This is a genomic window from Burkholderia sp. PU8-34 (assembly GCF_053427725.1).
In genome coordinates this window covers 1-115,343 of record NZ_JBSAXC010000001.1, presented here as the reverse complement: position 1 = coordinate 115,343, position 115,343 = coordinate 1, and the positions used below count along the sequence as shown (strand labels likewise).

General features: G+C 61.7%; 90 protein-coding genes and 10 pseudogenes (1 of these 100 running past the window's edge). 61 read left to right on the top strand and 39 right to left on the bottom strand.

Annotated features, from left to right (window positions below; translation table 11 throughout):
* The 8 genes and pseudogenes from ACV22Z_RS00500 to ACV22Z_RS00465 form a co-directional block, all read left to right on the top strand.
* Nucleotides 1-471 (top strand): annotated as a pseudogene (locus ACV22Z_RS00500) (NAD(P)(+) transhydrogenase (Re/Si-specific) subunit beta); its annotated part reaches 90 nt to the left of the window's first position; the annotation flags it as partial.
* Between the two features lie 338 nt (nucleotides 472-809).
* Complete coding sequence (locus ACV22Z_RS00495; RefSeq protein WP_448074369.1) at nucleotides 810-1,559, top strand: electron transfer flavoprotein subunit beta/FixA family protein; 750 nt, start codon at nucleotides 810-812, stop codon at nucleotides 1,557-1,559.
* Nucleotides 1,560-1,574: 15 nt separating this feature from the next.
* The gene (locus tag ACV22Z_RS00490; protein ID WP_448074368.1) at nucleotides 1,575-2,519 is read left to right on the top strand and encodes an electron transfer flavoprotein subunit alpha/FixB family protein; all 945 of its coding nucleotides are present in this window, start codon (nucleotides 1,575-1,577) and stop codon (nucleotides 2,517-2,519) included.
* A gap of 619 nt (nucleotides 2,520-3,138) precedes the next feature.
* Complete coding sequence (locus ACV22Z_RS00485) at nucleotides 3,139-3,870, top strand: SDR family NAD(P)-dependent oxidoreductase (protein WP_448074367.1); 732 nt, start codon at nucleotides 3,139-3,141, stop codon at nucleotides 3,868-3,870.
* Nucleotides 3,871-4,139: 269 nt separating this feature from the next.
* A complete protein-coding gene (locus tag ACV22Z_RS00480) occupies nucleotides 4,140-4,367 on the top strand; it encodes a hypothetical protein (protein WP_448074366.1) in 228 nt (75 codons plus the stop codon).
* A gap of 601 nt (nucleotides 4,368-4,968) precedes the next feature.
* Entirely contained in the window at nucleotides 4,969-5,166 is a 198-nt protein-coding gene (locus ACV22Z_RS00475; protein ID WP_448074365.1) for a hypothetical protein, read from the top strand.
* Nucleotides 5,167-5,330: 164 nt separating this feature from the next.
* A complete protein-coding gene (locus ACV22Z_RS00470; protein ID WP_448074364.1) occupies nucleotides 5,331-7,436 on the top strand; it encodes a sensor domain-containing protein in 2,106 nt (701 codons plus the stop codon).
* A gap of 95 nt (nucleotides 7,437-7,531) precedes the next feature.
* Nucleotides 7,532-7,633, top strand: a pseudogene (locus ACV22Z_RS00465) (IS481 family transposase); the annotation flags it as partial.
* Nucleotides 7,634-7,719: 86 nt separating this feature from the next.
* Here the strand turns inward: ACV22Z_RS00465 and ACV22Z_RS00460 are convergent.
* A complete protein-coding gene (locus ACV22Z_RS00460) occupies nucleotides 7,720-8,433 on the bottom strand; it encodes a GntR family transcriptional regulator (RefSeq protein ID WP_448074363.1) in 714 nt (237 codons plus the stop codon).
* 102 nt (nucleotides 8,434-8,535) lie between these two features.
* On the opposite strand from ACV22Z_RS00460, the gene ACV22Z_RS00455 reads away from it, so the two are divergent.
* The 15 genes and pseudogenes from ACV22Z_RS00455 (at nucleotide 8,536) to ACV22Z_RS00385 (ending at nucleotide 25,754) form a co-directional block, all read left to right on the top strand.
* On the top strand, nucleotides 8,536-9,564 hold the full coding sequence (locus ACV22Z_RS00455) for an Ldh family oxidoreductase (RefSeq protein ID WP_448074362.1): 1,029 nt from the start codon (nucleotides 8,536-8,538) through the stop codon (nucleotides 9,562-9,564).
* A gap of 283 nt (nucleotides 9,565-9,847) precedes the next feature.
* Nucleotides 9,848-11,296: an NAD-dependent succinate-semialdehyde dehydrogenase gene (locus ACV22Z_RS00450; protein ID WP_448074361.1), complete on the top strand. Its 1,449-nt coding sequence runs from the start codon at nucleotides 9,848-9,850 to the stop codon at nucleotides 11,294-11,296.
* Between the two features lie 132 nt (nucleotides 11,297-11,428).
* The gene (locus ACV22Z_RS00445) at nucleotides 11,429-12,379 is read left to right on the top strand and encodes a branched-chain amino acid ABC transporter permease (protein ID WP_448074360.1); all 951 of its coding nucleotides are present in this window, start codon (nucleotides 11,429-11,431) and stop codon (nucleotides 12,377-12,379) included.
* Between the two features lie 18 nt (nucleotides 12,380-12,397).
* Complete coding sequence (locus ACV22Z_RS00440; protein ID WP_448074359.1) at nucleotides 12,398-13,564, top strand: ABC transporter permease subunit; 1,167 nt, start codon at nucleotides 12,398-12,400, stop codon at nucleotides 13,562-13,564.
* Between the two features lie 27 nt (nucleotides 13,565-13,591).
* Nucleotides 13,592-14,368 (top strand): ABC transporter ATP-binding protein, encoded by a 777-nt coding sequence (locus tag ACV22Z_RS00435; RefSeq protein WP_448074358.1) that lies wholly within the window; start codon nucleotides 13,592-13,594, stop codon nucleotides 14,366-14,368.
* Entirely contained in the window at nucleotides 14,368-15,084 is a 717-nt protein-coding gene (locus ACV22Z_RS00430; protein ID WP_448074357.1) for an ABC transporter ATP-binding protein, read from the top strand. The genes ACV22Z_RS00435 and ACV22Z_RS00430 overlap by 1 nt, the downstream gene beginning before the upstream one ends.
* A gap of 108 nt (nucleotides 15,085-15,192) precedes the next feature.
* Nucleotides 15,193-16,206: a D-cysteine desulfhydrase family protein gene (locus ACV22Z_RS00425; RefSeq protein WP_448074356.1), complete on the top strand. Its 1,014-nt coding sequence runs from the start codon at nucleotides 15,193-15,195 to the stop codon at nucleotides 16,204-16,206.
* 118 nt (nucleotides 16,207-16,324) lie between these two features.
* Nucleotides 16,325-17,605, top strand: a complete 1,281-nt coding sequence (locus ACV22Z_RS00420; RefSeq protein WP_448074355.1) for an amino acid deaminase — start codon at nucleotides 16,325-16,327, stop codon at nucleotides 17,603-17,605.
* Between the two features lie 348 nt (nucleotides 17,606-17,953).
* A complete protein-coding gene (locus ACV22Z_RS00415; RefSeq protein ID WP_448075127.1) occupies nucleotides 17,954-19,075 on the top strand; it encodes a branched-chain amino acid ABC transporter substrate-binding protein in 1,122 nt (373 codons plus the stop codon).
* A gap of 318 nt (nucleotides 19,076-19,393) precedes the next feature.
* Nucleotides 19,394-20,026: pseudogene (locus ACV22Z_RS00410) on the top strand (IS110 family transposase); the annotation flags it as partial.
* Between the two features lie 591 nt (nucleotides 20,027-20,617).
* Nucleotides 20,618-20,812, top strand: a complete 195-nt coding sequence (locus ACV22Z_RS00405) for a hypothetical protein (RefSeq protein WP_448074354.1) — start codon at nucleotides 20,618-20,620, stop codon at nucleotides 20,810-20,812.
* Nucleotides 20,813-21,099: 287 nt separating this feature from the next.
* The gene (locus ACV22Z_RS00400) at nucleotides 21,100-22,776 is read left to right on the top strand and encodes an electron transfer flavoprotein-ubiquinone oxidoreductase (RefSeq protein ID WP_448074353.1); all 1,677 of its coding nucleotides are present in this window, start codon (nucleotides 21,100-21,102) and stop codon (nucleotides 22,774-22,776) included.
* 58 nt (nucleotides 22,777-22,834) lie between these two features.
* A complete protein-coding gene (locus ACV22Z_RS00395; protein WP_448074352.1) occupies nucleotides 22,835-23,974 on the top strand; it encodes a Re/Si-specific NAD(P)(+) transhydrogenase subunit alpha in 1,140 nt (379 codons plus the stop codon).
* A gap of 11 nt (nucleotides 23,975-23,985) precedes the next feature.
* Nucleotides 23,986-24,303, top strand: a complete 318-nt coding sequence (locus ACV22Z_RS00390) for an NAD(P) transhydrogenase subunit alpha (RefSeq protein WP_448074351.1) — start codon at nucleotides 23,986-23,988, stop codon at nucleotides 24,301-24,303.
* Nucleotides 24,300-25,754 (top strand): NAD(P)(+) transhydrogenase (Re/Si-specific) subunit beta, encoded by a 1,455-nt coding sequence (locus tag ACV22Z_RS00385; protein ID WP_448074350.1) that lies wholly within the window; start codon nucleotides 24,300-24,302, stop codon nucleotides 25,752-25,754. Before ACV22Z_RS00390 ends, ACV22Z_RS00385 begins: the two co-directional genes overlap by 4 nt.
* Here ACV22Z_RS00385 and ACV22Z_RS00380 read toward each other — a convergent pair.
* Nucleotides 25,751-25,945, bottom strand: coding sequence for a hypothetical protein (locus ACV22Z_RS00380; RefSeq protein WP_448074349.1), 195 nt, complete (start codon nucleotides 25,943-25,945; stop codon nucleotides 25,751-25,753). The genes ACV22Z_RS00385 and ACV22Z_RS00380 overlap by 4 nt on opposite strands.
* 344 nt (nucleotides 25,946-26,289) lie before the next feature.
* On the opposite strand from ACV22Z_RS00380, the gene ACV22Z_RS00375 reads away from it, so the two are divergent.
* The 5 genes from ACV22Z_RS00375 (at nucleotide 26,290) to ACV22Z_RS00355 (ending at nucleotide 31,138) form a co-directional block, all read left to right on the top strand.
* Complete coding sequence (locus ACV22Z_RS00375) at nucleotides 26,290-27,204, top strand: CHAD domain-containing protein (RefSeq protein ID WP_448074348.1); 915 nt, start codon at nucleotides 26,290-26,292, stop codon at nucleotides 27,202-27,204.
* 468 nt (nucleotides 27,205-27,672) lie between these two features.
* Nucleotides 27,673-28,275: a flavin reductase family protein gene (locus tag ACV22Z_RS00370; protein WP_448074347.1), complete on the top strand. Its 603-nt coding sequence runs from the start codon at nucleotides 27,673-27,675 to the stop codon at nucleotides 28,273-28,275.
* A gap of 179 nt (nucleotides 28,276-28,454) precedes the next feature.
* Complete coding sequence (locus ACV22Z_RS00365) at nucleotides 28,455-28,799, top strand: hypothetical protein (RefSeq protein WP_448074346.1); 345 nt, start codon at nucleotides 28,455-28,457, stop codon at nucleotides 28,797-28,799.
* A 202-nt stretch (nucleotides 28,800-29,001) separates the two neighbouring features.
* Nucleotides 29,002-29,307 carry an NAD(P)H-dependent oxidoreductase gene (locus tag ACV22Z_RS00360; RefSeq protein ID WP_448075126.1) on the top strand — a complete coding sequence of 102 codons (306 nt, stop codon included), beginning with the start codon at nucleotides 29,002-29,004 and terminating at the stop codon, nucleotides 29,305-29,307.
* 373 nt (nucleotides 29,308-29,680) lie between these two features.
* A complete protein-coding gene (locus ACV22Z_RS00355; RefSeq protein ID WP_448074345.1) occupies nucleotides 29,681-31,138 on the top strand; it encodes an MFS transporter in 1,458 nt (485 codons plus the stop codon).
* A 97-nt stretch (nucleotides 31,139-31,235) separates the two neighbouring features.
* Here ACV22Z_RS00355 and ACV22Z_RS00350 read toward each other — a convergent pair whose 3' ends face one another.
* Nucleotides 31,236-32,675 (bottom strand): MFS transporter, encoded by a 1,440-nt coding sequence (locus ACV22Z_RS00350; protein WP_448074344.1) that lies wholly within the window; start codon nucleotides 32,673-32,675, stop codon nucleotides 31,236-31,238.
* A gap of 321 nt (nucleotides 32,676-32,996) precedes the next feature.
* Here ACV22Z_RS00350 and ACV22Z_RS00345 point away from each other — a divergent pair.
* A pseudogene (locus ACV22Z_RS00345) lies at nucleotides 32,997-34,118 on the top strand (IS3 family transposase).
* Nucleotides 34,119-34,305: 187 nt separating this feature from the next.
* Here the strand turns inward: ACV22Z_RS00345 and ACV22Z_RS00340 are convergent.
* The 5 genes from ACV22Z_RS00340 to ACV22Z_RS00320 form a co-directional block, all read right to left on the bottom strand.
* The gene (locus ACV22Z_RS00340; RefSeq protein ID WP_448074343.1) at nucleotides 34,306-34,764 is read right to left on the bottom strand and encodes a RidA family protein; all 459 of its coding nucleotides are present in this window, start codon (nucleotides 34,762-34,764) and stop codon (nucleotides 34,306-34,308) included.
* Complete coding sequence (locus tag ACV22Z_RS00335; RefSeq protein WP_448074342.1) at nucleotides 34,761-36,140, bottom strand: amino acid permease; 1,380 nt, start codon at nucleotides 36,138-36,140, stop codon at nucleotides 34,761-34,763. Before ACV22Z_RS00335 ends, ACV22Z_RS00340 begins: the two co-directional genes overlap by 4 nt.
* A gap of 122 nt (nucleotides 36,141-36,262) precedes the next feature.
* A complete protein-coding gene (locus tag ACV22Z_RS00330) occupies nucleotides 36,263-37,714 on the bottom strand; it encodes an NAD-dependent succinate-semialdehyde dehydrogenase (protein ID WP_448074341.1) in 1,452 nt (483 codons plus the stop codon).
* A gap of 19 nt (nucleotides 37,715-37,733) precedes the next feature.
* Nucleotides 37,734-38,954: an iron-containing alcohol dehydrogenase gene (locus ACV22Z_RS00325; RefSeq protein WP_448074340.1), complete on the bottom strand. Its 1,221-nt coding sequence runs from the start codon at nucleotides 38,952-38,954 to the stop codon at nucleotides 37,734-37,736.
* A 22-nt stretch (nucleotides 38,955-38,976) separates the two neighbouring features.
* Entirely contained in the window at nucleotides 38,977-39,993 is a 1,017-nt protein-coding gene (locus ACV22Z_RS00320) for an Ldh family oxidoreductase (RefSeq protein ID WP_448074339.1), read from the bottom strand.
* Nucleotides 39,994-40,413: 420 nt separating this feature from the next.
* Between ACV22Z_RS00320 and ACV22Z_RS00315 the strand changes: the two are divergent.
* Both ACV22Z_RS00315 and ACV22Z_RS00310 read left to right on the top strand, forming a co-directional pair.
* Nucleotides 40,414-40,591: pseudogene (locus tag ACV22Z_RS00315) on the top strand (transposase); the annotation flags it as partial.
* A 16-nt stretch (nucleotides 40,592-40,607) separates the two neighbouring features.
* A pseudogene (locus ACV22Z_RS00310) lies at nucleotides 40,608-40,730 on the top strand (IS481 family transposase); the annotation flags it as partial.
* Between the two features lie 134 nt (nucleotides 40,731-40,864).
* On the opposite strand, the gene ACV22Z_RS00305 reads toward ACV22Z_RS00310, so the two are convergent.
* From ACV22Z_RS00305 to ACV22Z_RS00275, 7 genes and pseudogenes are all read right to left on the bottom strand, one after another.
* Nucleotides 40,865-42,454 carry a methyl-accepting chemotaxis protein gene (locus ACV22Z_RS00305; protein WP_448074338.1) on the bottom strand — a complete coding sequence of 530 codons (1,590 nt, stop codon included), beginning with the start codon at nucleotides 42,452-42,454 and terminating at the stop codon, nucleotides 40,865-40,867.
* A 290-nt stretch (nucleotides 42,455-42,744) separates the two neighbouring features.
* Nucleotides 42,745-43,608: pseudogene (locus ACV22Z_RS00300) on the bottom strand (IS4 family transposase); the annotation flags it as partial.
* 125 nt (nucleotides 43,609-43,733) lie between these two features.
* Nucleotides 43,734-44,345, bottom strand: coding sequence for a flavin reductase family protein (locus tag ACV22Z_RS00295; protein ID WP_448074337.1), 612 nt, complete (start codon nucleotides 44,343-44,345; stop codon nucleotides 43,734-43,736).
* A 95-nt stretch (nucleotides 44,346-44,440) separates the two neighbouring features.
* Nucleotides 44,441-44,557, bottom strand: a pseudogene (locus ACV22Z_RS00290) (IS5/IS1182 family transposase); the annotation flags it as partial.
* 254 nt (nucleotides 44,558-44,811) lie between these two features.
* Nucleotides 44,812-45,132, bottom strand: coding sequence for a putative quinol monooxygenase (locus ACV22Z_RS00285; RefSeq protein ID WP_448074336.1), 321 nt, complete (start codon nucleotides 45,130-45,132; stop codon nucleotides 44,812-44,814).
* A 51-nt stretch (nucleotides 45,133-45,183) separates the two neighbouring features.
* Nucleotides 45,184-47,700 (bottom strand): CoA transferase, encoded by a 2,517-nt coding sequence (locus tag ACV22Z_RS00280; protein ID WP_448074335.1) that lies wholly within the window; start codon nucleotides 47,698-47,700, stop codon nucleotides 45,184-45,186.
* A gap of 62 nt (nucleotides 47,701-47,762) precedes the next feature.
* Nucleotides 47,763-49,076, bottom strand: coding sequence for an MFS transporter (locus ACV22Z_RS00275; protein WP_448074334.1), 1,314 nt, complete (start codon nucleotides 49,074-49,076; stop codon nucleotides 47,763-47,765).
* Nucleotides 49,077-49,330: 254 nt separating this feature from the next.
* On the opposite strand from ACV22Z_RS00275, the gene ACV22Z_RS00270 reads away from it, so the two are divergent.
* Nucleotides 49,331-50,236 (top strand): IclR family transcriptional regulator domain-containing protein, encoded by a 906-nt coding sequence (locus ACV22Z_RS00270; protein WP_448074333.1) that lies wholly within the window; start codon nucleotides 49,331-49,333, stop codon nucleotides 50,234-50,236.
* Between the two features lie 198 nt (nucleotides 50,237-50,434).
* A pseudogene (locus ACV22Z_RS00265) lies at nucleotides 50,435-50,692 on the top strand (transposase); the annotation flags it as partial.
* A 208-nt stretch (nucleotides 50,693-50,900) separates the two neighbouring features.
* On the opposite strand, the gene ACV22Z_RS00260 reads toward ACV22Z_RS00265, so the two are convergent.
* The 6 genes from ACV22Z_RS00260 to ACV22Z_RS00235 form a co-directional block, all read right to left on the bottom strand.
* Nucleotides 50,901-51,425, bottom strand: a complete 525-nt coding sequence (locus ACV22Z_RS00260) for an IS110 family transposase (RefSeq protein ID WP_448074332.1) — start codon at nucleotides 51,423-51,425, stop codon at nucleotides 50,901-50,903.
* Nucleotides 51,426-51,616: 191 nt separating this feature from the next.
* Nucleotides 51,617-52,132, bottom strand: a complete 516-nt coding sequence (locus ACV22Z_RS00255; RefSeq protein ID WP_448074331.1) for a hypothetical protein — start codon at nucleotides 52,130-52,132, stop codon at nucleotides 51,617-51,619.
* Nucleotides 52,133-52,187: 55 nt separating this feature from the next.
* A complete protein-coding gene (locus ACV22Z_RS00250; RefSeq protein WP_448074330.1) occupies nucleotides 52,188-52,760 on the bottom strand; it encodes a hypothetical protein in 573 nt (190 codons plus the stop codon).
* 468 nt (nucleotides 52,761-53,228) lie between these two features.
* A complete protein-coding gene (locus ACV22Z_RS00245; RefSeq protein WP_448074329.1) occupies nucleotides 53,229-53,600 on the bottom strand; it encodes a hypothetical protein in 372 nt (123 codons plus the stop codon).
* Nucleotides 53,593-53,853, bottom strand: coding sequence for a hypothetical protein (locus ACV22Z_RS00240; RefSeq protein ID WP_448074328.1), 261 nt, complete (start codon nucleotides 53,851-53,853; stop codon nucleotides 53,593-53,595). The genes ACV22Z_RS00245 and ACV22Z_RS00240 overlap by 8 nt, the downstream gene beginning before the upstream one ends.
* A gap of 497 nt (nucleotides 53,854-54,350) precedes the next feature.
* On the bottom strand, nucleotides 54,351-55,910 hold the full coding sequence (locus tag ACV22Z_RS00235) for a hypothetical protein (RefSeq protein WP_448074327.1): 1,560 nt from the start codon (nucleotides 55,908-55,910) through the stop codon (nucleotides 54,351-54,353).
* A 130-nt stretch (nucleotides 55,911-56,040) separates the two neighbouring features.
* On the opposite strand from ACV22Z_RS00235, the gene ACV22Z_RS00230 reads away from it, so the two are divergent.
* The gene (locus ACV22Z_RS00230; RefSeq protein ID WP_448074326.1) at nucleotides 56,041-56,766 is read left to right on the top strand and encodes a hypothetical protein; all 726 of its coding nucleotides are present in this window, start codon (nucleotides 56,041-56,043) and stop codon (nucleotides 56,764-56,766) included.
* Between the two features lie 297 nt (nucleotides 56,767-57,063).
* Nucleotides 57,064-57,474 carry a hypothetical protein gene (locus ACV22Z_RS00225; RefSeq protein ID WP_448074325.1) on the top strand — a complete coding sequence of 137 codons (411 nt, stop codon included), beginning with the start codon at nucleotides 57,064-57,066 and terminating at the stop codon, nucleotides 57,472-57,474.
* A gap of 188 nt (nucleotides 57,475-57,662) precedes the next feature.
* On the opposite strand, the gene ACV22Z_RS00220 is transcribed toward ACV22Z_RS00225, so the two are convergent.
* From ACV22Z_RS00220 to ACV22Z_RS00200, 5 genes and pseudogenes are all read right to left on the bottom strand, one after another.
* Nucleotides 57,663-59,483, bottom strand: a complete 1,821-nt coding sequence (locus tag ACV22Z_RS00220; RefSeq protein WP_448075125.1) for a chloride channel protein — start codon at nucleotides 59,481-59,483, stop codon at nucleotides 57,663-57,665.
* Nucleotides 59,484-60,611: 1,128 nt separating this feature from the next.
* Complete coding sequence (locus ACV22Z_RS00215; RefSeq protein WP_448074324.1) at nucleotides 60,612-61,082, bottom strand: helix-turn-helix domain-containing protein; 471 nt, start codon at nucleotides 61,080-61,082, stop codon at nucleotides 60,612-60,614.
* A gap of 479 nt (nucleotides 61,083-61,561) precedes the next feature.
* Nucleotides 61,562-62,017 (bottom strand): annotated as a pseudogene (locus ACV22Z_RS00210) (chloride channel protein); the annotation flags it as partial.
* Between the two features lie 20 nt (nucleotides 62,018-62,037).
* A complete protein-coding gene (locus ACV22Z_RS00205) occupies nucleotides 62,038-62,451 on the bottom strand; it encodes a MarR family winged helix-turn-helix transcriptional regulator (RefSeq protein WP_448074323.1) in 414 nt (137 codons plus the stop codon).
* Between the two features lie 147 nt (nucleotides 62,452-62,598).
* Nucleotides 62,599-63,777 carry an HPP family protein gene (locus ACV22Z_RS00200; protein WP_448074322.1) on the bottom strand — a complete coding sequence of 393 codons (1,179 nt, stop codon included), beginning with the start codon at nucleotides 63,775-63,777 and terminating at the stop codon, nucleotides 62,599-62,601.
* 462 nt (nucleotides 63,778-64,239) lie between these two features.
* On the opposite strand from ACV22Z_RS00200, the gene ACV22Z_RS00195 reads away from it, so the two are divergent.
* Complete coding sequence (locus ACV22Z_RS00195; RefSeq protein ID WP_448074321.1) at nucleotides 64,240-65,208, top strand: LysR family transcriptional regulator; 969 nt, start codon at nucleotides 64,240-64,242, stop codon at nucleotides 65,206-65,208.
* A gap of 130 nt (nucleotides 65,209-65,338) precedes the next feature.
* On the opposite strand, the gene ACV22Z_RS00190 is transcribed toward ACV22Z_RS00195, so the two are convergent.
* Together ACV22Z_RS00190 and ACV22Z_RS00185 are read right to left on the bottom strand one after the other, a co-directional pair.
* Complete coding sequence (locus tag ACV22Z_RS00190) at nucleotides 65,339-66,691, bottom strand: MFS transporter (RefSeq protein WP_448074320.1); 1,353 nt, start codon at nucleotides 66,689-66,691, stop codon at nucleotides 65,339-65,341.
* 148 nt (nucleotides 66,692-66,839) lie between these two features.
* The gene (locus tag ACV22Z_RS00185) at nucleotides 66,840-67,778 is read right to left on the bottom strand and encodes a 2-hydroxyacid dehydrogenase (RefSeq protein ID WP_448074319.1); all 939 of its coding nucleotides are present in this window, start codon (nucleotides 67,776-67,778) and stop codon (nucleotides 66,840-66,842) included.
* A 102-nt stretch (nucleotides 67,779-67,880) separates the two neighbouring features.
* Here ACV22Z_RS00185 and ACV22Z_RS00180 point away from each other — a divergent pair, with 102 nt between their 5' ends.
* The 8 genes from ACV22Z_RS00180 (at nucleotide 67,881) to ACV22Z_RS00145 (ending at nucleotide 77,512) form a co-directional block, all read left to right on the top strand.
* Nucleotides 67,881-68,789, top strand: coding sequence for a LysR substrate-binding domain-containing protein (locus tag ACV22Z_RS00180; protein WP_448074318.1), 909 nt, complete (start codon nucleotides 67,881-67,883; stop codon nucleotides 68,787-68,789).
* Nucleotides 68,790-69,356: 567 nt separating this feature from the next.
* Nucleotides 69,357-70,127, top strand: coding sequence for a hypothetical protein (locus tag ACV22Z_RS00175; RefSeq protein WP_448074317.1), 771 nt, complete (start codon nucleotides 69,357-69,359; stop codon nucleotides 70,125-70,127).
* 20 nt (nucleotides 70,128-70,147) lie between these two features.
* On the top strand, nucleotides 70,148-71,284 hold the full coding sequence (locus ACV22Z_RS00170; RefSeq protein ID WP_448074316.1) for a transporter substrate-binding and LysM peptidoglycan-binding domain-containing protein: 1,137 nt from the start codon (nucleotides 70,148-70,150) through the stop codon (nucleotides 71,282-71,284).
* Between the two features lie 326 nt (nucleotides 71,285-71,610).
* Complete coding sequence (locus ACV22Z_RS00165; protein ID WP_448074315.1) at nucleotides 71,611-72,639, top strand: TRAP transporter substrate-binding protein; 1,029 nt, start codon at nucleotides 71,611-71,613, stop codon at nucleotides 72,637-72,639.
* Nucleotides 72,640-72,642: 3 nt separating this feature from the next.
* Nucleotides 72,643-74,583, top strand: a complete 1,941-nt coding sequence (locus tag ACV22Z_RS00160) for a TRAP transporter large permease (RefSeq protein WP_448074314.1) — start codon at nucleotides 72,643-72,645, stop codon at nucleotides 74,581-74,583.
* Nucleotides 74,584-74,604: 21 nt separating this feature from the next.
* Nucleotides 74,605-75,675: a LacI family DNA-binding transcriptional regulator gene (locus ACV22Z_RS00155; RefSeq protein WP_448074313.1), complete on the top strand. Its 1,071-nt coding sequence runs from the start codon at nucleotides 74,605-74,607 to the stop codon at nucleotides 75,673-75,675.
* Nucleotides 75,672-76,691 (top strand): hydroxyacid dehydrogenase, encoded by a 1,020-nt coding sequence (locus tag ACV22Z_RS00150; protein WP_448074312.1) that lies wholly within the window; start codon nucleotides 75,672-75,674, stop codon nucleotides 76,689-76,691. Before ACV22Z_RS00155 ends, ACV22Z_RS00150 begins: the two co-directional genes overlap by 4 nt.
* Nucleotides 76,688-77,512 (top strand): amidohydrolase family protein, encoded by an 825-nt coding sequence (locus tag ACV22Z_RS00145; protein WP_448074311.1) that lies wholly within the window; start codon nucleotides 76,688-76,690, stop codon nucleotides 77,510-77,512. The genes ACV22Z_RS00150 and ACV22Z_RS00145 overlap by 4 nt, the downstream gene beginning before the upstream one ends.
* Nucleotides 77,513-77,614: 102 nt before the next feature.
* Here the strand turns inward: ACV22Z_RS00145 and ACV22Z_RS00140 are convergent, their stop codons facing one another.
* Complete coding sequence (locus ACV22Z_RS00140) at nucleotides 77,615-78,703, bottom strand: calcium:proton antiporter (protein WP_448074310.1); 1,089 nt, start codon at nucleotides 78,701-78,703, stop codon at nucleotides 77,615-77,617.
* Nucleotides 78,704-79,285: 582 nt separating this feature from the next.
* On the opposite strand from ACV22Z_RS00140, the gene ACV22Z_RS00135 reads away from it, so the two are divergent.
* The 4 genes from ACV22Z_RS00135 to ACV22Z_RS00120 all read left to right on the top strand — a co-directional run bounded on the left by ACV22Z_RS00135 (nucleotide 79,286) and on the right by ACV22Z_RS00120 (nucleotide 83,966).
* Nucleotides 79,286-80,842, top strand: a complete 1,557-nt coding sequence (locus ACV22Z_RS00135; RefSeq protein WP_448074309.1) for a 3-hydroxyacyl-CoA dehydrogenase — start codon at nucleotides 79,286-79,288, stop codon at nucleotides 80,840-80,842.
* A 56-nt stretch (nucleotides 80,843-80,898) separates the two neighbouring features.
* Nucleotides 80,899-82,221 carry a phenylacetate--CoA ligase PaaK gene (gene paaK / locus ACV22Z_RS00130; RefSeq protein WP_448074308.1) on the top strand — a complete coding sequence of 441 codons (1,323 nt, stop codon included), beginning with the start codon at nucleotides 80,899-80,901 and terminating at the stop codon, nucleotides 82,219-82,221.
* Between the two features lie 48 nt (nucleotides 82,222-82,269).
* Entirely contained in the window at nucleotides 82,270-83,070 is an 801-nt protein-coding gene (locus ACV22Z_RS00125) for an enoyl-CoA hydratase-related protein (protein ID WP_448075124.1), read from the top strand.
* A gap of 224 nt (nucleotides 83,071-83,294) precedes the next feature.
* Nucleotides 83,295-83,966 (top strand): MarC family protein, encoded by a 672-nt coding sequence (locus ACV22Z_RS00120; RefSeq protein ID WP_448074307.1) that lies wholly within the window; start codon nucleotides 83,295-83,297, stop codon nucleotides 83,964-83,966.
* A gap of 72 nt (nucleotides 83,967-84,038) precedes the next feature.
* Here the strand turns inward: ACV22Z_RS00120 and ACV22Z_RS00115 are convergent, their stop codons facing one another.
* From ACV22Z_RS00115 to ACV22Z_RS00100, 4 genes are all read right to left on the bottom strand, one after another.
* Nucleotides 84,039-84,905 (bottom strand): CPBP family intramembrane glutamic endopeptidase, encoded by an 867-nt coding sequence (locus tag ACV22Z_RS00115; RefSeq protein ID WP_448074306.1) that lies wholly within the window; start codon nucleotides 84,903-84,905, stop codon nucleotides 84,039-84,041.
* 177 nt (nucleotides 84,906-85,082) lie between these two features.
* Nucleotides 85,083-85,739, bottom strand: coding sequence for a VC0807 family protein (locus ACV22Z_RS00110; RefSeq protein ID WP_448074305.1), 657 nt, complete (start codon nucleotides 85,737-85,739; stop codon nucleotides 85,083-85,085).
* A gap of 322 nt (nucleotides 85,740-86,061) precedes the next feature.
* Nucleotides 86,062-87,126, bottom strand: a complete 1,065-nt coding sequence (locus ACV22Z_RS00105; protein ID WP_448075123.1) for a 2,3-butanediol dehydrogenase — start codon at nucleotides 87,124-87,126, stop codon at nucleotides 86,062-86,064.
* Nucleotides 87,127-87,781: 655 nt separating this feature from the next.
* Nucleotides 87,782-88,999 carry a GNAT family N-acetyltransferase gene (locus ACV22Z_RS00100; RefSeq protein ID WP_448074304.1) on the bottom strand — a complete coding sequence of 406 codons (1,218 nt, stop codon included), beginning with the start codon at nucleotides 88,997-88,999 and terminating at the stop codon, nucleotides 87,782-87,784.
* Nucleotides 89,000-89,118: 119 nt separating this feature from the next.
* Here ACV22Z_RS00100 and pdxR point away from each other — a divergent pair, with 119 nt between their 5' ends.
* From pdxR to ACV22Z_RS00060, 8 genes are all read left to right on the top strand, one after another.
* Complete coding sequence (pdxR, locus tag ACV22Z_RS00095) at nucleotides 89,119-90,588, top strand: MocR-like pyridoxine biosynthesis transcription factor PdxR (protein WP_448074303.1); 1,470 nt, start codon at nucleotides 89,119-89,121, stop codon at nucleotides 90,586-90,588.
* A 301-nt stretch (nucleotides 90,589-90,889) separates the two neighbouring features.
* Nucleotides 90,890-92,446 (top strand): trypsin-like peptidase domain-containing protein, encoded by a 1,557-nt coding sequence (locus tag ACV22Z_RS00090; RefSeq protein ID WP_448074302.1) that lies wholly within the window; start codon nucleotides 90,890-90,892, stop codon nucleotides 92,444-92,446.
* A 698-nt stretch (nucleotides 92,447-93,144) separates the two neighbouring features.
* Nucleotides 93,145-95,124, top strand: coding sequence for a DUF3857 domain-containing protein (locus ACV22Z_RS00085; RefSeq protein WP_448074301.1), 1,980 nt, complete (start codon nucleotides 93,145-93,147; stop codon nucleotides 95,122-95,124).
* A gap of 618 nt (nucleotides 95,125-95,742) precedes the next feature.
* On the top strand, nucleotides 95,743-96,345 hold the full coding sequence (locus ACV22Z_RS00080) for a tetratricopeptide repeat protein (RefSeq protein ID WP_448074300.1): 603 nt from the start codon (nucleotides 95,743-95,745) through the stop codon (nucleotides 96,343-96,345).
* Between the two features lie 266 nt (nucleotides 96,346-96,611).
* Nucleotides 96,612-97,109: a hypothetical protein gene (locus ACV22Z_RS00075; RefSeq protein ID WP_448074299.1), complete on the top strand. Its 498-nt coding sequence runs from the start codon at nucleotides 96,612-96,614 to the stop codon at nucleotides 97,107-97,109.
* 1,894 nt (nucleotides 97,110-99,003) lie between these two features.
* Entirely contained in the window at nucleotides 99,004-99,330 is a 327-nt protein-coding gene (locus ACV22Z_RS00070; protein WP_448074298.1) for a DsrE family protein, read from the top strand.
* A gap of 15 nt (nucleotides 99,331-99,345) precedes the next feature.
* Nucleotides 99,346-99,759, top strand: a complete 414-nt coding sequence (locus ACV22Z_RS00065; protein ID WP_448074297.1) for a DsrE/DsrF/TusD sulfur relay family protein — start codon at nucleotides 99,346-99,348, stop codon at nucleotides 99,757-99,759.
* A 10-nt stretch (nucleotides 99,760-99,769) separates the two neighbouring features.
* Complete coding sequence (locus tag ACV22Z_RS00060; RefSeq protein WP_448074296.1) at nucleotides 99,770-100,150, top strand: hypothetical protein; 381 nt, start codon at nucleotides 99,770-99,772, stop codon at nucleotides 100,148-100,150.
* Between the two features lie 246 nt (nucleotides 100,151-100,396).
* On the opposite strand, the gene ACV22Z_RS00055 is transcribed toward ACV22Z_RS00060, so the two are convergent.
* The 6 genes from ACV22Z_RS00055 to cobA form a co-directional block, all read right to left on the bottom strand.
* Nucleotides 100,397-101,095, bottom strand: coding sequence for a fumarylacetoacetate hydrolase family protein (locus ACV22Z_RS00055; protein WP_448074295.1), 699 nt, complete (start codon nucleotides 101,093-101,095; stop codon nucleotides 100,397-100,399).
* Nucleotides 101,096-101,256: 161 nt separating this feature from the next.
* Nucleotides 101,257-102,180 (bottom strand): helix-turn-helix transcriptional regulator, encoded by a 924-nt coding sequence (locus ACV22Z_RS00050; RefSeq protein WP_448074294.1) that lies wholly within the window; start codon nucleotides 102,178-102,180, stop codon nucleotides 101,257-101,259.
* Nucleotides 102,181-102,253: 73 nt separating this feature from the next.
* Complete coding sequence (locus tag ACV22Z_RS00045) at nucleotides 102,254-102,853, bottom strand: uracil-DNA glycosylase family protein (protein ID WP_448074293.1); 600 nt, start codon at nucleotides 102,851-102,853, stop codon at nucleotides 102,254-102,256.
* Between the two features lie 163 nt (nucleotides 102,854-103,016).
* Nucleotides 103,017-104,063 carry a CmpA/NrtA family ABC transporter substrate-binding protein gene (locus tag ACV22Z_RS00040; RefSeq protein WP_448074292.1) on the bottom strand — a complete coding sequence of 349 codons (1,047 nt, stop codon included), beginning with the start codon at nucleotides 104,061-104,063 and terminating at the stop codon, nucleotides 103,017-103,019.
* 11 nt (nucleotides 104,064-104,074) lie between these two features.
* Complete coding sequence (locus tag ACV22Z_RS00035; RefSeq protein ID WP_448074291.1) at nucleotides 104,075-104,671, bottom strand: ANTAR domain-containing response regulator; 597 nt, start codon at nucleotides 104,669-104,671, stop codon at nucleotides 104,075-104,077.
* A 213-nt stretch (nucleotides 104,672-104,884) separates the two neighbouring features.
* On the bottom strand, nucleotides 104,885-105,646 hold the full coding sequence (cobA, locus tag ACV22Z_RS00030) for a uroporphyrinogen-III C-methyltransferase (protein WP_448074290.1): 762 nt from the start codon (nucleotides 105,644-105,646) through the stop codon (nucleotides 104,885-104,887).
* A gap of 688 nt (nucleotides 105,647-106,334) precedes the next feature.
* On the opposite strand from cobA, the gene ACV22Z_RS00025 reads away from it, so the two are divergent.
* The 5 genes from ACV22Z_RS00025 to ACV22Z_RS00005 all read left to right on the top strand — a co-directional run.
* Complete coding sequence (locus ACV22Z_RS00025) at nucleotides 106,335-107,657, top strand: MFS transporter (RefSeq protein ID WP_448074289.1); 1,323 nt, start codon at nucleotides 106,335-106,337, stop codon at nucleotides 107,655-107,657.
* 20 nt (nucleotides 107,658-107,677) lie between these two features.
* A complete protein-coding gene (gene nirB / locus ACV22Z_RS00020; protein WP_448074288.1) occupies nucleotides 107,678-110,230 on the top strand; it encodes a nitrite reductase large subunit NirB in 2,553 nt (850 codons plus the stop codon).
* Nucleotides 110,231-110,267: 37 nt separating this feature from the next.
* Nucleotides 110,268-110,615 carry a nitrite reductase small subunit NirD gene (gene nirD, locus ACV22Z_RS00015; protein ID WP_448074287.1) on the top strand — a complete coding sequence of 116 codons (348 nt, stop codon included), beginning with the start codon at nucleotides 110,268-110,270 and terminating at the stop codon, nucleotides 110,613-110,615.
* Between the two features lie 28 nt (nucleotides 110,616-110,643).
* Nucleotides 110,644-114,852: a molybdopterin-dependent oxidoreductase gene (locus ACV22Z_RS00010; protein WP_448074286.1), complete on the top strand. Its 4,209-nt coding sequence runs from the start codon at nucleotides 110,644-110,646 to the stop codon at nucleotides 114,850-114,852.
* 353 nt (nucleotides 114,853-115,205) lie between these two features.
* Nucleotides 115,206-115,343 (top strand): ESPR domain-containing protein (locus ACV22Z_RS00005; RefSeq protein WP_448075122.1); only part of this gene is annotated, 138 nt, incomplete at its 3' end.

The window sequence follows — 115,343 nt, the reverse complement described above, 5'->3', positions numbered from 1 at the left end:
GAATCGGTCGTAATCATGCTCGGTTACGGCCTCGCGAGGGCGCGTGCCCAGCACCCGCTGAAGGATCTGACCGACAAGCTGATCGAGAAGGGTATCGACGTGCGCTACGCGATCAACCGTGTCGTGGTGCGGACACCGGAGCACACGAACGCGCTTCTCGCGGAAGCAGAACTGCCGTATGACTTCGAGTTCGAGATGGAGAATATCAACACCGAGTTCGGGCAGACTGGCGTGGTGCTGGCGCTCGGCGGAAACGATGTCGTGAACCAGACCGCGAAGATCGATCCTTAATCACCAATCGTGGGGATGCCGATCTTCGATGTGTACAAGGCGAAGATGATAATCACCAAGAAGGCGATAGTGGCGGGCTACGCGGGGTTCGACAACGATCTGTTCTACAGGGGCAAGACGATGATGGTCTTCAACGATGCGAAGAAGGTTATGGAGGACATGATGAATGTGGTCGAATAGGATTAGTGGCTAAGACATTACACATTCATCAAGGCGATCTCAATTCTGAGTGGCTGCGAGTAAGCTAGTCTTTGGTGGATATGCATCGAGCATTCCGGTAAATCACTGGACATAGCGATCTACTTTCGAGCGTATTCTTGCAAAGCATAAGAATCGGCGAAAATCTGAACTCCCGACCGTGGATCTATGAGGAGCGGAGTTTATTTAGTCTGATGATGCGGTAAGCAATATGCGTGAACTATGCCGGACAGAACGAGTTTATATTGCTCGATATGGTGATTCCACGCGTAATGCATGATCGTTTCGAACGAACAAAGACATTGTCGGAGGAGATTCAGGTGAAGGTTTTGGTGCCAGTGAAAAGAGTGGTCGATTACAACGTGAAGGTTCGCGTGAAGTCGGACAACACGGGCGTCGACATCGCGAACGTGAAGATGTCGATGAACCCGTTCGACGAAATCGCGGTGGAAGAAGCGGTGCGCCTGAAGGAAGCGGGCGTGGCGACCGAAGTGGTCGCGGTGTCGGTCGGCGTTGCGCAGGCGCAGGAAACGCTGCGCACGGCGCTGGCGATCGGCGCGGATCGTGCGATCCTCGTCGAGTCGAATGACAGCGTCGAGCCGCTGGCCGTCGCGAAGATTCTGAAGGCGCTGGTCGACAAGGAGCAGCCTTCGCTCGTGATCCTCGGCAAGCAGGCAATCGACGACGATTCGAACCAGACGGGCCAGATGCTGGCCGCGCTGGCCAACCTGCCGCAAGCGACGTTCGCATCGAAGGTGACGATCGCCGACGGCCGTGCAACGGTCGCACGTGAAGTCGACGGCGGCGCGGAAACGCTGTCGCTGACGCTGCCGGCGGTCGTGACCACGGACCTGCGCCTGAACGAGCCGCGCTACGTGACGCTGCCGAACATCATGAAGGCGAAGAAGAAGCCCCTCGAAACCGTGAAGCCGGAAGACCTGGGCGTGGATGTGACGCCGCGTCTGAAGACGCTGAAGGTGGCGGAGCCGCCGAAGCGTGCGGCCGGCGTGAAGGTGCCGGACGTGAAGACGCTGGTCGAGAAGCTGAAGACCGAAGCCAAGGTGCTGTAAAGGGAGCGGATAGAGATGACGATTCTGGTTATTGCCGAACACGACAACGCGTCGATCAAGGCGGCGACGCTGAACACGGTGGCGGCGGCGGCCGAGGTTGGCAAATTCGTCGGCGGCGACATTCATGTGCTGGTTGCCGGTCACAACGCGCAAGCGGCTGCGGACGCAGCGGCGAAGATTGCCGGCGTGTCGAAGGTGCTGCTGGCCGACGCGCCGCAACTGGCCGAAGGCCTGGCGGAAAACGTCGAAGCGACCGTGCTGAACATCGCGAAGGACTATTCGCACATCCTGGCGCCGGCAACCGCCTACGGCAAGAACGTCGCACCGCGTATCGCCGCAAAGCTGGACGTTGCTCAGATCTCCGACATCACGGCGGTCGATAGCGCCGACACGTTCGAGCGCCCGATCTACGCAGGCAACGCGATCGCGACGGTGCAATCGACGGACGCGATCAAGGTGATCACGGTGCGTGCGACGGGCTTCGACGCGGTTGCAGCGGAAGGCGGCAGCGCAGCGGTCGAGAAGATCGAAGCGGCAGCGGACGCCGGCGTGTCGCAATTCGTCAGCCGTCAGGTGATGAAGCTGGACCGTCCGGAGCTAACGTCGGCGAGCATCATCGTGTCGGGCGGCCGCGGTCTGGGCAGCGGCGAGAACTTCGCGTTGGTGCTGGAGCCGCTGGCGGACAAGCTGCAAGCCGCACTCGGCGCATCGCGTGCGGCGGTCGACGCGGGCTACGTGCCGAACGACTACCAGGTTGGCCAGACGGGCAAGATCGTCGCGCCGCAGCTGTACATCGCGGTGGGCATCTCGGGCGCGATCCAGCACCTGGCCGGCATGAAGGATTCGAAGGTGATCGTCGCGATCAACAAGGATCCCGAAGCGCCAATCTTCAGCGTGGCCGACTACGGCCTCGTCGGCGATCTGTTCACGCTCGTGCCAGAGATGGTTAGCGAACTGTAGTGATCAACCAGATCGAATCCCTATCTGCGATGAAGCGGAATCCTGACATACCGACCCACGATACCTTATCTCCCGCTCGCGTCTCATCGTTTCCGGCAGCAGAGCGGCGCATTTTGTGAACACCTTGTTAAGCGATGCCGATACGGTCATTGTCGATCTCGCTGACGCTGAATAGCCTGAGTCTGTAAACGAGACACGCTTGACGACTGGCAACGAGGAGTGACTACCAGATTGCTTCCGCTAGGGAAGGAAGAGCAGCCGTGCGTCTTCAAGGACGAAGTGGCGTGCACGCCGAGCACCCATGACACTTCAGTTACGGATAACGGAGAAAGCGATCTCTTTGCCGAAATCGTCCATTCCGACGAAGACTGAACGATACTACGTTTCATAATTGGTGCCCAGTGAGAGCACTTCAAGGATGACTATTGTTCTGATGACCCGATCGGAACTGGAGAGAACGGCCCTACGTAATATAAAAATAATACAGCCTACTGAATTTCGATCGTTGGTCTGTAGATGGAACGCCAGAATTTTTGATGCCGGAATTACCAAAACGATTCGCTAATACCTAGCGGGCGCGACTAACGCAGAGTTCAATTAACCGAGAGAGAAGAGAATCATGGGGCTTCTGGAAGGGAAAGTTGCTATTATAACTGGGGCCGCTCAGGGACAGGGTGCAATGGGGGCGCGCATTTTCGGAGAGGAAGGAGCCCGACTTGTGCTCACAGATATCGCACCTGCTGGCGAGGCAGTCGCCGAGGAGATCGGCGCTCGGGCGCTATTTCTCCAGCATGACGTCGCCGATGCGGCCGCATGGCAGAGAGTGGTCGATCTGGCGATGGAGCGATACGGTCGGATCGACGTGCTTGTTAACAATGCTGGCGTGTACAAACCTTGTACGTTGCAAGATACCGATGCGGAATTGTTGGACCTTCACTATCGCGTCAACCAACTTGGCGTGTTTCTCGGGATGAAGTCAGTCATTGACCCCATGACCGCCGGAGGCGGAGGCTCTATCGTTAACATCTCGTCCCAGGCCGCCCTCAGTGGAGTTCCTGGTGTTTTTGCCTACGCGGCTACGAAATGGGCGGTGCGGGGCATGACAAAATTGGCGGCGCTGGATCTTGCACGTTACGGTATTCGGGTCAATTCGATTCACCCGGGCGGAATCGACACTCCTATGATTGCCGCGAACAGCGCTGAGGCAATGGAAGGCTTCAAGGCTATGATTCCTTTGGGGCGACTCGGGACGCCGGAAGAAGTTGGGCGAGTCGTGCTTTTCCTCGCCTCCAATGCGTCCAGTTACGTGACCGGTGCGGAGATCGCGGTAGCTGGGGGCTTTGGAGTTTGACTAAACTTCAGCGCGAGGAACTAAATTTGGCAAATTCCATATTGTGAGGCGCCACGTTGACATGAAGCTGCGGGCGGCATTTTCCTAAAGCGAAGCAATTCTTTAAATTCAGAATCTTGCTGAAATCCCCGAGCTACAATAAAGGTGGGGCGCCGGATTTGTAGTGTTATTTCTGCTTTCGCAGAAATTTAGTCAAATCGAAATGGTTGTGTTTAGTTCCGCCAATTCGCGTCATAGACATCGGACGCTGCACGTAGAGCATGGAGCTCATGGAAGATTCTCTGCACATTGCGGAGCCCGTTGCGCTCGTCGGAACACACGGCGCACACGGCATGGAAGCGTTCGATTCGAAGTTGATGCGTCGGCTGACGTTGTATTGTCGTTGTGTGTTCGATCAGTGGGTAGTGATTGAATCCGATCCGAAAATTCGCGCCCTTTGCAAACTTTCCGGTTTTATTAAATTTGCCATCTGGGTGTCATGCATTGAGTGTCAATAATTGCATCATCCGCCTAATTCAGTTGTTGGGGGGCAATGCAAAGCGGGTCGCGGAGTTTAAAAGTGATGCGATAGATGTACACCGGATTAAATCCGCCAAGCTAACGAAATTTCGGACCGGGATCGACAACTGGCAGCAAATTTTTTTACCGTGGCGGCATGCACTCTCGCGCCGGCGTGGCTACTCGGCGCTTGTGGCATCACTTGACACAGCTGAAACAGCGCAGCGTGGTGCTTGTGCGAGTCAATACTGATGGTCGACTGTGCACGCGCCTGCGCGGCGAAATGCGCGGAAATCCCATTGGCCCGTTATGGTTCCCGAATTGGCTTACGGACCGCGCGTTGGTTTCTCGCAGTAACGCCTCGCGGAACTCGCGTACGTTACCTTGGAGTGGATGAAGCTCGACAAAGAGAAGTCGTGCCTTGCGAACGAGACGCCGGCAACCTTATACGAATTTGTCGGCTGTTGCGCGGATGTGGAGCCGCAATATCGCCCGGATGAGCGACTGCGTATGTAGCGTTTCTTCGGAATGGTCGCGAGCAGATTGTCGTCGAGACTACCTGATTACGCGGGCTCGCATCCGCGCGTTCTGCGGCGGGCAGTGCCCGATTCGAAGGGCACTGCGCGCCTGCAGGTGTCTATTGATGAATTGATCGAATATGCGCTTGCTAACTACCTCGGGATGCCGCATGTGGACTTGACCAACGTCACGCCGTTCGACGCGGTGGAGTATTTCGTCCGTGTAAGCACCAGTCGGACACAAGGTCGCTTGAACATCATCCTGGCACAATTTGCCTGATGCAATCGACCAAGCGATACTCAGTATGCTCCGATCTTAAGCGGGGCATACGTCCACATACTAATATCGACCGCATGCACAATTCTGCGTCGAAATCCTCGCGCGCTTCAGTTAAGGATATCACAATTATTTGGAATATAAGCCGCTCATAATGAAGTTCGCACATGGATAAGCCGCAAGGAGACGATGTGAACAATTCACGGAGAGATCGTGACGATCAAAACGCTGAAGGATTTTACGAAAAAGTCTTGCGACTGTCTCCTCACGGCGTACTGATCGTGGATGCAAGTATAGGATGTGATCCTATAGTCTTCGCCAGCGATGTCATGCAAAGAATGACCGGGTACGATCTCGATGAGATATGCGGACAGCCTTTTGAATTTCTTTTCGATCAAAGCGAGGATCCGCGCGGACTCGATGAACTTCGACGGGAGGCGCTCGAATTCAAGGTGGCGAGTATTGTGCTGCGAACGCGCTGCAAAGATGGAACCTTGTTTTGGAGTGAACTTTCTATTGAACCAGTTCGTAGCAGTGCCGGGATTGTAACGCATTTAGTCGCGTTTCTTCGCGATGTTTCCGACGCAGTGGATCTAAGATCTGCGCTATTATGGACTCAGGCCGGCCAGCAGGCAATTTTCGATAACTCGCCAGATTTTGTTTGCCGGATTAGCGATGAAGGTCTCTTTGAGGTGGTCGGGAAATCAGTCACGCGTATCCTCGGCTGGAAACCGGATGAACTGATTGGACGAAGCATCTTGACTATCGTTCCACCTGATCGCCAGGACTTCGTCCGTCAGCAGTTGATACGAGTTCGTCTCGGTCATGTCGTGCAGGGAAGTCGTCGCAAATATTTCACGAAGCATGGACGACCCGTATATATAGAATGGACCGTGTCGCGAGTTACGGGCGGTGGCATTATCTGTATCGGGCGAGACGTAACCAAGGAGGTGCGATTCTCGTCTAAGATTGATTACCTTGGTCATTGGGATCCGCTGACAAATTTGCCTAATCGTATTGAAACAATTGAGAAATTAAGCGAATTCACGAAACTCGCCGCCCGAGGGCATGGCCATCTGGCGCTTATTATTCTCAATCTTGATCATTTTAAAGAGGTTAACGAATCGTTTGGTCACAAGATTGGGGACGATGTTTTACGGAATTTGGCAATCAGGTTCAAGAGGCTCATGCCTAATGCGGATTTTATTGGCCGATTGAGTGGCGATGAGTTTGCTTTTGTTTTTGGTGATGTGGGAGCTCGCAGCGACGAAGTATTCGCGGAAAAACTTCTTTACTCTGTTTCGCAACCTATGCTTATTGGCAATCATCAAATAAAGGTTACTGCCAGCATCGGTGTCGCGAGATCAATATCGTCGACCAGTGCAGAGGCGTTGCTGAGTCATGCAAGCGACGCGATGAAAGCTGCTCAAATCGCCGGCGGTTCTGGCGTTCAACGATACGACTCGGCGAGAGAAGGTGCGAAACAGCGCCACTTGCGACTCCGCGTTGACATGAAAGGGGGGCTTGAACGAAACGAATTTATTTTGCACTACCAGCCAAAATTATCTTTGTCAACAGGACGGGTGGTCGGCGCTGAGGCGTTGATTAGATGGAACCATCCACTATATGGATTTGTGCTTCCGGGTGAATTCATTGATATCGCTGAGGAGTCTTCGCTTATACTGGAATTTGGGAATTGGGTCATAAATCGGGCGCTCCGTGATCTTGGTTCCCTCGCGCCAATGATTGGAAGCGATATTCCATGCTCTATCAATGTTTCTCCTCGTCAATTGGCGGACATTGGTTTTTCAACCGTGCTGGCTGAGCGAATTGAGTCATTCGGCATTGATCCGTCTAGACTTGAAATAGAAGTTACTGAAAGCACCCTAATGCGCGATTTCAATAATACTGAGCGTGTGCTGCACAAGATTAGAGGGATGGGGGTCGGAATCGCGCTGGACGATTTTGGGACAGGTTACTCAAGCCTCGCTTATGTGATGAAGCTACCGATCGACACAATCAAAATAGACCGTGCATTTGTCCGGGACTTGGATAGCGATCACGATGGCCGTGCGCGGACGTTGTTGGGAACGGTCATCGCGCTGTGCAAGTCACTTTCGCTTCAGGCGATCGCTGAAGGCGTCGAAACGCAGGAGCAACGAGAGGTGCTTCTAGAGTTGGGTTGCGATTCGATCCAGGGATTTCTAGTTAGTCCCGCGCTTCCGCTACAACAGTTTGCAGATTTTGTGAATGTATGCAATAAGTCGCCGTAACCACCATGGCTTAGCGAAACGCTTGGTGAGCGGCGAGCGAGAGTATCCGCGCCGTAGTGTGACTGCGTCGCATAGATGCCTTGGCAATCCGGTAGCATCGCTACAACTTGCATCGCACCCACGACGCCATCGGCGGTGTTGCTCCGATGGCAAGACTTCCCGCGTCAAAAAATAATCTCTTGGCGTTTCATCGCTAGCCACATGCGATGTTGGCGCTGGCAGCTGGGTGGTTCGACCATGACATGTTCGTCAGTACACAAGGTTGCGTGCCGGCGTTCGAGATTTACCCCATGAGATCGAAGAATGGCTCCATACGCTCTCGAGACCGAAGAATGTGAATCTCCATTGCGTGCTTTGCGCCTTCGGCGTCACCGACGTAGAGAGCTTTGGCGATTGCAGCGTGCTCCTTGATCGCTTCTTCCGTGACGTGGGAGTGGAACCGAAGCCGGAAGAGATGCGTGTGTGCACGAAGTCGAGAGATCGCTTCCGCGGCCAGTTCATTGCCGCTGTGGGCGGATATCCACGCATGGAAGCGAGCATCGTTCAGCGCAAATTTTCCGTAGGCCAGCTTCGCGTCATCGCGCGTCGGCGCTGACATCGACTCCACTAATTCCTCTAGCTCACGGCGGAAGGCATCCGACATGTTTTTCGCGGCACGAGCTGCCATGTATGGCTCGAGCAGCATTCGCAAGTCATACATGTCTTCAAACCTCTCACGGGAGGGCATCGACGCGGCGCTGTAACCGACATTGTGCGTCTTGACGACTAGGCCCTCGGCCTCCAGGCGAATCAGGGCCGCGCGGATCGGAGTTTGCGAGACACCAAGTTCGCGAACGAGTGCGTCTATCGCGATGCGACTGCCGGGTGAAATTTTCAAGGAGATCAGTCGGGACAACAGGGTTTCGTAAATCTTGTCCCCAAGCGATGACCCTCTGGTCAGCTCCGTGTGTTCGTCTGGTTCAGCAGACGAATTGAACTGATCTACATAAGAACTCATGGCCTTCTGCTCCGTGAGAAAGTGGCTTGACACCATGATAACGTCATCCTAGACTCGGTTCAATCGTATTTTAGATCGTATCGGATCGTATTGGGTCGAGACATGGTGACTAGCGAGACAATTGATTGGCAGGAAGCTACGCGCGTTGCCGCGCGGGCGTTGGAGCGTGCTGGCGTTCCGGCTGGTCACGCGCAAACGCAGGTCAGCCTCCTGATAGAAGCAGAGCTGCGCGGTCGGTCGTCCCACGGCTTATTGCGGTTGCCACGAATCGTCGAACGTATTCAGAACGGAGTCGTAAACCCTACGACGGAGGGTAGGTCGACCTGGCGTGGCAACTCCTTTCTGAACGTAGACGGCGAGCGCGGCTTAGGACCGGTTGTCGCGTGCAGCGCGCTGGCGAAAATCAGTGAGCGCGCCAAAACAACCGGAGTCGCGGTGGCGGGAATCTCCAACAACAACCATCTCGGTATGTTGGCCCTATATGCTGAGAACATTGCAAAACAGGGGCAGATTCTGATCGCGATCAGTACCAGCGAAGCGTTGGTACATCCTTGGGGTGGCCGCACCGCGATGTTCGGCACAAATCCCGTAGCGATCGGAGTGCCGGCGTCCCCTTCACCGTTCGTTTTGGACATGGCTACCAGCCTTGTTTCAATGGGTCAAATCCACGACTTTGCCCACCGTGGTCTTCCGCTGGAGCCTGGATGGGCGCTGGATGAGAATGGAGACGAGACAACTGACGCGTCCGCAGCAAAGCGGGGTGCCATTGCGCCATTCGGAGCAGCCAAGGGCTATGCCCTAGGGCTCGCGTTTGAGGTGGTAGTGGCCAGCCTCACCGCATCAGCGCTTGGGCGGGACGTACGCGGAACGCTTGATTCCGACAGCGTATGCAATAAGGGCGATGTCTTCATCGTCATCGAGCCCGCTTCCGGTACTGTCGCGGAAACTATATCCGAATATTTGAACGCGATTCGTGCTTGTCCTCCAATCGATCTGTCCGCCCCAGTGGTCGTGCCCGGTGATGGAGCTCATCGACGTCGCGCCAGAAATCTGCAGACAGGCATTTCTATAGCCTCAAACATTTGGGCAGACATCCGCAAGCTTGCGGGAAATTCGACTGATATTGACTAAACCAGGCAACTATCTTGATCGAGCTTTTTGGTGTGTTGTGTGGTCTACGTGCGATCGTCTTTGGCGACGGACAACGTCATTCTATCCTCACGAGCAGTTGGCATTGCTGACGGTGACGCGGTACAGGTTGCTTTCCGACTCCATCAATCAGATCAGAGCGTTACTTGACAACGTTCGTATTCCGAGAACGGTGGCCGAACTTGGCTTGCAGGAAGACAAACTGCAGGTCTTTTTTGCTATGACTAAATTTAATTCCTGATTTATCTTGAATTGAGAGATGCGCATGTTTTCCGAAGTATACAGATTGCCGAATAACCTCTACATCGGTGGCGAGTGGCGTGAGTCATCGTCAGGCGAGCGGATTGATGTCATCGATCCGTCAACTGAGGAGTGCATCTCCAGCGTAGCTGATGCCTCCCTTGAAGACGCTGTCGACGCGGTCAACGCGGCGGCATTAGCAGCAAAGAACTGGGCCGCGACCCCCGCGCGTGTACGCAGTGAAATCCTTCGACGAAGCTATGAGTTAATGGTGCGCGACTCGGAGTCCCTTGCGCAGCTTATCTCTCGAGAAAATGGAAAAGCGCTTGCAGACGCACGCGGTGAGGTCGCCTACGCGGCGGAGTTCTTCCGGTGGTTCGCCGAGGAAGCCGTTCGGATCAACGGCGACATCAGCATTTCACCGAACGGTGCCGCGCGCACTATTGTGCAATATCAACCGATCGGCATTGCACTCCTCATTACGCCTTGGAACTTCCCAGCCGCAATGGCTACCCGGAAGATCGGACCGGCGCTGGCTGCTGGCTGTACGTGTATCCTGAAACCGGCTACAGAAACGCCGCTCACCGCATATGCCATCGCAAAGATTCTCGAGGAAGCCGGTGTGCCAGCTGGCGTTGTGAACGTGCTGACGACTTCAACTGCGGGCAAGTTCGCAAATATCGTTCTGGAGGACCCGCGAGTCAGGAAGCTTTCGTTCACGGGTTCGACCGAGGTTGGACGTGTGCTTCTTCGCAAGGCCGCCGACACCGTTATCAATTGTTCAATGGAACTGGGTGGTAATGCGCCGTTCATCGTGTTCGATGATTCTGACATTGAAGCGGCAATCGACGGTGCGATGCTCGCGAAGATGCGCAACGGCGGTGAAGCCTGCACGGCGGCTAACCGATTCTACGTGCAGCGCGGCATTCTGGCGGAGTTTAGCAAGCGCTTTGCTGAACGGATTGGAGCGTTGGTGACGGATGATGGTGCGAAGCCCGACACACAGTGTGGGCCGCTGATCAACTTGGCGGCGGTTCAGAAAGTTTCGGCTTTGGTGGATGATGCCCGAGTCAAGGGTGCCAAAGTCCTCACCGGAGGCACAATCCCGGATCGAAAGGGCTTCTTCTATACGCCGACAGTTCTTTCCGACGTGCCGCGAGATGCGAATCTGCTGAATGAGGAGATCTTCGGCCCTGTGGCTCCGATCGTTGCCTTTGATACCGAGGATGAGGCGGTAGCGCTTGCGAACGCAACCGAATACGGCTTGGTCGCATACGTTTACACAAATGACCTTGCTCGTGGCCTGAGAGTCTCAGAGCGCGTGGAAAGTGGCATGGTCGCGCTGAATCGCGGCATTGTCTCGGATCCCGCCGCACCGTTTGGCGGTGTGAAGCAAAGCGGACTGGGTCGCGAAGGCGCTCACCATGGACTGCTTGAATTCATGGAAGCGAAGTACATTTCCACGAACTGGTAACTCCTCGAAGTCCGCATAGACAGTTCAACACCACGCAGCGTACCGCCTACGTGTTTGACGATAAAAAATCAGGAGTCGCGTCATAGGACGCGGCCTCTTATTGACTGGATTCCACAAAAGTCTAGGAGACGTATGGATATTTTTCTACAGCAAATCCTCAACGGGCTGGTGCTTGGCAGTGTCTACGCCATCATCGCGTTGGGCTACACGATGGTGTACGGCATTCTCGGCATCATCAACTTCGCACACGGCGACGTGCTGATGATCGGCGCGATGGTCGCGCTGTCGGCGATCAACCTATTGCAGAACCATTTTCCGCAGCTCGGCGGCGTCGCGACGCTGGCGATCGGCCTAGGCATCGCCGCCGCCGTCTGTTCGGTGGTCGGCTTCACGATCGAGCGGGTCGCGTACCGGCCGCTGCGCCGTGCGCCGCGCCTCGCGCCGCTGATCACCGCGATCGGCGTGTCGATCCTGCTGCAGACGGCCGCGATGATCATCTGGTCGCGCAACCCGCTGCCGTTCCCGCAGTTGCTGCCGACCGACCCGATCAACGTGATCAAGGCCACCGACACGACGCCGGGTGCCGTGATCTCGATGACCGAGATCGTGATCATCGCCGTCGCGTTCCTCGTGATGGGCGGGCTGCTGCTGCTCGTGCACAAGACCAAGCTCGGCCGCGCGATGCGCGCGATCGCGGAAAGCCCGAACACCGCGAGCCTGATGGGCGTGAACCCGAACTTCGTGATCTCGGCGACCTTCATGATCGGCTCGGCACTCGCCGCGCTGGCGGGCGTGATGATCGCGTCGGAATACGGCAACGTGCACTTCTACATGGGCTTCATCCCGGGCATGAAGGCCTTCACGGCGGCGGTGCTGGGAGGTATCGGTAACCTCGGCGGCGCGATGGTCGGCGGGGTGGTGCTTGGCCTGATTGAGCAGCTGGGTGCCGGTTATATTGGCAATCTGACGGGTGGCGTGTTCGGCAGCAACTACCAGGACGTGTTCGCATTCATCGTGTTGATCGTCGTGCTGGTGTTCCGTCCGTCGGGCCTGTTGGGTGAACGGGTCGCGGACCGCGCGTAACGGAAAGGGAGCAAGAACATGACACCCATTCAATCGATTGAAACCTCGACGACGCTCGTCGAAGAACGCAACACCGCGAAAACCGTCACCATCGGCATTCTGACCGCGGCCTTCGTGATCGCGGCACCGATCGTCATCGGCGCGGCGGGCGGCAACTACTGGGTCCGCGTGCTCGACTTCGCGATGCTGTACGTGATGCTCGCGCTGGGGCTCAACGTGGTGGTCGGCTTCGCCGGCCTGCTGGACCTCGGTTACATCGCGTTCTACGCGGTGGGTGCTTACACCGCGGCCTTGTTGAGCTCGCCGCACCTGGCCTCGCAGTTCGAGTGGATTGCGCAGCTCGCGCCCGGCGGGCTGCACGTGCCGTTCCTCGTCATCGTACCGATCGCGATGACGCTCGCGGCGGGGGCGGGCATCCTGCTCGGCGCACCGACGCTGCGGCTGCGCGGCGACTACCTGGCGATCGTCACGCTGGGCTTCGGTGAAATCGTACGGATCTTCATGAACAACCTCGACCGTCCGGTGAACATCACCAACGGCCCGAAGGGGATCACGGGGATCGATCCGATGCACGTCGGCGGCTTCAGCCTCGCGCAGACGCACTCGCTGTTCGGCATCCAGCTGCCATCGGTCTACATGTACTACTACCTGTTCGTGCTGTGCGCGCTGCTGGTGATCTGGACGTGTACGCGCCTGCAGCATTCGCGCATCGGCCGCGCATGGGCGGCGATCCGCGAGGACGAGATCGCGGCGAAGGCGATGGGCATCAACACCCGCAACGTGAAGCTGCTCGCGTTCGCGATGGGCGCGTCGTTCGGCGGCCTGTCGGGCGCGATGTTCGGCTCGTTCCAGGGCTTCGTGTCGCCGGAATCGTTCACGTTCTGGGAGTCGATCGTCGTGCTGGCCTGCGTGGTGCTGGGGGGCATGGGCCATATCCCGGGCGTGATCCTCGGTGCGGTGCTGCTGGCGATCTTCCCGGAATTCCTGCGTTCGACGATGGGCCCGCTGCAGAACGCGCTGTTCGGCCACGAAGTCGTCGATACGGAAGTGATCCGCCAGGCGCTGTACGGCCTCGCGATGGTGATCATCATGCTGTACCGCTCGGAAGGCCTGTGGCCCGCGCCGAAGCATGAGGACAAGATCGCGAAGCTGGCGAAGCGCAGCGCCAAGTCGGCGCGCGCCTGACCACGAACAGGCACAGGAGAAACATACATGAGCGACAAACAAATCCGACTGTCCGTCAAAGGTGTGAACAAACGCTTCGGCGGCCTGCAGGCGCTGTCCGACGTCGGCCTCGAGATCAAGGAAGGCGAGATCTACGGCCTGATCGGACCGAACGGCGCGGGCAAGACGACGTTCTTCAACGTGATCACGGGGCTGTACACGCCGGATTCCGGCGAGTTCAGGCTGGACGGCGCGGAATACAAGCCGACCGCAGTGCACCAGGTCGCGAAGACGGGCATTGCGCGCACGTTCCAGAACATCCGGTTGTTCGGCGGGATGACCGCGCTGGAGAACGTGATGGTGGGCCGCCACGTGCGCACCAAACACGGGCTGCTCGGCGCGGTGTTCCAGACCCCGGCCGAGCGTCAGGAAGAGCGTGAAATCAAGGAGCGCGCGATCGAGCTGCTCGAGTACGTCGGCGTGCTGCAGTTCGCCGACTACACGTCGCGCAATCTGTCGTACGGCCACCAGCGCCGGCTCGAGATCGCGCGCGCACTGGCAACCGACCCGAAGCTGCTCGCGCTCGATGAGCCGGCGGCCGGGATGAACGCCACGGAGAAAGTGGAACTGACGCGCCTGCTCGACAAGATCCGTTCGGACGGCCGCACGATTCTGCTGATCGAGCACGACGTGAAGCTCGTGATGCACTTGTGCAACCGGATGACGGTGCTCGATTACGGCAAGGTGATCGCCGAGGGTCTGCCGCAGGACGTGCAGAAGAACCCGAAGGTGATTGAGGCATATCTCGGCGCAGGGGTGCACTGATGGCAGCGGCAATGTTGAAAATCAAGGGCTTACAGGTCAACTACGGCGGCATTCAGGCCGTCAAGGGCGTTGACATGGAGGTCCGTCAGGGCGAGCTCGTGACGCTGATCGGCGCGAACGGCGCAGGCAAGACCACGACGATGAAGGCGATCACGGGTCTCAAGCCGTATTCGGCGGGCGACATCGAGTACGACGGCCGGTCGATCAGGGGCGTGCCGCCGCACGAGCTGTTGAAGCGCGGCCTCGCGATGGTGCCGGAAGGCCGCGGGATCTTTGCGCGGATGTCGATCCTCGAGAACATGCAGATGGGCGCCTATCTGCGCAACGACAAGGAGCAGATCAAGCAGGACGTCGACCGGATGTTCGGCTACTTCCCACGTTTGAAGGAGCGTGCGACGCAGCTCGCGGGCACGCTGTCGGGCGGCGAGCAGCAGATGCTGGCGATGTCGCGCGCGATCCTCTCTAAGCCGAAGCTGCTGTTGCTCGACGAACCGTCGATGGGGCTGTCGCCGATCATGGTCGAGAAGATCTTCGAAGTCGTGCGCACGATCTCGAAGGAGGGCATCACGGTGCTGCTGGTCGAGCAGAACGCACGCCTCGCGCTGCAGGCGGCCGACCGCGGCTACGTGATGGACTCGGGCACGGTGACGATGGAAGGCGATGCGAAGCAGATGCTCGACGATCCGAAGGTGCGGGCCGCTTACTTGGGCGAATAACACCCGCTTATCGAAAGATCGCATCGTTCATCGAACGTTTGATGCGTTGAAAGCCGTAGATTGAAATCGGCTGAACTGAGATTTAGTCTCAATAGAGAAGGTGAAATTATGAACGCTGCCAGTTCATTGAATTTATCGAGATTTTCGCGCATTCCTCTCCTCGAAGGGCCGACTCCAATTCAGTATCTCGCTCGATTGAGCGAATTTCTTGGGGGAGTTAATATTTTTGTCAAAAGAGATGATTTAAACGGACTCGGAGGCGGTGGGAATAAACTTCGAAAGCTTGAATTTCTGCTCGGCGAAGCGAACACGATGGGAGCCGATACGATAATAACCGTCGGTGCACGGCAATCTAACCATGCACGACTCACCGCCGCAGTGGCCGCTCGTGCCGGGCTTGCGTGCGAGCTAGTTCTGTCGAGAATGGTTAAGCGCTACGATGATGACTATTTGCAGAACGGAAATATTATTCTTGATGGTCTGTTTGGTGCACGTATCCACGATCTTCCTGCAAATGAAAGCACATTGGCCTTTGCCAAAGAACGTGCCGAGACGCTTCGAAAGGAAGGCCGCAACGTTTATATTTGTCCAATGGGCGGCTCAAGCCCAGTCGGATGTCTTGGCTATGCTAACTGTGCTTCGGAGATCTCGGAGCAAGCTGCGTCGTTGGGAATCGAGTTCGACGCAATTGTGATGCCCAATGGTAGTGGAGGAATGCAGGCAGGACTGGTGGCCGGCTTTGCTGCGCTCGGCCGACCGTTTTTCCCCGTGATTGCCTATACCGTCCTGAGTGAAAGTGAGCAAGCTCGGAATGCGACGGCGGAGAAGGCTGATCAGACAGTGAAATTGTTGGACCCCGCTCTGAAAATCGACTCAGGCGCGATCGTTATCGAAGGCGACGAACTTGGTGCCGGGTATGGCATCCCCACAGAAGGCATGTTAAAGGCTGTGAAGCTGGCCGCTACGACTGAGGGTCTGCTTCTCGATCCGGTCTATGGTGGTAAGGCCTTTTCTGGACTTCTGAACGGCATCGAGTCTGGCAAATACAAACCTGGTCAAAACCTTCTCTTTGTCATGACTGGAGGTCTGCCGGGAATTTTCGCGTATCGGAGTGCATTTTAAGTCTGGAGCTAACATAAAGCCGCGAGGTCAAGTTAAATCTCGGCCGCGACAATGATATTAAAATAGTCGGCGACAAGGTTATTTAATTTTCGTGTGGCATAAGGGAGGTTATTGAAAGATGAGTGATAATTGCAACCTTGATAATAGCGATCGCTTCCTTGGTAAAGGTCTTGGTCCGATGGCCGGCGCCACGGATTTGAATAGAGAAGGCTCGCATTCTCCCTGGAATCTGCTGCGGGAAGATGTGAGTTTGCCTGCAGCGGTCCTCTATGCAGATCGACTCGAGCACAATTTGAAATGGATGCAGAAGTTTGTGACTCGATACGGACTCAAACTCGCGCCACATGGCAAGACAACTATGGCACCTCAGCTTTTTCAGCGCCAAATTGATGGCGGGGCATGGGGCATTACATTGGCGACGGCACATCAGGTTCGCGCAGCGTATGAAGGCGGTGTGCGCCATGTACTGATGGCGAATCAACTAGTCGGTCGGGACAATATGCGGCTCATTGCTGAGCTCCTACAAGACCCCAGTTTCGAATTTTATTGTCTCGTGGATTCACCCCAAGGCGTCGAGCAACTGGGAGCCTATTTTTACAACGTCCACCAGCGCGTGAATGTGCTTATTGAACTAGGTGTGCCGGGAGGACGAACCGGTCTTCGCAGCGAGAGCCAAATTGCGGCCGTGCTCGCGGAGGCGGAACGCTGGCCGGACAGTATCCAAGTGGCAGGAGTCGAATTTTACGAAGGTGTTCTTGAGAATGAGCGAGCAGTGCGAGAGCTCGTTCGGACGGCCATTCGTGTTACAGCTACGTTGATAGCCGAAGGCAAAACTAAACGCAGTCCGGCAATATTATCTGGCGCTGGGTCGGCTTGGTATGACGTAGTAGCCGATGAACTCTCCCACATTGCGAATAAACAAATTGAGGTCATACTTCGTCCGGGATGTTATCTGACGCATGACGTAGGTGTGTACAGGAACGCTCAGGAAGAAATTTTCAAACGGAATCCAGTTGCGAAGGAGATGAAGGAGGGTTTGCTGCCGGCCCTGCAACTATGGGCGTATGTGCAATCGATCCCTGACCCAGACCGTGCAATTATTGGATTTGGAAAGAGAGACGCCTCATTCGATACGGGGATGCCTGAGCCGGCGAGGCACTATCGCCCAAGTTCGCGTGGTTTTATGCCTCGCGAGATAGAAATGGGCGGCGCGTGGAAGATTTTCAAAATGATGGATCAGCACGCGTACATGAGTATCTCACCGGGAGACGATATTAGAATAGGTGACATGATCTCATTCGATATCTCTCATCCATGTCTCACTTTCGATAAGTGGCGTCATTTGCTCGTCGTGAACCAAGATTACGACGTGGAAGAAGTCGTGAATACTTACTTTTGATGGCACTCTAAACTATCTTTCCTGCTGAAAGTGAGCGCGGAATGCTTCTTTTATTCAGGGGGCATCGATTGGAGGGCTCGGGCACAGAGGTGGTTGATGGCGAAATCGGCATTTCAGAAAATAAGGCGTGTCATTCGAGAGCAGTCGGTCGAATGAGGCGCGGCGAGAGAATTAATTTCTGAAAATAGCGAAACGTCTATCAGACTCGGAGAACATCGCCGCGTTGATAGAAGTGACGGAGTGTGTTTTGTAAAAAAGGTGTGAGTTGTTTGTGTGTAAATTAGTAGTACTACAGTATATTTGGCGAACCAAATCAAAGGAATTTTCATGAAGAAGTTTCGTGTTGTAATGCCTCTTACTGCTGTGGCGTTTGCAGTGGCGTCGCTGTGTCAATCGGCGCTTGCTGACGAAATTGTCAAGATCGGCCACGTTGGCCCTCTGACTGGGCAAATCGCTCACCTCGGAAAAGATAATGAAAACGGCGCTCGGCTGGCAATCGAGGAGATCAACCAAAGAGGTTTGGTAATCGGTGGCAAGAAGGTGACGTTGCAGCTGGACGCGCAGGACGACGCCTCCGATCCGCGCACGGCAACCCAAGTCGCACAAAAGCTCGTCGACGACAAGGTGGTCGGGGTGGTGGGCCATCTCAACTCAGGGTGCTCGATTCCCGCGTCACAGATCTATAACAACGCAGGTATCGTAGAAATTTCGCCGGCTTCTACCAATCCTGCGTATACGCAGCAGGGCTTCAAGACGGCTTACCGCCTAGTGGCAACGGACGCGCAGCAGGGTCCGGCACTGGCGAACTACGCGACGAAGGAAATGCACATTAAGTCCGTGGCGATTGTCGACGATTCGACGGCATATGGCCAAGGCCTGGCCAATGAGTTCGAGAAGACTGCGAAGGCGTTGGGCGTGAAGGTTGTTTCTCGTGACGCGACTAACGACAAGGCTGTCGATTTTCGTGCCATTCTCACAAAGATTAAAGGTGAGAATCCCGATGCAATTATGTACGGTGGTGAAGATGCAACGGGCGGTCCGTTCGCCAAACAATCGCGGCAACTCGGTCTGCGTGCCAAGATTCTTGCGGGTGACGGCGTTTGCACAAACAAGCTATCAGACCTCGCCGGTGACGCAACCGATAACGTGATTTGTTCGCAGGCTGGTATGGCGCTTGAGAAAATGCCAGGTGGCCAGGAATTTGAGACGAAGTTTGAAAAGCGCTTCGGTCAGCCCACGCAGATCTTCGCGCCGTTCACCTACGAAGCCGTGTATATCATTGTCGACGCGATGAAGCGTTCAAACTCGACGGATCCATCGAAGATCCTTGCTGCAATGCCGTCGACAGACTACAAAGGCCTTATTGGAGAAACAACCTTCGACTCAAAGGGTGATCTTCGACATGGTGTGATTTCCCTGTATAACTACAAGCGTGGAAAAAAGACGTTACTCGATATGGTAAAGATGTAATCGTGTGAGGTTCAGAAAGTCGCGCGCATTTTGATATAGGTGCGTGCGGCTTTCGATACGCCGCACGCTTATGAGGTTAGCGCTGAGATGAATATCTATGTGATGCAGTCAGACTTAACGACTGCGGTTCGGGATTGGTGAGTTATTGCGGATGGCAGATTCTCCCGATCCGGCGCAAGAGTATCGAGGCGCTGGCGGCGCACCTGGAGCCGTGATGCGTGAGCGCACGAGTCTTTTCCGCTGAAGAAGTCCGCAGAAAACCCGTTTGCAGTGTGGTATTGGCCACCAAGGAGCGCTCACCCTCAACACCCTGCGACGGCGTCTCGTCCGTCCATGCGGTTTGTCACGCCCAAGACGGAGTCGCAGCAAGCGCTGTCGGCCCTGCACCGAGTGCGCGAATCGATGATTCGTGATCGCACCAAGAGCGTCAACCATCTACACGGCTTCCTGCTCAATTTCGGTATCAGCCCGCCGGTCGGCCACGCCGTCATCACGCGCTTGCCGGCGATTCTGGTCGAGATGCATTGCCGCTCCGCCTGGTCACGCTCGTTGATCGTTTGCGTGCCCACTTCACGTACATCAGCAAGCAAATCGGCGAGCTCGACCGCGAGATGGCACGCCAGCTTGCCGACGACGATGTCGGCTAGCGCCTGCTGACGATTCCCGGCGTCGGCCCCGTCACCGCGAGCGTGCTGGCCGTCGAGATGCGCGACGGTCAGCAGCACAGTTGCAGCCGGGATTTCGCCGCCTCTGTCGAGTTGGTGCCGCGCCAGTACAGCACCGGCGGTAAAGCCAACCTGCTGGGCATCGGCAAGAGAGGGGATAAGAATACCCAGCTCCTTTATGCCGGAAGATGACAGCGCGCTCGCGAACAAGCTAGCGCGCACCGCCTGGGCACTCGCGACCAGCAACGCCACATTTGACGCGGGAACGAGCGCCATGCCTGCCTGAGCGCCCGATTTCGCCCCCCCTTCATTGAAGTCCAGCCACTTGGTTTTGCGACTGACCTGATAGGGTGACTTGATGCCAGTCCTCGAATGGGGGCATATCCGAGAATCTATGACCAGTAGGCGGTCAGCGAAGTGTCGGGGGCCTCGTTCGATACAACGCTGCAGACCGATCGCTATGCACCAATCGTACGACAAGGTCGCCAATGTCGTGCTGAGCAACTTCCCGTCCGTTACATCTACGTCTCCAATGGAAGTTACTGATCGATGGGTCCAGAGGTAGGACGTATATCAAAGTGCGCATGTACGTCCTGGACGCCATGGCCGGCTGGAGACATCTAACGAGTTGAGATCAACATGTGCGAATTCGTCTGTTCCGACGATGACGTAGCGGGTCCACGCTCCATAATTGTGCTCAATCTAAGGCAACTAGGTTTGGGAAAATATCGGCGAATCAGCATTGTGCCAATGTCGAGCGCGACTAAGCGATGAATGGAAAGTGGCTGGTAATTTGTTTCCAGCAAAATGCCTATATATTTTGATCTGTCATTCAATGAAAGCCGATGTCGCAACTTGAGCGATGCTGGATAATCGAATGGGGGCGGTGATGAAGCGATCTGCGCGATTGATTTTGGTGCTTGGTGCTGTCGCCGTGGTGGTGCTGATTTTTTTGTGCGTCGGTGATGAGTTATCAAGCGAGCGGTCGATTCGAGTTAAATGCGTATATTACGGCAACGTCTGCGTGTCTCCTGGGATTTTTTCAGGGGCATCTATTCGCCTGTTTCCTTGAGTGAATTGTCATGACAATCGAAATTGTGGATTGAAGGGCTGATTTCGCGAATGTGTGCAATGGCATGCCAAAGATATGTCTTTATCTAGAGAATGTAGGCATGTATTTTTAGTTTGCCTTAGGAAAATATGGCAGACCGGCGGAAAGATGCGAGTCAATGTGTCTGCAGTTGGCGCGTGAAAGTAAACGATCCGGGAATCGGCAGCGATCCTGTGTTTGATCGATTCGACTCCCGGTTTTGTTATGCCAGTGGCATCGTCAACAGGAATGACAATTGAAGGAAGCGGATGACGAATTCGAATGATTTGAACAGTGAGCAGCACCGTCATCGGGAGTTCATGGAATGCGACGTCGTGATCGTCGGCGGCGGCCCGGCCGGGCTGTCGGCCGCGATCCGGCTCAAGCAGCTCGCCGCCGAGAAAGGCGCCGAGATCGGCGTGTGCGTGCTCGAGAAGGGCTCGGAGATCGGCGCGCACATCCTGTCCGGCGCGGTGATGGACCCACGCGCGATCACCGAGCTGTTCCCCGACTGGAAGCAACAGGGCGCACCCTTGACCGTCGAGGTGACCGAAGACCGCTTCCTGTTCCTGTCCGAGAACAGTGCGATCACCACGCCCAATTGGGCGCTGCCCGCCAACTTCCAGAACCACGGCAACTACGTGATCTCGCTGGGCAACGTGACCCGCTGGCTTGGGGCACAGGCGGAAGCGCTCGGCGTCGAGATCTTCCCGGGCTTCCCGGCCGCCGAGATTCTCTACAACGACGACGGCTCGGTGAAGGGCGTCGCCACCGGCAACATGGGCGTGGGCAAGGACGGCGAGCCGACCGAGAACTTCCAGCTCGGCATGGAGCTGCATGCGAAGTACACGCTGTTCGCCGAAGGCTGCCGCGGCCATCTCGGCCGTCAACTGATCTCGAAGTTCAAGCTCGACGCGAACGCCGATCCGCAGGCCTACGGGATCGGCATCAAGGAACTGTGGGAAATCGACCCGGCGAAGCACAAGCCGGGCCTCGTGATCCACACGGCCGGCTGGCCGCTGAAGTCGGACACCTACGGCGGCTCGTTCCTGTATCACATGGACAACAACCAGGTCGTGGTCGGCTTCGTGGTGGGCCTGGGCTACACGAACCCGTACCTGTCGCCGTTCGAGGAATTCCAGCGCTACAAGACGCACCCGTCGATCCGCGCGTTCCTCGAAGGCGGCAAGCGCGTGTCGTACGGCGCGCGGGCGATCACCGCGGGCGGGCTGCTGTCGCTGCCGAAGACGGTGTTCCCGGGCGGCGCGCTGATCGGCGACGACGCGGGCTTCCTGAACGCATCGCGCATCAAGGGCAGCCACGCGGCGATCAAGACCGGCATGCTGGCCGCGGAAGCGGCGTTCGACGCGGTGCAGGCCGGCCGCCAGTCGGACGAGCTCAACGCATACCCGGACGCGTTCAAGCAGTCGTGGCTGTACAACGAGCTGTACCGCGCACGCAACTTCAAGCAGTGGATGGCGAAGGGCCTGTACCTCGGCACGCTGATGGTCGGGCTCGAGCAGAAGCTGATGGGCGGCAACGTGCCGTGGACGCTGCACCACAAGCATGCGGATCACGAGATGCTGAAGCCGGCGTCGCAATGCACGCCGATCGAGTATCCGAAGCCGGACGGCAAGCTGACGTTCGACCGGCTGTCGTCGGTGTTCATCTCGAACACGAACCACGAGGAGAACCAGCCGGCGCACCTGACGCTGAAGGACGCGAGCGTGCCGGTGAACGTGAACCTGCGCACGTATGCGGGCCCGGAGGCGCGCTTCTGCCCGGCGGCGGTGTACGAGTTCGTGAAGAACGACGACGGCAGCGATCGCCTCGTGATCAACACGCAGAACTGCGTGCACTGCAAGACCTGTGACATCAAGGACCCGACGCAGAACATCGTGTGGGTCACGCCGGAAGGCGGCGGGCCGAACTATCCGAACATGTGAATGGTGCCGGCGGACGCAGAGCTCAATCTGTAAACTTTGATTAGGAACACCCAGAGAAATGATTATCGGAGTGCCTGCTGAAACACGGGCGAATGAGGCGCGCGTGGCCGCGACGCCGGAGACCGTCAAGAAATGCGCAAGCGCTGGCCACCGCGTGAGCGTTGCGAGGGGGGCGGGCACGGCAGCCAGCTATCCCGACGACGCGTACGCCGCCGCCGGCGCCGAATTGACCGACCAGTCGGCCGCTTTCGACGCCGACATCGTGCTGAAGGTCCAGGCGCCCACTGACACCGAAATCCCGCTGCTCAAGCGCGGCACCGTGCTCGTCGGCATGCTCGACCCGTTCAACGGCGAGCAGGCCGCGCAGCTCGCGTCGGCCGGGGTGACGGGCTTCGCGCTCGAAGCCGCGCCGCGCACGACGCGCGCGCAAAGCCTCGACGTACTGTCGTCGCAGGCGAACATCGCCGGCTACAAGGCGGTGATCGTCGCCGCCGCGCTGTATCCGCGCTTCCTCCCGATGCTGATGACGGCCGCCGGCACCGTGAAGGCCGCGCGCGTGCTGATCCTCGGCGCAGGCGTGGCCGGACTGCAGGCGATCGCGACCGCGAAGCGACTCGGCGCGGTGATCGAGGCGTCCGACGTGCGTCCGGCGGTGAAGGAGCAGATCGAGTCGCTCGGCGCGAAGTTCCTCGACGTGCCGTACGAAACCGACGAGGAGCGCGACGCCGCGCAAGGCGTCGGCGGCTACGCGCGGCCGATGCCCGCGTCGTGGCTCGGCCGCCAGGCCGCGCTCGTGCACGAGCGCGCGAAGCAGGCCGACATCATCATCACCACCGCGCTGATTCCGGGCCGCCCCGCGCCGACGCTGATCTCGGTCGAGACCGTGCAGTCGATGAAGCCCGGCTCGGTGCTGATCGACCTCGCGGCCGGCCGCGGGCCGGAATTCGACGGCAGGAAGAGCGGCAACTGCCCGCTGACGGTGGCCGACCAGGTGATCGTTCACAACGGCGTGACGATCGCCGGCCATACGAACCTCGCATCGATGGTCGCGTCGGATGCGTCGGCGCTATACGCGCGCAACCTGCTCGACTTCATGAAGCTGATCGTCACGAAGGAAGGCACGCTGAACATCGACCTGACCGACGACATCGTCGCCGCGACGCTGCTCTGCCGCGACGGCGAAGTCACGCGCAAATAACGGAGGAGACCATGGAGCTCATCAATCACACGGTGATCAACGTGATCATCTTCGTGCTGGCGGTGTACGTCGGCTACCACGTGGTGTGGAACGTCACGCCCGCACTGCATACGCCGCTGATGGCGGTGACGAACGCGATCTCGGCGATCGTGATCGTCGGTGCGATGCTCGCGGCGGCGCTCACGATCGGCGGCGCGGGCAAGGTGTTCGGCACGCTCGCGGTTGCGCTGGCGGCCGTCAACGTGTTCGGCGGGTTCCTCGTCACGAGGCGAATGCTCGAGATGTTCCGCAAGAAGGAACCGAAGGGTGCGAAGGAGGGCGCGCGATGAGCATGAACGTCGTTACGCTGCTGTACCTCGTCGCGTCGGTGTGCTTCATCCAGGCGCTGAAGGGGCTGTCGAACCCGAAGAGCGCCCGACGCGGCAATCTGTTCGGGATGGTCGGGATGGCGATCGCGATCGTCACGACGCTCGCGCTGATCTTCAAGCAGGCCACGTCGCTCGGCGCGGATCTGCCGCTCGGTCTCGGGCTCGTGCTCGGCGCGCTGGTGGTCGGCGGCGCGGTCGGTGCGTTCGTCGCCGCGCGCGTCGAGATGACGAAGATGCCGGAGCTCGTCGCGGCGATGCACTCGCTGATCGGTCTTGCGGCGGTGTGTATCGCCTATGCGGTGGTGGCCGAGCCGGCGGCGTTCGGGCTCGTGCCGGCGGACGCGACGTCGGCGAACTTCATCCCGTACGGCAACCGGATCGAGCTGTTCATCGGCACGTTCGTCGGCGCGATCACGTTCTCGGGTTCGGTGATCGCGTTCGGCAAGCTGTCGGGCAAGTACAAGTTCCGGCTGTTCCAGGGCGCGCCGGTCGTGTATGCGGGCCAGCACCTGATCAACCTGATGCTCGCGCTCGCGATGATCGGCTTCGGCGTGATCTTCTTCATCACGCAAGCGTGGCTGCCGTTCATCGTGATGACGGCGATCGCGTTCGTGCTCGGCGTGCTGATCATCATCCCGATCGGCGGCGCGGACATGCCGGTGGTCGTGTCGATGCTGAACTCGTACTCGGGCTGGGCAGCGGCGGGCATCGGCTTCTCGCTGAACAACGCGATGCTGATCATCGCGGGCTCGCTGGTCGGCTCGTCGGGTGCGATTCTGTCGTACATCATGTGCAACGCGATGAACCGCTCGTTCTTCAACGTGATCCTCGGCGGCTTCGGCGGCGAGGCCTCGGCCGGCGCGGCCGGCGGCTCGAAGGAGCAGCGTCCGGTGAAGTCGGGCTCGGCGGAGGACGCGTCGTTCATGCTCGGCAACGCGGAAACGGTCGTGATCGTGCCGGGCTACGGCCTGGCGGTGGCGCGCGCGCAGCATGCGCTGAAGGAGCTGACCGACAAGCTGGTCGAGAAGGGGATCGACGTGAAGTACGCGATTCACCCTGTCGCGGGCCGCATGCCAGGTCACATGAATGTGCTGCTGGCGGAAGCCGAAGTGCCGTACGAGATCGTCCACGAGATGGAGGACATCAACGGCGAGTTCGGTCAGGTCGACGTGGTGCTGGTGCTGGGCGCGAACGACGTGGTGAACCCGGCTGCGAAGAACGATCCGAAGTCGCCGATCGCGGGGATGCCGATTATCGAGGCGTACAAGGCGCGCACGGTGGTCGTCAACAAGCGGTCGATGGCGGCGGGGTATGCGGGGCTCGACAACGACCTGTTCTACATGGACAAGACGATGATGTTGTTCGGCGATGCGAAGAAGGTCATCGAGGAAATGGTGAAGTCGGTCAATTAAGTCTTGATGACTGAATATCTCCCCACTTCTTTCAAATGATCTCCGTAGTCGGTCCTGAAAAATTCATTTTTCTCTGCGGCGGCGTCATGCCGTCGCAAGTGCAATAGTTCCAACAAATCAAGGAGCACGCGAGCGAGAGAAAACTGCGATCCGGAGTCGCCTTGCTTCACCGAAATTCGTTTGCGTTTCATCGCCAACCTCCTTCCAAGGAGTCAGGCGTCGAAAAACTAACATCAATTTCGGTCCGAATCTTATAAAGCAGAACATCGGGCCCGCGACAGCTTGAATGATTTCATGAGCACTTGGCCCCGATCCTTGACATCGCCCGGAAGACGCGCTCGAATGCCAAGGCGGATACCGTTCCGCTAAACATTTACGATTTCGTCCGAACGGTCAAGGCATGGACCGGGCAGGATTCTTGGGCGGTGACGCGATGAGCACAGTAGAGAGGTTGGCGGGCAACAAGTCCTGAAGTCCGGCCTCGTTTGACTCTATCCTATGACTGCATTCACTCGGAGCTGACGAAGGTGCTGTGATGGATCTCCCGCCCCAAAGTGCAACGGCGCCGGCGCCCGAGAAAGGGCTTGGTCGACATGCAGTCAGTAGCAGCCAAAATCTCGACACCCCGGGCATCTCCGTCGCCGAGGCGTTCGTTTTGTTGGCCTCAACTACCGCTCACGACGCAGCGCTGTTGGCAATTCGACTTAATCCGCACGCAGATCCCGAGGTGTTTCACAAGTTGCGGGTTTCCCTGCGGCGCGTGCGGTCGCTTTGGTGGGCTTATGGTCCGTTGCTTGACAAAAGCGATGCTGCGAACTGGCGCGTTCAATTCAAGACGCTCGCAAGCACAGCGGGCAAAACGCGAGACTGGGACATTTTGCAGGGGTTGCTTACCCGATACGAATCGGCGACGCGTCCTCGCGTAACACTGCTTACGTTCGTAAGCGACCGCCGTGGCGATGCAGCGTTGTCCAGTTGCAAGGCGATTCAAGAGGCGAACGTTAAGCACATTCTTGACAGTGCTGTCGAGAGCGCTCGGCGTCAATTGACCAACTCCGCCGAGATCCCGGAATTTGCGCAGTTCGTCAGGACCCGCGTGCTTGCGGCGGAACACGCTCTAGAAAAACGACTAAAGCGTGCAGCATCGCACGGCGAGTCGAGCTATGCAGCGCTTCATGAAGTCCGCATTGCTGGAAAGAAACTGCGGTATCTGCTCGAATTTTTCTCGCCAGTTCTCGACGTTGGCCATCGCGAGACGATCGAACGATTAAGGGTCGCCCAGGACGAGCTGGGTGAGCTAAACGACGTCGTGGCGAGCGAAACGCTTCTTCGTCAAAATGCGTCTCAATTTGGTCAGCGCGAAATCGTGGATGATGCCGTCAGATATCTACGCTGCCAAAAGAAGCGACATATGTACCAGGCGTACGAAACGCTACGTCGCGCTCGATAGCTTGAAGATCAATCTACCGGACGAACCTGCCAATGCCGCGACGAAGCTCTCGCGATTTCAGGCGTGGTTGATAGCGCAGGAAACTCTCAGAAGGCCTGTCCGGATAGCGCGACGGTGCGGGCGGTTGCAGCTTGGAGGCAGTCGTTGCGGTTGAGCGTCGGTAGCCGGAACTCGAGGCTGGGCTATGGACCGTTTCAGTGCTAATCGTCAAGTCGGTAGCGGTAAGTGTCGGCATGTATGCGTCACGTGCAACCGTGAGTGAGGTGACCTCGAAAATCCCTTCTGTTCTGCTCGAATCAGCTCACGAAGCAGCACTTCTCGGTGGTTTGCTTGCAGTTTTTGCGTGCCACTTGTGGCCGAACTTGAACGTGTGCATATACATATATAAAATCGGTGAACATCACGGATCGACGCGCACGTACTCACGTGCGCGTCGCCGCATTTAGTGCTCGTTCAAAGGAGTTGTGCGTGAACATCGATCCACATGAGCTTGACACCGAAGCCATCTACAGGATCCTCAAGGGCGTCGTAGTTCCTCGTCCCATAGGTTGGGTGTCAAGCGTTGCGGCGGATGGAGTCGCAAATCTCGCGCCTTTTTCATTTTTTACAGTCGTATCGAGAAAGCCGCCGATCGTCAGCCTTTCGATCCTTGCTAAGGGTGACCAGGAGGTTAAGGACACACTCAAAAACGTGCGAGCAACGGGCGAGTTTGTCGTGAATGTCGTGTCGCTGGATATGACGAATCAGATGCACGAAACCTCGGGTTCCTATCCGGCCGAGGTGGACGAATTCGAAGTGGCAGGTCTTGGCAAGGTGCCGGGGGTAGTCGTGAACGTGCCGCGCGTCGAGGGCGCCAAGGTGTCGATGGAGTGCGTGGTCGAGCGAATCATCTCCGTGGGCGACGTTGGCGATCATGTTGTTTTCGGAAGGATCGTACGTTTCCACATCGACGATAAAGTGTGGCTGGAGCGTGGTCGTATCGGTGTTGCAGGTCTTCGGGCGGTTGGGCGCCTTGCAGTTGACTATTGCATGACAGATAGCGTGTTTCAAGTACCCGTCAAGGATGACTGATTGCGACCACGACCTGCAAAAATATGAACGATCGAAAGATGCGCTCGTTTGGATGGCAGTGCACACTCAACTCGCACCCGTCATAGATTGCCTAAATTTGTGGACGAGTGAAATCCGATTTCACCGTCTAGTCAATCGGCACCGCAGGGCATAGCATATTCTCACATCGTACCGATACGATGACTCGCGAGATTTCCGGGCCTGAACGATCCAAGGCAGGCTGGTATTTCGTCGATCGCGAGGGCGACGCTATAAGGGAATCACCGGAAGTGGCTTCGGAAATGGAAACTGATATCGCAAAGAGTACCTTGCGTTTTCTGGTCGAAAAATGGTTTGCGCCAACTCCTGAGGCACCGGTCCGCGTTACCCGAATCAGTCCCGCAGGTTCTAATCTGACGCGCTGCGTGCGTGTCGAAGCGCTCCACGTGCCGGACTCTATTGCCATCTTCTTCTTCCTTCATGATGATGGGACGTGGTGTGTATTTCCTCCTCGATCCGAACGGCCGGCAATGCGCGCTTACTAGTGTGAAGAACAGCTTGGCTATTGACAATGGCACTTGCGCTGATTGCTCTCCGATGCACTGAGATCTCCGACGATTGCCGGGCAACTATCATCAGCGGACTTAGCGTGTTTGCTGGTGTAATCACCCATTCCATTTTTATCGACTCACAGAGGTGAGAGGCGGTGGTGGCGATACTTCATGTCAATAGCGTCGTTCAGAATACCTGCTCGGTGTCCCTTCGCTCGCTCTCGCATTTCTCGGTAACCGGAAGGCGGCACATCCCGCCGACGCGGTTGTCGGGTACGATTTTTCGGCCAATCCGATTCCGCATCTGGATGAACAAATGATTGGTGCGTCCTTTAAGCCAGTAGAGGGACGTTCACCAGAGCACGTTAAGGTCCTGCAAGCGTCGGATGCACTCATCGCGGAACCGTCCGCTGCAGACGTCATCACGCCGGGAGTGTCGGTGTACAGCTTCTCAAACAGCTCGACGCTTAAGGCCTGGAGCAATCACGTATGGGGAGATTAGTTGGGTCAGCGTCGCCACCGGGGAAAATGGTGTGCGCAATTTCTGCGCGCGGCGGTGTCTATGTCCAAGACCCGCGGAACTCAATGGATCTCTAAGAGATGTACCTTCGCTCGGTGCTCGGCTTCGTCGATCTGCCTGGTATCATGTTTAGTCATGCAGATGGTTTGGCGATGGATGATTCGGCGGTCGTTGCTGCATCGAATCAACGCGATCACCCGGTCTGCGAACTAGTCACGGACTAAGTCTAAGGAAATCGCAATTTTTCTCTTGATAGTGGCGTCGCGGACGAGGTGGAGCGACACGTGCAGTCCGGTAAAGAGCGCTGATGATACGACCGAAGTTGCCATTGTAGGATCTCACGAGAGTATCGCCGATGTCCGGTTCCGCACCGCCTCCCTCCGTGCCCGAAGTCCGCCGCGCCAACGATTCGTCGATAATCGTCGCGCTGGTCGCCGTTGCGTTTTTTATGGAGAACTTGGACGTGACAATTATCACGACCGCGCTGCCGCAGATGGCGCGCTCGTTGAACGTCCTTCCGGTCGACCTCAGCATTGGCGTCACGTCATACCTGCTGGCGGCCGCGGTTTTCATTCCGGTGAGCGGCTGGGCTGCCGATCGCTTCGGCGTGCGCACTCTCTTCACGAGCGCGATCGCTGTTTTCACGGTGGCTTCTGCCTTGTGCGGCATGGCCGATGGACTTGCGTCATTCACGGCGACACGCATTGCACAAGGCATCGGCGGCGCGATGATGGTGCCTGTTGGACGGTTGGCCGTGCTGCGTGCGACTCGCAAGGAAAACCTTATGCGTGCGATCACGCTCATCACCTGGCCCGGACTCGTCGCGCCGGTGATCGGCCCACCGCTCGGTGGATTCATCTCGGCATATTCGTCGTGGCGCTGGATCTTCTATCTGAACGTGCCGCTCGGATTGGTTGGAATCCTACTCTCCCTGTACTTCGTCAGCAATACGGGAGGAGGTACGAAGCGTGCGTTCGATGTGCCAGGCTTCATCCTCTGCGGCGGCGCCTGCACGACACTCCTGTATGCGACGGAGCTGATCAGCAGGAATCTCGTGCAATGGCACAAGGTATTTGTGTTTCTTGTTGTAAGCGGCGCTACCGCCGCCGGCGGGTTTGTCCATTTGCGACGGGCACGCAACCCCGTTGTCGACTTGTCAACGTTGCGCATAAAAACATTTTCTATTGCGCTTAGCGGCTGGTCGTTGTTACGGATTGCGAATAGCTGTTTGCTATTCCTGCTGCCATTGATGTTCCAGGTCGGCCTCGCCGTGGACGCGTTCGAATCTGGACTGCTCACGCTGTGGGTGTTTGGAGGGAATCTGTCCATGAAGCTGATTACAGCGTGGATTATGAAGCACTTCGGTTTTCGGGCTGTGCTTCTCGTCAACGGCGCAGTCAATGCGGCTACGCTTGCAGCGATGTGCTTGGTCAGTCCGAGGACACCCTATGCGTGCATTTGTGGGGTGCTGTTCATCAGCGGGCTTTCACGCTCGTTGCAGTCCACAGCCTTCAGTACACTTTGCTTCGCGGACGTGTCTGAATCGCAGATGAACGCTGCTACAACGCTATCGAGCACGCTGAACCAAATGACGATCGGCATGGGCGTCGCATTCGGCGCCATTGTCCTGCGCGCCGCTGAATGGGTGCATCATCACGACGCGAATGCGGTCGACTTGAACGACTTCACGCTTTCGCTCGCGATTATCGCTGTGTTCAGCCTTGCCTGTATCGCCGAGGTGTTCCGCCTCGATCGCGATGCCGGCGCCCAGGTGAGCGGCCACGCCCGGCGCAGTCCCACTTCGCTACGATGACACACGAAAGCAAATAGGAGCAAACTATAGGCCTAGTCGAAGCCCACGACAATTCGAGAGTCACGCACCTGTCGAACACTTCAGCAATAGTCACTTTTTAGTGGTTCAATTCCTCAAGACGCAAGCCGTTGGTCTTCGGTCCAAAGATGCCGATCGATACCACGACTGCAAGCATGCAAGCCGTGATGCCCGCAAATACCCCGGACACTCCAAAATCCCTGAGGAGGAACGCGATCAAAAAACCTGACATCATCGCGCCGACCCGACTCGCCGAGTACACGATGCCATTGGCCCGGCATCTCACGGCCGTCGGGAACAGCTCGGCCTGGTACGCGTGATAGCAGACCGAGATGGTCTGGCCGGCGAGGCTGATGAGCAGCCCGAGGATAATAAGAGGGACCACGGCCTTGACCTGCCCGAATGCGATCCCGCACACGATCACGGCCAGCGCACCCGCGACGATCAGGTATTTCCGTTGGATCTTGTCGGCGACAGCCATTGCCACAAGTGCCCCGATGGGCAGTGCGAACGCGATGACGAATGAATAGAGCAAGCTCTTCGTCACTGTGATGCCCTGACTGATCAGCAGCGTAGGCACCCAGTTTGCAAAGCCGTAGTAGCCGATGGCCTGGCAAAAGTTGAAGACGATCAGTATCACCAAACGCGACCGATAGGGGGGGTGCCACAGCTCCGCAAGCGATGCGCGCCGAAGCCTCGGCTGCTCGATGAGGGGCAACGGCGGTGGCAGCGGTCGACCTGACTGGCGCTCCACGATCGCCTCAATCTCGCGCACGATCGCGTCGCCCTGTTCGATCTTGTAATGCGTGGCCAGCCACCGCGGACTCTCGGGCACTGCGCGTCGAATAAACCACACCAGCACCGCGCCGATCGAGCCGGCGAGCACCACGACTCGCCAACCGTCGAGACCGAGCACGGTCGTCGGAACGAGCCAGTAGGAGAGAATCGCGGCAATTGGAGCCGCTGCAAACATCATGCACTGGTTAAACGCCATCGCACGTCCGCGCATGTGTTGCGGGACAAGCTCCGTCACATAACTGTCGATTGTGATGATTTCGACCCCGACGCCAATTCCTGTGATAAAGCGCCACAGAATCATGCCTTCTGATGTGGTCTGAAATGCCATGAATGCCGAGCTGATCGAATACCACAGTAACGAGACCGTAAACATCGAGCGCCGGCCGTAGCGATCCGGCATCCAGCCTAACCCGAAGGTACCGACGAAAAGGCCGGCAAACGTCGCGGCAATGAATCCGGCAATTCCGGTGAAGCCGAAGAAGGCATGAGTGGTCGTTTGAAGCAGTCCGCTCTTCGCCAAGCCCGGCGCGATATATCCGGTGAAGATCAAGTCGTAGACTTCGAAGAAGCCGCCGAGCGAGATCCGAAACACGAGCATCCATAGATGCCGGGCGATCGGCAGACGATCGATACGCGCGGCGATTGCAGCGCCGGGCGTTGCGTCGACGTTAATGAATAGTGGAACACGCGGATGCGAATCTGCAGTGACAGTAGGCTGCATGTGTGTCTCCCGAATACAGCGACCGGTGACGGCATTCATTGTTCAGTCGCTGTCCGTCTCCCATTGTAATGTACCGCGGGCGTCATCTGCCGTTCGTTTGCAGAATTCTGTAACCGCGGAGCTGGCACGGCAGCATACGGACCTTGAGTCACAACGGTCAGTTGCATCGATACTGCTTCACACTAACACTTGAAGTAGGCGCAGAAGGTGCCAAGGGGCGGTTTCTATCCTGAAACCACGATGGGTTGATCTGCTTTAGGAAATCCGGTCCGAATTTAATGTTGGTGTTTCGACGCGTGACTCCTTGGAAGGAGGTCGGCGATGAAACGCGGAAATTTTTTGGCGGAGCAAATCGGAGCGGTGCTCAAGCAGGCGGAGCCGGAAATGCCGTTGGCCGATCTGATTCAGCAGATGGGCATCTTGAAGCAAACGTTTTACCGCTGGAAGAAGCAATTCGGGGCCTGAAGTCGGATCAGGTCCACGAATTGAAGCAACTTCAGGATGAGAATGCGCGGCTGAAGAAACTGGTTGCTGAGCTGAGTCTGGACAAGGCGATTTTGCACGATGTCGCCGCAAACAAGTGGAGCGGCCCGCGCAGAAGAGGCAGGTAGTGGACTACATCGTAAGCCAATACGGCCTCAAAATGCGGCTGGCCTGTCGACTGATCCGGCAGGCGCGTAGCGTCCAGTACTTTCCCAGCGTCAAGGATCAGCAGACGGCGCTGTGCCAACGGATGTGGGAAATTGCGCAGAGCCGCGTTCGCTACGGATATCTACGAATTCACGTGTTGCTCAAGCGTGAAGATTGGCACGGAGGTAGAAACTGCTTGCGCCGGATGTACATTGAAGAACAACGGCAACTGCGCTCAAAGCTGCCGAAGCGACGCAAGGTGGTAGTGTCCCGCCGACGATGGTACGTGCCACGACAGCCTGACGAAGTCAGGCGTCTCCACTTCGTGGCATACCAACGGCCAACGTTAGTTGCTCTCGTGCGCTGACCGTGGTCGATATCTATAGCCGCGAGGCCATGGCTATCGAAATTGGCCGGCGTTTGCGCGGCGAAGATATCGTGGTCGTGTTGAGCCGACTGGTTGCGCGGCGTTGTTCGCCGAAATTCCTGTTCGCCGACAACCGCAGCGAATTCTCTGGGGGTCTGATGGACATGTGGGCCTATCACCGGAAGGTGCAAATCGACTTCAGCAGGCCTGGCAGACCGACGGACAATACCTTCATCGAGACCTTCAGCGGATCGTTCCGGGATGAATGCCTGGACCTCCCCTGGTTTGAAATCCTCGAGGAGACTCGACGGGTGATCGAAGCGTGGCGGCAGAACTACAATGAGAGCAGGCCTCATATGGCTCTCAACGACTTGGCGCCCGGCGAATTCGCCCGGCAATTCGGCCTTCGGCGCCGGTCCGATGGTCTCAACGGCATCGGAATCTAATCTTCAATCTGGTCCGGAAAACCAAAGCGCTTCACTGAGGCCGTTCTCCAAGATCGAAATGTCCCGAGAAATCAGGCAGGTCGTCGCAGGGGAAAATCGATTCGACGGGTGGGCATTGAATCTAAATCTGGCACGAGTCCCCTTGGAACCAATCGACTAGGATAACCAAGGGGAGATTGATACTAGATCAGGGCTTCAGATAGGCCGTGAGTTCGATCTCTACGCAAACGCCGAACGGCAATTGAGGTACGCCGAAAGCGGAGCGTGCGTGCTGGCCCGCCTCACCAAATACTTCTCGGAACAGATCTGAAGCGCCGTTTGCAACAAGGTGTTGATCGCAATACGAGTCCGTCGAGTTGACGAGAACTAGCAGTTTGGAAATTCGTTCGATTCGGCTCAGGTCGCCGAGATCTGCATGCAATGTCGAGATTATATCGACGGCAACCGATCGCGCCGCCTTAACACCAGTAGCAGTATCGAGCGAGTCTCCAAGCTTACCTACATACGGTTGTCCTGCGATTCGCGCGATATGACCTGAGACGAAGAGTGTTCGACCTACCTCGGTCGTCATCACGTAGGATGCGGCCGGTTTTGCCGCTGGCGGAAGCTGAATACCAAGCTCTGCGAGTTTTTCATAGATGCTCATTCGATGACCTCCAAGGCTGCAGGGGACTGTTTGCTTTTTGTGAATTCGTATGCAACGTTTAGAAAAGCCGTCCACGCGATACCAATGACAATGGCCGGTCGCGTTTCGTCGAAAAAGAGCATCAAAATGGCAATTCCAAGAATAACTGCCAAAGCGACATAAGTTACAAACGGCGATCCCGTTAGCAAAATATCGGCGTTAGAAAGTTTAACGTGCTTTCTGAAATTGAGGTGTGACACCAAAATAGACGTCCACGTGAAAATTCCTGCAAAAGCGGCGACAGCGGTCAGCGCGACGAAAAGTCCCTTAGGCGCGAAGTAGTTGAGTGCGACCCCAAATAGCGCGATGCTGACGCAGAAGGCGATCGCAAAAATGGGCAGGCCGCGCTTGTTCAGAGAGTTTAGCTTCTTGGGGGCTTGCCCTTGCTGGGAAAGATTGAACAACATGCGGGCAGTGCCGAAAATTCCTGTATTACACGCCGAAAGCGTTGCTGTGAGTACGACAAAGTTGAGAATTCCTGCAGCTTTGTGAATGCCCAACTTCTCGAACGTCACGACGAAAGGACTACCCGCGATGCCGATCTCGTTCCAAGGATAAATCGACAGTACTACAAAGAGAGCGCCGACGTAGAAGATCGCGATGCGCCAGAAAACGCTGCCGACAGCACGCTTGATGGTTTGTTTCGGGTTCTTCGCTTCACCGGCAGTTAGACCGAGCATTTCGATGCCGATATAGGAAAAAATTACCAACGGGAGTACCGAGAGAACTCCTGATACACCGTTTGGAGCAAACCCTCCATGGCGCCACAAGTTGGAAACTCCTGTCGGAATGCCACCGTTGCCAATGCCGAAGCAGATGATCCCAATTCCCGAGACGATGAGAACAACGATGGTGATCACTTTGATTGAGGCGAACCAGAATTCAAGTTCCCCAAAAGCACGCACGGCGATAAGGTTCAGTGCTGTCATCGAGAACAGCGACGCGAGTGCCCAGATCCAAGATGGCACATCGGGAAACCAGTAGTGCATGTAGATCGCGGCAGCCGTGACTTCCGCCATGATGCTAATGATCCAATAGAACCAATACGTCCAGCCCGTAAGAAATCCTGCCCTGTGGCCAACATAGTTGTACGCGTAGCGCGAGAAAGAGCCGGCCACTGGATCATGAATCGCCATTTCGCCTAGAGCCCGCATGACTACGTAGGCGAGTAGTCCACAAACGCCGTATGCAACGAGAATCGCAGGTCCTGCGGATCTGATTGCGGTGGCTGAACCCAGGAACAGGCCGACACCGATGGCTGCACCGAGCGCCATAAGGTTCATCTGACGCTCGCTAAGACCTCGTCTCAGTGACCCTGATTCCGAGTGTTTTGACATGAGTTGTCTCCTACCCTCATCGATGGGGTATATCGTTCAACGTCTCTGTTGGGAAGGGACCGACGCGCGAGAGCGCGCCGGTCGGTTTTTTTTAAGTGCTCAAACTACCAGACGGCGAGCGATTACCAGTTTGTCGAGATGTACTTGGCTTCAAGGAACTCGAGCATGCCGTGGTGAGCACCTTCGCGGCCCAATCCGCTTTGCTTGACTCCTCCGAACGGAGCTGCCGGGTCTGAAACGACTCCACGATTCAGGCCGATCATTCCGCTTTCAAGTCGGTCGGCCACGCGCATCCCACGTGACAAATCCGCTGTGAAGATATAGGCCATCAAACCGTATTCAGTGTCGTTGGCCATCTCGATAGCTTCTTCTTCGGTATCGAAGACGACAAGCGGAGCCACAGGGCCGAAGATCTCGTCGTGCAAGAGGTCGGCGTCGAGTGGGACGTCGGTCAAAACGGTAGGTTCGAAGAAGTGTCCCTTTCGGTCGATACGGTTGCCCCCCACGACCACGCGGGCACCCTTGGCGCATGCGTCGGCCACCAAGGATTGGACCTTGGAGACGGCTTCAGCATTTACGAGAGGTCCGAGTTGTGTCGTTTCATTGACGCCGTCGCCCACCACAAGCTCGCCCATACGCTGAGCCAGACGCTGCGAGAACTTGTCGGCGATGCCTCGTTGTACATAGAAGCGGTTCGCCGCGGTACAGGCCTCGCCGCCATTACGCATCTTGGCGACCATCGCACCTTCAATGGCGACGTCGATATCAGCGTCATCAAAGACCAGGAACGGCGCATTTCCGCCGAGTTCCATCGAGCAGTTAATAACCGCATCAGCGGCTTTTCGCAGCAGAATGCGCCCGACTTCTGTCGAGCCGGTGAACGAAAGCTTGCGCACTCGAGGATCGTCGAGAATGAAGTTGCAAACCTTTCCAGCCGTCGAAGTGGTCAATACGTTGACGACGCCCGGGGGAACGCCTGCTTCAGCAAGCAATTCGGCGATATAGTACGCAGTAAGAGGCGTCTCGGTGGCGGGCTTGAGGATACACGTGCAGCCTGCAGCGAGTGCTGGGGCAATCTTGCGCGTGGCCATCGCAGCAGGGAAGTTCCAGGGGGTCACCAGCAGCGCAATCCCGATGGGTTGATACTGGACAATCGTTTTGGCAGCGCCGCTGGGCGAGGTGCTAATTTCCCCATTGATTCGAACCGCTTCCTCCGAGAACCAGCGGAAAAATTCAGCAGCGTAGGCGACTTCGCCTTTGGCATCTGCCAATGATTTGCCATTCTCGCGCGAAATAAGTCGCGCGATCTTATCGCTGTCGCGAACAATAAGTTCGAAACCCTTTCGAAGGATTTCGCTTCGACGGCGGGCAGGGGTGGCAGCCCAGGCGCGCGCGGCTGACGATGCAGCGTCGACGGCTCGCATTGCGTCCTCAACGGATCCGTCAGCGACTTGACCAACGACTTCTTCCGTGGACGGATCCATGACGTTGATCCAGCTTGCTCCGGAATCGGCAGAGAATTCGCCATTGATGAATAGGCCGTACTGCAAAATGCCGATGTCTTCGTGATTCATTTTTTGCATCTCCAGCTAGTTAGAGGGCGATTTGTTCGCCATAGAATGCAGACCTGACGAGTGCTCGGAGTTCTTCTAATCCGAGCTTTCTTGGGTTGTTATCAATGAGGCGGGTGGACAAAAGAGATTGGTTGGCGATCCACTCCAATTGGTCCTCCTTGACGCCAAGTTCTGCGAGTGTCGTCGGAATGCCAATGGTCTTAAGCAACGCCTTCGTTTTTTCGATGACTCGACGCGCTGTGGACACGCTGTCGGAATCCACGCAGTCGATCGCCCGCGCGATGTAAGCCAACTCTTCCGCGCACTGCTCGGCATTGAAGGCCATCACGTAGGGCAGAAGAGTGGCAACGCCCAGGCCGTGCGGCGTATGCGTCAGAGCGCCAACTGGGTATTGAATCGCGTGTGCGGCGGCGGTACCGGCAGTAGAGAATGACAGCCCGGCCGACAGAGACGCAAACATCATCATGCTTCTCGCTTCCCGGTCTTGCGCGTTATTTACGGCCGTCGGCAAGTATCGGAAAATCGCTTCAATTGCGGCAAGCGCATGAGTGTCACTTAGACGATTCTTGCCTACGAAGACCCGTTTCAGTGCGATGTCGGATTCGACGGGGCGGCGTACTGCCATGAAGCTCTCGACTGCATGAGTCAATGCATCGGCACCAGACACTGCGGTGAGTCCGGGCGGGCAGGTCCAAGTGAGTTCAGGATCGCAAATGGCGATCGTGGGAATAAGGAATGGCGACGAGATCCCGACCTTCAGGTCCCTCGCACTATCGGCGAGCACGGCAACTGGCGTTACCTCGGACCCCGTTCCGGACGTCGTGGGAATTGCGATAACGGGTATGAGCTGACCAGGAATCTTCAGTTCACCATAAAAGGTGTCAAGTCGCTTGTCCTTGTAGGTAAGCGCCAAAGATACGAGCTTTGCCATATCCAGGCAACTGCCTCCACCAATGCCGATTACCATGTCAGGAACATTGGCGCTGTGCTTTTCAACACACGCGTAGATGTTGTCTGAAGGCAGCTCTGCTTGAGTGCCGTCATAGACCTCGGTCTTGACCCCGTGTGCAAGCAAATTGGCAAGAATTTCCTGCATTTCCGGAGCGGCTGCGAAACGAGCGTCGGTGCAAACGAGCGCGCGAGTACCCAATGTCTTGGCGAGTGCTCCGAGAGCATGTCGCTGGCCTTCGCCAAACAACAGAGTGCCCGGCGCGCGCTGCACGCCAAAGAGGTTGGTCATTTCAAGTCCTTTGTCGGATCAGTTACGAGATTGTGTTTGCAAAGCCAATGATTCGCGCCCATACCTCGCGGGGGAGTTTGATACCGTGAGTCATGGAGGAGTCTCGAACGGCCTGAGCTCGGTCGCCTGGAATGACGACCGGGCGGCTGGGAACGAGCGGGGGGCATGCGCGCAGCTCGTTAAGGTAAGCAGTAACACGATTGGCTATGCTGCTGGTGGCAGGCTCAATGACGATGAACACATCCCCCTTATTGCAGACTCGGTCTGAGTCGAGGGTGCCCGCAACGTCCTTGCCCAGTGCGGTGTCGGTAAGACTCGCGACCAAGACCTCAAATGCCAAGCCGAGGGCATAACCCTTGGCTTCGCCGAATGGGGCGAGCGCGCCATGACGAGCTGCCGCTGCATCTGTCGTGGGATCGCCGTTCGCATCGAGCGCCCAGCCTGGCCTGAGTTGCTCTGCTCGATTGGCGTAGTCATGTACCTGCCCCATCGAGACGAGGCTCGTCGCCATATCGAGAACAAACGGGTAGGGGGACGCTGGGACGCCGATGGCGATTGGATTTGTCCCGATCAAAGGCCTCCGGCCACCCCACGGGTGAACCAACGCCTCGCTCGTGGTAAGCGAGATGAGGATTTGACCACGTTGGGCAATGCGCTCGGCATATAACGCCAGCATCCCGAGGTGATTGCAGTTGCGAACTACCGCGACGGAAACACCTGATGTGCGCGCGCGGGCAGAAACTTGCTCCAATGAGTTGAAAGCAACTACAGGCCCCAATCCGTTTTCTCCGTCGACTTCGAGAAGCGCATCTCCACGCCAAGTGACACGCCCTCGTGCGACGGGGTCGGCAACCCCGTTGCGGATACGTTCAATGATGCGGGGAAGGCGCTGTAAGCCGTGGGAAGGACGGCCACGCAACTCCGCTTCGAGCAGGAGCTCTACTTGAACTTCGGCATTACTTTCTGGCACGCCCGCCAGTGTGAGGGCACGCATACAGGTGTCACGCGCAATCCCAGCTGTGACCAACTCAACATCCATGATCTGTCTCCATTACATCTCCGAAAATCGTATCCGATACGATACACGATATGATTTATGCTAGTGACGAATTCTCATGGAGTCAAGAACAATCCTGACCGGCTTATGGAATACCCTAGCTTCGCGAAAGTCCTCGAGTGCGAGGCAGAGTGCGAACTTTCGCGCCATCCTGTTGGAAATCGGGCCTACGATGTCTTGTTGAGCAGACTCATTTCGTTAAAGCTACCTCTAGGCTCAGGAGCAAACGATGATGAATGGTGTCGACGTAGCTGGCGAGATCGCCCTCGATGACCCAGCGTCCGGCAACACTTTGTTCACTACTGTCCTGCAGAGGTGGCCGCACAAAAACAGACAGCGGGATAAGGCAGTGGAAGGGCCGGGGCCTGAGCCAGCGATAATGCAGGCAAAGGAACCGAGGAAATGACGAAACGAACCCGACGCACGCACTCAGCGGCGTTCAAAGCGAAAGTGGCCCTGGCGGCTGTCAAGGGCGAGCGCACGCTGGCCGAACTGGCGCAGCAGTTCGATGTGCACCCGAACCAGATCACGGAATGGAAACGGCAATTGCAGGAGCGCGCGGCCGACGTGTTCGGTGCGGCTGGCCCGGTGTCGAGCGAACCACCGGGATCGTCGAACGGCTGCACAAGAGCATGCTCAACGAGTTCTATCGCATCGTCTTCCGCAAGAAGATCTACGACTCGATCGCCACCTTGCAGACGGACCTTGATGCGTGGCTCGCCGCCCCCTGCGTTTCGTACTCGTGCTGATGCTCAAACGCCATCCGAACCGCCCGCTCCCGCACCTCATCTGAATATCGCGTCGCGGTGGGCTTCCTTACCTTGCTTTCGTTTTCCATACTTCAAATCTCACGTTACAGCCAAGATCCAAAGTCTCCTACATTCCCGGCGCGGTTCACTTTGAATTGGCCCACGGCGCGAGCGAGGATCGTGGCCTGTTCCTGCAAGCTTTGAGCGGCCGCCGCCACCTGCTCGACAAGCGCAGCGTTTTGTTGCGTCGCTGTGTCCATCTGCGACACGGCTCGGTTGACCTGCTCGATGCCATGGCTCTGCTCATCCGAGGCCACAGCAATCTCACCCATGATGTCGACGACTTGCTTTACCGACTTCATAATCTCCTGCATCGTCGTGCCGGCCTGCGAAACGAGCTCCGAGCCGCTTTGCACTTTGCTCGCCGAATTGTCAATCAGTGCCTTGATCTCCTTCGCGGCAGCGGCGCTTCGCTGCGCAAGCGTGCGCACTTCACCCGCCACGACGGCAAATCCACGGCCCTGCTCGCCCGCGCGGGCCGCTTCAACGGCTGCATTGAGCGCAAGTATATTGGTCTGGAATGCGATGCCGTCGATTACGCCGATGATGTCGGCGATCTTGTCGGAGCTCGCCGAGATATCGCCCATCGTGCTGACGACGCGGCTCACCACTTCGACGCCGCGCGCCGCAGTATCAGAGGCCTTGCCGGCGAGCACCATCGCCTGTGAGGCATTGTCGGCATTGTGTTTGACAGTGCCGGTGAGCTCTTCCATGCTCGCGGCCGTCTCTTGTAGTGAAGCGGCCTGCTGTTCGGTGCGCGACGACAGATCCATGTTGCCCGAGGCGATTTGCTGTGCCGCCGCGCTGATCGACTCGGCACCCGACCGAATGCCTGAGATCACTTGCGACAAGCTTTTTTGCATCATTGCAATTGCGCTGAGCAGGCTTTCGTCGTCTCCAGCTCGAAGTCTTACCGTCGCTTGCAAATCGTGATTCGCGATGCCGTTCGCGATTTCGACCGCGTAGGCCGGCTCCCCTCCGAGGTTTCGCTTGATAGTCCGGATGATGAGTAGCATTGCGACCGTCACAACCGTGCCGATCACGCCTAACACGACCAGATTGGTCAAAAGGCTCGCGTAGAAAAGTTCGTTGATATCCTGAACGTACAGACCTGTGGCGACAATCCAGTCCCACGGCTCGTAGTACTCGAAGTAGGTTATCTTGGGCGCGCGTGTATGCGTACCGACGACGAGACCTTGGTACTCTACGAAGCCTTTGTTTTGGGCATGCGCCTCCTTCACCATCTCCGAAAAAAATAGCTTGCCGTTGCTATCCTTGCCATCACCGACGTTCTTGTTCTTCAGTCCCGCGTTCGCCGGGTTCGCGTTCATCAGCATGACGGGACGAGAGTCGATGATGAACATATAGCCCTCTTGGCCATAGCGCATCTCCGACAGTCTTGCCATCGCCTCCTTCTGGGCTGCCTCGGTCGTCATCGCGCCGCTTGCGGCAAGTGATGCGTAGTTTTTGACGATGCCTTCGGCGCTCTCGACGATGTCTCTAAGGTCGGCCTTGCGATCTCGAAGCATCGTTTCACGCTCATGCAGCGCGCCCCAGCCACCGAGCAACAACAGGCCGGCCCACATGAGCGTAAGCACCAACCAGAGCCTTGCATTCAGACTAATGCGGTTCATCTTTTTCCTGATTATTTAGTTTAGAAATGTCGGGCACATAAAAGGTGCGGATACACGTATAATTTTCGGCGGTCGGGACGGAAACTTGAAGCCACCATCCCTGGAATGCGTGGTGCCTTGATTTCCGCGTCCGCTAACAGTCCCAAGACGGGCGCGACTCACTGGCGAGACTGTGAGCGAACATTATGGTTAACAAACTGTGTGTTGAGCTTAGCTTGTTGGCGGGTGGGTCCGCTAGATAAAGCCATCGGCTTATACACAATTGTCGGTGTGACCGCCGGCACGTACTTTTGCAATGTTTTGGCAGCCACATGAGCCTCTTTGAGTTTGAGCCAGATGGCTTTCGCACCGGGTTCGCCGTCACCCTTGCGGCCAAGGAATCCGCCCAAGCGCGCAATCAAGCGCAGCACCTCATTGAGCTTGGGCTTGGCTGGCTGCTTGACGTCGGTCAGCAAATACGCGCCGCGAATTTCATCGACATCGAAGAACAGTTCGGCATCCATATCGGGGCGACTGCGGACCATGTGCATCAGATGGGCAATCCGCCAAGCCACGACCAGAAACAACGCCAGCGCACGTTCGAGCCGTTCGATTGCGCCCAATTGCAGCGCCTCGACACGGCAACCGTTCTTCAGCACGTTGAACAATATCTTGATTTCCCTGCGGGCCCGATACCAGTCGATCAGTTCAGTCGCTTCCTGCCGCGTCGCGGCTTCGCGGTTGGTCAGCAAGCGCCATTCGATCGGCTTGATGCCGCTTGGCGCATCAAACTCGTGCGCCACCAGGCCCGTGGACGCCACGCTTTGGCCCACGCCGGCTGGCAGTTCAATGCGCCGCAGCCACACGTGCTGACGCACTTGGCGTGCCTTCACGCCGTGACGCGAGCCCATCGTGAAGGCAATCTCACCGAGCGGTGCGTCTTCTGTCGCCGCCGCACACAGCTTAGCTCCCTCGGACAGCGCGCGATCATGGGTCGAGCGAATCAGCCAATCCGCCAGGGTGCCCAACTCCTGCGCCCGCGCCATCAGCGCGATCATGTCTGCTACGCGATCAGCAACGTACACCAGTCGCGTGTGCGGCAGGCCCGATGCCGTTTCCGCGACCCGCTCGTAACCCTCGATCCAGCGCAGACTTTCCTTGAGGCCACCGCGCTTAAGTATGCGGCCAGACGTGAGCCTAACCAGTGTTGTTAGGAGCGAGAGTTGATCATTGATGGGTGAGTTTTCACCAGCAACTTAGTCAGGCCTTCTGTAGCAATTTCCAGGGAAGTTGATTGGCATTATTCGGGTTCGCGGCCGGTTGGCGGTTGCTTGACAATTACGGGGCCTAGGGTTCCATAGACAGGGCCGGCCAATCGAGAAAGCGGACGCAGACTGGTGGTCTCGATCTTGTAGTTCGAGAGCAATCCTTCGCGTGCGTGTACGTGAATAATCTCTGCCACCACATATTCGGAAGAAGGCCCAAACTTGATTATGTCCCAGAGCCGGCATTCAATAGCAATTGGTGCATCTCGAAGTCTCGGAACTGAAATACCTACGCTCGGTTCCACGGCAAGGCCAAGCAACTCTACCTCGCTGACTTTCGGCGGGTGCGGAAAGGAACTTTCGTGGACAAGGTCGAGCATCGTGTCGTCAGCAATGTGAACGACAAGTTCCTTGAGTTGTGCTACGTTTCTCGAGGAGTCCTTTCGAGATCCATCGTCCTTCCTGCTGAAGTTCATCCCAAGCAGAGGAGGGTCGTAGCATACGATGCTGAACGCGCTGAATGGCGCCAGGTTTACCAAACCATCCTCAGACATGGTGGTGACCCATGCGATCGGGCGCGGCACAATCATGCAATTCATGAGCTTATAGATCTCGGCCTTATTCAAGCCGGAAACTGAAAAATCCATTTTGATCTCCAATTTTTGGATGTGCCGCTCGCTCCTATAACGTTCAGAACGAGCGTTGTCATTCGAAGGAAACTAAACGCGCTGGCCTATTGCGTGATGCCACGTTCGCGCAAGCGCTGGCGATGTGGCTCGGAACTGTAGCCCCGGTCGCCCTGAACGATTTGCGGCTTGTGCAGGGGACGCCCGCGTTTGCCTCGGATATGTTGGATAGAAGTTGCTGGTCGTTGCGAACTACCTTTAATCTATAAAGCGTGCCCTACCGCGAGTTAAGGATGAAAACCGCCGCATCCTTTGACGCAGCGCTGGCTACCGGCCAGCGCTGACTTGCGCACTTGCCTACACGCTTTCATCCGCGTTTCAAGTCGGATGAAGCGCTTTTCGCACACGTGGATCTTTACTTCACGCGGGCCTCGACGGCGCCGAAAGTAGCATAACTAAGAACCCATCGAGCGACCGCTTGCGCGTCCTATGCCACCGCGTCGACAGGAGAAAGCACGTGTACGACACGCTTGGCGATCAGGTGCTTGACTTTCGCACCATACTCGACCATGTGAGGTGACACTCGATGGGCCTGAAGGCAGGAGAAGTCATCCCATTTTTCCACGATGACGAAACTGTCCGGCCCAAGCGCCACCGGTGTTTCGTCAATATTCGCAGGATCGAAAGCAGCGACGTATTCAATGCATCCATTTTCGGCCCGCACGGGTGTAGTGTTCGTGCGATATGCCGCGAGCACTTCGTCGCGATGGCCGGGGAGGGTGGTGATAAAGGCGAGAACGTAAATCATGTGATTCCTTCAGTTGGATTACAGGGTAATGTGGGCAGACCACAAGCGCGTCTACTTGGGAAGGTAGTGTTTGAGAACTTGCCAATAGTCGCGCGCGATACCCGACCGGTAGAGGTCATTTGCTTCAGACCGGCTGAGGCCGAGTTCCGCGAGCACGGCTCGGGTGTGGGTTCCGGGTGCGGGCGCCGGAGTAAGTTCGCGAATGGGTGATTTCGCGAGGCGGAACCATGAGGGTGACGGGACTGCCGTGGGGAAATTGCTTGGATGTTTGCGTTGTGAGAGCGTGACTGATCCGAAGTCCAGTGTAATGGCCGGTGAAGCGTCTTCTTCGGAACGAATTGCTACAGGCAACGCTCCCAGGCGTTCGACTTTGACCACTGAAGCTTGGGGGAAACCTTGAACCGCGTTGCGCAGAACTTTAATGTCGGCCCCCGCAATGGCTTCGGCAATATCGGCTTGACCGGCACTCTTGGCGCCAAGCGCTGCAGCGACCGCATCAATATTCTCTTCACGGCATGCAAAAAAGACCCAGCCTTCTGCGCTGCGATAGAGTGAATAGTGAGCACCGTGACCCTTGGCGGTCTGACCACCAGCCTCCGCAGGCCGGTTCTGGCTGCCTGATGTGACAACGAACGGGAACTGCACTAGCTGCGCGCCCATCGCAAGGGACGTCCGGACATAGGAGCCGCCTCGCCCGAGCTCTCGTGCCACGAGTGCTTGCGCAATTCCGAGCGCTGCCGAAAAGCCCGTAATGTAGTCGACACAAGAGGCGATACCATGCAACGCAGGTGCGTTTGGCGTACCGTAACGCGATGTAATGCCTGTCCCGCCCTGAAGGACGGGATCAAAAGCGGGGAAGTCCTTCCACGGGCCGCCAAGTGGTCCACCCCATGCGCTGACCTGGCAGCAGATGATGTCCGGATTGATAGCTCGGAGCTGGTCGAGTGAAATCCCGAGGCCCAGAGTGGACCTGTCGAGGAAGTTATGCACGACGATGTCACTATCCTTGACGAGTCGTTCCAGCAGTTTGCGCCCCTCGGTCGTTTTTAGGTCGAGGATGGTTGCGCGTTTCCCTTGGTTGACGTCAACGCCGTACCACATCGTCATCCGTGGGCCGGCCTGAGGTGCCGGTGCGTCAATTCTTGTCACCTGCGCGCCGAATTCAGCCAACGTACGCGACGCTGCAGGTGCGGCAATAATGTTGGAGATATCGAGTACACGAACGCCGTCGAGAATCGTATTCACTGAACGCGACGATAGCTTGACCGACGAGCTCACATCAGACGGGACACGCCATGCCGATCCGATTTCGTATGCTTCGTTGGTACGCGGTTTCGGTTCGGGGGACGCTATATCAGCACCTTCTATTGTCAAGAAGCGTCCAGCCTGGACCACATGCCCGTCGATGGGGTCATTGATTTCGCAGACGTGGCCACTTTGATGTGCGATGGGTTCCGCAAGCCACTCCGCCGTCGTGCGCACAAGAGAACACGGTACACCTGCAGCCTGAAGCTCAGCCTGCCATTCGGCAGCTGGTCGAGTAAGAAAACGTGCTGCCATGAGCTTGCCGAGGCGATCGGCCCAATACGGACTCAAGCGCACGGAACTGCTGACGTTATTGCCATCAGTGCCCTCGTCGAAGGGGCTTCCTACAATCATGCCTTCAGCGACGACCTGATCAAGAATGCCGAGGACCTCCAGGCATGCGCGGGCCTGATGAATATGGTCGACGGCATTGATGAAGACCTGCCGTCCGTCAGCGCAAAGATGATGACCGAATTGCGGACGGGAGAACCGCTTGAGATACGCTGTGAGGGCCGCTTTGTGTTCGTCGGTCAGCTTATCCGCGAGATCCCTGAATATTGGGAATGCGACCTCGCTCATTACCTTGTCCACACGAGGCAAATCGAACTGCTCGGGTTGCCCGTCGATGCGCATCGCAAGCGCGGCCATCGCGGAAAGAAGGGCATCGGCGAGAGGCACCTCAACGAATTGCCCACCGCCTGTGCGCAACCGATTGAAATACGCCATCATCGCTGCGGTGGCACCATGAACACCGCCATAGGCGCTTGCCATTGGTACCGAAGTAAAGATCGGATCGGAGCCAAGAATGGCGACTGTCGAGTTCAGCTCCGAATACACTCCTAGTGAGGCAGCGATGGTGCCTTCCCATGCAGCAGTCTCAGCCTCGGGTGAACTGGAAGCAAACCCGGGCAGAGACAGGTACACGACCTGTGGATTGTCTTTGGATATGGATGCATAGTCGAGACCCCAGGCGGCTGTCTTTCCCAGGCCGAGGTTATCAATGACGATGTCCGCGTTGTACGCAAGACGCATGGCTTCTGCGACTTCGCTTGCCGTACCGAAGTCCAGTTCGATACAGCGCTTCCCGCGAGAGAGCAGAGCATCTTCCGCCCGCGCGATTCTATTGGGCCTGTTGATTTCGATGACATCGGCACCCTGATCCGCGAGGAGCATCGAAGCAAGACGGCCGGCCCAGATTCCCCCGAGATTGACGACGCGCACACCCTTGAGCGGCGCGATCAGTGTTGTCGATACATACGTCATGACACTTCTTCCTTTAATGCGCGTTACGAACTGAACCTTTTACTCGACCGGGTGCCGGTCGGTTATTCGGCGACCTCGGTATTCGGCGAATGCTTGGGAAACGCCACAAGCAACGCGATCATTCCGATGGTCGTCAACGCCGCCATGGCGTCGAGTCCCACATACAAGCTGCCGAAGCGAACGCTGATTGCGCCAATTACCATCGTGCTGAAGGCGCCACCGGATGCGCCGATGGAACTGATCAAAGCGATGCCACCTGCTGCTGCCGAATGGCTCAGATACGCGCTTGGAATCGTCCAAAACAGGCTCAAAATACTGAACACGCCCACCGACGACACGGCGAGCAGAGCGACCGTTAGAGGGAGACTGCCCTCTGCGCTTGGCAGCAGGAAAAAGCTTGCAGACGAGGCCAGACCACACAAGGCGACGTGCCACCGTCGTTCGAGCAGTTTGTCCGAGCTGTAGCCGACCACCACCATGCCGATAGTCGCGATCAGCGACAAGCCGCCGCTTATCCAGCCTACTGACCCAAGCGTCTGGCCGGCTACAGCCTTAAGGATGGAGGGAGTCCAGAGAAGTACCGTGGTGAGCGAGCAAAAGAAGGCGAAATAGACGAAAGCAAGCAGGTAGACCTTCGGGTCCTTCAGCGCGGTTGTGAAGGGGGTTCCCTCCGCTTTTCGCTTACGGCGATCAAGCATGAGATCTGCTGCAATAGCCTGCTTCTCTTCGGCGTCTAACCAACGGGCCGATGCCACGTCATCCGAAAGGTACCAGTAGGCGAACACACCAATTACTATCGTCGGCAAGCCCTCAACGACGAAAAGCCACTGCCATCCATGAAAGCCTGCCAGGCCGTCAAAGTGCTCCATGATCCAGCCCGAAATGGGTCCCGCGAAGACACCGCCGAGCGGCATTGCCATGACGAACAGGCTCGTTATCCGTCCCCGCAGGCGGTCGGGGAACCAGAGTGTGAGGTAGAAAAGAATTCCGGGGAAGAACCCCGCTTCTGCGACGCCAAGCAAGAATCGCAGCACATATAGGGCGTTGGCACTGTGCGCGAACATCATTACGCACGTTACCAGCCCCCACAACACCATGATGCGAAGCAGCGTACGGCGAACCCCGATACGTTCCAGCCACAGATTGCTCGGGACTTCAAACAGGATGTACCCGATGTAGAACATCCCGGCCGCCACGCCATACACGCCGTCATTGAGCTTGAGATCGTGAAGGAACTGCAGCTTTGCAAAACCGATGTTGAAGCGGTCAATGGTAGCTAGCATGTAGCACAGCAGCAGGAATGGAATCAGTCGCCACGCAACTTTGCGATAGGTTGGGCGACTCTCTGCTGCTGCAGACATCAATTGGGTTGTCACGGTGTCTCCTGTGCGAGGCCTATTGCCGCGTTGTCCGAGTGCCTGTTGCTCACCGAGCGCCAAACGGACCTGCGGATCTATTCGGATTCCTGTTTATGCATCTGCAGACATGGAAATCTGCTATGTTCGATAATCGCACAAACTTGCGTTTATCGCCCGTATCATCTTCAATGTATAAGGTCGGAAGGTCAATGCGGGACCTGTAAATACAGTGCGGTGATCGCACAAACACAAACTTTTGAAGGAGAGAAGCCGTGGTGAAGAAGGCTAAGACCGAGCCATCTCGGCCAGTTCGCGCAGCGCGCATACGTTCCGACGAATTAGCGATCGGTCCAGATGATGCGATGTCGCAAAGTACCGATGGGCTTGATGTCGAAGACGAGGGGTCTCCCTCGCGGTCGCAGGGAGACCCGAATTACATGATGTCCCTGGAACGTGGGCTGACTGTCATTCAGGCGTTCTCAAGCCAAAGACGCACTCTTTCAATTTCTCAGATCAGCCAGAAGACAGGCATTCCTCGGGCAGCTGTGCGACGTTGTCTATACACCCTGAGTCAGCTGGGGTTTGTGGCTCCTGAGGACGAGCGCTACTTCGTGCTGCGCCCGAAAATATTGTCCCTAGGGCATGCGTATCTTGCATCGACTCCCCTAGCGAAGGCCGGCATGCCGGTCCTCAAGCACGTGACCAGTCTGTTGAACGAATCGTGTTCCGTTGCGGTACTCGACGGCACCGAGATTCTGTATATTGCTCGAGCGAAGACGTCGCGGATCATGACGATCGACCTCGATATTGGAAGCCGGTTGCCGGCGTACTGCACGTCGATGGGCCGCGTCATGCTTAGCTACCTTCCCGCGGAGGAATTGGAAGCCCGGTTAAAGGCGACACGATTTGTGCAGTACACGGCCAATACCCTGACGACACCTGAAGCGCTGCGCATAGAGCTAAAGAAAGTGCGAGCGCAAGGCTACGCGGTGATCGACCAGGAGCTTGAGACTGGTCTGAGAACCATTGCGGTGCCAATCGTCAACTCGGAAGGGGCTACGGTTGCAGCAACGAGTGTTGGCGTGCATGCATCACGTGCCACCGTGGGAGAAATGACATCAAAAATCCTGCCGGTCCTTCGTGAGGCTGCTCAAGAACTTGCCCTTCTTGTGGGTTAGCTTGCGATCTATCCATCTTTGTGTTGATTGGTATTGATTGAGTGCATATCCACGACGATGTGTGGCTTAAGCGTGGTCGTATCGACGTTTCCGAGCTTCAGGCTGTCGGGCGCCTCGCGATTGACTATTGAGCTTCCCCTGAAATTTCGCCTTCCAGCAGGTCGCGTATAAACTCGACCCAAAGGAAGGAAAGCAGAGATGTTCAAGGTACCGCATCACGTGTACACGGCAGAGTTCAAGGAAGCCGCCGTGCAACGAATCAAGGACGGCCAAGGCGTGAGCGCCGTGGCCCGCGAATTGGGCATGTCGACGCAGACCCTGCGCAACTGGCTGAAGGCTTTCGAGGCCGGCAAGCTGAATGGGCCCGGGGCGAAGGCCGTCGCGGCGGAACAGATGGAGCTGTCTCGACCGCGAGCGGAGAACAAGAGCTTGCAGATGGAGCTGGAAATCGCAAAAAATGTATGGTCCGCCCCGGCTTTGCAAGCAGATTTTGTGTGACGAAGCAGTTTGCGTAAATGTATCCGGCCTCTCGCGAGTCAGCCGCTTTTGACGGCAAGGCCATGATGGGATATGCGCGCTCGGTTCCCAATAAGTGGCTCGACCCTGGAGGCCGCTTTTTTGACCCGGTTTACCGAACGCCGTTGCACAGTTTCGTCATCAGGTATCAGCCTGCAAACTTGGAAGGGGAATCATGGTCTGTCGCCGTCAGTTGGCCGATACTCGGCACTGATGTCAGTCGGGTGGCCGCATCGTCGGCGCTGGCAATAGCTTCGATCTGGCGTCGAAGTTGCAACAGACGCGCCTCGGCGGAGCGATATTCTTGCCACAGATCCTCGAGCAGGCGGCGCATGGACGGCGTCAGCCCATTCTGGTCGTCCGAGAGAATCGATGGCATGTCGCGGACAAAGTAGGCGGCGCCGACACTGATGGTGAGACCGTATTCGAGCAGAAAGGCACCGGCCTGATTGATGACGGACGTCTTGTTTGAGACCAGGCGTTGTCGGACGCGATGCAGCGCCTGTAAATCGAGCTGGGCTTCTGTCTTTGGCTGTACGAAACGCATGGTGGTGCGGGAAATCGCTTCGGCAATCGCCTCCGCATCGACCATGACATCGTCCCCTGGCGCGGGGAGAGGTCGCGGGCCCTGGTACTGCGGAGGGAGCAGGTGGAACACATCGACGAAACTCACGGGCTCTCGGAGCCACGTCTGCTTTTCAACCCCGTAGTGGTCAGCTCGGTCAAATTCAATAATTGAGCCCACGCTTGGAATAAGAAAGGCGGACCGATGGTCCGCCTTGAATTGCTACGGTATGTGCGCCTGGAGTTTCGCTCTCCAGTCCACGATTACCTGACTGGCCCTTGCGTTGACTTGGAGGTAAATTACTGAGCCGGCAATTTGGTCGGCACGATGTACTCAAGGTACTCGAGAACCTCCGGCTCGTCTTCGTCCCATTCGATTGGGTGATAACTTTGGGCAACCATCGACGCGGCCCAGAGGTCCTCGTGTAGTTGAGCATCGAATCGATATTCCGAAAGCGTCGGTTTGTCGTTGAAGACCCACACTACCAAAATACGGCCGAAGTCGTTTGATTGAGCAATATTGATAGCGGGCCCCGATACTGCTACGCGGCCGTTCGCCAGAAGCAAGCATTCGATACTCGTTCCGTCAGCGCGATGGCGGACCTGTGTAGAGACGGTCTTGTCCTCTAAATCAATCTCAGTAGCCGTCGTACCGGGCAACGGGAGAACGATGCACTTTTCGTCCGTAAGCTGCGGTTGTTCCCACAACTCCGACAGCGGCACCACATACGCCGTGCGCGCAGGACTATCGGCGACGTGTGTCCGGATTGCAGCGAGCAGTTCAGCGTTTGTTTCCTGTTCCGACCAGTAATACATTTCTTTCGTGTCCTTTGGTGGATGGCTGTGCGACTAATATCCGAATCCTCTTGCCCTACAGGACAGCGTCTTCCGTCAGGTCGACGACGTCGAAAACGCCGATGTGGCTTGCCTCGCGCGCGACCTTCTGCCATGCGGCCGTTTCCTCCGGGGTCAGGTGTACGTGGTTTTCCGCCGACCTTGCGGCGATGTCGAATTCATCGAGCAGGTCTTCGTCCAAGCGGTACCGGCACAGAGCGCCGCCGTCGTCAAACATCCACAGCACAAGCAGCTGCTGCGCCTGTATGGCCCCTGAGAGTCGAACGGCCGTCCGGGCGAGGGCAACAGACCCCTTTGCTAGCATGAGGCATGCGATTCGAGACCCATCGAGTTCAGTTTCGACTGATGCCCAGGTGTGTTCGTCCGCGAAGTCGATTGCACTCGTTACGACGCCCGGCAAAGCAGCTACCACGACCGCGCAGTTCTCAACGTCGATATCATCAACTATTAAATTCTCAATAGGTACAAGGTAAGACACAGCGGCCCCACGCTGAACAACTTGCTGACGAATCTCGGCAAGCAGTTCCCAATTCAGGTCGGTGTCGTCAAAGGAAATATTGGCGGTTCCGTAATCAAATTCAATCGTCATGGCTGTAGCTCTAAATGATGTGTCCTATATGCGTCGATAATCGACGCACTATCCGTATAGCGACCTCCGCTCGTGCGTATTGCGGGGCGCTACGTTGTATGTTGCGATTGGGGTGGAGAATAAGGGGGTTCGCGTTTGTTTTCAATGCTTTTTGTAAAATATCCAATTATTTATACAGGCAAATCCTTGTCTTCGTCGATTTATCGCGTCGCAATATAAATTTAACAATAAAATCATGGGGTTGCGAAAAGTGACTGTTAATGTATAAATTCTTATGCGGTCGTTTCTTCGAACAGATGAGAACATACGACGGCGCGTCTGGTCACAGAGGCGTCAGCGATTCGACTGGTAGTCGCGTGCGACCAAAGGTGCGGCACCGCGTGAAGTAAGAGACGTCGACGCAAATGGAAACGGCGGACCGAGGCCCGCCGTGATGAATTTGATTGCTCGCTATGGTGCTGCTTGCAGTCAATATGGGCCGCAGCGCATCTTCCTTCTCATGTCGGCGGCGTTGAATACCTGAATGTATTTTGTGTCCTGTTCGACATTTGGACTGCGAGCCGCTCCTCGCTCCCGAAGATGCGCTTGGACGCTTCCAGACGTGCCGGCGACCTCTAGCCTGGCGATGATGTCGTCGCTGAGTTCGTACATGCAAAGCGCGGCGCTATCCTCGAATAGCCATATCACCAGCAGCCGATAGGCGAGCATTGCCCCCGACACTTCTACGATGTCTCGGGCTATGGCAACTTTTTCATTCGCAAGCATGAGGCATCGGACCTGGGAGCCATCCGGTGCGATTTTTCTCGTAACAGCCACTTCGTCGTTCGTAACGTCAAGCATCGTACGATGCAACGCCGGGAAGGGGAACGACGACAAAGCTCTGAAAACTGAAGCAGCCTTCGGGATTGAATGAACCATCCTCGTAAAAGTAGCCGTCGTCGTCAACAAGTAGAAGGTCTTCGCCGGAGAACAGGTACGACGCGGCCGACCCTTCTTCAGCGGCCAGTTCGCGAATGCTCGTGAGCACTTCCTCGTTCAGGTCATCATCGTCAAATTGCGCCTCCGCACTCCTGTAACTAAATTCGATGGCCATGCTTTTGTTCCTGGGATTGGGTGCCTAGATTTGGGTGCTTCCTTTTTGTATAGCGACGTTCGAGCAACGCATCAAAATCGTTTCATGAATCGCGTGGCTCGAAGGATAGGCGCGATTGCGTCGAGCTTCAATATGTCTCGAAAAATATCCAATTATTTATACCGAGCGGGCCGACAATAATATTTCGGGAGACGAACGGGGAATTTGTACGCGTGAATTCAAGGCCGCCGTCTGGTCGCGCCTTCTGACGCGCCCGTCCTGTTCACGACGCGCCGATCAACGATAGGAGGGCGCGTCCGTGATAGTCGGACGCGGTGGTTGTAGGCAGGGGTTTTCCGCCGACGTCGCGCGGCGGAAACGAGGAGCTATGGGAGGCGCTAACGCTTGGCGGACAAGCGTCGTGTCCAGTCGCGGACATGGGCAGAATCGCGAACTAAACCCGCATACTATGTGGCGGCCGGTGGCGAGCTGCTCCACAGACGTGTTCGCGCGTGTTGTCAACATTGGGTCCAGTCAGACAGGGACTCACGTGTAGTCAAGTCCGTCACTGTTGTCAGAATTGCCGGTTTGACCTGCGTTCCGTCCGGCAACTCGGAGACGTAGTGCCTCGCCGCATGTCGCCAATCCCCATCGTCCAGCGTTGCCGAATCCCAATTGCGGTAGGGGACGTCAGCGACTCGTTGTAGGTCAACGAAATGATTGAAGCGGTACCGAGCAAGAACGCAGACGTCTGCAAAGAGATACAGGACGGGAACCTCGTTTCGAAATCTGAACATCACAGGCCACAGTTGTTCCCTTGGTGACCAGAACGCGTGATTTACGGTCAGATTGAACCGTCGCTGACTTCCATTGCCCATTTTCGAGAAGACGCCGGTTAGTCCCTCGCCGCGGGCCAGCTCGTCGAGCAGTCGCAAACGCGCTTCGGGTAAACAGACCACGATGCAATCCCGCGCAGTAACGCGCTCTGCGAACGGCTGCGGCAGCGCTGCGGCATCGACCACGTAGCCGGTTTCCCACGAGGCCGAATCCTGCCTGATTCCGTCGAGCAGTGCGTTGCTCGCCGTTGCCCGAAAGAGCGTGCAGGATTGGCTCATCCGCTTTGGATTGAGACGCCGGCAGAACATGTCGTACACCTGTCGGGCAATTGCAATTCGCTCGGTTTCCTGATGCGCGTGTATATCGAGCATGGACGCGATGATTTCGATGGCTTCGTCCACGTCAGCAGTACGGCGCGATACCAGTTCGCGCAGCGGCTCGCTTAACCGGTGCCAGCGCCGCTCGATGTCGCGCATGGTCTTTACATACGACGTCGCCGCATCGTAGAAGGCGTGGACGAGAGCGGCTGCCTCAACAGACTTTGCGAGAGATGGTGAGGTCGTCTGAAACCATTCGCCCAGGACCGACGTGTATACGGTCGACCAAAAGAGGTGGTGGTAACCGTCGTCCATGGCGTCGAGTGTTGACCTAAGCCAAATCCTGGCAAGCTCAAGCGGTTCGGTCGAATTGGCAAATGGGTCGCGGAGCTGCTCGGCCTCCCCGTGCCGCGAGTAATGGTCGAACAGCGGCGGCGTTTCAACATCCCATGCCGGCGAATCCTCGATTTCTTCGTCGCCCCATGGAATTGCGTCGACCATTTCCAGCTTCTCCTCGACATCCGGCAGGATTGAGGTAAATGCGTGGCGAAACTCGGGACTGACCGCTGAGGTCGACAATGCATTCAACAGGTCGTCGTATGTGATGCGGACGAGCCGTTGAGCCTCGGAGTCGGATTCGCAGGTGCTGTGTGCAGCAGGAAGAAGAATTTGCTGCGCCCTCATACGGAGCGCGGCATACTCATCGAGCAAGGAGGCCAGGCTCTCCCGCAGGTCGCTACCCTCGATTTCGCGGATTAGTTCGGGCGATGTATTTTTCATCATCCAAACAATGACCTCGGGAACGACGGAAACGATGCCTTCCGAGCTTGAAAGTGACCGGTCCATGTCCGCGACTAGCTCGACGGCGAGGGCGAGGGCGGTTTTGAGGGTTTGTTGACGGCCGGAGCCGTTATTGGTGTTCATGGGATGGATTTCGGCAGTGCCAATCGCGATGGAGTTGCAATGAACAGTGAAGACTGGTGTTTTAGCCGCTTTCGGCATGAAGCGGATAAAACCGAAGTAGATACTGGCGATATTAATCGGGAGACCTTCTATGAATTCCGCGAACGCACAATCCGAGGTCGCTACGTTTCACCTTAGCCGCGATGACATCTACGAGACGTTGGTGAAAGCAATCGTCGACGATTGCGTGCAATCAGGCGAGCCTTCGTCGTACAAGACCTGGGCGTGGGAAATATTTGTACGCCCAGACCTGATGAACGAAGAACCGTGTGTCGTCGTCCCGCTTCCAGGCATTTCCTCGACGCGTATCCCCTCGACAACTGCGTTACCGAGAGCGTGCGTGATTCGAGAGTGGACCTACGACTGGGAGAAAGGGAGAGCGTACCTTGAACTGCGTGGAGAGCAGGTCCTGGTATGGGCCGACCAACTGGACGAGGTTTCATCGCGGATACTTGTGCTTTATCTATTTGATGACGGGCCCGTTCTCGACATTATCCCAGCGACGGAGGACGTCATGACGGATATCTGGGTGTACTCAATGAGTGCGCAGAATCATCACCCGCGACCTTACGAGTCCGAGTCTGAGTCGTCGAAGGGCGCCCGGAATGACGCGTTTCAACTCCCCATCGTGGTCCGAAGAGCGATCGTCGTGAGTGCGCGTGACGCAGAGTCCGGAGGCGCGCCCGTCCGGCCCGTCCAGATTGAGAGAGCTGGGCTCGAGGCTACAGATTTTGGCGCAGCGAAACAAACGGAATCTGCGTGGCAGGGCGATTGGCAGGATGCTTGGTCGGACGTCATCCCATTCGAGGGATTCTGACGCAGGCCTCGCGAAGCTCCGAAGAAAATGCGCCCACGGCGCTACAGCAAATTGGGGAAGCTGTAGCCGCTATCGGTGGGCCATTGATTCCGAGTTGCCTCGGTCGGCCCTGCTTGGTCGCCTAGCGCTGACGTCGTATCCAGTGAAATACGCTGATGAATAGCGGATGTGTCATCTCCATCGGCGTAAGTATTTGATTTAACAGGATTGGCCGCATAAAACTCAAATTCCGCATTTACGCGGCCAATCGGGCGACCAGACCCCGATTGCGTGATCGGTTGATGCTCGGTCTCAAGTTTGGAGAGTGCCCGTCACGACATTCCGCCGTCCTGTCACGGTAAGAAAGCCGCCAGTTCGCGCTTTCTCGGCGATGTGCGAAGTTTCGCTAGCAACTGCCGTCCGACCGGCATGATCTGCCACGGCCCCATCTCCCTGCTGTCGACGCTGCCCGACGCCAAGGCCTTTGAAGGTGCGATGGTGGCGGACGACCTCCGGAACGCCAACAAGCTGGCGGCAGATTGGCCGTATGCGGGCTACCGTCTGACGGTCCTTTCTTCGACCGAGGAACTGCTTGCCGTATCTCAGTTCGGTGGTCACCCGAAGTATTCCGTTTCGGACGCGCTCTCTCAGGCCGGCGCCCACGTAGACCGCCTCGGCGCGGCTACGCAACGAAATTTTTGTGGTCCTACCTGTCGAAGTCGAAGTTGACTGCACGGCTGTTGCGCATCGGCACGGTTGTCCATTTGCCGATGCGAGGCGGACACCACGCCCTCAAGCTACCCGCAACGAAAAGCGGAGAGTCGCGTGTGGCTGTCTGGCGCGGCCTTCATGCTACGTACAGAGGCGTGGTGCGCAAGTGTCTTTGATCGGGCGAAAATTGGCCAACTGTCAGTGCCTTATCCGGTGCGGCGAACCGGCGGGAAGCGTCGCTTGACAATTCGGGGGCCAACTCGACGGAAGCGCTCGCGCTTGTGCTCCTCGTCGAAGTGCGCCAGAGACGGCTTTATCAAGTCGCTGCGCGAAACAATGCCTATCAGTCGCATGGATTGCGCGTCGGAGACGACGGGCAGTCGCTCAAGTTTGTGCACCGCAAGGCGTGTTGCCACCAGGCGGCATGTTTCGTGTGGCAGCGCAAACACGGGAAGGTGGCCGGCGAGAATCGACGCAGTGGTAGTTTCGGTATGGTCCAAAGACTTGGTTGACGGCGGCAGAGGTGTCCCGCCGCATTGAGCTTCCAAGGATTCCCGATCAACCATCCCGAGTACTGCACCGTCGCGCACCAATGGATATGCGCGATGCGCCTGTGTGTCACCAAAATATCGTTCAAGAGCTTCGTGAAGAGTGACACTGGCATCGATCGTTTGCACCGCGTGTGTCATCACTTCATCGACGTAATGGCGCTCCAACGGGTCGACACCATACTCGCGATAGATGTGGTAACCCCGGCGAGAGATTTTTTCCGTCATGATCGAACGTCTCATCACGACGGTTGCGAAACCGTGTGCGACCAACGTTGCCGCAAGCAATGGCAGTAGTGCGTTGCTATCGTGCGTGAGGCCAAAGGCAAATACGATAGCAGTCAACGGAGCGCCAAGCGTCGCGCCAAGCGTAGCCGCCATGCAAACGAGCGGCCAAAGTGCGGGCTCCCCGCCTGGAAGTATGTGGCTGAGGACGACACCAAGGCCGGCTCCGAGCATGAGGAGTGGCGCAAGTACGCCGCCCGACGTTCCCGAGCCAAGCGCAACCACCCACATTACCGCTTTGACCGCAAGCAGCGTTACGGCGATTTGGAGCGGGATGTTTTGGTGCAGCAGGTCACCAATCACGTCGTAACCCACGCCAAGCGCGCGGGGTTCAATAAATCCACCGATGCCGACAAAGATACCCCCAAGCGCAGGCCACCACATCCAGTGGATCGGCAGTTTGCCGAAGAGGTCCTCGACCTTGTAGAGGGCAGCTGACAACCCTGACGCCAGCACTCCCGAAAGGAGGCCGGCGATGACGCACGACACTAGCGACAGCGCATCTGGTGGATTGGTTTCAAGTGGGAAGAGTGGGCCGGTGCCAAAAAAGACCGCGCGCGCAAAGCCTGCAACGGCGCAAGCGAGAGCAACCGGGAGGAAGCTGCGCGGGCGCCATTCGAAGAGCAGCAACTCGACGGCGAGTAGTACGGCGGCGACAGGGGTTCCGAATACTGCTGTCATACCTGCTGTAGCACCAGCGACCAAAAGCGTTTTCCGCTCGGCAGCGGTGAGCCTCACGAATTGTGCAAGCAGAGAGCCGAGGGCACCTCCCGTCATAATAATCGGCCCCTCTGCGCCAAACGGTCCGCCACTGCCAATCACGATGCCTGACGACAGTGGCTTCAGAATCGCGACCTTTGGAGACATGCGACTCTTTCCGAAGAGGATTGCCTCTATGGCTTCTGGAATGCCGTGACCGCGAATCTTTTCGGATCCGAAACGCGCCATCAGCCCAACGATCAGGCCACCCACAATCGGCAAGGCTATGACCCACACGCCAAGCGTGTTGTGCGCGGGGGAGCGCTCCGTAAACGAGAGCGTGCCGAAGAAAAAGATGTTCGTGAATAGGTGGATTAGGCTCAACAGAACAAATGCTGCCAGAGTCGCAATCAGGCCGATAACGGCGGCCAGGGCTGATACTCCCGGAAGTCGAGCGTTCGACGCGAAGTCACGTTTGTGGGTGTCGGGGTGAATCATGTCGGCTAGGTATCTAAGAACGTGAGAGCAGAAGGTCGAGCGTGAACGGCGAGATTTTGGCTCCGCCGTCCCAAGGCGTCTCCTGCGTCCGGGGCGACGTAGTGCTTGAACACCGAAAGCCTTCTAGGCGTGCCCGCGCACGAGGTCGGACCAACATGACGGCAGAGCGTCGGAGGCTGGTGGAACGCAGCTGAACAAATCACTGGATGGAATTTGTAAGGCTTACGCGCGCCAAGGGCTGATTATATCTCATTGTGATATATATTTCTTCCCACCCCCGCGGAGACTGGGGCACGCTGCCACGCTGCCCCGGGAGCCGAATGGGCTCGACCCTTGGCTCGCATATTCCGGAGAACATAGTGAACACAACGAAGCAGCTAACTTCCCTGGCGCAGGAATGTATTGCTGCTGTGCCGGTTGCGGACTTTAACAACGCCTACGCAAGCTGCCATTCTCGGATCATCAGTGGTCGCTGACCGAAGTGCGACATCCAGTGGCGACGCCCTATGGCGAGGTGCATCTTTATATTCCGGAGCGTCATCTGTCTGGCGGAGCCGGGGACATATCGGTCGAGATTTTTGAGCACGTTGCGAAGGAGGGGGCCAGTACGGTGTGGACCTGGTTGTTATCAGCCTGCGGCAGTCTGAATTCAATCGCACGGTGCTGAGCAGGTGTAACATTCCTCTAGCCATGCGACTGACAAACCGCGACGACCATTCGTTTGCAGAGTACTTCCAGACTCGCTTGGCAGATCTGGCGATTTGCTTCCAGTTCTGGACGCCTGGGATGCGTTCTTTGTTGGAGATGCAAGCCTGTTACCGACACGCATCCGTGTCTCCGAGCCACACAGCATCCGAACATGGCGCGGTTGAATTTGGGGAGCGCTGGGCAAAGGGCGCGAAGTGTAGTGGTTTGGCGAAGGCCGTGGGTGGCTGGCGCACACAGAATATTCAATCGCAGCCGAAGCCAGCGTCGGGGGAGGTGATTGTTGCGGCTGGGCAGCTAACAATTTCGCCCCGGCATCTACGATGCAGGGCTAGACCAACGGTCAGATAACCTCTTCGTCGACGTAGACTTTTCTGGGAAGCGCTGGCGGACCGAGTCGTGCGAAGACGACGGCTCGGCTCATTTATTGGGATTTTCGAACAAAGCCGCGAGTGATACGTTGAGTGCGTTGGCGATAGCATCAAGGGTGTCGATCGACACATCTTGATCGGTACCCTCGAGCACCCAAACATATCCACGAACAAATCCGCAGAGTCGGTTCAAACCTTCCTGCGAAAGGCTCAACTCTTGCCGAAGATGTGCGAGATTCGTTGACAGTGTGGCGCGTATCCCCTTCGGTCGCCTTCGGGGTTTCAAGATGTCATTTTCAATTGACAGTAGACAACAGATGTCGACGTCCAACGCCACTGCGAGCCGAGTTACTGTGTCCAAACGGGTATTGGCTGCACGCGCTTCTATCAGGAAAAGTGAGTTGCGGCTAATTCCAGCTGCCTTTGCAAGCTCTGTCCGCGTCAGTCCAACTGCCGTTCTAATTGCAGCGACGCGCGATGACACGACCTGACGCGCTGGGAAGCGCTCGGTGGCTTTCAAGATTGAGAAGTTTTATCAATTCGAATCGTCGTATCCTACCCGATCAAACTGATGAGCGAATCGCTCTTTGGCACCGACCGGTGTGAGCGGGGCAGAGACGTGGCCGGGACGACTCCGATTCATGAGTCAAACTCATGGTGCGCGAAATCGGGGAGTGACCGCCCAAAGAATCGTTTTTTGTGTGGCCGGTCCGATGCCCTGTCGTGGTGCAATTGGACCTTGCAACGAACATCCTGAACGGCGGCGCTTCGCCTGAAACCCAGTGTCCGTCAGGGTTTGGGCGGTATCTGTCCAAACCTATGCTGATGTTGAAAAAAACGGAAAGTGCCGAGGAAGGACTTTTTTGGGGTTTTTTCATCGGGCGCGTTCGCCGCTTGTCTCAAACAAGCACGATAGGCGAAAATTGTCGTGATTCAGGCGAAAGTGAGTGCAAGTTACAGACGATTATTGCGAAGTTAAAAGTTAATCGTCTGTGCGGCCACGCACTGCGCGAGCAGCGAGCCGAGCGCGCCGCCCGTCATGATGATCGGCCCCTCGGCGCCGAACGGGCCGCCGCTGCCGATCACGACACCGGAAGACAGCGGCTTCAGGATCGCGACCTTCGGCGACATCCGGCTCTTGCCGAACAGGATTGCCTCGATCGCTTCCGGAATGCCGTGGCCGCGGATCTTTTCGGAGCCGAAGCGCGCCATCAGCCCGACGATCAGCCCGCCGATCACCGGCACCGCGATCACCCATGCGCCGAGCGTGTTGCCCGCGGGCGAGCGGTCGGCGAACGAGAACTGCTGGAAGAAGAACAGGTTCGTGAACAGGTGGATCAGGCTCAACAGCACGAACGCGGCGAGTGTGCTGAGCACGCCGATCACGGCGGCAAGCAGCGCAATCTTCGGCAGGCGGTCGTTGGTCGCGAAATCGCGTTTGTGCGGAGCGTTCATTGGCGTGGCGAAAGCAAGAGTCAGAAATCGAGTTGTGGAACCTGGAAGGCGCCCTTGAGCGACTTCAGTTCGGTGCGGTGCATCGCGGCGAGCCGCGCGAGCAGCGTTTCGCCGGCGTCCTCGAGGTGCACCTCGACCTGGCGGCGATCCGTCTCGCTCGGCTTGCGCTTCACGAGGCCGAGCGCCTCGCAGCGCGACACGAGCGCGACGACGCCGTGGTGCTGCGCCTGCAGGCGTTCCGCGAGCTCGCCGATGGTTGCCCATTCGCGGTGCGGATAGCCCTTGATGTGCAGCAGCAGCAGGTACTGCAGCGGCGTCACGCCTTCGCTCTGCGCGGCACGCTCGGAGAAGCGCTCGAAGCGGCGCATCTGGTAGCGGAATTCGGAGAGCTGCTGGAAGTCGGACTTGTTCAGCGCGCGTCGGGAGTCGGTCATCGTCGTTCGGCGTATCGGTTACGGTAACGCGCAAATATATCACAACGTGATATAAATGGGCGGACGGCGCCGCTGCGGAATGTGCGGCGCGGCGGCGTCCGCGCGGTGTCCGGCGCGGTTTCCTCGCGGTTACCTCGTGGTTTCCTGTTAAGCGGCTTCGAGCATTTGCGTCTGCTGATACAGGCCCGTGACGAGGTCGGTCTGGGTAATGATGCCGACGAGCCGGCGCGACGCGTCGACGACAGGAATGTGGTGGTGCCCCGAGTGCGTGAACAGCGGCACGAGCGCGGTGAGCGGCATCGTCTGCGGCACCGACGCGACATCGCGGCTCATCACGGTGTGGACGCTCGCGGGCTGGCCGCCGATCGATTGCGGCAGGCGCGCGGACAGGCGTTGCCACAGCGGCGTCGGGCGGCGCGTCTGGCGCGTCAGGTCGGCGCGGGTGACGATCCCGACGAGGCGGTGGTCCCCGTCGACGACGGGCAGCGCTTTCACATGGTGCCGGTCGAGCATCGTGAGCGCGGCCGTCACGGACGTCGACGGCGCGACGCTGATCGCACGCTTCGTCATCAGGTCCGCGCAGGTGAGCTGGCCGAACGTGCGCGCGTACGCCTGAATTTCGGTTTCGCGCAGCAGCGCTTCGAGGTCGTCCGGATCGACGTCGAGCCATTCGCTGCGGCGCTTGAGCACCGCGTCGAGGTCTTCGCGCGTGAAGCCGCCGCGGGCGGACTGGTTTGCGCCGCCGGCCTGCGGTTTCGCGTCGGGGCGCGCGCCGCCGTGCGGATAGCGGTGGCCGGTCAGCGCGTGGTAGACGAGCGCCGCCGACAGCAGGATCGCCGATTGCAGCGCGATCGGCTCGAGCACGAAGCCGAAGCCGAGCGCGTGGATCGCGGGCCCGCCGAGCACGGCCGTCAGCGCGACGGCGCCTGACGGCGGGTGCACGCAGCGCAACGCGAACATCCCGCCGATCGCGAAGGCCACCGCGACCGCGGCGGCCGTGATCGGATCGGCGATCCATTGTGCGCACGCGACGCCGACCGTCGCGGCGACGAGGTTGCCGCCGATGATCGACCACGGCTGCGCGAGCGGACTCGCCGGCACCGCGAACAGCAGCACCGCCGACGCCCCCATCGGCGCAACCAGCAGCGGCACGAGGCCCGGCACGCCCGGCACGACCCTCATCGTGAAGCCGACTGTCGCGATGCCGACCAGCGCGCCCGCGCAGGAGCGCAGGCGCTCGCGCCAGCCAAGGGTCATGGGAAGCGGGAGGAAGCTGTGCAGCCATTGCCGCAACGTGCGGCGTGACGAGAGGGAGCCGGACGACATGGAACGTGGGACGAAAAGTAGGGCGCGCGCGAGCCGGGTGTGACGGAAAGCCGCAATTATATCTTGTTGTGATACAAAATGTCGCGCTGCATCAACGTGTTGCCGACATGCGACGCAGCAATGCGGCCGGCAAGACACATTCCCGTGATTAAAGAACTCATGGGTGGGGCCTGCCTGACGGGCTGGCTGCCCGGCACGTCCGGATCGGTCGAAGCGGGCGGCTTCGGCGAAACCGGCGCCAACCGGCACCAAACGGCCGTTCCAGCACATTTTTGTCCGCAGCGGCGTACAATGCGGCCAGCAGAATTCTCCCGAACTCCTGGACCACGCACGCGATGCCCGTTCTCCCGCCTTCCCTCCGGCACGGCGATCGACTCGGCGTGGCTCCCGGCCTTGATCCGTCCCCCAACTGACGCGAGCCTGGCCGACGCTTTCCCCACCTACTTTCCCGAAGCCAATTCAATGGACATGCTCGAAAACATGCGCCTGTTCGTGCGCGTTGTCGAAGCCGGCAGTTTCACCGCAGTCGCGAAGGAGATCGATGCGACCACCGCTCAGGTGTCGCGCGCCGTATCCAACCTCGAAGCGCACGTACAGACGCGCCTGCTGCATCGCACGACGCGCCACCTCGGCCTGACCGAAAGCGGCCAGCGCTATTTCGAGCGCGCGAAATCGATCCTCGCGGAAATCGACTACGCGAACGCGGAGGCGCGCAACGCGCTGCTGCGGCCGACCGGCAAGATGCGGATCCATGCGATGACGGGGCTCGGGCAGAGCCACGTCGTGTCGTCGATCGTCCGCTACCAGGAGGACAACCCGGACGTGTCGGTCGAGCTGACGCTCGCGCAGCGGATGCCGAACCTCGTCGAAGAGGGCTACGACGTGTCGATCGTGACGGCATCGCAGTTGCCGGATTCCGGCTACGTCGCGCAGACCTGCGGCACGAGCTGCAGCGTGCTCGTCGCATCGCGCGAATATCTGGCGCGGCACGGCACGCCGCAGACGCCGGAGGACCTGCCGAACCACATCTGCCTGCGGCTCGACACGCCGGCGTCGCCGGCCGACGAATGGCGGCTCGAGCACAAGGACGGCGACGAGCAGGTGTACGAGCTGCCGCCGGCGCCGTTCCAGGTCAATGTGCCGGACGCGCTGTGCGTCGCCGTGCGGGCCGGCCGCGGAATCGCGTGCGTTGCGCTTTACACGGTACTCGACGATATCCGCGAGGGCCGGCTGATCCGCGTGCTGCCGGAGTACCGGCTGCACACGCTGAGCGTCTACGCGGTGTACGCGACGCGCCGCTATCTCGATGCGAAGATCCGCACCTTCCTCGAACATCTGCGCACGACGCTCACCCCCGCGCTGGAAAACGACCTGCGCGAGCTGGACCGCCTGACCGTCGAGCACGCGCCGGGCGGCCGCATGCGCGCATGACACCGGGGCCGCGTGACGCTTGCGCGCAGGTTCGCGCGATGGCCGTCCGGTCGCGCCGCTCGCCCACGGCGGTGCTTGCGTGCCGGTGCAAGCAGGCCGGCGTTCACGCTCCGGCCGCCCGCACCGGCGCTCACGCGCCGGCGCTGACGCGGATCCGCTCGAAGCGTCCGGCCAGCCAGCCGTATGCGGCGATGCCGATCAGCCCGTGCGCGGCGACGAACCACAGCGCGCCCGAGAACGAGCCGGTGCGCGCGACGAAGTAGCCGATCACGAGCGGCGTGACGATCCCGGCGATGTTGCCGAGTCCGTTGAACACGCCGCCACTGAGGCCCACCATCCCTTCCGGCGCGGTGTCCGCGAGCACGGCCCAGCCGACCGCGGCAAGCCCCTTGCCGAAGAACGCGATTGTGATCAGCGCGATCACGACCGCGTTCGACGTCGCGCCGTTCGCGCACACGATGAGCGTCGCCATCGCCATCCCCGCGATGAACGGCGTCTTGCGCGCGCGTGACGGATGCATGCCGCGCCGGATCAGCCAGTCGGACAGCACGCCGCCCGTGAAGCCGCAGATCGCCGGCAGTGCTGCGACCCAGCCGGCTTCCATGATCGTCATCCCGCGTCCCTTGATCAGGTAAATCGGGAACCACGTGATGAAGAAGTACGTGAGCGCGGTGATGCAGTACTGGCCGACATAGATCGCCCACAGGTTCCGGTGGCGGAACAATTGCGCGACGTCGCGCCACGACAGCCGCGGGCGTTGCCGGACGCGATTCGCCTCGAGATCGACGAGCGCGCCGTGCATGCGCAGGTAGTCGAGCTCCCGCGCGCCGACGCGCGGATGGCTGTGCGGCTCGCGGTACCACGCGAACCACAGCGCGCCGAGCAGCACGCCGAGCATCCCCATCCACAGGAACACGTGTTCCCAGCCGAGTGTGTGCGTGAGCCACGCCATGCACGGCGTGAAGATCACGACGGCCATGTACTGCGCGGAATTGAACAGCGCCGACGCGGTGCCGCGCTCGCTGGTCGGGAACCAGCACGCGACGATCCGCGAATTTGCCGGGAATGCCGGCGATTCGACGAGGCCGAGCAAGAAGCGCATCGCGAACAGCGCGAGCGTCGCGGCCGCGCCCGACACGCCGAGCCAGCCGACCGTGCCCTGCAGCATCGTGAAGACCGACCACAGCATCAGGCTCAGCCCGTACACGCGCCGTGCGCCGAAGCGGTCGAGCAGCCAGCCGCCGGGGATCTGGCCGATCGCGTACGCCCATGCGAACGCGGAGAACACGATGCCGAGCTGGACCGGCGTGAGGCCGAGGTCGTGCGCGACGCCGGTGCCGGCGATCGACATCGTCGCGCGGTCCGCATAGTTGACGACGGTGACGACGAAGATCAGTGCGAGGATCGCGTAGCGGACGCGGCCGATCGCATGAGATGCGGCGGGGGACGCGGCGACGGCGGCGTCGGGTGATCGATTGGGCATGCGTGTCTCCGGGCCTCCGTCGTGCGGAGGTGTGTTGTCGTGTCAGGGCCGGTCGAATGCCGGCGGACGGCGTACGGCGTACGGCGTACGGCGTACGGCGTACGGCGTGCGGTGGCCGGGCGGCGCAATCGACGCCGCGCCGCGCGAATCAGCTCGTCACGCTCGTTGGCGGGCGCTGGCCCGCGAAGCACGCGGCGAGGTTGTCGAGCACGATCCAGCCCATTGCTTCGCGCGTCTCGCGCGTTGCGCTCGCGCGGTGCGGCTGCACGACGACGCGCTCCAGATCCAGCAGCGCGGCCGGCACGTGCGGCTCGTTCGCGAACACGTCGAGACCGGCGCCGGCGATCGTGCCGTCGGCTAGCGCGCGCACTAGCGCCGCCTCGTCCACGAGCTTGCCGCGCGCGACATTGATAAGGAATCCTTTTTTGCCGAGCGCGGCGAGCACGTCGGCGGTGACCAGCACCTTGCCGTGGTCGGCCGATGCGGCGAGCACGAGCACGTCGCTGTCGCGCGCGAGATCGGTCAGGTCGTCGACGAAGCGGTAGCCGCTGTCCGGGTGCGCACGCGGCCCGTAATAGCTGATCGGCATCCGGAACGCCTGCGCGCGCTGCGCGATCGCGCGCCCGACCCGGCCCAGCCCGACGATGCCGAGCCGCTTGCCCGTCACTTGCGTCGCGAGCGGTTGCGCAGCCTTGCCCCAGCGCCCGGCGCGCACGATCCGGTCGCCGGCGCCGAGGTCACGCAGTGTCATCAGGATCAGGCCCATCGCCATGTCCGCGACGTCGTCGGTCAACACATCCGGCGTGGTCGTCACGTGGATGCCGCGCGCGCGTGCCCGTTCGAGGTCGACCGCATCGGTGCCGATGCCACTGATCGCGACGATCTCGAGCGCGGGCAGCCGGTCCATCAGCGCGCCGGACAGGCCGTTCGCGCCGCCCGTCACGACGCCGCGGATGCGCGGTGCAACGCGGTCGATCAGCGCGTCCGGCTGCGGCGCGACGTGCAGGCGGTGCACGGTGTAGCGCGCCGTCAGTTCGGCGTCGAGGTCGGCGGGAAGCGGCTGCGTCAGGAGGAGATCGATGGTCATGAAGGTCCCGGTCATGCGGTGGAGCGGCAAGTGCAACCGAGTATAGAAATCGCATCGATGTTGGTCTAACATCAAAAACCAATCGATCAATACAACTTTTGAATGATTGAACTGCACCAGCTTCGCTGCTTCGTCGCGGTGGCTGAAGAGCTGCATTTCGGGCGCGCGGCCAGGCGGCTGTTCATGACGCAGCCGCCGCTCAGCCGGCAGATCCAGTTGCTCGAGCATGCGCTCGGCATTTCGCTGCTCGAGCGCAGCAGCCGGCAAGTGAGCCTGACCGCCGCCGGCGAACGCTTCCTGCGCGATGCGCAGCATATCCTCGAGTTTTCCGCGCGGGCGGAGCAGGCCGCGCAGCGCGTCGCGCGCGGCGAGGCGGGCCGCATCACGCTCGGTTTCACCGCCGTCAGCGCGTACCGGATGATCCCGATGCTGCTTGCGCACGCCGCGCATGCGCTGCCGGACGTCGACGTCGAATTGCGCGAGATGGTGTCGACCGTGCAGATCGATGCGCTCGTGTCCCGGATGCTCGACGCCGGTTTCGTACGCCAGCGCGCTGCGCGTCAGCCGCTCGAATACCGGCTCGTGCAGCGTGAGCCGCTGCTCGTCGCGGTCGCGGAGGGCACGGCACTCGCCGCGCGCGAACGGATCGACCCGGACGATCTCGACCGCCAGCCGTTCATCGCGTATTCGCCGAACGAGGGCAAGTACTTCTACGACATGATTTCCGGCATGTTCGCGAACGCGGGGCGGCTGCCGAACTACCTGCATTACGTCGGGCAGACGCATACGATTCTCGGCCTCGTGCGCGCGGGGCTCGGCGCGGCGCTCGTGCCGGCGTCGGCGCGCGAACTGCACGTCGGCGGCGTCGTGTTCCGTCCGCTCGCGGACGTCGACGTCGCGGCCGAGCTGTATCTGACGTGGCGCACGGACAACGATAATCCGGCGCTGCCGGGATTCAACGCGATGGTCGAGCGCTTTCTCGCGCAGAGCGCGGACGCCGGCACGCTGTGAGCGGCCGGCGCGACGCGACAAGCTTCCAGACTGAAAGCTTGTCGCGTCGACCGCTTACCGCGTTGACCGCTTGACGCGTGTACGGCGCTCGGCGCACGATACGTCCGAGCAGTGGAAGCGGGACGCGCTGGCCGCGCGACAGCCGCATCCGCGACACGCAAAAGAACAACGATGAGCCCTTACGCACTCGAATCGGTACTCGAAGCGGCACTCGAATCGGAAGTTCAACCCGGGCCGTATCGCCGTACCGGGACAGCGATCCTCCCGACGCATCTCGCGTCATGTTTCCGTCATCCGGTTTCGGCCGGCATATCGTTACCATTGTCGTTCCGGGCATCGGCAACACGCGACGCCGGAGCTGATGGCCGCGTCGCACCGCCAGCCTCACCCCATCAATGCATCCTGAATGGTGCTGTCACGGGCGTGTCATGACGCCGGCCGGCGCACGTCCTCGCATCGCGGCGGCCGCTTCCCGGAGGAAGCCGGCGCCGACGGAGTCCGAAGCATTTCGAATGAGCTTGAAAGAGAAACAAAACGCAGTTCAGTTCGAGGTTCAAGGAGAAACTCATGTCGCAGCTTTCGCATGAAGCAAACGGCAGTTCGGGGAATCGCAAGGCAACGCTGATCAAGTGGGCGATCATCATCGCGGGCGTCGCGATCGCGGCGCCCGCCGCGCTGTTCGTGCTGAAGGGGATGATCGCGCTGATCACCGCGGCGGTCGTCGGTCTCGGCGCGATCTACTTCGCGCCGGTCGTCGCGATGAAGTTCGCGAACCAGAAGGTCAGGATGATCGTCGAGGAGGCGCAGTCGAATCCGATCGAGACGCTGATCAACCAGCTCGCGGAAAAGCGCGTGGCCGCGCAGAAGTTCGCGGACAGCATCACCGCGTTTCGCACCGAGGTGAAGAATTTCGAGAACAAGACCGAGCAGTTCGAAAAGCAGTATCCGGACGACGCGCCGCGCTTCAGGGCGCAGCTCGACACGATGAAGCAGCTCCTCGCGTTTCGCGAAAGCCGCTACAAGCAGGTGCAGAGCGAGCTGAAGAACTTTGCGTCGGCGATCGACCGCGCGAAGGCGATGTGGGACATGTCGCAGGCCGCGCAGCAGATGAACAAGCTCGCGGGCCGGCAGACCGCCGACACGTTCGAGCAGATCAAGACCGACGTCGCCGTCGATTCGGTAATGCGCTCGGTGAACAAGGCGTTCTCCGAAATGGAGACGTCGCTGATGGACAACCCCGAAGTCAAGCAGGCGCAGCAGCAGGCCGCAGTCGACGGCAGCCGCCCGCACGGCCTTGAAGCGGCGAACCCTGCCCAGTTGCCGTCGAAACAACAATAACCTCCTGCAGGCACGTGAACATGAAAAAGCTTCTCGGTGCAGTCGCATTTCTGGTGGTGCTCGTCGGCATCTGGTTCGTGCGTCAGGGGGGCGGCTTGCCGAAGCTGGCGCCCGCGCAGGATGCGACACCGGCCGCCACGTCCGCGCAGGCGAACGGCAGCGGCCAGCCGGCGCCGCCCGCGCAGCCCGGCAACGTGTTGCCGGCCGGCTTCAAGCCGGAAGCCAGCACGCTGAAATCGATCGCGGAAAATGGTGTCGTCAGGATCTCGGTGCAGAATCCGAGCGAGCCGTTCTTCGGCGAGGACAAGGGCGCGCCGCACGGCTTCAACGTCGAGTTCGCGCAGTTGCTGTTCTCGGATCCGTCGTTCTCGCATGGCGGCAAGCCGATCGTCGTCGATACGCGTCACGAGGTCGATACGTATCCGGGCGTGCCCAAGCAGCTGCTCGACACGGATGCGGGTGGCAACCATGTCGTCGACGTCGCGATGGACGGCCTGACGTTCCCGGACAACACGCCGTCGGGCGTCGTCTATTCGGTGCCTTACGTCGACGATTTCGGCTATTCGCTGATCGTGCGGCAGGGCTCCGCGATCCGCTCGACGGACGACCTGGCCGGCAAGACCGTCGGCATTCTGAAGGGCGACCCCGACGTGCGCGCGTTCGTCACGCGCCAGTATCCGAACGTCCGGTTCGTCGAAGTCGACGATTCCGATCCGGCCTTCATCGCGAAGAGCCTCGACGGCCGCACGGTCGACGCGTTCATCTACGACTATCCGTTCGCGGTGAGCTCGATCAAGGGCACCGATCTCAAGTTCGCGGTGACGAAGCTCGACGGGTCGAACATCGCGTACAAGATTGGCGTGCGGGCCGACGACCCGGACCTGCTGATCTACCTGAACGCCGCGATCGCGAAGCTCAAGCAGTCGCCGCAGTATCTCGAGCTGCTGCGCAAGTACTTCGTCAGCGATCAGGCCGTGACGACCTCGGCCGCGTCCGGCGAACACGTGTACGTGGTGAAGCAGGGCGACACGCTGAACATGATCGCGGCCAGCAAGCTCGGCAGCGGTCAGCGCTATCGCGAGATCCAGCGGCGCAACAACCTCGCGAATCCGAACCTGATCCTTGCCGGCCAGCATCTGGTGATTCCAGCGAGGTGAGCGGCGAGGCGGCCGGCGGCCCGCGGCGATCCATCCGCGGCTGACGTCCGCGTTCCGGCCCGGGGTCGTCAACAGTTCGACCCTGGGCTGTCGCCGGCAATGACGGCGAAAGTCTCCGGCAGCGTTTCCATTACCTGTTGACCGCGACGAGCGGCGTCAGCCTGTCGTTCAGGCGCCGGGCGTCGCCGTCGCAACGCGTATCCCAGCTCCCAGCTCCCGTCTCCGGGAAACCCCTGATACCGGGCTTGTCGGTCGTCGTACTACTGTATCGATACACTAAATCGATACAGTTGCGCATTCCGGCGCGACTATCCAGGAGACGACTGATGAACACGATGTCCCGGCGGCGATTCCTGCAAACGGCGTCCGTCGCCACGCTGGCGGCTGCGGGCGGCTTCCCGACGGTGGCGCGCGCGCAGCCGGCGGTGATGCTGCGCTGCTCGTCGTCGATGCCGGCCGACCAGAACGCCGCGCATTACGCGTGGTACGAGCGTCTCGCGGCGAACCTGAAGGCGAGCGTCGGCGATGCGATCCGGGTCGACTATTTTCCGAACAGCCAGCTCGGCAAGGAGAGCGACGTCGTACAACAGGTGAAGATCGGCGCGATCGACATGATGGTCGCGGGCTCGTCGATCTGGGCGACGGTCGCGCCGGAGTTCGGGATGCTCGATCTCGGCTACCTGTTCGACAGCTACACGCACGTCGCGCAGGTGCTCGACGGCCCGGTCGGCGCGAGCCTGAACGATCTGCTGCAAAAGCGCGCGGGCTGCTCGGTGCTGACCTGGGGTTCGCATTTCGGCGGGCGCAGCGTGTTCACGAAGAAGCCCGTGCAGTCGCTGCAGGCGCTGAAGGGCACGAAGCTGCGCGTGCTGCCGACGCCCGCGTTCATGGACACCTTCAAGGCGATGGGCGCGGTGCCGACGCCGATTCCGTTCGGCGAGCTGTACATGGCCGCGCAAACGGGCGTCGTCGACGGCCTCGAGCACGATCCGGCGACGGTGCTCGCGAGCAAGTTCGACGAAGTCGTGAAGTCGTGCTGGCAGACACATCACGTGTTCAGCGCGATGACCGTCGTGATGGGTCGCCGCGCGCTCGAGCGGATTCCGGCGAACCTGCGCCCCGCGTTCCAGAAAGCGGTGGCGGACGCGACCGTCCAGCAGCGCGCGATCGCCGCGCAAAAGGCCGACCAGGCCGAGCAGACGCTCCGGCAGCACGGGATGACGTTCCATCCGATGGCCGCCGCGGAGCGCGACGCGATGCGCAAGGTGATGCACGACCAGCTGTATGTGGCATTCGCGAAGCAGTATCCGGCGACCGCGCCGCTGTTTCCGGCGATCGCCGCCGCAAGGAGCTGAACGATGAACACGTATCCGATCGCGACCGACGCGTCCGCGCCTGGAGCGGCGTCCGCCGAAGCCGCCGCGGCGGACGCGGGCCCGGCGGCGAGCCCGGCGCTGGGGCAAGCGGCGGGACGAATCGCGCGCGCGCTCGACGCGGCGACGCGCTCGATCGAGATCCTGTCGGCGGCGGTGCTCGCGGTCGACGTGCTCGTCGTGTTCGCGTCCGTCGTCTATCGCTACTTCCTGCACGATCCGGTCGACTGGGCCGAGGAGGTCGCGCAGGCGCTGATGATCGTGCTCGTGTTCCTCGGCGCGGCGTCGGTGCTCGCGCGCAGCCAGCACGTCGGCGTCGACCTGTTCCGCGGCTGGCTGCCTGCGCGCTGGCAGGGCGCGCTCGTGCAGATCGGGCATTGGGTCGTCGCGGCCGTGTCGCTGAACCTGTTCGTGTCGTCGTGCCTGCTGCTCGCGGATTCGTATGGCCAGTTGACGCCGGGCGGGCTGCCGGGCTGGATCAACGTGTATCCGATGATGTTCGGCACGCTGTTCATGACGGTGTTCGCGCTGGCGAATGCGCTGAACGCGCCGCGCGCACGCGTACTCGGCACGCTCGCGCTCTGCGTGGCGCTCGCGGCCGGCGTGTTCGGCTGGAACGCGATGCTGCCCGCGCAGGCGATCTCGCCGGCGATGCTGCTGGCCGTGGGCTTCGCCGGCGGCCTCGTGCTCGGCGTGCCGATCGGGTTCGTGCTCGCGTTCTCGGCATTGCTGTACTTCCTCGCGGATCCGACGCTGCCGATCATGGTGTATTCGCAGCAGGTGATGGCGGGCGCCGATCATTTCGTTCTGCTTGCGGTGCCGTTCTTCGTGCTGGCCGGCCTGCTGATGGAATCGAACGGGATGTCCGCGCGGCTGATCGAGCTGCTGCTGCGGATCTTCGGGCGCGTGCGCGGCGGCCTCGGCCTGATCGTGATCCTCGCGACCGCGTTTTTCTCCGGCGTGTCGGGCTCGAAGCTCGCCGACATCGCGGCGGTCGGCGGTGTCGTGATGCCGGCCGTGCGCCGCGCGCGCCAGGACCCGGACGAAACCGCGGCGCTGCTCGCGTGCAGCGCGGTGATGGCGGAGACGATCCCGCCGTGCGTGAACATGATCATCATGGGCTTCGTCGCGAACATCTCGATCGCCGGGCTGTTCCTCGCGGGCGTCGTGCCGGCCGCGGTGCTGGCGGTGTCGCTCGCGGTCGTCACGGTGATCTGCGGACGCCGGATCGATGCCGCAACCGTGTTCGGCGAGCGCCGCGCGTGGCTGCCGCTGCTCGGCGGCGCGCTGGTTGCATTGATCATGATCGGGATGATCGGCAAGGGCGTAACGTCAGGCGTCGCGACGTCGACCGAAGTGTCGGCCTTCGCGGTCGTCTACGCGCTGCTCGCGGGGTGGCTGGCATTCCGCGAGCTGACGTGGCGCACGGTCGGCCGCGTGTTCGTGCGCGCGGCTTCGATGGCGAGCGGGATCCTGTTCATCGTCGCCGCCGCGTCGAGCGTGTCGTTCGCGCTGTCGATCGAGCAGATTCCGGCGCTCGTGTCGGGCACAATGGTGGCGTTCGCGCACCAGTACGGCGCGACGGCGTTCCTGCTGCTGTCGGCGCTGGTGATGATCGTGTTCGGCGCGGTGCTCGAAGGCGCGCCGGCGCTGATCATCTTCGGGCCGCTGCTCGCGCCGATCGCGGTGCAGGCCGGCATCCACCCGCTGCATTTCGGCACGGTGGTGGTCGTTGCGATGGGGCTCGGCCTGTTCGCGCCGCCGATCGGCCTCGGGCTGTTCGCGACCTGTGCGATCACGGGCACCGAGGTCCGCCGCGTCGCGCGGCCGATGGTGAAATACCTGCTGGTGCTGGTCGCCGCCCTCGTGGCGCTGATCCTGGTGCCGGCGTTTTCGATGTGGCTGCCGGCCCGCTTCGGCCTGTAGCCTTCACACTTTCATAACGCTATGAGTACGATTCAGGACGTCGCCCGCCACGCGGCCGTCTCGGTCAGCACGGTGTCCAACGTGCTGAACGGCCGGACCGGCCAGATGCGCAAGGAGACGCTCGCGCGCGTGAAGGCCGCGATGGACGCGCTGCAATACCGGCCGAGCACGCTCGCGCGCCAGCTGAAGACGGGCCAGACGCCGCTCGTCGGGCTGCTCGTGCCGTCGATGGCGAACCCGATGTATGGCTACATCGCACGGGAAGTCGAAACCTGCGCGCAGGAGCAGTACGGTTTTCGCGTGCTGATCGGCAACACCTATCGCGACGCGCAGAAGGAAGCGTCGTTCTTCGAGGATCTGTTCGCACATGGCGTGCGGCGCGTGATCGTGATTTCGTCGCTCGCCGACGAAAGCCACCTCGAACGCGCGGCCGAGCGCGGGATGACGGTCGTGAGCTACGACCGCCCCGCGACGCCTGGAGAGCGGTCGCAGGTCGATCACGTGAGCCCCGACAACGACGCCGCCGCGCGGCTCGCGACGCGCCGCCTCGTCGATGCGGGTCACACGCGGCTTGCGTTCGCGACGGTCGCGGGCATCACGATGAGCCGCAGCGACAAGATTCGCGGCTTTCTCACGGTCGCGCACGACGCGGGGCTCGGCGAGCACGCGCAGATTCTCGACGGCGGCCCGGCAAACGAATATGGCGATTCGGTGATCGTCGACGTCGGGCGCGCGCTCGGCCGCGGTCTCGCGGCGAATCCGGCGCGGCCGACCGGCATCGTCGCGGTCAACGACCTGCTCGCGCTCGGCCTGATGGCCGGCTTGCGCGAAGGCGGGCTGCGGGTGCCGGACGACGTGTCCGTGATCGGGATGGACGGCCATTTCCTGTCGGCGATCTCGAATCCGGCGCTGACCACCGTGCAGCTACCCGTCCCCGAGATGGCCGCCGAAATGGTCCGGCGCGTGATGCGCCAGGACGACGAAGGGGCGTCTCATCCGGAGCAGAGCGTGTTCGGCGGCGTCGTGCTGATCGAGCGCGACTCGGTTGCGCCGCCGCCGCGTGCCGACGATCTGGGCGGAGGGCGGGCATGAAGCGCGTATTCGTGACTCATCCGTCCGGGATGCTCGACCATTATTTCGGCGCGAAGGCGATGGACGCGCTCGATGCGATCGCACGCGCGACGTACAACCCGCAGGACCGTGAGCTGACGACCGACGAACTGATCGACGCCGCTCAGGCATCGGATGCGATCATCGGCTACCGGCAGACGCCCGCGCCGCACGCGCTGTTCGCGGGGCTGCCGAACCTTGGCGCGTTCGTGCGCTGCGCGGTCGACATCCGCACCGTCGACGTCGCGGCGGCGAGCGACTTGGGCGTGCTGGTCACGCAGGCGAGCCCGGGCTTCGCACCCGCGGTCGCCGAATGGGTGATCGGCACGATGATCGACCTCGGGCGCGGAATCGGCCGCTACGCGGCGGCCTACCATCGCGGCACGCCGCCGGCGCCGCAGATGGGGCGCGAGCTACGCGGCAGCACGCTCGGCATCATCGGCTACGGGCAGATCGCCCGTCACCTCGCGCCGCTCGCGGCCGCGTTCGGGATGCGCGTGCTGGTCTGCGACCCGTATGCGACGGTCGATGCGCCGCCGCTCGCGCAGGTCGATCTGGCGGCGCTGCTGCGCGATGCGGATTTCATCGTCTGCCTCGCGCCGGCCACGCCCGAAACGGCCAATCTGATCGATGCGCGCGCATTCGGCGCGATGAAGCCGGGCGCGTGCTTCATCAACGCGTCGCGCGGCGAGCTGGTCGACGAGCGCGCGTTGCTCGACGCGCTGGACAGCGGCCGGCTCGCGGGATGCGCGCTCGACGTCGGCCGCGCGCCCGACCAGATGCCGACGCCCGCGCTCGCCGCGCACTCGCGCGTGATCGCGACGCCGCATATCGGCGGGCTGACGCCGCCCGCGGTCGAGCATCAGGCGCTGGAAACGGTCGAGCAGCTGGCGGCGCTGTTCGCGGGGCGGATGCCGAACGGCGCGGTCAATGCGGCGCACGCGACGCGCATCGCCGGCTGGCGTTCGGCGGCCTGCGCCGGGCATGCGCTGACATGACGGACGTACTCGACACGCCGCGCGTCGCGAACGCGTGCGATTGCCACATTCACATCTACGACGACCGGTATCCGCTCGCGCCCACCGCGACGTTTCGTCCGCCGCACGCGCCGGTCGACGCATACCGGCGCGTGCAGCGCGCGCTCGGGCTCGCGCGCGTCGTGGTCGTGCAGCCGACGGGCTACGGCTATGACAACCGCTGCACGCTCGATGCGCTGGCGGCGTTCGGCGCCGATGCGCGCGGCATCGCGACGTTGCCGGCCGACGTGAGCGATAGCGAATTGCTGCGCCTGCATGCGGCAGGCATACGCGGCGTACGGTTCATGATGCTGTCGGGCGGGCTGTCGCGGTGGAGCGAGCTGGACGCGATGGCGGCCCGGATCGCGCCGCTCGGCTGGCACATCGACCTGCAGCTCGACGGGCGCACGTTGCCGGAGCATGAATCGAGGCTGTCGGCGCTCGCGTCGCGCGTCGTGATCGATCACACGGGGAAGTTTCTCGACCCGGTCACACCGGACGATCCGGCATTCGTCGCATTGCGGCGCCTGCTCGACCGCGGACATGCGTGGGTGAAGCTTTCCGCGCCATACGAGACATCGCGGGTCGGGCCGCCCGGCTACGACGACGTCGCGCGTCTCGCGTCGACGTTGGCGCGCGGGCAAGCGGACCGCTGCGTGTGGGCGAGCAACTGGCCGCATCCGAACGCCACGCCGGCGCCCGACGATGCGCGCCTCGTCGGCTGGCTGCACGACTGCGCGGCCGACGACGCGATCAGCCGCGCGATTCTCGCCGACAACCCGGCGCAACTCTACGATTTCTGATTGCGTGCGCCGGGGGAGCGCTGGCGTCCTTCGATCGATCCTGGTCGGACCGCCCGGCGCGCGGCGATTTTTGTCCGCACGGGCCGGACGTCGTGCGACGCGTCAGTGCGTGATCGACAGGAACAGGTAAGCGGCGAACAGCGACAGGTGGACGACACCATGCAGCACGGTCGTCCGCCCCTGGCTGAGCGTCAGCGTGCTGACCAGCAGCGTCAGCGACAGCAGCACGGTTTCCATCGCGCCGATGCCGAGCGTCAGCGGCTGGCCGACCCAGATGAACACCGCGGCGACCGTCGGGATCGTGAGCCCGATGCTTGCGAGCGCCGAGCCGAGCGCGAGGTTCATGCTGGTCTGCAGGCGGTTCGCGCGCGCGGCGGTGACGGCCGCGAGGCCTTCGGGCAGCAGCACGAGCGCGGCGATCACGATGCCGACCGCGGCTTCGGGCAGGCCGAGCTTGAACACCGCATGCTCGACGGCCGGCGACAGCAGCTTCGCGAGCAGCACGACCGCGATAAGGCTCACGAACAGCAGCACGAGGCTGAGCAGCGCCGTCTTGCCGCTCGGCGGCATCGCGTGCACGGATTCGTTCGCGCTGTCGTGCGACGCGAGGAAGTAGTCGCGGTGGCGCACGGTCTGCACGAACACGAACACGCCGTACAGCACCAGCGACGACACGCCGGCGAACGCGAGCTGCGATTTCGACAGCAGCGGACCGGGTGCGGCACTCAGGTAGTTCGGCATCACAAGCGACAGCACGGACAGCGACGCGAGCACCGCGAGCGCCTTGCTCGCACCGCGCCCCTGGAAATCCTGCTCGCCGTGCTTCCACGCGCCGACGAGCAGGCACAGGCCGACGATGCCGTTACAGATGATCATCACCGCGGCGAACACCGTATCGCGGGCGAGGCCGGATTTCTCGGGGCCGGCGCCGAGCATCACGGATACGATCAGCGCGACTTCGATGACGGTCACTGCAACCGCGAGCACGAGCGTGCCGAACGGCTCGCCGACCCGGTGGGCGACCACTTCCGCATGGTGGACGGCCGCGAACACGGCGCCGGCGAGCGCGGCGGAGAACAGCGCGATGATGAGGCCTTCGGCCGGCGCGACGCGCGACAGCGCGAGCACCAGCCACGCGGCAAGCGGGGCCCAGAGGGTCCAGCGCGGAAGCTGGTTGGACGAGATCGGCATGGTGGGTTTTCCTTATTAGAGTGGCGGCGGCGCGCGATGCGCGGCCGCGGGTTGGACGAAGCCCGGCCGGGAAATCCGCCGAACGAGAATGACGGTGCTGAAAGACGGCGGCGCGGGAACGCGCTGCCTTGGCTCGCCGCCGCGAGGCGGCAGGTGGTGCGGGCGCCGTAGCCCGTCGGGGGCGAAGCCCGATGCTCCGGCGCCCGTCGCGGCGAACCGGTTCGATGCGGCTGGCCGCCGGAAGCGGGGCGGGATCGCCGCCCGATGCGTGAGCTGACAACCTGGTTCCGACCCCGGAAGGGCGGACGGCGATGCGCTGCAAGGGCGGCGTGGCACGCTGTTCTCCCTGAAATTCCGGTGGTTTGCCGGATTTTATCAGGCGTTTGCGACCCACTATCCTGAAATCGAACGCTTACGTTGACCTTTCGGTTTCAAAAAAGTGCCCGACAAATTTCATTTTTTTGTTTGTACGGATCCGGTAACGCTCTCTTGCACGACAAATTCGGGCTCGCCCTGACATAAATCGACCGACCGGTCGGTTTATAATCGCTCGCATTCCCACTTCATGACGGATCGCAAGCGATGGCTGTTTCCTCTGCACAATCGGTGAACTCGGGCGCGCTGGCGCCGGCCGCGGTGGTTGGCGTGATCGGCGCGGGCGCGATGGGCGCGGGGATCGCGCAGGTCGCGGCGGCCGCCGGCCACACGGTGTTGCTGTACGACCTGAACGAGGCAGCCTGCGACAAGGCGCTTGCCGGCATCCGTGCGCAGTTCGCGCGTCTTGCAGAAAAAGGCAAGCTCGACCCGGCGCAGGCAGAGGCCGCGGGGCAGCGGGTGAGCGCGGTGCGTGCGCTCGCCGAGTTCGCGCCCGCCGCGCTGATCGTCGAGGCGGCGGCCGAGCGGCTCGACGTGAAGCGGGAGATCTTCGCGACGCTTGAACGCCATGTCGACGACACATGCGTGCTCGCAACCAACACGTCGTCGATCTCGATCACGTCGATCGCAGCCGGCCTGCGCGCGCCGCAGCGCGTCGCCGGCCTGCATTTCTTCAACCCGGCGCCGCTGATGGCGCTCGTCGAGGTGGTCAGCGGCCTCGCGACCGCCCCTGAGGTCGCGCAGGTGCTGTACGACACCGCCGCCGCATGGGGCAAGAAGCCGGTGATGGCGAAGTCGACGCCGGGCTTCATCGTGAACCGCGTCGCGCGGCCGTATTACGCGGAGGCGCTGCGCGTGCTGAACGAGCAGGGCGGCGCGCCGGCGTCGATCGACGCGGTGATGCGGGACGCGGGCGGCTTCCGAATGGGGCCGTTCGAGCTGATGGACCTGATCGGCCACGACGTGAATTTCGCGGTGACCGAATCGGTGTTCCGTGCGTATTTCAACGACCCGCGCTTCACGCCGTCGCTGATCCAGCAGGAACTCGTCAACGCCGGGTTCCTCGGCCGCAAGACGGGGCGCGGGTTCTATTCGTATGCGGACGGCGCGGCGCCGCCGGCGCCGGACGTCGAGCCGGATCGCGACGCGCCCGCCGCAGTCACGCTGTTCGCGCAGCACGGCCCCGCCGATGCGCTGCGCGCGCGTTTCGCAGAACGCGTGGCCGGCCCGAAGCAGGCGGATGCGCATCCCGATGACCTGCTCGCGACGGCCGGCCGCGCATCGATCGCGCTGACCGACGGCCGCACGGCGACCGAACGTGCCGCGCAGACGGGCGTGGCCGACCTCGTGCTCGTCGACCTCGCGCGCGACTACGCGCAGGCCGGGCTCGTCGCGCTGACGCGCGCGCTCCAGTGCAGCGACGCGGCCTATGCGGACGCCGTCGGCCTGTTCCAGCAGGCCGGCTATCGCGTCGTCGGCCTGGCCGACGTGCCGGGCATGATCGTAATGCGCACCGTCGCGATGCTCGCGAACGAAGCGGCCGACACGGTGAACCAGGGCGTGTGCTCGCCCGCCGATCTCGATCTCGCGATGGAAAAGGGCGTCAACTATCCGCGCGGACCGCTCGCGTGGGCGGATGCGATCGGCATCGCCCGCGTGCATCGCGTGCTGTCGCACCTGGCCGCCAGCTACGGCGAGGATCGCTACCGCGTGTCGCCGCGCCTCGCCGCGCTGCACGCGGCCGGCCGCAGCTTCCGCGGGTAGCCGCCGGCCCGCACCCGATCACGATAACGACATCACTCCACTGGAGGAGCTCCCCCATGACTGCCCCGACCCACCCGATGGCCGCGCTCGACCCGATCGAGACCGCCAGCCGTGACGAACTCCAGGCGCTGCAGCTGCAGCGGCTCAAGTGGTCGCTGCGCCACGCGTACGACAACGTCCCGCACTACCGCCGCACGTTCGATGCGGCCGGCGTGCATCCGGACGACCTGAAGACGCTCGCCGATCTCGCGAAATTCCCGTTTTCGACAAAGACCGACTTCCGCGACAACTACCCGTTCGGGCTGTTCGCGGTGCCGCGCGATCAGGTCGTGCGCGTGCACGCGTCGAGCGGCACGACCGGCAAGCCGACCGTCGTCGGCTACACGGCGCGCGACATCGACACCTGGGCGAACCTGATCGCGCGCTCGATTCGCGCGGCGGGCGGCCGCCCCGGCGACACGCTGCACAACGCGTTCGGCTACGGGCTGTTCACGGGCGGCCTCGGCATCCATTACGGCGCGGAACGGCTCGGCTGCATGGTCGTGCCGATGTCGGGCGGGCAGACTGAGAAACAGGTGCAGCTGATCCGCGACTTCGAGCCGAAGATCATCCTCGTCACGCCGTCGTACATGCTGAACCTGATCGACGAGATGGTGCGGCAGGGGATGGACCCGGCCGAGTCGTCGCTGAAGATCGGCATCTTTGGCGCCGAGCCGTGGACCGGCGCGCTGCGCGAGGAAATCGAGACGCGCGTCGGCATCGATGCGCTCGACATCTACGGGCTCTCCGAAGTGATGGGGCCGGGCGTCGCGTGCGAATGCGTCGAGACCAAGGACGGCCCGGTCGTGTGGGAAGACCATTTCTATGCGGAAATCATCGACCCGGTGACGGGCGAGGTGCTGCCGGACGGCAGCGAGGGCGAGCTCGTGTTCACGTCGCTGACGAAGGAGGCGATGCCGGTGATCCGCTATCGCACACGCGACCTCACCGCGCTGCTGCCGCCGACCGCGCGTGCGATGCGCCGCCTCGCGAAGATCACCGGCCGCTCCGACGACATGTTGATCATCCGTGGCGTGAACGTGTTCCCGAGCCAGATCGAGGAACTCGTCGTTGCGCGGCCGTTGCTGTCGGGCCAGTACCAGCTGACGATCTCGCGCGACGGGCACATGGACCGGCTCGACATCGCGGTGGAGCTGCGCTCGGAAGCCGGCGCGAGCGTCGCGGACACCGAGCGCCAGGCGATCGCGCGCGAGCTGCAGCACCGGATCAAGACGATGGTCGGCGTGTCCGCGGGCGTGACCGTGCTGCCGGCGGGCGGCATTCCGGCCACCGCGACCGGCAAGGCCAAGCGCGTGATCGACCGGCGCCACGCCGCGTGACGCGCCAACCTGCTTGAACACGTTTGATGCGAGGAAACCTGCTTGAAGATCGATGAACTGAAGACCCTGGCCGTCGCCGTCGATGCGCGCGGCATCGCGACCGTCGCACTGCAGCGCGGCGACGTGCTCAACGCGTTCGACGAGACGATGATCGCCGAACTGACCGACGTGTTCACCGCGCTCGGCGCGTGCGACGACGTGCGCGCGATCGTGCTGCGTTCGGACGGCCGCGCGTTCTGCGCGGGCGCCGACCTGCAGTGGATGCAGCGCGCAAGCGCGAACGACGCTGCCGCGAACCTTCGCGATGCCGAACGCTTTGCCGCGATGATGCGCGCGATCCGGCAGTGTCCGAAGCCGACGGTTGCGCGCGTGCAGGGGCATGCGTTCGGCGGCGGCGTCGGCCTGTGCGCCGCGTGCGACATCGTGATCGCGAGCGATCATGCGCGCTTCGCGGTCAGCGAGGCGCGGTTCGGGATCCTGCCCGCCGTGATCGGCCCTTATCTCGTCGAGACGGTCGGCCAGCGCCAGGCGCGGCGGCTGGCGCTGACCGCGACGCAGTTGAGCGCCGGCGAAGCGGTCGCGATCGGCCTGATCCACCAGGCCGTGCCGCTCGAGTCGCTCGACGAAGCCCTCGACAGGACGCTCGCCGAGCTGAGCCGCAACGGCCCGAATGCGCTGATGGAAATCAAGCGCTTCTTCGATGCGATCGGCGAGTATCCGCCGTCCGACGAACGCGCGGCGTTCACCGCGCAGACGATTTCGCGCGTGCGCGCGACCGCGGAGGCGAAGGAAGGGTTCGCGGCGTTCTTCGCGAAGCGGCCGCCGGCGTGGGAGCCGGGCGCCGCGTAAGCGCGCGCGGGCGGCGCGGGGTGGCCCCGTGCCGGGGCGGAAACAAGGGGGTGGTCGGTTTGCGCAGGTCGTGCGGGCTGGCATCGCGCAATGCCGCCGACGCACGCGGGGCGGCTTGCTGCACCCCCGCCGGCCGCCCCGCAAACGGGGACGGTTGCTCTACAATGCGTGACCCGGCGCGCCGCCGATTCTGCGCTGATCCGCCCTGACCGATTCCCCGCCCGATGATCGTCAACCGCCTTATCTCCGAGATCCTGTTCGGCTTCACCGGCCTGATGGGCATCATCAACCCGATCGGCATTGCGTTCCTGTTCCTCGAACGCACCGAATCGCTGACCGAGCACGAGCGCCACCTGCTCGCGAAGAAGGTCGCGTTCAATTCGTTCATCGTGCTGATGGTCGCGTTCTTCGTCGGCACGCCGGTGCTGCATTTCTTCGGGATCTCGATGGAAGCGCTGCGCATCGGCGGCGGCTTCGCGGTCGCGGTGTCGGGCTGGCGGATGCTGAACGAGCCCGACGTGCCGGGCGGCGGCGACACGCCGGTCAAGCCGATCGACGCGAATGCGATCATGACGCGCGCGTTCTTCCCGCTGACCGTGCCGCTGACGACCGGCCCCGGCTCGATCGCGACTGCGATCGCGCTGAACGCGAACCGCACGCACAAGCTGTCGGAATTCATGCTGTCGAGCATCGTGTCGGTCGCGGTGTCCGTGCTCGTCGCCGTCGTGATCTGGCTGACCTACAGCCGCGCGGCGCTCCTCGCGCGCTATCTCGGCACCGAGGGCACCAAGGTCGCGATGCGGGTGTCCGCGTTCCTGCTGCTGTGCGTCGGCGTGCAGATCATGCTGACCGGCTTCTCCGAATTCCTGCAGCCGATCGCCGATCAGATCAAGTAAGTCCCGGGCCTTGGGTGCGCGGCTGCCGGTGCTCGGCTCGCCGGGGGAGCCGGAGTCCTGCTGCATCGCGCGTCAGCGCGCGAGCGCCAGCATCGGATAAGTGAACAGGCCGAAGTGGACGACGTTCAGCCCGGCATGCGCGAGCGCAGCCGCGAACAGCCCGCCGCGGCGGTAAGCGATGCCGTATCCGGCGCCGGCCACCGTGCCGAGCACGACCCACGGCCAGCCGCCCGCCGCATGGGCCGCGCCGAACAGCGCGGCACTCACCGCCAGCGCCGCCCCGGGCCCCCACGCGAACCGGCCGAGCGCGCGCGTCAGGCCACCCTGCAGATAGCCGCGGAACAGCGCTTCCTCGGCGAGCGTCACGAACAGCAGGTTGTTCGCGAGCCACAGCCAGCCTGACGCCGGCCATTTGGGCGCCCAGCCGACCATGCCGAACGCGACCGCGCCGGCGAGGCACGCCGCCGACGTCGCGAGCGCCGCGACGACGCCCGTGCGCACCGCACGCGCGAGCGGAACCGCCGGTGCGATCCACGGCAACACCCACAGCAGCCACAGGCCGGCGAGCGGCTTGTCGAGGTTCAGGTACATCGTGAACGGCACGGCGTCCGGCGTGAAGCGAACCGGACCGATCGCGCGCGGATTGTGGAAGCCGGGCAGCCAATGCAGGCTCAGCGCGATGGCAAGGGCGACGAACGCGGCGTGCGCGGCGGCGCGCACCGCGGGCGGGCGCGCGGCGGATGCGCCCCATGCCGCCAGCGCGAGGCCGGCCAGCGGTGCCAGCGCGAGCGGCGCGAGCATCCCGAGCGCGAGTGCGCCGGCATAGCCGAGCGCGGCAAGGATCACGCTGGCGGCACGCAGCGGGCGGACCCATGCGAGCGCCGCTGCGGCAAAAAGGGCAATCCAGGTCGCCGTGAACGGCAGGGGCGGGACGGACATGAGCGGCGGAACTTTCGTCGGACAAGACGCCGCGCATCATACAGGACGGGGGATCCGGTTTGCCCGGGAGGGTGCGGCACAAGCGCGCCGGGGGCGGCCATTATCGACAATTAACGGCCATAACGGCCATAACGGCCATAACGGCCATTAACGGTTGTCAACGGTTGCTGATGGCTGTCAGCTGCCGGCGGTTTCGGTCAGGCCGTCGCGGGTCGGGATGTCGACGTTGTTGCGCGCCCGCATCCGCCGCCGGTACCAGAACGTCCACATCAGCAGGCAGCTGAACACCGAATAGCCGATGATCGGCGACACGACCAGCACGCGCTCGACCGTCCAGTTCGCGACCATCCAGCAGCGCAGCAGCATTTCCAGCGTCATGCTGGTGCCCCACACGAAGGTCATCAGGCGCAGCGTCTGGCGCAGCGCGGGCTGCTCTTCCCACACCGCTTCGAAGCGCGCGGCACCGCCCGCCATTTCGCGGGCCACGGTGGCGCGCGCGAGATAGAAGATCACCGGGCGTTCACGCACGAGCGACATCAGGAATATCACGCCGATCGCGCCGGACGCGAGCGAATCGCGCATCAGCAGCGCGCGCGGCCCGCCGCCGAGCGACATCGCGACGACCGACAGCGCAATGCCGAACAGCACGACGACGCTCACCGCATCGATGCGGCGCGCGCGGATGAATTCGAAGAGGGCCCAGAGAACGGGCGGGATGGCCGACGCGTACAGCGCGCCGGCTTCGCCGAAATGCGGATGCGCGACGCGGTAGGCGGCCCACGGCAGCATCAGGTTGACGACGAGTTCGAGGATCAGGCCGGCTCGCGGTTTCACAGGACGGATTCCCGGTGAAGGGTTCGGACGTGAATCACGTGCGATCCAGTATATCGGACATTCGGCGGTCGTTCGCGGCGTGCAAGATGCCGGATATTGCGATCCATTCCTGCGCATGTCGCGACAGGTCGACCATCGACCGCGGCGCGTCGCGTCGCGAGATCGTCGGCGAGAGCCTGCTGCCGGTTTCCGGCAGCAGGCGCCTCGCCTCCGGCATCAGCCCACCGCCGGCTGCGAGGTTTCCGGCAGCCGGCGCCTCGCCTCTGCCATCAGCCCACCGCCGGCCGCGAGGTTTCCGGCAGACAGCGCCTCGCCTCCGCCGTCAGCCCACCGCCGGCTGCACGATGATCTTCACGTTGCGGTCCTTGTTGTTGACCAGTTCCTCGAATCCGCGCGACACGATGTCGCCGAGCGCGATCCGGCCGGTGATCAGCGGCTGCACGTCGATCCGGCCGTCCGCGATGAAGCGGATCACGTCGGCGAATTCGCCGTTGTACGCGAGCGAGCCGATCACTTCCTTCTCGGTCGACACGATGTCGAAGAAGTTGAACGAAGTCGGCTCCTCGAAGATGCCGACCATCACCGCCTTGCCGGCCTTGCGGATCACGTCGATCGCGAGTTTCGCGGTCGTGGTGTGGCCAATGCATTCGAACGACACGTCCGCGCCGTAGCCGCCCGTCAGCGCCTTGACCTGCGCGACCGCGTCGGTCTCCTTTGGATCGATGACGACGCTCGCACCGACTTCGAGCGCCTTCTGCTTGCGCGCGGCGGACATTTCCAGCGCGATCACGCGTCCCGCGCCGGCCGCCTTCGCGCACATGATCGTGCACAGGCCGATCGTGCCGGCGCCGACCACGACGACCGTCTGCCCGACGATGCTGCCGGCCTTCTTCACCGCGTGCAGCCCGACCGCGAGCGGCTCGATCAGCGCGCCGGCCTCGGTCGGGAAGTGGTCGGGGAGCTTGTACAGCAGTTCGGCGGGCACGTTCACGTATTCGGCGAACGCGCCGTTGTTCATCAGCCCGGTGAACGCGAGGTTCTCGCAGATGTTGTACAGACCGTGCGTGCAATACCAGCAGGTGCCGCAATGCTGGCAGGCGTCGGCCGTCACGCGGTCGCCGACCGCGAAGCCCGTCACGTCCGCGCCGAGTTCCGCGATCTCGCCGCTGAATTCGTGGCCGAGGATGCACTGGCCCTTCAGGCCCGTCAGCGGATGCGGCGCGTCGACCGGGATGAAGACCGGGCCCGCGACGTACTCGTGCAGATCCGAGCCGCAGATCCCGCACCAGTGCACGCGGATCTTGACCCAACCCGCTTGCGGGCGGTCCGGAACGGGAACCTCTTCGACGCGGATGTCGCGGCGGCCGCGCCAGACGGCGGCCTTCATGCTCGATTGAATTGCCGATGCGGGTGTGCTCACGTGCTTGTCTCCGTCAGGGTTGTCGTCGGGCGCGAAACGCGGTCGCGACCGTCGCGCGATGGCGCGCCCGATCGGCATGCAGGAACGGTGCCAGCGCAATGCGCGAGGTTGCGAGGCCGCGTGCGACATCACGAATGTGCGCCGCACAAGCCGTGCTTCGTACGTATGTCGGGGCGTCCGGGTTGGGGCTCAGCGTGTTTGCTGCGATTGCGCAGGCATTCGGGATGCGAGACGCGTGCGACGTTCGTCTCACGCGCGTGAGACGAGTCGAGAGACGAACGCCGCCGGGGCGCGATGTGCGCCAGATCAACTGCGGCGGCGCGCGATCACCTCACGACGACGCTTCCCGGCGACTCGCATGGAGAAGAGACGATGACCGAAGCACCCGTCGCGGCGAACTTAGCCGCAGCGCCGTCGCGCACGAATCGGGCCGGCGCCGGTCAACGGCGACGAGATGATCTGTCCCGCATCGGTGCCGTGCGCGGCCCCGAGCGGCGTGACCGTCGGATCCGGGCCGGACGCCGCGCAGGCCGGACCAGCCGCGTACGGTTCGCCCGGCGTCCGGGATTGACGGGCGCCGGGCGGCCGGGCGTGCGCAGCGCGTGCCGCCGTGCGGGTTCGGCTACTTGAGATCCTTGCGGTACTGGATGAACCCCGCATTGTTCGCGAGCCGGTCGTACAGCGCACGGGCCGTCGTGTTCGTCTCGTGCGTGAGCCAGTACACGCGGCTCGCGCCGGCTTCGCGCGCGTGCGCGTACACGGCCTCGATCAGCGCGCCGCCCGCGCCACGCCCGCGCGCTTCGGCCGCCGTGAACAGGTCCTGCAGATAGCAGTACGGCCCTTCGGTCCAGCACGAGCGATGGTAGATCGCGTGCACGATCCCGAGCAGCGTGCCCGATGCGTCGAACGCGCCGAGCACGAACATCGGCTCGTCGGGGTCCATCAGGCGGGCCCACGTCGTCGCGAACACGGCATCGCTCAGTGCGGTGTTGTAGAAGCGCTGGTAGCCCTGCCACAGCGGACGCCACGCGGCCTCGTCGGCGGCGGCGAGCGGCCGGACCGCGACACCCGTCGCACCCGTCGCACCCGTCGCGCCGTTCTCGCGGCCGGCCGCGTCGCGCGCGTTCGCCTGCGCGTGGCGGATCGAGGTAAGCGACTGGCGCTGCACGCCTTGTGCGTCGAAGTTCGCAGGCGACAGCCATGCGTCGAACGCCGCCGCGACGGCCGGCCATTCGCCGTCGACGATCGAATACCACGCGGTGTCGCGATTGCGCCCCTTGGAGACGATCGCTTGCCGGAACGTGCCTTCATAGCGGAATCCGAGCCGGGCGGCGGCCTGCCGCGACGGCTCGTTCAGACTGTCGCATTTCCACTCGTAGCGCCGGTAACCGAGCGTGTCGAACGCGTATTGCATCAGCAGGTATTGCGCTTCGGTCGACACCGGCGTGCGCTTCAGCGCGGGCGAGAACGTGACGGAGCCGACTTCGATCACGCCGTTGGCCGGATCGATGCGCATCAGTGCGAGCGTGCCGACAGCTCGGCCGGTCGCACGGTCGATCACCGTGTAGTGCAGCGGATCGGCGCTCGTTGCTGCGCCGCGCGCGTACTCGCGGTAGCTCGCTTCGTCGGCGTACGGACCGTGCGCGAGATAGGTCCAGTCGCTGCCGTCGGCCGCCTGCGCGTACGCGGCGTACAGGTCCGCCGCGTGACGGTCGGCGTCGAGGGGCTCGAGACGGCAGTAGCGGCCGTCGAGCGTGATGCGTTGCGGGCGCGGGCGCGCGGTCCAGTCGGGAACCGGTTGGCCGATGGGCTGTTGAAAAGCGCTGGTGAGCGTGGACAAGGTCGATCTCGCTTCGGTTGGTGGCCGGCGACATGCCGGCATGCAGACGATCGTAGTGATCGCGAGGTACCATGAGAAGCGCCAGCACACGGCAATTTTATGGTGCCACGCCCCATTCGATGACTTCCGTTCTCTCTTCCGATGACGTTTCGCCGCAGCTCGACGCGCCGCTGTCGCGCGCGCCGGGCGCGCCGTCGCTGCAACGGCAGCTGTTGCAGCGGCTGCGCGACGCGATTCTCGGCGGCACGATGCCGGCCGGCAGTCGCCTGCCCGGCACGCGCGCGCTGGCCGACACGCTCGGCATTTCCCGCAACACGGCGACGGCCGTGTACGAGCAGCTCGTTGCCGAGGGCTTCCTGCAATCCGACCGGCGCGGCACGCGCGTCGTCGGGCTGTCGCGCCGGAGCGCGCCGCGCCGTCGTGCCGCGGCACCGGCCGTCGCGCAGCGGCTCGCGCGGATCCGCCCGAGCCTGATCGGCGCCGGCGAGTTCGAAGGCTTTCGGCCGGGCGTGCCCGCGCTCGCGCATTTCCCGGTCGACGCGTGGCGCCATGCGATCGATCGCGCGCTGCGCCGTGGTGGACGCGACCTGCTCGGCTACGGCGATCCGCTCGGCGAGCCCGCGCTGCGCGAATCGATCGCGCGCCACCTCGCAGTGACGCGCGGCGTGCGCTGCGAACCCGAGCAGATCGTGATGACCGAGGGCGCGCAAGGCGCGATCGCGCTGTGCGTGCAACTGCTGACGAACCCCGGCGACACGGTGTGGGTCGAGGAGCCCGGCTATCGCGGTGCGCGCACCGCGATGCAGGCGGGCGACCTCGACGTGGTCGCGATGCCGGTCGATCGCGAAGGCATGTGCACGCATGCGGACGACTGGCGCGACCGCACGCCGCGGCTCGTGTACACGACGCCGTCGAACCAGTTTCCGACCGGCGCGGTGCTGTCGATCTCGCGCCGGCTCGCGCTGATCGATGCCGCGCGCCGACATCGCGCGTGGATCATCGAAGACGACTACGACAGCGAATTTCGGCACACCGGCGAGCCGATCGGCGCGATGCAGGGGCTCGCGCCCGATTCGCCGGTCGTGTATCTCGGCTCGTTCAGCAAGACGATGTTTCCGGCGCTGCGGCTTGGCTTCCTCGTGCTGCCCGAAGCGCTGCTGTCCGCGGTGCAGGCAGTGCTGCCGGAGATGCTGCGCGGTGGCACGCGCCACGTGCAGCTCGCGCTGGCCGACTTCATCGAGAAGGGCGAATACGGCCGCCACCTTGGCCGGATGCGGCGGCTTTACCGCGATCGCCGGCAGGCGCTGCTCGCTGCGCTCGACGGCGGTTTCACGGTGCCGCATCGCGTCGAGGGCGGCCCGTGCGGGCTGCACCTGGCACTGCGCCTGCCGGCGCGCTACCCCGATCGCGCGCTCGTCGACGCCGCCCGCGCGCACGGCATCGGCCCGTTCGCGCTGTCGGGCTTCTCGATGCATGCGGACCCCACGCACAACGGCCTCGTGCTCGGCTTCGGCAACACGTCGGCCGATGCGTTCGAGCCGCTGCTGCGCACGCTGTCCGCGCTTGCGCATCGCCTCGGCGGCAGTTGAATCGGCGGGCGCGCACCGTCTTGCCCGGATGCAGTGTCGCGGTCACGCGCGCCCGGTCGACGAGCGCGCGCTCCGTGCACGTGTCGCGAACGTCGGAATTGTGCGGATTGACGAAACGCCCGGTTTGACCGGAACGAATGCTGCAGGCGTTCTGCGGCGCATGCGCCGCCGGCATCCGGAGTTTCGATTCGTATGCTCTGGCGCGCGGCGTGGACTATAAATGGAGCGTGTACTGGGGCTTGTCGGCTGCATGCGCGTCTCGCGCATCGGGCGGTGCGACGACTGCCGGGGGAGGTGCACCGTGGTTCGCCTGACGCTTGTCCGCGCCGTGCTTCGCGCCGCGCTGATCGGGGGAGTGTTTGCCGGTTGCGTGTCGCTGCAGCCGGCGGCCATCGCGGCGAGTCCCGCGCCGTCCGTGGCGAAGGAAAAACGCGTCGCGCAGCCCGCTGCCGCGCCGGTCGATTTTCCCGCGATCGTCGAGCGTTACGGCCCGGCCGTCGTGCACATCAACGAGGCCATGCCGCCCGATGCGCAGGCGGGCGCACCATCCGCGCCAGCCATGGCGGGCGCCATCTCCACGCTCGATACCGACGATCCGCTGGCTGCGTTCTTCCAGCGCGGCGTGCCACAGCCTCCTTCGCAGCCGCCATCGCCGGACACCGTGCCGCGCACGCTCTCGGGCAGCGGTTCCGGGTTCATCGTCAGCGCCGACGGCCTGATCCTGACGTCCGCGCAGGTCGTCGATCAGGCGACCGAGCTGACGGTCCGCCTGGCCGACCGGCGCGAATTCAAGGCGACCGTGCTGACCGTCGATACGCAGAGCGACGTCGCGATCCTGAAGATCGACGCGACGAAACTGCCGGTGGTCAGGCTCGGCGATTCGTCGAAGGTGCGCGTCGGTGAACCGGTGATCACGATCGGCTCGCCGGACGGCACGGGGAACACGGTCACGGCCGGCATCGTCAGCGCGACGTCGCACACGCTGCCGGATGGCAGCCCGTTTCCGTTCTTCCAGACCGACATCGCGGTCAATCCGGACAACTCGGGCGGGCCGGTGTTCAATCGCGCGGGCGAAGTGATCGGCATCGCCATGCAGGTCTACCCGAGCGCGGATCGCTATTCGAGCCTCACGTTCGCGATTCCGATCAGCCTCGCCGTGAAGGTGCGCGCGCAACTGCAGGCGCAGATGCAGGCACAGACGCAGCCGCAGCCGCAGCGCACGCCGTCGGGGAACGCGCTCGGCGTCGACGTGCAGGACGTCGGCGCGGGGCTCGCAGCGGCGTTCGGGCTGCCGCGTCCGGCCGGCGCGCTCGTCAACGCGGTCGATCCGGGCTCGCCGGCCGCGGCGGTCGGCATCAGGCCCGGCGACGTGATCCTGCAACTGGGCAGCCGGCCGATCGGCCACTCGGCCGAACTGAACGACGTCGCGGCCGCGCTGCCGCCTGGTGCGAAGGCGCCGGTCAGGCTGATTCGCAACCGCAAGTTGATGACAGTGACAGTCACGGTCGCGCCAGCGGCTCCGGCCGGTGTGGCGGGCGCGGCGGCCGCTGGCGCGGGTGCGGAGCCGGTTGCCGCGCCGTCCGCCGGCGGCGGCGATCGTCTCGGCCTGACGATGCATCCGCTGACCGACGACGAGCGTCGTTCGACCGGGCTCGCGGTCGGGATGATGGTCGATGACGTGCATGGGCCGGCGGCCGCCGCCGGGATCCAGCCGGGCGACGTCGTGCTCGAACTCAACGACACGCTGCTCGAAACCCCGGACGACGTCGCGGCGCTCGAAGCGAAAGGCGGGAAGGTGATTGCGGTGCTGATCCAGCGAAATAACGCGCGGCGGTTCGTGTCGGTGCATGCGCGGTAGGCGCGGGGGCGGGACGGCAAAGTGGCGCAAGGGCGGGCGAGTGGCCAGCCGCCACAGAAGGGGGCACTGCGGTTGAAACGGATCGGGTGTTGCGCAAGTCGGGCTGGCCGATCATGAGAACGGTCTGCGCGTAAAAGTGGAACCACCTTACCAGAGGCGAGAGCGGTGAGGGGAAAAGCAAAATTCTCCGAATAGGACCGATTCAATGAAATCATCAATTCGCGCAAACGTTAACTTTGGAATCGAATATTGAAGCTCTAGTCCCGCAGCGGATACCTCTGATTGATAGGGGTTACCACTTGCTTGAATCGAATCTTCCGACGGTATTAACTAAATCGACGAAGTCGGGGGCTGCGGCAGCAAAGCAACACGGGCATCATGAAATGTGTTTTTAAAATATGAGAAGGTGCATAGTAATGCTTTAATGACAAAAAATAGCTTGAGGATCGCAGTATTGAACGTTCCGCGGAGCGATCATGATATTTACCTTCCGGCGAAGGTTATGGCTGTGCCATCACGCGGTTTTGTGGGCAAGGCCTTCGTCTCATATTTGGTTGTTGCATGAACTTCGACGGCGGCCGCGTTTAATTCGCTTAGCAACGTCCTGATTGTGTCTCTGTTCGACTCCAGAGAACGGAGAGCGTGCATTTCTCCCTTCATCTAATTCGCGCAAAGGTCAGGAGCAACATCTGTGATAAATGGCAGTTGCCTCGTGGGGAAAGTTTTCGGCTATTGGCCGAAATTTAACGATTGAATATAATCCGGGGGAGAAACGTATGCAAAATCCGGTTGTTCCGGCGCGCCTTCTCGTATTGTTGGTGGCTGCGCTCGCTCTCCCTGGCTTCGCTCAGACACAGCCCCCGGCCCCGCTGGCTGCAATGGAACATCATGCGCAGGATCCGGCCGTTCGCATCGTGTCTTACAACGAAAAACACGTCATTGGAATCGATGGCAAAGACGATTCCACGATGGCGATGTCGCTCCAGGTACTGAAGACCAGCGCGCTGGAAGACGCCAAGCAACGTACCCTCAGCTTCAGCCGCAGCGCAGAGAAAATCGACGTCCTCGAAGCATATACGCTTAAGGCCAACGGACATCGTGTGCTCGTGCCGCGTGGAAGTTGGCAAATACGCAAAGACGAGGGGCGCAACGGCGCTACGGCGATGTTCTCCGACTACAGCAGCATCAGTTTGGTGTTTCCGGATCTGGCGGTGGGAGACACCACGGTGCTGAAATACCGCAAGTCGACAATCGAGCCGCTCTTCCCCGGCAAGCTTTCGCTCGATCGAAGCTTCGCGCGCAGTCTGGCCATCGACAATGCTGTGATCAGTGTGGACGCACCAGCGGAAATGCACCTGCGGTACGCCGCGCGAGACATGCAGGAAAGTGCTGTGGCGAAGGGCGGACGTCAGTATCTAACCTGGACCTTGCAGAACAAGGTGCCCCAGCTCACCGATCGCAATGACTGGTCGGTCGTTGATCCGGAGTCCGAGCCCGGTGTTGCATTGAGCAGCTTCACCGATTGGGGTGACCTGGCCCGGAGCTATGTGGAGCGCGCCACGCCAAAGGCGGCAGTGACGCCGCGCTTGCGTCAGCTGTCTGCGCAACTCGTGGGCGAGCGCGCCACGCTCGAAGACAAGGCCCATGCGATTTACGACTGGGTGAGCCAAAACATTAGCTACGGCGGAAACTGCGTGGGCATTGGCGCTGTAGTGCCTCGTGACCTGGATGTTGTCCTCGATGCCAAAATGGGCGACTGCAAGGACCACGCTACGCTTCTGCAAGCCTTGCTTGCGGCCCAAGGTATTGCCAGCGAACAAGTACTCGTCAATGCGGGCAATGTTTACAAGCTGCCCAAGATCGTCGTGGCCTCGACGGTTAACCATGTCATCAACTATGTGCCGGAAATTAAGCTCTTTCTGGACACCACTGACGGCCGCACCGTGTTCGGCCGACTGCCCGTAGCAGATCAGGACAAGCCCGTGCTTAGCGCGTCTTCTGATGTGCCGGCCCGCACTCCGGCCGACAAGGGCAATAACACCCAAGTCTTGAGCTCACGCCTGCATATTGACAATGATGGCTCGGTTGACGGCGATATCGCAGTGGAAGTGACTGGACTGTATGCAGAGCTGGCACGCCAGCGCCTACTCAATATCGGCAAAGACGAGCAGGCGCGCTTCATTCGCGAAGCGTTCCGCCGTGATGGCTTTGAGGCCGATGGCACCTTTGATTTCGACGACCCACTTCCACTGGTGGACCATTTTTCCTACAAGGGCACGTTCAAGGTGCGAAAGGCAGTCCGCTATCCAGGATCGGGCGGGCTCAGCATCACTCCTTGGCTGTACACGGAGGCGGCGGTGGACCATTTTGCGAAGCTAGCCTTGCTGCCGGTCGAGCCCCAAGATACGGTGTGCCTGCCCGGTGCAACTAAGGAGGAGTACGTCATCACGCTGCCCGAAAAGCTCCAAGTGCTGTCGCTGCCAGAGGGTGCCAAGGTGGACAACAAGTTTCTCAGCTATGAAAGCCGCTATTCACTGGAAGGGCGCGAGCTGAAAGCGACCCGCACATTGAGCGACCGGAGCCCTGCCAATATCTGCCCGGCCGACGTTTCGAAGCGGATCAGTGAGGCCCTGCGTCCCGTTTTGGACGACGTGCGTCAGCAATTGCTCTACAAGTAGGCAGGCGTCATGCTGCGAATCAATCTGCATGGCCATCGGCGAGATTGGTTGTTGGCTGAAGACTGCGCACCTCCCAATGCCACAAATCCGGATTGGAATGCAGCCCTTTCGCTCGGCGATTTCACGTCCGCTTCCGAGCAAGGCGACAGTCCGTTGAGGGTTAGCTACGGCTGATCGCGTGGGGCGGATACCGGCCAGAAGCGGACGGTCGACGTCAACGAATAGATTGTTGGCAATTGGCCTGCATGTCTTTGGTAACAACTGTCAGCGAGACATGTGAGGTAACTAGGCCGCCGAACGAGGGGGGGCGCGTAAACTCCTATCATAAGCCTCTTGGTTATGAAGATTGCATGAATCATTTCGATATGACCCAGTAACGCCGGATTTTTCTTGCGCTAATCTGAATGGCTCTCTGCAATCGGGATGATTCGAAATGGTCACCATCGAACCACCACCTATCCGCGCTTTTCCAAGGTCCTTGTCGCGAGGGACTTGCAAACTTGCTACCTCCCCCTGCCCGACGAACTCGAATGTGCGAGCCGTTCGCCGCGCTTCTCAACGTCAGCACCTCCGCCACCTCGGCATCAACGTACCTCGCTAGGCGTGAGGATTATGCGTATGAACTCTGCGCGTGAACAGGAGAAAAGAAGCGAACCGAGTGTAGCCGAGCTCCTGAGTGAGGCGGCAAGACTTTGCGCGAAGGGAAAGTATTCGCAGGCGTTCCCAATTTATCGACAACTTGCCGAATCGGGTCATCCAGAGAGTCAGGTGTTCCTAGGTTGGATGTTTGCAGAAGGTCAAGGTGTGCACGCGAGCCAGGAGGATGCGGCCCGCTGGTTCAAGCATGCTGCAGAGCTTGGTTCAGCAAGGGGTGCATTCTATCTCGGGCGATTGCTGACCAGTGAGGCCAAGTATGCTGATGCAGTTTATTGGTATCAGCGGTCCGCGAGGGCAGGGTACTCCCCTTCTCAATATCGACTTGGAGTTTCATATCTAATGGGACAAGGTGTTCCAAAGGATATCTCCTTGGCTTGTCGCTACCTTGTGGAAGCAAAGGCCAATGGAAATATCTTTGCCCGGCGTGACCTTGCTGTATTGGATATTCGCGGCTATAGGGGCGGGGCGCGGAGGTTCTTAGGCGCCTTCGAATTTTTGCTCGTACTGCTGGTCGGCATTGGTTGCGCTCTTAAAAGCCCATTCTCTGATGATCTTAGGGGGTGACGGAATGCCGATTTCTTCCATTCCTGTAAGGCGAATTTGGGCTTTCCGCGAGTGATAACGGCCGCTCGGAGTTTCGGACGTGGCGGCAGACGACCGGCAGCCATTGCCGAACTTCCGGGTTCGGCCAGAAGCGGTCTTCCAACAGTTGGGGCTAGATCGTTGACACCAGGGCTCCACGGACGCATGCTCCAACCCAATCGCCCGCGATGTTCCGGTGAGAACCAGCCTCGTTGCGATGTGACTGGTCCCGCGAATCGGAGGTGGCAATGGCAAAAAGTCGGAAGCTGGCCTCCCAACGACGCACTGCGATACACGCGGGATTATGGGTGCCGCTTTATTTTGCGCTCGTACCTTGGGCGTCGCTCGCATCCCCTCGGCAAGACCTCGAAGTACTGGGAAAAAGATTTCGCATTGAAATCGACAAGGCGTATCAGAAGGTTCCCCAAAGCGGCTCGACCCAAGAGATAGATAAAGCCGGGGACATTACTTGGCTCGCAGTTCGCTACATTCCGCTCGGAAGTTCATTTGACGACGCCGAAGTTATTCTTCGCGCCGCGGGATTTTCAGTCGGAGCACGGCCGGGACCAAACCAGCCGGGGAATCTACCGCATAGATATGATGTCGTTGCGAGGATAGAGCAGTACCGTACAAGCTTGCTTTTCTCGCGCACCGACGTGTCCGTATTTCTTTCGCCCAAAGCTCCCGGCGATTTTCAAGATGGTGTTTCGGCGATTTTTGCATCGTTTACGACGAGTTATTTGTAGCGAAATTACACGCATCCGGGTCGCGACGTACTGTTCAATAGTTGGTTGTGTATATCAGTTTTGCTGGCATCTAGAGACATGTCCGGCGCGAGTACGAGATTGAGGTAGTGTTTGCCGGTACGTCGTTGGGTCGCGTGCTCGCATGAAATGGAAAAGTTGCTTTGGCGAGCCATTCACGACGGCAAGCGGATGACCGCTCAGGGTTGGAAGTCGCCGGTCGGGCGTCGGAAGGCCGCGACCGGCCATGAAGAGACATTCGACGGTGCAGTATGGATTGTCGACAATCAGGCGACGTGGAGCGGATAAAATAGTGATGGCGCGCTCGCATGAAATCCACGTCTTGAAGGGCGTTAGATGCTCAATAAACTAATGAACGTTCTAACGTAGTTCGCATTAGCTTGGATACACACGACTAACAAGACAGCGCCGAGCGGATTTTTTAATGGGGTCGATAATGAAACTATGGAGACTTTGCGAGTCGATTGCCATGATAATCAGCGCAATATCGTTCTTGTCTGCGATATTCCTCTCCTATTATTTGGTGGACACGAGACCAAAGGCAATGGATGCCGGCACGGGGCGAACGTACGAACATAATGTTCACGGAAAAATTGCGTATCTAAATAAGACCGAGAAGTGTGGATTGAATACCTTGTTCTTCATTGCCGGGATTAGCGGAGTTCTTGGGTACGTGATCGATCGCAAGAAGCGGCCGTTCAGTTGATTCATTTATTCTTGACCGCGGTTGTCGTGTGAACGAGCTGGTTTGCGGTTCCGAAAAAGGTACTGGCACTCCAAAGTCTTCACCGTGCGGCAATCCAAGGAACTGGACTCGTGATAACAATTACGACCGTCGGTTTACGGGAATGGGTACGTCTGCTTCGGGTCGGTTCGAGCGGGTCGCGGATCCTGCGGCGACAACCGTCGGCTGCGGCCGACCACATCCGGCGGATGTCGGCGCCAGTTTCGGCCGTTCGCCAGACGGCTTCAGATCGTCGACACCGCCAACAGCAAACTTCCTTCGACCGGGACGACAGACGGGTGCTGGCCAAATATTAGGCTCTAATCTTCGTGAGATAAAAAACGCAGGCTCTGGCGTCAGCGGCAACTTCACCCTGTGGGCTATCAACAAGTTGACGGATTGCGTGCATTTCGCTTGCGCCCCCGATCACCGCCGCAATTTGAATTGCACGCCTGACCAAATCGGGTTGCTCGGATGCCAACGCCGCCCGCACTACAGCGCACGCTCTCTCACTGAAATCCGGGATGGTTTGCGAGAATTCTTCAACAATTTCCCGCAAGTGATCCACACCCACATAGCCCGGCGGTTCTCGTCGAGTCTGTCCCCAAGTGAATGAGTTTCCGTGCGGTCCACGTGTCGCCAGCCAGCGCCAAACCTCGTCGGTTGGATCTCCACCGAGCCTAATGATCTCATTGACGATTGTGCTATTCATAGGGATTGACCACCTAGTAAGAGCGGCAAATTATCGATGGAACCAAATGTCCGACGCTGTAAGTGTGAGGGTGAGCGGCTGCTATCGGCAAGTTCAACGGTCTCTTATGGGTCGGCTACGGACAAACACGTCAGGCGGTAGCCGGCCAGGAAGAGACCTACGCGCCTGCCGGGGAATGTCCGCTCCTCGGCCCGTACCGGCCGTAACACCCGGAGAAGCTGCCTCATTGTGCTGTGCGTCAACAACGGCGTGACCACACGCATAAGCCTTCCCGAGCTGCGACACGTAGAGTTACTTGGACTATCTGTCCGTTCTGCTATACCCAGATCATGAGCTGTGCGCGGCCCACGCGCCGCACGGCGAGTCGAGTGCCCGTTGCGACTGGCACGACACAGGGGCAACCCATCGGTGGGAACTGCTTCTTCGTGCTGGAGGCTGACATGGCAAATTACCTGTTCGTAGAATCGCGCGGTCCATATGGTGCCGGGGATACCCAGCACGTCGAGGAACTGGTCAGGGGCGTACGCCAGAGGGGCAACACGGTCACACTGTTCCTGGTTCAGAACGGCGTGCTTTCCACTCGCCCGGGGGCAAAATTCAGCGAGCGATACGCGGATCTGACGCGCAGCGGCGTCACCGTCCTTGCCGATGAATTCTCCCTGCGCGAACGGGCGATCGAACGGCTGGCGGAAGGTGTCCAGAAGGCGGACATAGGACAACTCGTGGATCTTCTCTTTGTGGCTGGGACCAAGGCCATTTGGCACTGAATCAAGGAGAACGTGATGGCTACTGGTATGAAATTGACGCTGGCACTGATGGATCCCCCGTATGAGAAGGCAGCGAGCACGACGGCGCTGCGCATTGTGGATGCCGCACTGCGACGAGGGCACGACGTAACAGTGTTCGCCTACGAAGGTGCAGTCAATCTGACCATGAAGGCGCAAGCCCCCCATGCCAATCCAGTCAAGGGCACATCCGTGGAGGAGGAGGATCACCCGACAACCAGGGAATGGGTGGCGGCCTTGTTCCAACTCGCTGCCCAGCAGGGTGTCAAGCTCGATTGGATCAACTGCGGCCTGTGTGTGGACGAACGCGGCGCAGGTGACTGGATTGAGGGTCCCCGCCGAGGCAGCCCGAAGGATTTTCTCGACTCCACGATCCAGAGCAACGCTGTGCTGGTAATCCCGACGAAATAGGAGCCGCGCCATGAAAATCCTGAGCATTGTTGAGACAGCGTACCGGGCCACCCTGGAAGAACAGGATGACACCATCCTGTGGCTGAACCATGTGCTGAAAAACGCCGGCGCGGACGTCAGCCTGCTGCTGTGCGGAAGCGCCGTGAACTACGCAGCGCGCGGGCAGGATGCCACCGGCCTCGCCTTCGGCGAGCGCCGGCAGGTCCATCCGCCGGCGCTCGATAAGGATCTGGATAAGATGATCGGCGTCGGCGTTGCCGTGTATGCGGTCACCGAGGACATGCGCGACTGTGGACTGGCAGGGGAAGATGTCATCGGCGGCCTGACGCCGCTCGCGCGTGCCGAGATCCCCGCCCTGTTCGACCGCTTCGATCAGGTCTGGCACTGGTAACGGCTCAACGCTGCACCGCAGTCTGCTGACCGGAGGGAACGCTTTGGTTTCGCTCGCAACCGTTGTGGCATGCCGTCATTGGGGCGCCCCGGCCATACACAACGGTCGCTGAGCGCCCGCTCTCGACGCTGACCACGCTGCCCCTGCTGTGCGCGCTGGATGGACGCGCGCACCGCGCGTCGCTGAACGACACGATGCCGCGCCGGATCGCCCGGCGCGGCACGCGGCGCATTCATGCGCCGACGCTCAGGGCTTCGCGCCCATCGTGAAGGAGAACTGCGCGACGCCGTCGACGCCGCCCGTCACGCGGTCGCCCGGCTGCAGCGGGCCGACGCCGGCCGGCGTGCCGGTGAAGATCAGGTCGCCGGCTTGCAGCTCGACCGAGCGCGACACGTACGCAATGATGTCCGGCACCGGCCAGATCATGTCCGCGAGATCGCCTTGCTGGCGCGGCTCGCCGTTGACCGCGAGCCAGATGCCGCCCGTGGCCGGATGGCCGGTCGCCGACACCGGCCGCAGCGCGGTCACCGGCCCCGACGCATCGAAGCCCTTCGCCCAGTCCCACGGCCGGCTCAGCTTCTTCGCTTCGGCCTGCAGGTCGCGGCGCGTCAGGTCGACGCCGACGCCGTAGCCCCACACGTGCGACAGCGCATCGGCCGGGTCGATCGACCGGCCGCCCTGGCCGATCGCGATCACGAGCTCGATCTCGTGATGGAGATCGTTGGTCAGCGGCGGATACGGGATGGTGCCGCGCGCCGGCACGACCGCGTCGGCCGGCTTCGAAAAGAAGAACGGCGGCTCGCGGTTCGGATCGGCGCCCATCTCGCGCGCATGCTCGGCATAGTTGCGGCCGACGCAGAACACGCGGCGCAGCGGAAAGCGCGCGGACGACTGCTCGACTTCGACGGAAGGACGCTCGGGAGCGTCGATGACGTATTCGGACATCGGATGGCCTCGTTCGGGTGGACAGCGGAAAGCCGGCGCAAGCGTCGCGCGGCAGCCGGCATGCGTGCAACGATACCCGACGCGCGCCGTGCCGGATGCGACGCAACTGCGTATTACCGGGACAAAACTACGTCCCGGACAAAACTGCGTCCGGGATAAAACTACGATGCGCCGCCGTCCGGCAGCGCGGCGTTCGCTTCCCGGTACGCCTTCGGCGACACGCCGACCCGCGCGCGGAACCGGCGCGCGAAATACCCCTCGTCGCGAAAGCCGACCTCGCGCGCGATCTCCGAGATACGCCGGCTCGTGTGTGCCAGCAGCGACTGCGCAAGCGCGATGCGGCGCTCGGTCACGAGATCGGTGAACGTGCTGCCGGTCTCCTTGCGGATCAGGTGCGCGAGATAGTTCGGCGACAGGAACGCGGCCTCGGCAGTGGCGGCAAGGGTCAGGTCTTCGCGGGTCAGGTTCGCGCGCACGTGGCGCAGCACGCGTGCGAGCGCGTCGCGCCGGCCCGCGCGATGCGCGCCGCGCTGCGCGAGCTTGTCGAGCGCGCCCGCGTACTGCGTGCAGACAAGCCCGATCAGCTGCAGCAGGTAGCCGCGCAGCAGCGTCGTGGTGCCGAACGTGCGCACGCGGTCGGTGTCGAGCATGCACAGCGCGAGGCGGCGCGCTTCGTCGAACGTGTCGCCGGTCAGGATGAAGTCCAGATGCTCCTGGAAGCGGAACGGCGTGAGTTCGGGGAAGCGGTGCGCGGGCACGTCCTCGAGGTCGAGCGGATCGACGTCGAGATCGGCGCGCAGGAACGCCTGGCTGAAGTTGATCACGATGAAGTGCGCGCCTTCCGGATGCGGAATCAGGTGCTCGCGGTACGGCAGCACGAACGCGAGCGCGCCGCGCGGAAACGGCCGCGTGACGCCGCCGATGCGCTGTTCGGTGTCGCCGCCGAGATTGAACTGGATCTGGAAATACGCGTGCCGGTGCGGCTCGGTGATCGCCTGGCGCGACGCCTGGTCGCGGATATAGAAATCGAGCCGGTCGCTGCGTTCGGGCATCCCGTACAGGCGCGGCGGGGCGGATGAGGACATGACGGATTCGGCCAATCGTGACGCGGATGGAGCCGCGATGGTACAGCGAACGGCGCGCGGCAGGAACCGCGCGTCAGCGCGCGAGCTGCCGCGCGACCCGCCGCCGCAATTCGGGCAGCACGTCGGTCTCGAACCATGGGTGGTGCTTGAACCAGCCCTGGTTGCGCGGCGACGGATGCGGCAGCGGCAGCACGTCAGGGCCGTATTCGCGCCACGCCTGCACGGTGTCGGTCAGCGACGCCTTGCGCGTGTCGCGCAGGAAATGCCGCTGCGCGTAGGTGCCGATCAGCAGCGTCAGCCGGATCGCGGGCAGCTCGGCGAGCAGCCGGTCGAGCCACAGCGGCGCGCACTCGGGGCGCGGCGGGTTGTCGCCGCTCGCGCCGCGGCCCGGGTAGCAGAAGCCCATCGGCACGATCGCGAAGCGCGTCGGGTCGTAGAACGTGTCCGCGTCGACGCCGAGCCATTCACGCAGCCGCTTGCCGCTCGCGTCGTCCCACGGAATGCCGCTCGCATGCACGCGGGCGCCGGGCGCCTGCCCGACGATCAGGATGCGCGCGTCGCGATGCGCGCGCAGCACGGGGCGGGGCCCAAGCGGCAGCACCGCTTCGCATGCGCGGCACGCGCGGATTTCAGTCAGCAGCGCGTCGAGCGACGCGCCGGGGCGATTGGACATCGATTTCGGTGGAGCAAGCTGGAAACGTAATGTCGCCAGCGGGTTGTCGTGTGCCGCCGCGACGCGTGGCATCGGCACGCGCACGTCATCGGACGCGCCCTTGTGGCGCGCATCGTGCGGCCATCCAGCAACGACCTGGAACGAACGCTTCCGACCCCGTCCGCTATCCGGCGAGCGCGGCGCCCGTCCCGGCGACCGCAGCATCATACAACGCCGGGTCCGCGATCGCCGCGGCGATCGCCCGGTCGTCGTGTGCGCCGGCGAGCATCCCCCAGCGCCGGTATTGCGACAGGAACCACAGGCCGTCTTCGGCGCGCGGCCGGTTCACCGTGCCGTTCGCATGGAACGCGACCGGGAGCGGCGGCGCGGCGAACGGCCCCGCGCCGTAGTCGCCGAGCAGGCGCGGCGCGATCAGCGCGGCCGGCACGCCGAGCGCCTCCGGCGATGCGAGCCAGCCGGCTGCCTCGATGCGGTGCGCAGGGCTGTCGAGCCACGCGCACGCGTCAACCAGCGTGCGGATCAGCGCCCGCGCCGTGTTCGGATACAGCGCGACCCAATCGCGCCGGCAGGCCAGCGCCTTCTCCGGATGATCGGGCCACACCTCGCTCGTCGCGGCGACCGTGCGGCCCGCGCGACACGCTTCGGCAACCGCATGCCACGGCTCGCCCGCACAGAAGCCGTCGAGCTCGCCGTTCGCGAGCGCCGCGACCATCTCCGGCGGCGGGATCACGACGCTGCGGATCGCGTGCAGCGGATCGACGCCGTGCGACGCGAGCCAGTGATAGAGCCACATTGCGTGCGTGCCGGTCGGGAAGGTCTGCGCGAACACCGGCGGGCGGCCGAGCGTCGCGAGCGCGTCCTTCAGGTTGCCGCGCGCGCGATACGCGTCGGCGAGCGGCCCCGAGAACGTGATCGCCTGGCCGTTGCGGTTCAGCACCATCAGCACGGCCATGTCGGCCTGCGGGCTCGCGATGCCGAGCTGCATGCCGCACACGAGGCCGTACAGCGCTTGGGCGGCGTCGAGTTCGCCGGACAGCAGCTTGTCGCGCACCTTGGCCCACGACGGCTCGCGGCTCAGTTCGAGCGTGAGGCCATGGCGTGCGCCGAGGCCGAGGCGCTGCGCGACGATCAGCGGGGCCGCGTCGCTCAGCGCGACGAAGCCGAGGCGGAGATGTGCGCGTTCCGGCGCGGCGGCAGGGGAAGTCGTCATGGCGATGACACTCATGGTTGCGGGTCGCCGGCGAGCACTTCGCGCGCGGCGTCGACGATGCGGATGCCCCGGTCCATCGCGCGCTTGCGCAGCGCCGCGTACGCGTCGGGTTCGGAAAGCTTGCGGTGGTCCATCAGCGTGCGCTTCGCGCGGTCGATCAGCTTGCGGTCTTCGAGCTCGCGCTCGACATCGGCGAGCCGGCGGCGCAGCGCGTCGTCATGCGAGAAGCGCGCGAGCGCCACCTCGAGGATCGGCGCGAGCCGCTCGGCCGACAGCCCTTCGACCAGATACGCGCTGACGCCCGCGCCGACCGCCGCGCGGATCAGCGTCTGGTCGGCGTCGTGGCTGAACATCAGCACCGGGCGCGGCGCGGTCGCGTTCATCACGGCGAGCTGCTCGAGCGTGTCGCGCGACGGCGATTCGGTATCGATGATCACGACGTCGGGCCGCTGCGCCTCGACGGCCGCAGGCAGCCGCGCGGGCGTCGCGACTTCGTTCAGCATCTCGTAGCCGAGGCGCGCGAGCGCGTCGCGCAGGTCGCCGATCGGCTTTTGCGTATCGGTGACGAGCAGCACGCGCAGCTTGGCGGGCGAAACGGACGCACTCATGACGCGAACGAAACAAACAGGGTGGCGGTGCCCGGCGGGGCGGTTCGTCGGCTGTCCTTCACGGACATGCGCTCGATGTCCGCCGAGGACTTCCGTCGGGCGTTGCGTGAGGCATGCCCTCGTACTTCGCGGCGCGACATCGTTCGGGCAGCCCGCAGGTGCTCGCCAATTTCACTATAGATGCGCGGCTTCGGCCGCGTCGCACGCCGCATCCTAAGCGGCCCGCGCGATCGCGTGCGCGGAGCCCGCAGCGTCGGCCAGCGCAGCCGTTTCGCCGATCGCGGCGCCGACCAGGATCACGGCCGGGCTGCCGAGGCCAGCGTCGGCGACGCCTTGCGCAAGCATGCCGAGCGTACCGGTCCAGCGGCGCTCGTCAGGCGTGCCGGCCCATTGCACGGCCGCGGCGGGCGTCGACGCCGGCAGCGCGGCGAGCAGGCCGGCCGCGATCCGCTCGATGCGGCTCATCCCCATGTAGATCGCGAGCGTCGTGCCGTTCGCGGCGAGCCGTGCCCAGTCGGGCTCGCCGTGATCCTGCAGATGCGCGGTGACGAACGTGACGCCCTGGCAATGCTCGCGATGCGTGAGCGACACGCCGAGGCCGGCCGCCGCCGCGAAACCCGACGAAATGCCGTTGACGATGTCGACCGGAATCGCCGCGTCCCGCAGCGTCTTCAGCTCCTCGCCGGCGCGGCCGAACAGCAGCGCCTCGCCGCCTTTGACGCGCACCACGTGCGCACCGCGCAGCGCGTAGCGGCGCATCAGCCGCTCGATGAACGCCTGCGGCGTCGAACGGCAGCCGCCGCGCTTGCCGACGCGCACGACGCGCGCCTGCGGCGCGAGCGTGACGATCTCCGGATTGACCAGATCGTCGAGCAGGATGACGTCGGCGGCCGCGAGCGCCTTCACGGCCTTCAGCGTGAGCAGGTCGAGATCGCCGGGGCCGGCGCCGAGCAGCGTGACCTTGCCAGTGTTCATGATGCTTGTCCTCTTGCCACGCATGCATGGCGGTCGAAATAACGGATCGGATGCGACTTGTGCCGGCTCCACTGCGCTCGCCGAAACGACAACGGCGTCCGCCCGTGCCGCCGCACGGAGGGACGCCGTTGTCCGGAAGCGTCCGTCCACGACGGGGTGGCGGGCGCGCGCTGCGGGTGCCGCACACCGGCGCCGTTGCCGGTGTCTTGTGCATGGCTACGCAATATCCGGGCCACCCGTGTGCCAGGCGGCGTCGGTGGCGTCGGTGTTCCGCCGCACGCCACGCGCGGTCGCGTTGGGCAAATACCGGCCGGCACGCGATGCATCGGTGCGATGCCGTATGCGGGTGCGCCATTCACCACGAATGTGCACTGCATTGCAGCACGGTGACAGTGCTGCATCGCACCACATCTGTGCCTCGCTGCGCCACGACGCGTCGCCGGGGCCGGGCGGAGACGTACCGCGCCGGCGCCCGAAATCGCCGCGAGCCCTTGCGTGACGGGATTTCGCACGACATGGCACGCCGCTTGCGTAGTGTGGTCCGTGCGAATCAACGGCGATTCGCTCGCAGTACCGAATACCGACACGCCCGGCAACGGGCTTCCTGGGCAACGGCGTCCTACGGATCGGGTCTCGACATGGGCGAGACCGGGTTCGCAGGACGCCGTTTTCGTTTGGTGAATGGGAAATGACCGACAAAGCTACCCGCATCGATCTCTTCAGTCTGAGCACCGCGCCGATGCGCGCGTTCCATCTGACGTGGATGGCGTTCTTCGTGTGCTTCTTCGCGTGGTTCGCGTGCGCACCGCTGATGCCGCTCATCGCGCACGAATTTCACCTGAGCGCCGCGCAGGTCGCGAACATCAACATCGCGGCGGTGGCCGCGACGATCGTCGTGCGGCTGGTTGTCGGCCCGCTGTGTGACCGCTTCGGTCCGCGTCGCGTGTATGCGGGGCTGCTCGCGATCGGCGCGATTCCGGTGATCGCAGTCGCGTTCAGCCACGACTACCTGTCGTTCCTGATCTGCCGGCTTGGCATCGGCGCGGTGGGCGCGAGCTTCGTGATCACGCAGTACCACACGTCGGTGATGTTCGCGCCGAACATCGTCGGCACCGCGAACGCGACGTCGGCCGGCTGGGGCAACGCCGGCGCGGGCGCCGCGCAGGCTTTCCTGCCGCTGCTCGCCGCTGCCGCTCTGATGCTCGGTTTCGGCGAGGCGTCCGCGTGGCGCGCCGCGCTCGTCGTGCCGGGCATCGCGATGCTCGTGATGGCGTGGGTCTACTGGCGCTATACGCAGGACTGCCCGCAAGGCGATTTCGTCGCGCTGCGCAAAGAAGGCGTGACGATCGACAGCGGCAAGAAGGGCGGCTGGGCGAGCTTTGCCGCCGCATGCGCGAACTACCGCGTGTGGATGCTGTTCGTCACGTACGGCGCGTGCTTCGGCGTCGAAGTGTTCATCCACAACGTCGCCGCGCTGTATTACGTCGACCACTTCCACCTGTCGCTGAAGGAGGCGGGCCTTGCTGCCGGCCTGTTCGGCGTGCTCGCGCTGTTCGCCCGTGCGCTCGGCGGCTGGTTGTCCGACAAGATCGCGGCGCGCCGCAGCCTCGACGTGCGCGCGACGCTGCTCTGCGCGCTGATCGTCGGCGAAGGGCTCGGGCTGATCTGGTTTTCGCACACGAACACGGTCGGGCTCGCGCTGGTCGCGATGCTGACGTTCGGCCTCTTCACGCACATGGCCTGCGGCGCGACCTACGCGCTCGTGCCGTTCATCGACCGCAAGGCGCTCGGCGGCGTCGCGGGCATCGTCGGCGCGGGCGGCAATGCAGGCGCGGTCGCGGCCGGCTTCCTGCTGAAGGGCGTCGGCGACGTGCAGCACACGCTGAGCCTGCTCGGCCTGATCGTCACCGTGTCGGCGCTCTGCGCGATGGCGGTGCGCTTCAGCGAAGAACACAAGGCCCGCGAGGCGGCGCTGCGCGAGCGCGCGCTGGCGGGCAGCATCGCAAACTGATCGTTCGGGGAAACCTCATCATGAAACTCATCGTCATCGGTCACGGCATGGTCGGCCACAAGTTGCTCGAGTGCGTCGCGGCGGACGCCGCCGGCGCGCTGCAGGTCACCGTGCTCGGCGAGGAGCCGCGCGCCGCGTACGATCGCGTGCATCTGTCGGAATTCTTCTCGGGCAAGACGGCGGACGACCTGTCGCTCGTCGCGCCGGGCTTCTTCGAGCAGAACCCGCACATCGACCTGCGCCTGAACGCACAGGTCGCGTCGATCGACCGCGATGCGCATACGGTCACGCTGACGTCCGGCGAAACGCTCGCGTACGACAAGCTCGTGCTCGCAACCGGCTCGCGGCCGTTCGTGCCGCCGGTGCCGGGCCGCGAGCGCGCGGACTGCTTCGTGTACCGCACGATCGAGGACCTCGAAGCGATGCAGGCATGCGGCGCGCGCGCGAAGCGCGGCGTCGTGATCGGCGGCGGGCTGCTCGGCCTCGAATGCGCGAAGGCGCTGCGCGACATGGGGCTCGACACGCACGTCGTCGAGTTCGCGCCGCGCCTGATGGCCGTGCAGGTCGACGAAGGCGGCGGCCGCACGCTGCGCGCGAAGATCGAAGCGCTCGGCGTGCACGTGCATACGGGCAAGAACACGCTCGAGATCGTCGACGGCGAAGAAGGCACGCACCGGATGCAGTTCGCCGACGGCACGCATCTCGACACCGACATGATCGTGTTCTCGGCCGGCATTCGCGCCCGCGACGAACTCGCGCGCGCATGCGGGCTCGAGCTTGGCCCGCGCGGCGGCGTCGCGATCGACGACAGCTGCCGCACGAGCGATGCGGACATCTACGCGATCGGCGAATGCGCGGCGTGGAACGGGACGGTGTATGGCCTCGTCGCGCCCGGCTACGACATGGCGCGTATCGTCGCGAAGCAGTTGACGGGTGAAGCGGCGGCCTTTGCCGGTGCGGACATGAGCACGAAGCTCAAGCTGATGGGCGTCGACGTCGCGAGCATCGGAGACGCGCACGGCGCGACGGCCGGCAGCCGCACCTACCAGTACGCGGACGAGCGCAAGCAGATCTACAAGAAGCTCGTCGTGTCAGAGTGCGGCAAGTTCCTGCTCGGCGCGGTGATGATCGGCGATGCGGCCGAATACGGCACGCTGCTGCAGATGATGCTGAACCGCATGGAGCTGCCCGAGTCGCCGGAATTCCTGATCCTGCCGTCGTCGGACGGCGCGGCGAAGCCCGCGCTCGGCGTCGACGCGCTGCCTGCGGCCGCGCAGATCTGCTCGTGCAACAACGTGTCGAAGTCGCAGATCTGCGCGGCGGTGTGCGACGGCGCGACGAGCATCGGCGCACTGAAGTCGTGCACGGGCGCGGGCACGTCGTGCGGCGGCTGCGTGCCGCTCGTCACGCAGATCATGAAGGCCGAGATGAAGAAAAACGGCCTCGCGGTCAACAATCATCTCTGTGAGCACTTCCCGTATTCGCGCCAGGAGCTGTTCCACCTGATTCGCGTCGAGCGCATCCAGACTTTCGGCGAACTGCTCGCGAAGCACGGCCACGGCCTCGGCTGCGACGTGTGCAAGCCGGCGGTGGCGGGCATCCTCGCATCGTGCTTCAACGAGTTCGTGCTGAAGAAGGAGCACGCGGGCCTGCAGGATTCGAACGACTACTACCTCGCGAACATTCAGCGCGACGGCACGTATTCGGTCGTGCCGCGCATGGCGGGCGGCGAAGTGACGCCCGAAGGGCTGATCGCAGTGGGCCAAGTGGCGAAGAAATACGGCCTGTACACGAAGATCACCGGCGGCCAGCGGGTCGACCTGTTCGGTGCGCGTGTCGAGCAGCTGCCGCTGATCTGGGAAGAGCTGATCGCCGCGGGCTTCGAGTCGGGCCATGCGTACGGCAAGTCCGTGCGCACCGTGAAGTCGTGCGTCGGCTCGACGTGGTGCCGCTACGGCGTCGACGATTCGGTCGGCCTCGCGATCGAGATCGAGAACCGCTACAAGGGCCTGCGCGCGCCGCACAAGCTGAAGTTCGGCGTGTCGGGCTGCACGCGCGAATGCGCGGAAGCGCAGGGCAAGGACGTCGGCATCATCGCGACCGAGAAGGGCTGGAACCTGTACGTGTGCGGCAACGGCGGGATGAAGCCGCGCCATGCGGAACTGCTTGCGGCCGACCTCGACCACGACACGCTGATCCGCTACATCGACCGCTTCCTGATGTTCTACATCCGCACCGCGGATCGGCTGCAGCGCACGAGCGTGTGGCGCGACAACCTCGAAGGCGGGCTTGACTACCTGATCGACGTGGTCGTGAATGACAGGCTCGGGCTCGCGGCCGAACTGGAAGCGGACATGCAGCATGTCGTCGATACGTACGAATGCGAGTGGAAGAAGGCCGTCACCGATCCCGAGACGCGCAAGCGCTTCCGCCACTTCGTGAACAGCGATGCGCCCGACGCGAACATCGCGTTCGTCGAGACGCGCGGCCAGATCCGCCCCGCGACGCCGGACGAGCGCGTGCGCGGCAAGCGCATCGACATCCCGGTGGTGCTCGAAACCGAGACCGCCTGAGCCATTCCTCCCGATCATCGCCAGCAAGGAGAAAGCCATGAGCAACGAACAAATCGAAGTGTCCTGGACCCCCGTGTGTGCGCTCGACGAGATCGTGCCGAACACCGGTGTGTGCGCGCTCGTCAACGGCGAGCAGGTGGCCGTGTTCCATGTCGCGCACGAGGCGGGCGGCGTGTTCGCGATCCACAACGTCGATCCGGCCTCGCAGGCGGCCGTGATGTCGCGCGGCCTCGTCGGTAACCTCGGCGAGCGGATCGTCGTCGCGTCGCCGCTGTACAAGCATCACTTCGACCTGCGCACCGGCGAATGCCTCGAAGCGCCGGATCAGTCGGTCAGCACCTACCGGTCGCGCGTGCACGACGGCGTCGTGTGGGTTGCAGCCTGACTCGCGGCCTGACGGACACGGAGCGCGCATGGCTGCCACGAACGTGAAGACGGTGTGCCCATACTGCGGCGTCGGCTGCGGGATGGTGCTGCATGTCGAGGATGGCGAGGTCGTCAAGGTATCGGGCGACCCCGACCATCCGACCAACTTCGGTCGGCTGTGCACGAAGGGTTCGTCGGCACACGTCGCGCTGCGCAAGTCGGGGCGGCTCGAAAGCGCGTTCGTGCGCCGCGCGCGCGACGAAGACCTCGTGCCGCTGCCGGCGCGCGACGCGATCGCCGAGACCGCACGCCGCCTGCGCGCGGTGCTCGACGCGCATGGCCCCGACGCGCTGTCGTTCTATGTGTCGGGGCAGATGTCGGTCGAGGCGCAGTATCTCGTGAACAAGCTCGCGAAGGGCTTCGTCGGCACCAACAACATCGAGTCGAACTCGCGCCTGTGCATGGCGAGCGCGAGCAGCGGCTACAAGCTGTCGCTCGGCGCGGACGGCCCGCCTGGCTCGTATCAGGACTTCGAGCGCGCGGACCTGTTCCTCGTGAGCGGCGCGAACATGGCGGACTGCCATCCGATCCTGTTCCTGCGGATGATGGATCGCGTGAAGGCCGGCGCGAAGCTGATCGTCGTCGATCCGCGGCGCACGGGCACGGCCGACAAGGCGGACCTGTTCCTGCAGATCCGCCCGGGCACCGATCTCGCGCTGCTGAACGGGCTGCTGCACCTGCTGCATGCGAACGGCAAGACCGACGCCGCATTCATCGCCGACTACACCGAAGGGTGGGACGCGATGCCCGCGTTCCTCGCCGACTACACGCCGGACAAGGTCGCCGAGATCACCGGCCTGGCCGTTGCCGACATCCGCCGCGCGGCGGAATGGATCGGCGACGCGCCGGAATGGACGAGCTGCTGGACGATGGGGCTCAACCAGAGCACGCATGGCGTGTGGAACACGAACGCGATCTGCAACCTGCACCTCGCGACCGGCCGGATCTGCCGGCCCGGCAGCGGCCCGTTCTCGCTGACGGGCCAGCCGAACGCGATGGGCGGGCGCGAGATGGGCTACATGGGGCCGGGGCTGCCGGGCCAGCGCTCGGTGCTGTCGGACGCGGACCGGCAGTTCGTCGAGGACTTGTGGCGCGTGCCGCGCGGCACGCTGCGCACCGACACCGGCAATGGCACGATCGACCTGTTCGAACGGATGGCGGCCGGCGACGTGAAGGCGTGCTGGATCGTCTGCACGAACCCGGTCGCGACGGTCGCGAACCGGCGGACCGTGATCGCCGGGCTGCAGGCCGCGGAACTGGTGATCGCGCAGGACGCGTTCCTCGACACCGAGACCAACCGCTATGCGGACATCCTGCTGCCGGGCGCGCTGTGGGCCGAAGGCGACGGGGTGATGATCAACTCGGAACGCAACATGACGCTGATGCGGCAGGCGATCGCTCCGCCCGGCGACGCGCTGCCGGACTGGAAGATCGTCGCGGAGGTGGCGTGCGCGATGGGCTTTGCGGATGCGTTCAGCTACGCGTCGGCGGCCGACGTGTTCGACGAGATCGTCCGCTTCACGAACCCCGCGACCGGCTACGACCTGCGCGGCGCGAGCCACGCGGCGCTCGCCGATACGCCGCTGCAGTGGCCGTGCGCGCCCGATGCGGCGCACGACCGCAACCCGATCCGCTACCTGAACGACGGCGTGAGCCAGACGCTGCGCACGGCGGCGGACGGCGGCATGCAAAACCCGCGTATCGCATTCCCGACGGCGTCCGGCAAGGCGCAGTTCTTCGCGCGGCCGCACGTCGCGCCGCACGAGCTGCCCGACGGCGAATTCCCGGTCGTGCTGAACACCGGGCGGCTGCAGCATCAGTGGCACACGATGACGAAGACGGGCAAGGTGCCGATGCTGAACAAGCTGAATCCGCGCCCGTTCGTCGAAATCCATCCGGAAGATGCGCGCGCGCTCGGCATCGCCGCGAAAGACAGCGTCGAGGTCCGCTCGCGGCGCGGGCGTGCGGTGCTGCCGGCCGTCGTGACCGATCGCGTGCAACCCGGCAACTGTTTTGCGCCGATGCACTGGAACGACGTGTACGGCGACGACCTGTGCATCAACGCGGTCACGAACGACGCGATCGACCCGGTTTCCCAGCAGCCGGAACTGAAATTCTGCGCGGTGGCGGTGAGCCGGGTCGACGCGGCCCCGCCCGAGCATGCCGCCGACGACACCCCGCAGCGCGACCCGGACGTCGCCGAGGCCGCGCCCGCGCCGGCCGCCCCATCCGGCGCGTCTGCGACACAGGAACTCGACATGGCTGACATCGACATCTTCGCCGCCGCGCTCGGGATCGCCGAGACGGCGCCGCCCGAGCTTTCCGATGCGGAGCGCCACTACGTTGCGGGCTTCGTCAGCGGGCTGCGCAGCGATGCGGGCCGCCGCGCGGGCGGCGTGCCCGTGCTGCCCGCGAGCGCGCCGCTTGCCGCGCCGACGCGTCTGTGGCTCGACGGGATGCTCGCGGGGCTGTTCAGCCGCGCGACGGCCGGCCACGCGGTGCCGGCCGCCGTGCCCGCGCCGCAAGCTGATGGCGCGGCAGCCGCCGCAGCCGCGCCGGGGGGCGTGCGGATCGTCCGCACGCGGCCGAAGGTCGTGCTGCTGTGGGCATCGCAGACGGGCAACATCGAATCGCTGACCGAGGATTACGCGACGCAGTTGATGAACGCGGGCTTCGAGATCCGCACGACCTGCATGTCCGATTACCCGATCGCGTCGCTCGCGAAGGCGCAATACGTGCTGCTGATGACGAGCACGTTCGGCGACGGCGACCCGCCCGACAACGGCCGCGACTTCTGGGACGCGCTGAAGTCCGAAGGCGCGGCGCGCCTCGACGGCGTGCATTTCGCGGTGCTCGCGTTCGGCGACCGCAACTACGACCAGTTCTGCGGCCACGGGCGCCAGCTCGACGCACGGTTCGCCGAACTCGGCGCGACGCGGCTGTCGCCACGCGTCGATTGCGACGTCGAATTCCAGGCCGACGCGGACCGCTGGCTCGAACGCATCGTCGCGCGGATCAAGGAAGAGGACGCGGCGCTGCACGCGGTGCCGGCGGACGGGATGATCCCGCCGGGCGCATTGCCGACGAAGGCGCATCCGGCGCCGTCGCGGCTCGTCGCGAACCTGCGGCTCAATCATCCGGGGGCGGCGAAGGACACGCGCTACGTGTCGCTGTCGACCGAAGGCGCGAACCTCGAATACGAGACCGGCGACGCGCTCGGCGTGTGGCCGACCAACTGCCCGGCGCTCGTCGACGAGCTGCTCGACATCACCGCGCTGAAAGCCGACACGCCGGTGACGGTGCCGGGCGTCGGCGACGTGCGGCTCGGCGATGCCCTCGCACGTCACCTCGACATCACGCGCCCGCATCCGGACGCGCTCGCGTTCATCGCCGCGCGCAGTTCGAACGGCGCGCTGAAGGCGCTGCTCGGCGACGAGCGCAAGACCGACCTGAAGAACTGGCTGTGGGGCCAGCAGCTTGCCGACGTGCTGCACGAGTACCCGGTCGAACTGTCGGGCGCGGACCTCGTCGGCATGCTGAAGCGGATGCAGCCGCGCCTCTACTCGATCGCATCGAGCCCGAACGCGCATCGCGGCGAGATCCACCTGACGGTGTCCGCCGTGCGCTATCACAACGGCCGCCGCGCGCGCAAAGGCGTCGCGTCGACGTTCCTCGCGGATCGCGCGGACGACGGCCGCGTGCCGGTGTTCGTGCAGAAGTCCGCGCATTTCCGGCCGCCGGCGAGCGGCGATGTGCCGATCGTGATGGTCGGGCCTGGCACGGGTATCGCGCCGTTTCGCGGCTTCCTGCACGAGCGCGAAGCGCGCGGCGCGCGTGGCCGCAACTGGCTGTTCTTCGGCGAGCAGCACGCGCAGACCGACTTCTACTATCGCGACGAGCTTGCCACGATGCGCGACAGCGGCTTTCTGACGCGGCTCGATCTCGCGTTCTCGCGGGATCAGGCGGAGAAGGTGTACGTGCAGGACCGGATGCGCGAGCAGGGCGCCGAGCTGTTCGCGTGGCTGGAGGAGGGCGCGCATTTCTATGTGTGTGGCGATGCGTCCAGGATGGCGAAGGACGTCGATGCCGCGCTGAAATCGGTGGTCGCCGTGCACGGCGGGATGTCGGAGGACAAGGCCGGCGAGTATGTCGCGCGGCTCGCGAAGGAGCGGAGGTACGTGCGGGATGTGTATTGAGCGGCGCTCTTCGCCAGCGTGTGTTCCGTTGTTGCTGTCACTTCATGCTTGAGCGAGCCTTCCGCAACATTTTGTGACTATTTCTTGATAGTCGGAATGCGGTGCGATATCGGGGCGATTTGCATCTGAAGTAAAAGCGACCGGGATGAAATGACGATAAATCCAGGTTGGTTGGCGCCCTGAAGCAGCGGATTTTCCGGGAATTCAGGAGTGCAATAGGACTGGTCCTAAAGATCTTCTTTTCGCAAGATGCAAGGAGTTTGGTGCTTGGCAATTTCTGACGATTGCCATGTGGTTTTCTGACGGTGTGGTTGCTATCGTTCGTCGTTCTGAAAGAAACGCCGGTAAGAACGATGAACAACAAGACCTACCGTCTGGTGTATTCCAGACTCCGGGGAATGGTGGTGGCGGTCGAAGAGACAGCGACTGCCGCGGGGAAAACGGCATCCGGCGAGGGCCGTGCCGGCCGCCGTGCGATCGGCGGTTCGGGC

Bases quoted from the DNA above. Each gene is read 5' to 3' on its own strand.
- ACV22Z_RS00490 (WP_448074368.1), top strand. From the start codon at position 1,575: ATGACGATTCTGGTTATTGCCGAACACGACAACGCGTCGATCAAGGCG.
- ACV22Z_RS00485 (WP_448074367.1), top strand. From the start codon at position 3,139: ATGGGGCTTCTGGAAGGGAAAGTTGCTATTATAACTGGGGCCGCTCAG.
- ACV22Z_RS00480 (WP_448074366.1), top strand. From the start codon at position 4,140: ATGGAAGATTCTCTGCACATTGCGGAGCCCGTTGCGCTCGTCGGAACA.
- ACV22Z_RS00470 (WP_448074364.1), top strand. From the start codon at position 5,331: ATGGATAAGCCGCAAGGAGACGATGTGAACAATTCACGGAGAGATCGT.
- ACV22Z_RS00460 (WP_448074363.1), bottom strand. From the start codon at position 8,433: ATGAGTTCTTATGTAGATCAGTTCAATTCGTCTGCTGAACCAGACGAA.
- ACV22Z_RS00455 (WP_448074362.1), top strand. From the start codon at position 8,536: ATGGTGACTAGCGAGACAATTGATTGGCAGGAAGCTACGCGCGTTGCC.
- ACV22Z_RS00450 (WP_448074361.1), top strand. From the start codon at position 9,848: ATGTTTTCCGAAGTATACAGATTGCCGAATAACCTCTACATCGGTGGC.
- ACV22Z_RS00445 (WP_448074360.1), top strand. From the start codon at position 11,429: ATGGATATTTTTCTACAGCAAATCCTCAACGGGCTGGTGCTTGGCAGT.
- ACV22Z_RS00440 (WP_448074359.1), top strand. From the start codon at position 12,398: ATGACACCCATTCAATCGATTGAAACCTCGACGACGCTCGTCGAAGAA.
- ACV22Z_RS00435 (WP_448074358.1), top strand. From the start codon at position 13,592: ATGAGCGACAAACAAATCCGACTGTCCGTCAAAGGTGTGAACAAACGC.
- ACV22Z_RS00430 (WP_448074357.1), top strand. From the start codon at position 14,368: ATGGCAGCGGCAATGTTGAAAATCAAGGGCTTACAGGTCAACTACGGC.
- ACV22Z_RS00425 (WP_448074356.1), top strand. From the start codon at position 15,193: ATGAACGCTGCCAGTTCATTGAATTTATCGAGATTTTCGCGCATTCCT.
- ACV22Z_RS00420 (WP_448074355.1), top strand. From the start codon at position 16,325: ATGAGTGATAATTGCAACCTTGATAATAGCGATCGCTTCCTTGGTAAA.
- ACV22Z_RS00415 (WP_448075127.1), top strand. From the start codon at position 17,954: ATGCCTCTTACTGCTGTGGCGTTTGCAGTGGCGTCGCTGTGTCAATCG.
- ACV22Z_RS00405 (WP_448074354.1), top strand. From the start codon at position 20,618: ATGGGGGCGGTGATGAAGCGATCTGCGCGATTGATTTTGGTGCTTGGT.
- ACV22Z_RS00400 (WP_448074353.1), top strand. From the start codon at position 21,100: ATGACGAATTCGAATGATTTGAACAGTGAGCAGCACCGTCATCGGGAG.
- ACV22Z_RS00395 (WP_448074352.1), top strand. From the start codon at position 22,835: ATGATTATCGGAGTGCCTGCTGAAACACGGGCGAATGAGGCGCGCGTG.
- ACV22Z_RS00390 (WP_448074351.1), top strand. From the start codon at position 23,986: ATGGAGCTCATCAATCACACGGTGATCAACGTGATCATCTTCGTGCTG.
- ACV22Z_RS00385 (WP_448074350.1), top strand. From the start codon at position 24,300: ATGAGCATGAACGTCGTTACGCTGCTGTACCTCGTCGCGTCGGTGTGC.
- ACV22Z_RS00380 (WP_448074349.1), bottom strand. From the start codon at position 25,945: ATGAAACGCAAACGAATTTCGGTGAAGCAAGGCGACTCCGGATCGCAG.
- ACV22Z_RS00375 (WP_448074348.1), top strand. From the start codon at position 26,290: ATGGATCTCCCGCCCCAAAGTGCAACGGCGCCGGCGCCCGAGAAAGGG.
- ACV22Z_RS00365 (WP_448074346.1), top strand. From the start codon at position 28,455: ATGACTCGCGAGATTTCCGGGCCTGAACGATCCAAGGCAGGCTGGTAT.
- ACV22Z_RS00355 (WP_448074345.1), top strand. From the start codon at position 29,681: ATGTCCGGTTCCGCACCGCCTCCCTCCGTGCCCGAAGTCCGCCGCGCC.
- ACV22Z_RS00350 (WP_448074344.1), bottom strand. From the start codon at position 32,675: ATGCAGCCTACTGTCACTGCAGATTCGCATCCGCGTGTTCCACTATTC.
- ACV22Z_RS00340 (WP_448074343.1), bottom strand. From the start codon at position 34,764: ATGAGCATCTATGAAAAACTCGCAGAGCTTGGTATTCAGCTTCCGCCA.
- ACV22Z_RS00335 (WP_448074342.1), bottom strand. From the start codon at position 36,140: ATGTCAAAACACTCGGAATCAGGGTCACTGAGACGAGGTCTTAGCGAG.
- ACV22Z_RS00330 (WP_448074341.1), bottom strand. From the start codon at position 37,714: ATGAATCACGAAGACATCGGCATTTTGCAGTACGGCCTATTCATCAAT.
- ACV22Z_RS00325 (WP_448074340.1), bottom strand. From the start codon at position 38,954: ATGACCAACCTCTTTGGCGTGCAGCGCGCGCCGGGCACTCTGTTGTTT.
- ACV22Z_RS00320 (WP_448074339.1), bottom strand. From the start codon at position 39,993: ATGGATGTTGAGTTGGTCACAGCTGGGATTGCGCGTGACACCTGTATG.
- ACV22Z_RS00305 (WP_448074338.1), bottom strand. From the start codon at position 42,454: ATGAACCGCATTAGTCTGAATGCAAGGCTCTGGTTGGTGCTTACGCTC.
- ACV22Z_RS00295 (WP_448074337.1), bottom strand. From the start codon at position 44,345: ATGGATTTTTCAGTTTCCGGCTTGAATAAGGCCGAGATCTATAAGCTC.
- ACV22Z_RS00285 (WP_448074336.1), bottom strand. From the start codon at position 45,132: ATGATTTACGTTCTCGCCTTTATCACCACCCTCCCCGGCCATCGCGAC.
- ACV22Z_RS00280 (WP_448074335.1), bottom strand. From the start codon at position 47,700: ATGACGTATGTATCGACAACACTGATCGCGCCGCTCAAGGGTGTGCGC.
- ACV22Z_RS00255 (WP_448074331.1), bottom strand. From the start codon at position 52,132: ATGTATTACTGGTCGGAACAGGAAACAAACGCTGAACTGCTCGCTGCA.
- ACV22Z_RS00250 (WP_448074330.1), bottom strand. From the start codon at position 52,760: ATGACGATTGAATTTGATTACGGAACCGCCAATATTTCCTTTGACGAC.
- ACV22Z_RS00245 (WP_448074329.1), bottom strand. From the start codon at position 53,600: ATGCTTGACGTTACGAACGACGAAGTGGCTGTTACGAGAAAAATCGCA.
- ACV22Z_RS00240 (WP_448074328.1), bottom strand. From the start codon at position 53,853: ATGGCCATCGAATTTAGTTACAGGAGTGCGGAGGCGCAATTTGACGAT.
- ACV22Z_RS00235 (WP_448074327.1), bottom strand. From the start codon at position 55,910: ATGAACACCAATAACGGCTCCGGCCGTCAACAAACCCTCAAAACCGCC.
- ACV22Z_RS00230 (WP_448074326.1), top strand. From the start codon at position 56,041: ATGAATTCCGCGAACGCACAATCCGAGGTCGCTACGTTTCACCTTAGC.
- ACV22Z_RS00205 (WP_448074323.1), bottom strand. From the start codon at position 62,451: ATGACCGACTCCCGACGCGCGCTGAACAAGTCCGACTTCCAGCAGCTC.
- ACV22Z_RS00200 (WP_448074322.1), bottom strand. From the start codon at position 63,777: ATGTCGTCCGGCTCCCTCTCGTCACGCCGCACGTTGCGGCAATGGCTG.
- ACV22Z_RS00195 (WP_448074321.1), top strand. From the start codon at position 64,240: ATGGACATGCTCGAAAACATGCGCCTGTTCGTGCGCGTTGTCGAAGCC.
- ACV22Z_RS00190 (WP_448074320.1), bottom strand. From the start codon at position 66,691: ATGCCCAATCGATCACCCGACGCCGCCGTCGCCGCGTCCCCCGCCGCA.
- ACV22Z_RS00185 (WP_448074319.1), bottom strand. From the start codon at position 67,778: ATGACCATCGATCTCCTCCTGACGCAGCCGCTTCCCGCCGACCTCGAC.
- ACV22Z_RS00180 (WP_448074318.1), top strand. From the start codon at position 67,881: ATGATTGAACTGCACCAGCTTCGCTGCTTCGTCGCGGTGGCTGAAGAG.
- ACV22Z_RS00175 (WP_448074317.1), top strand. From the start codon at position 69,357: ATGTCGCAGCTTTCGCATGAAGCAAACGGCAGTTCGGGGAATCGCAAG.
- ACV22Z_RS00170 (WP_448074316.1), top strand. From the start codon at position 70,148: ATGAAAAAGCTTCTCGGTGCAGTCGCATTTCTGGTGGTGCTCGTCGGC.
- ACV22Z_RS00165 (WP_448074315.1), top strand. From the start codon at position 71,611: ATGAACACGATGTCCCGGCGGCGATTCCTGCAAACGGCGTCCGTCGCC.
- ACV22Z_RS00160 (WP_448074314.1), top strand. From the start codon at position 72,643: ATGAACACGTATCCGATCGCGACCGACGCGTCCGCGCCTGGAGCGGCG.
- ACV22Z_RS00155 (WP_448074313.1), top strand. From the start codon at position 74,605: ATGAGTACGATTCAGGACGTCGCCCGCCACGCGGCCGTCTCGGTCAGC.
- ACV22Z_RS00150 (WP_448074312.1), top strand. From the start codon at position 75,672: ATGAAGCGCGTATTCGTGACTCATCCGTCCGGGATGCTCGACCATTAT.
- ACV22Z_RS00145 (WP_448074311.1), top strand. From the start codon at position 76,688: ATGACGGACGTACTCGACACGCCGCGCGTCGCGAACGCGTGCGATTGC.
- ACV22Z_RS00140 (WP_448074310.1), bottom strand. From the start codon at position 78,703: ATGCCGATCTCGTCCAACCAGCTTCCGCGCTGGACCCTCTGGGCCCCG.
- ACV22Z_RS00135 (WP_448074309.1), top strand. From the start codon at position 79,286: ATGGCTGTTTCCTCTGCACAATCGGTGAACTCGGGCGCGCTGGCGCCG.
- paaK (WP_448074308.1), top strand. From the start codon at position 80,899: ATGACTGCCCCGACCCACCCGATGGCCGCGCTCGACCCGATCGAGACC.
- ACV22Z_RS00120 (WP_448074307.1), top strand. From the start codon at position 83,295: ATGATCGTCAACCGCCTTATCTCCGAGATCCTGTTCGGCTTCACCGGC.
- ACV22Z_RS00115 (WP_448074306.1), bottom strand. From the start codon at position 84,905: ATGTCCGTCCCGCCCCTGCCGTTCACGGCGACCTGGATTGCCCTTTTT.
- ACV22Z_RS00105 (WP_448075123.1), bottom strand. From the start codon at position 87,126: ATGAAGGCCGCCGTCTGGCGCGGCCGCCGCGACATCCGCGTCGAAGAG.
- pdxR (WP_448074303.1), top strand. From the start codon at position 89,119: ATGACTTCCGTTCTCTCTTCCGATGACGTTTCGCCGCAGCTCGACGCG.
- ACV22Z_RS00085 (WP_448074301.1), top strand. From the start codon at position 93,145: ATGGCAGTTGCCTCGTGGGGAAAGTTTTCGGCTATTGGCCGAAATTTA.
- ACV22Z_RS00080 (WP_448074300.1), top strand. From the start codon at position 95,743: ATGAACTCTGCGCGTGAACAGGAGAAAAGAAGCGAACCGAGTGTAGCC.
- ACV22Z_RS00075 (WP_448074299.1), top strand. From the start codon at position 96,612: ATGGCAAAAAGTCGGAAGCTGGCCTCCCAACGACGCACTGCGATACAC.
- ACV22Z_RS00070 (WP_448074298.1), top strand. From the start codon at position 99,004: ATGGCAAATTACCTGTTCGTAGAATCGCGCGGTCCATATGGTGCCGGG.
- ACV22Z_RS00065 (WP_448074297.1), top strand. From the start codon at position 99,346: ATGGCTACTGGTATGAAATTGACGCTGGCACTGATGGATCCCCCGTAT.
- ACV22Z_RS00060 (WP_448074296.1), top strand. From the start codon at position 99,770: ATGAAAATCCTGAGCATTGTTGAGACAGCGTACCGGGCCACCCTGGAA.
- ACV22Z_RS00055 (WP_448074295.1), bottom strand. From the start codon at position 101,095: ATGTCCGAATACGTCATCGACGCTCCCGAGCGTCCTTCCGTCGAAGTC.
- ACV22Z_RS00050 (WP_448074294.1), bottom strand. From the start codon at position 102,180: ATGTCCTCATCCGCCCCGCCGCGCCTGTACGGGATGCCCGAACGCAGC.
- ACV22Z_RS00045 (WP_448074293.1), bottom strand. From the start codon at position 102,853: ATGTCCAATCGCCCCGGCGCGTCGCTCGACGCGCTGCTGACTGAAATC.
- ACV22Z_RS00040 (WP_448074292.1), bottom strand. From the start codon at position 104,063: ATGACGACTTCCCCTGCCGCCGCGCCGGAACGCGCACATCTCCGCCTC.
- ACV22Z_RS00035 (WP_448074291.1), bottom strand. From the start codon at position 104,671: ATGAGTGCGTCCGTTTCGCCCGCCAAGCTGCGCGTGCTGCTCGTCACC.
- cobA (WP_448074290.1), bottom strand. From the start codon at position 105,646: ATGAACACTGGCAAGGTCACGCTGCTCGGCGCCGGCCCCGGCGATCTC.
- ACV22Z_RS00025 (WP_448074289.1), top strand. From the start codon at position 106,335: ATGACCGACAAAGCTACCCGCATCGATCTCTTCAGTCTGAGCACCGCG.
- nirB (WP_448074288.1), top strand. From the start codon at position 107,678: ATGAAACTCATCGTCATCGGTCACGGCATGGTCGGCCACAAGTTGCTC.
- nirD (WP_448074287.1), top strand. From the start codon at position 110,268: ATGAGCAACGAACAAATCGAAGTGTCCTGGACCCCCGTGTGTGCGCTC.
- ACV22Z_RS00010 (WP_448074286.1), top strand. From the start codon at position 110,644: ATGGCTGCCACGAACGTGAAGACGGTGTGCCCATACTGCGGCGTCGGC.